A 115,343-nucleotide genomic window follows, 5' to 3' on the forward strand; every position below is an offset into this window, starting at 1 on the left:
GCGCGGCGCGCGGGCCGTGCTCGGCGGCCCGGACACGATCGATCGCCAGTTCGTCCAGCCGACCATCCTCGTCGACGTCCCCGAGGACGCGGCCGCGGTGACGGAGGAGACCTTCGGTCCCACCCTGACGGTGACCAGGGTCAGGGACATGGACGAGGCCGTCGAGCTGGTCAACCGGGGCGCGTACGGGCTGGGCGGCACCGTCTTCGCCCGCCGCCACGGGCGCGAGATCGCCGACCGCATCCGCGCGGGCGGCACCTCGATCAACGCCTTCGTCGCGCACGCCACCATCCCCGCTCTGCCGCTCGGCGGTGTGGGCGCTTCGGGGTTCGGCCGCGTGCACGGCCCGGACGGCCTCCGGGAATTCGCCTACGCCAAAGCCACCACGCGCCAGCGCTTCCCGTCCCCGCTGCCGCTCACCTCGTTCCGGCGCGACCATCGCGCGGACGCGATCGCCGACTTGCTCGTGGCGGTTCTGCACGGAAGGAAGCACCAGTGACATCCGACCCGATCGAACACACACCCGTAGCGATCGTCGGCGCGGGACTGGGCGGCATCGGCCTGGCGATCAAGCTGCGCGAGGCCGGATTCGACGACCTGGTCATCCTCGAACGAGCCGACGACCTCGGCGGCACCTGGAGCGCCAACACCTACCCCGGTTGCGCGTGCGATGTGCCCTCGCACCTCTACAGCTACTCCTTCGCGCCCAATCCCGACTGGTCGCGCACCTACGGCAAGCAGCGCGAAATCCTCGACTACCTGCGCACGGTGGCCGTCGAACACGATGTCGTGCGGCACATCAGGTTCGGCGCCGAACTGCTCGACGCCCGGTGGGACGAGCAGCGTTCGCTCTGGCGCATCGAGACCTCGCGAGGAACGCTCACCGCGGACTTCCTGCTCTCCGCCGCCGGGCTCTTCGCCGAGGCGAAGTATCCGCAGCTACCCGGCATGGACTCGTTCGCGGGCACGTCATTCCACTCCTTGCACTGGGATCACGACCATGATCTCACCGGCGAGCGGGTCGCGGTGATCGGCACCGGCGCCTCGGCGGTGCAGTTCGTCCCGGAGATCCAGCCGAAGGTGGCCCAGCTGCTGCTGTTCCAGCGATCGGCCCCGTGGATCGTCCCGCGCATGGATCGCCGCACACGCGACCTGGAGCGGCGGCTGCTCCGGCGTATACCGCTGGCGCAGCGCGCGATCCGCGGCGGGTTCTACGCGGCGATCGAGACGTTCGGGCTCATCTCGCTGGTCGACCAGCGCTTCCGGCACCCCTACGAAGCACTGGGCCGCTGGCAGCTGCTGCGCCAGGTGCGCGATCGGGATCTGCGCGAGAAGCTCACACCCGACTACGTCATCGGGTGCAAACGCGCCATCTTCTCCGACACCTACCTCCCGGCGCTCGACCAGCCGAACGTCGACGTGATCACCCAACCCATCGCCGAGATCCGGCCGCACTCGATCCTGCTGCGCGACGGCAGCGAGCACCCGGTGGACACCATCATCTTCGGCACCGGCTTCACCTCGATCCCGACCGCCTACGAACGCTACGCCGGACGCGACGGCCAAACGCTCGCCCAGCTCTACCGTCGACGGCCGCAGAGCTACCTCGGTGTGGCGGTGGCCGGGTTCCCGAACTTCTTCTGCACACTCGGTCCCTTCGGCGCCGCCGGTAACCAGTCCGCGATCTACATGATCGAATCCCAGATCGCCTACATCGTCGACGCCCTGCGCCACGCACGCTCCTCCGGCGCGCGCCGCGTCGAGGTGCGCCCGGAGGCGCAGGCGGCTTTCCTCGCGGAGATGGCGCGCCGGAGCTCGTCGACGGTATGGCTGACCGGCGGTTGCCGCAGCTACTACCAGACGCCCGACGGGCTCAACGCCGGTCTGTATCCGAACTGGAGTTTCGAATACCGGCAGCGCACCAGCCGATTCGACACCGAAGCCTACGAGGTGAGCCGATGATCGACGACATCTTCTCGATCGGCCGTAGGCGCCGGGGCTATTCGGTCGAGGGCCGGGTCGCGCTCATCACGGGCGCGGGCCACGGCATCGGGCGCGAACTGGCGGAGGTGCTGCACGATCGGCGGGCCTCGGTCGTCCTGGTCGACGTCGACCAGGACGCGGTCGGCGCGGCCGCCGCGACGCTGGGCGAGCGCGCTCTCGCCATCGCCGCCGACGTCACCGACCGCGCGGCGATGCGCGCGGCGATCGACCGGGCCGCCGGGCATTTCGGCCGCTTGGACGTGGTGGTGGCGAATGCGGGCGTGGTGCCCCGGCCTGCGACGGTGCGCACGCTCGACGGGCGGGACTTCGATCGGGTCATGGACATCAACCTCACCGGTGTGTTCAACACGGTGCGCCCGGCGCTCGACCACGTCGTCACCGCGGGCGGTCACGTGGTCGTGGTGTCGTCGTGCGCCGCGTTCGCGCCCGGCATGGCGGGAGCCCCGTACATGATCAGCAAAGCGGCGGTCGAACAGCTCGGCCGGGCGCTGCGCGTGGAACTGGCCCCCTTCGGCGCTTCGGCGGGCATCGCCTATTTCGGCATCGTGGACACCCGGATGACACACGACACCCTCGATCACGACGAACTCGGCCGCGAACTGGACGAGCTGCTGCCCTGGCCGTTGAACGTGCGGATCTCGGCCGCGCAGGCGGCCGGGACCATCGCCGACGGCATCGAGCGGCGCGCGGCGCGCACCATCGCACCGGCGGGCTGGGAGCCCTACGCACTGCTGCGCGGGGCGATCAACGTCGTGCTCGACAGCGCACTCGCCCGCGACACCCGCGTGCACGATTTGCTGCGCCGGGTCGAAGCCCGCGCGACCCCGTCGTAACCTCCGAGCCCGTCTCATTCCGCATGCGGTCGCCGTACTCCGGTCACGGCGGCTCGCGGCCGTCCATCTCAGCTCCACGCAGCACGGTCCGGCCGCAACCCGTGTCACCCGATCCGAAGGAATTCCTCCTGTGCGCACCCCGACCTTCGACACACTCCCCGCCGCCTTCCAGTACAACGCCACCGTCGATCCGGACGCGATCGCCCTCCGATCCCCCGGGGACGCCGCCACCCTCACTTGGCGCGAGTACGCGGCGCTGGTCCGGCGAATCGCCGCCGGACTGTCGGCGCTCGGGGTGCGGCGCGGCGACACCGTCGCCTCGATGATGTCCAACCGCATCGATTTCTATCCCCTGGAAGTCGGGGCTCAGCACCTGGGCGCCACCAGTTTCTCGGTGTACAACACCGCGGCGCCGGAACAGATCGCGTACGTCCTGGGCAACGCCGGTGTGCGACTGGTGATGTGCGAGCCTCGGTATGTCGAGCCGATCCGTGCGAGCGGAGTCGAACTCGACCACATCGTCTGCCTCGACGACGCACCCGAGGGCACTTTGTCGCTCGCCGACGTGATCGCCGCGGGCGAGGAGAACTTCGACTTCGACGCCGCGTGGCGTGCGGTCCGGCCGGATGACGTCGCCACGCTGATCTATACGTCGGGGACCACCGGCAACCCCAAGGGCGTGGAGACGACGCACGCGAACCTGATGTTCGAGTGCTACGCCGTCGATCGAGTGCTCGGAGTTCGCTTCGGCGACACGATCACGTCCTATATGCCGACCGCGCACATCGCGGACCGGCTCACCGCGCTCTACTTCCAGGAGGTCTTCGGCACCCAGGTGACCTGCGTCGCCGACCCCACCGGGATCGGCGCCGCGCTGGCCGACCTGCATCCCACGATCTGGGGCGCCGTGCCTCGCGTATGGGAGAAGCTGAAGGCGGCAATCGAATTCGCCGTCGCCAGCGAACCGGACGAGGACCGCCGGGCCGCACTGCACTGGGCGTTGACGGTCGCCGCCCGGCGCAGCGCGCACCAATTGAACGGGGAACCGGTCCCGGCAGCGGTCGCCGCCGAGTGGGCGCGCGCCGACCGGCTCGTGCTGTCGGGGCTGCGTGCGAAACTCGGTCTCGACCGGGTCCGCTGGGCGATCTCCGGCGCGGCGCCCATCCCGGCCGAAACGCTCGGCTTCTTCGCCGGCCTCGGGATCCCGATCGCGGAGATCTGGGGCATGTCCGAACTCACCTGCATCTGCAGCGTCAGTCATCCCGGCGAAGCCGGACTCGGCACCGTGGGCAAGCTGCTGCCCGGCATGCAGGCCAGGATCGCCGAGGACGGCGAACTACAGGTGCGTGGACCGCTCGTGATGAAGGGCTATCGCGGAGAACCCGGCAAGACCGCCGAGGCCGTCGATTCCGAGGGCTGGCTGAGCACCGGCGATGTGATCACCATCGACGACGACGGATACCTCCGGGTCGTGGACCGCAAGAAGGAGTTGATCATCAATTCCGCCGGGAAGAACATGTCCCCCACCAACATCGAGAACGCGATCAAGGCGGCGACCCCGCTGATCGGGGCCATCGCCGTGATCGGCGACGGCCGCCCCTACAACACCGCGCTGGTCGTCCTCGACGCCGAATCCGCCGGACCGTACGCCGCGCGCCACCATCTGCCGGACTCCTCGGCGGCGGCGTTGTCGGCCGATGCCGGTGTCATCGAGCGGATCGCCGCCGGCATCGCCGCGGGCAACGCCCGACTCTCGCGGGTGGAGCAAGTCAAACGGTTCCGCCTCTTGCCCGCCTTCTGGGAGGCGGGCGGCGACGAAGTCACCCTCACCATGAAACTCAAGCGGCGAGTGATCGCCGAGAAGTACGCCACCGAGATCGCCGAACTCTACGACGCCGACCCCGGCCGCGCTGTGCACGAACCCGGCGCACCTGTCGCCACGGCGGCGGATTCGGCGCTGACAACGGGGTGAGACCGGGCGGGTGATCACCGCCGCATGACCCAGTACATTCCGCGACCGGACTCCGCCGGCGCGGTCGTCTCCCGTGGCTCGATCCGATCCAGCCGGTAGCCGAGCCGCCGGGCGACCGCGGCACTGCGGACATTGGCCTCGTCGCAATGGATCTCGACACGGTCGACACCGGGTAATGCCAACGCGATACGGGTCAAGGCGGCCGCGCTCCGGGTGATCACTCCCCGGCCGGAGTGCGCGGTGTGACACCAGTAGCCGATCTCCACGGCTCCCGCACCGAGCCGGTCGTGCAGACCGATCGCGCCGAGCACGTTGCCCTCGGCGTCGAAGATGCCGAAGTTGAAGCTTCCGGCGGCGCTGGGCCAGCTCTCGTCCGTTTCCCGGCCGAAGGCGCGTTGGCCCTCCAGCGTCGCCGGTTCGGGCAACCAGTCCATCCAGGGGTGGATCTCGTCGAACGACGCGTTGATCGCCTCGAGCCGCGGCAACAGATCCTCCGGCAGCCAACGCCGCAACAGCAGTTCTCCGACTTCGATTCGTTGCGGCGGCCCCACACCCGGTGCGAGCGCGTAGCGCGGTTGGATGTCCATGCCCGTATATGGTGCTCGTCCGGCGCACGGGCGGGCAAACCGATATTTCGTGTGCGGCCGATGCGCGCGGCAGCCCGTCGGCTATCCGCCCGGGCCGCGATGCGCCTCAGGCACCGCGGAGGCGGACCTCGGCGTCCAACTCGGCGGCAGCCGTGGCCAGTGCCGACGCGTCCGGATCGGCTCCGAGCCGGTCGGTCAATTCGGCTCGCGTCAGAATCAGCATTCCGCGCGTTTCGGGTCCGGTACCGGGTTCGATCCTGAGCTGCCCCTCTTCCAGGACCATCCGCGCGTCCGGCTCGCCCGCGGCCAGCAGGCGGCGCAGGTCGTCTTGCGTGACCCGACCGGAATGAGGTGCGTTGCTCGGCGTCGTGTCGTCAGCATCCATGGTGATCGATTGCCCTGGCGATCCCACAGGAAACCGGCCGGCCACGGAGTGACCGGTCGGCGGTATTGCCCGTTTCGCCCGATCAGGCGAGAGCGATCGCGGCCCCCAGCGCGGCCGGGACGGTGGACTGCAGGCCGTCTGCGCCCCCTGCCCGGAATGAGCGCGCCTCGCGGCCGGCGTCGACGAGACCGGCCGCTACCCGGGTGCCAGCGGCGTGCGCGACGCTAGGACGGCTCCGCGATGCCCGCTTGCCGGAGAGCCCGCTGCGCGGCGTTCGCCCCGCACATGCCGTGCGCACCGGGGCCCGGCGGTGTGGCCGCCGAGCAGAGATAATGACCCGGCACACCGATGTCGTAGGGTTGCAGCGTCTTTCGAGGACCGAACAGCAACTGCGGAATGTCCTTCGCCCCCGTCATGATGTTGCCGCCCACGTAGTTGGGGTTGTATTCGGCGAAGCCCGCGGCGCTGCGCACGCTGGTCCCGGCTATGCGGTCGCGGAAACCCGGAGCGAAGCGTTCGATCTGGGCGGTGACGGCCGCTGTCGCGTCGCCGGGATAGCCGTTCGGCACGTGGGCATATGCCCAGATCGGATGGATGTCGCCGACCGACCGTTGCGGATCGGCGAGGTACTGCTGGCCCACCAGGACGAAGGGGCGTTCGGGCATGCGTCCCGCGTGGATCGCGCGTTCGGTGGCGGCGATCTCGGCGAACGTGCCGCCGAGATGCACCGTTCCCGCCCGTCGAGCCGCCTGCGCCGTCCACGGCACGCCGCCGTGCACGGCGAAGTCGACCTTGAACGCGCCCGGTCCGTAGCGGAACGCGCGGTAGGACCTGCTGACCCGAGGGGGCAGGCGCTCACCGAGGATGTCCGCGACCGCGGTGGGCGCGAGGTCCCACATCGTCAGTTCCGCCTGCGGCAGATCGGACATCGATCGCACGTGGATGCCCGTTTCGATCTTCCCTCCGAGGTCACTCAGCACCGCGGCCATGGCTTCGGTGATCCGTTGCGATCCACCGGCGGCGACCGCCCAGCCGTAGGTGTGGCCCGCGGTGAGGATGCCCAGGCCGACGCTGGCGCTGAGCGGCCGATGCAGCGGGTGGAAGGCATGCGCGGCGACGCCACCGAACAGTCCCCTGGCCTGCTCGGTACGGAACAGGCCGGCCAGCAGCGTGGCCGGGGCCAGGGCGGGAATCCCGAAACGGGCCAGCCGGATCGGATGGCGCGGCAGGCGCAGCAGCGGCCGCATGATGTCGGCGCTCATCCGGTCGTAGCCCGCCACCGTCCGTTCGAACAGCAGCCGCCATGCCCGGCCGTCGCCGCCGAGACCGGCGGCGGTCTCGGCGACCGAGCGCAGCAGCACGCCCGCGCTGCCGTCGTCGAGCGGATGGACGCAGTCGATCTCCGGCCATGCCCAGGACAATCCGTAGCGTTCCAGGTCCAGGCCGCGCAGGAAGGGAGAGCCGACCGCCATCGGGTGGATGGCCGAGCAGTGGTCGTGCAGCAGACCGGGCACGATCGCCTCGCCGGTGCGGGTACCGCCCCCGATCTCGTCGGCGCCCTCCAGCACGGTGACGTCCAGTCCGGCCCTGGCCAACGTGATGGCCGCGGCCAAGCCGTTGGGGCCGCCGCCGACCACGACTGCGGTGCTCATATCGCTCTCCTGTCCGTGCTGGGGCCTCAGCCGACCGGCTGCGGCGCGAGGACCCGAGCCGGGTCCTCCGGCGGCATCGGCACCGTGTAGTCCGCTCGCCGCCAGGTCACCTCGTGCGGGATCGGGCCGTCGGGCAGCCACGGCTGCGTCTGCGCCGCGTCGCGCACTCGCCAGGTGCCGCGTTCGACGACGCCGAGCGCCGCGTCGATGACCTGATACCGCTGGATACCCCGGTGGATGGGCTGCGACTCCACCCACACCACGATCCACTCGCCCGGCGCGAATCCGACCCGGGACTGCACGGCCTCGATCAGATCCAGGTTGTGCAGGTGGCCGTCGCCGAAGTTGAAGCCGATCAGCGAATTGCAGCCGAACTCCGCTTCCCGGACGGTCCACCGGTCGATCGCGGGAATGTGCTTGTACAGCAGCGAGAACAGTCCGCGCCCTTGACTGTGCATCGAGCGCCACGCGATGGTCTGCTGCATGGTGATCTCCGCGACCTCGGGCGGGTAGCCCATGGCCTTCAACTGGTCGATCTGATTCAGCGTGGGCCGGTGCCCGATGGTGTTGAGCTTCTCCTCCGCGCCGGGCGCGAAGACCCACAACGCGGACGCCCAGTTGCCGGCGTACTGGCGCATCGACGGCAGGAACGACACCAGATCCGGGCGCAGATTCCCGAGGATCGGGAAGAACACCAGCGCCGCGACGATCACCAGGGCCAGCCACGGGGAGGAGATGTCACCGAGGCCGTACCCGCCGCCGTTGGGGAAGCCCAGGAACAGGAACACGGTCAGGTAGGCGAACAAGACGTTCCACTCCAACGGCACCGCCAGCGGGAACGTCGAGGTGATGAACGCGTGGAAGACCACCATCAGCACCACACCGGCCAGCGTCAGCCGGTGGTCGGTGGAGAACAGCAGCACCAGCGGTGTGACGATCTCGACGGTCGTACCACCGACATGGGCCAGGAACGAGGCGACTTTGGAGGGGCGGATGTCCCGGGGGAAGTCACGGTAGTGCAGGCGCTTGATCCACTTGGCGGGCACGCCGGGGCTGTTGGAGACCATCGGCGGTACCACGTTGCTGAAGTGCCGCCCGAACTTCGACACACCCGCGCCGATCCACACCGCGCAGATCAGCAGCTTGGCGGCGATGATCATGTCGACGAACGGCAACGCCGCGAAGAACACCAGGGCGGGCAGGTACTGCTCGCCGCGGGCGGTGAGGAAGATCGTCTTGTCCCGCAGGCCGCACAGCACGTACAGCGCGATCGGAGCGATCAGCAGCGCCGGATTCACCAAGCCGGAGGTGTTCTCGGGCAGCACCGCGCTGAGCGAAGCGCTCGGTACGCCGGGCAGCACGATCGCTGCCAGCAACGTCGCCAGGAACGCCAGGTACAGCAGCACGTCGAGCACCGTGCGGGTATCGCCGCCGGTGAACGGCACCCGCCGCCACGGCCGCAGGCGGATCGTGCCGGGGCGCGCGTAGAAACGGATGCCTCCGGTCATGGGCTTGAACTTGCCCGCCAGCGGCCCCCACGACCCGGCGATGCCGATCGCTTCGATCAGGACGGTCCACAACACCAGCTTCTGGTAGACCACCGGCTCGTTCCACCACGCCGAGACATCCCAGAACGGCCCGACGCCGGAACTCCAGGTGGCCAAGACGACCCCGCCCAGCACCGAGACCAGCAGCACCTTGAGCAGATAGATCGTATGGATCATCTTCGGCGTGCCGAAGCCGTATTCGGCCCAGTGCAGGGCGAGCGTTCGCATCCGCTCCCGCAACGGTTGGTCGAGGAATGTCGTCACATCGACGGGCGGGAAATCCGCTGTTTTGAATCCCATTGTTCGGCCTTTCTCATCCGATGAATCGAGCGCATACGAGGACCCGGACGATTTCGTTTCGGATCATGGATTTCCGCTCGGCACCGAGCGGAGAATGTCTACGGGGTGGCGGTCGTGTCGGCGACGAGCGCGCGGAGTTTGCGTTTGTCGATTTTTCCGACCGGATTCCGGGGTAGTTCCTCGGTGAGTTCGATCGACACCGGTACCTTCGCCCGGGCCAGGGACATGCGGCAGTGCGCGAGGAGATCTTCGGCACCGACCCGCTCGCCGGGCATCGTCACCACATGGGCGACCGGGACTTCGCCGAGTACCGGATCGGGAGCGCCGACCACGGCGGCCTCCAGGACCGCGGGATGGGCGTGCAGGACGTTCTCGATCTCTTTGGGGTAGATGTTCTCGCCGCCCCGGATGATCATGTCCTTGATCCGGTCGACCAGGACCAGGTATCCGTCCTCGTCGAAGTAGCCGACATCCCCGGTGTGCAGCCAGCCGTCGACCACCGTCCGCGCGGTCGCCTCCGGCCTGCCGAGATAGCCGCGCATCACGTTGGCGCCCCGGATCACCACTTCCCCGCTCGTCCCGGCGGCCACGATCGCTCCTTCGGCGTCCATGATCGCGACGGTCTGCCCCGGCAGCGGCAGCCCCACCGTTCCCGGTTTGCGCGGCCCGCCCGGCGGATTCAGCGTCGAGGCACAGGTGCCTTCCGACAGTCCGTAGCCTTCGACGATCGGTACACCGAAACGGGTTTCGAATCGCGCGATCAGTTCCGCGGGCATGGGCGCGGCCCCGCAGATCACACGGCGCAACGACGAGGTGTCCGGCGTCGAATTCGCCTGCTGCGCGACCAGCATCGCGTAGATGGCGGGTACGGCCGAGAAATAGGTGGGCCGAACGCGTTCCACGATGCCGAAGAACGCCGAGGCCGAGAAGCGGCCCGCGATCGTGGCGCGTCCGCCCGCGACCAGCGGCGACAGGACGCCGACCACGATTCCGTTGACGTGGAACAGCGGCAAGGTGAGCAGGCTGTGGTCGGTGTCGTCCAACGCCAGTGCCTCGACGAGCATCTCGCACATCGCGGCGATGTTGGCGTGGTCGAGAACCACCCCCTTCGGCTGCCCCGTGGTGCCGCTGGTGTAGATGATCAGCGCAGCAGCGCCGGGGTCGAGGGGCGCCGGTTCGGTCGCGGCGGCCTCGCGGCCCGCGCCCGCCACTTCGGTCATATCGAGCGTTCCCGCTCCGCGTCCGCCTTCGGTGACCACTACCTTCGCCCGGCAGTCCTCGATCTGATAGCGCGCCTCCTCGAAAGTGGAATCCGGCTTCACCGGGGTGACCGCGGCGCCGAGCCGCCACGCCGCGAACAGAATGACGACGAATTCGAGTCGATTCGGCAAGACGAGGGCGACCACATCGCCTTCGCCGACTCCGTTCGCGGACAGCACAGCGGCTGCCGCGCATACCCGTTTCGCGAAAGTCTGATTGTCGAGTTGTTCGCGGTCGTCCGCGATACAGGGACCGGACGGATTCCATGTCGCCCGGACCTCCGGAATTTCTACGACGTGCTGCACGATTTCCTCAGATGATCGGGTGTGACGGGAATTACATTTCCAAGGTAGGTGCGGTGCCGGAACCCGGCTACGGGCCCGCATCCCAGTGTTTTCGTCCCGCTTTGTACCGACGGCACAAAAGGATGCGGAATGCGTCGGAGCCGCCGCGCGGGTTCGGGTACGGTCCCGGCATGAGCGTTGACGTGGACAGAACCATCCGCGATGTCGCCGGACGCGTCAAAGCCGAGATCGACCGCCTGACCGCCGAGATGACCGCGATGTTCACCGAGGTGATCCCGGAGTTCCGCCACGACGACGAAGTGCGGCGCCTGATGATCGCAAGCACCGCGTCCAACCTGACCGCGATCCTCGACATGCTCACGCTGAGCATCTCCCGCGACGACATCACCGTGCCGCCCGCCGCCGCCGAGTACGCCCGGCGCTTCGCCCAGCACGGGATGTCCCTGGAGGCCCTGCTGCGGGCGTACCGCCTCGGCGAACACATGTTCATGCAGCGGACCATCGCCGCACTCCGGCGCTCCGAGGCCTCGGCCGATCTGGCCCTGGAGACCACCAGCCGGATCGGCATGCTGGTCAACAGCTATATCGACCACGTCATCGAAGGCGTCATCGACATCTACGAGAGCGAACGCCGGCGCTGGGACGCGCGCACCGACAACACACGCGCGGCGCAGATCCGCGCCGTGCTCGACACCGAGGACCTGGACTTGGCCTCCGCCGAGCAGATGCTCGCCACGTCGTTGCGGGGATGGCATATGGCCGCCATCGTCTGGGTGCGCGAACCCGTCGGGTCATCGATCGACCTGCTGCGCGCGGGAGCCGAGATGCTCACCGCCGCCACCGGGAAGCACCCGCTGACGGTCCTGGTCGACGAGCAGAACTGCTGGGCCTGGATATCCTCCGTCGGCAAACCGTCGCTCGACGCCGAACGGCTGGAGCGAGACCTGCGCCGGAGGCCCGGTCTTCGCGTCGCGATCGGCGACTCCGGCGCCGGACTGGCCGGCTTCCGGCAGACTTTCCGCGATGCCCAGCGTGCGCGCAACCTCGCGTCGATCGCCGATCCCGCTCGCCCGCTGACCTTGCATTCCCGAGTGGCGCTGGCGAGTCTGCTGATCGACCGGCTGCCCGATACTCGCGCGTGGGTGCACCGGGTGCTCGGTGACCTCATGGGCGACGACGAGACCACCGCGCGTCTTCGGGAGACGGTGCAGACCTATCTGGAAGCCCGCGGCAGCCTCACCGACGCCGCCGCGCGCATGCACGTCCACAAGAACACCGTGCACTACCGGATACGCAGGGCCGAAGAAGTACTCGGCCACCCCTTGACGGTGAACCGGCTGGAGACCGAAGTCGCCCTGATGATCTCCGAGCAACTCGGCCTCGGCCAGAGGAGGTGAGCCGGGTCCGCCCCGCTTCCCTGGCGAATCATCCAGGTGAGCGCCGGGGCAATACTCGGCGACATATGCGTGCCACGGCGATTCGCCATGGCGCGCGGACACCCGCGGCCCGATACTGAGTGCAGGTTGGACCGATTCCGAGGTGGAAGATGAATGTAATCGGGGTGGACTCGGACGGGCTTGTCGCGGCCGGTGATACCTGGGGGATCTCCGGGCCGCAGTTCCTTGTCATCTACTTGCCGGTGGTGCTGGTCGCGGTGATCGCCGGGATCTGGCTGCGGTCTCGGGTCACGGGCGCGGATCCGGACGCCGACGCGGTCACCGTGCCGGGCGCGGAGTTGACCTCACCCGAGGTGGGGCTGCTGTTCGGCGACCAGAACGCCGCACTGGCGGCGATGGCGCGGCTGCGCGCTCTCGACGCGATCGATTCGGGGGCCGCGACGGTTCGCGCTCTCACGGCGCAGGAGCGGGCGCAGCTGGACGCGTTCACCGTGTCGGTGTACGACCGGCTGGCGACGGGTGAGCGCAAGAACGTGCGGGCGATAGTGGGCGGATCACCCGCCGCCCTCGACGCGCTGCGCGCCAGGATGGTGGACCTCGGGTACTTCCCCGGGCCCGCCGTGCGTCACGGGCTGCGCGACGCTGGGATGCCGATCCTGGTCACCGGCGCGCTCGGCGTGGTGCGGATCATCGCGGGCGCTGCGCACGGAAACCCGGTCGGTGTGCTGGTGGTACTGGTGATCGCGCAGGCATTCGGTTACTGGCTGGTGGTTCGCAAGCCCCGGCTGACCGCGCTCGGTGTCCGTGCCAGGGACGCCGCGGCCGAGCGCAACCGGCATCTGGGGCCGAGCTATTCACCGTCCTACGCGACCTATGGCGCCGAGAGCGCGGCGCTCGCGGCCGCCGTTTTCGGTATCGGCGCGCTCATCGCGCTGGATCCCGGCCTTGCCCAGGCAGTCGTGCCGCCGAGCGCGTCGGGCGGCGGCGACGGGGGCGGCGACAGCGGCGGCGGAGACGGGGGCGGCTGCGGAAGTGGGTGTGGCGGGGGCTGCGGCGGTTGCGGTGGATGAGCCCGGACCGCTGCCGCCGGGGGCGCTCGGTATCGGCTGGCGGCCGGAGATCTGCGGGGTCATAGCCACCCTGACGGGGCTAGGGTTCTGCGAGGTCATCGCCGAATCGTTGCCCCGCGACCGCCACCGCGCCGGACAGCCGGCCGTGCCCGAGGAGCTGGCCGCTCTGCGCGCGCGAGGCGTCGCCGTGGTGCCGCACGGCATTTCGCTGTCGCTCGGTGGCGCCGAACCCGTGGCAGGCCATCGCATCGAGCATTTGGCCGCGTGCGCGGCAGCCGTCGCGGCTCCGCTGGTGAGCGAGCACGTCGCGTTCGTCCGGGCGGGCGGACTGGAGGCAGGCCATCTCCTGCCGGTACCGCGTACCAGGGAAGCGCTCGACGCACTCACCGGCAATATCGCCCGCACCCGGGCGGCGCTGGAGGTCCCCCTCGCCCTGGAGAACATCGCCACACTGTTCGACTGGCCCGACGACGAGTACTCCGAAGCGGAATTCCTGGCCGAACTCGTCGACCGTACCGGCGTGTTGCTGCTGCTGGATCTCGCCAATGTCTACGCGAACGCCCGCAACCGGGGTCGCGACCCCCTCAGCGAGCTCCTGCGCCTGCCCGCCGAACACGTGGCCTACTGCCACGTCGCGGGCGGTCACGAATCCGGCGGCCGCTACCACGACACGCATACCGATCCGCTGCCCGCCGAAGTTCTCGCGCTGGTCGCGGAATTCACCGCCCGGCATCCGGCGCCGATGATGTTGGAGCGCGACGGCAACTATCCGCCCGCCGCCGAGTTGCTCGACGAACTGGACGCCATCGCCGCAGCCGCCGCCCGGTCACCGATCACAGCCGGCGCCAGAGCGGAACCGGCGTGACTTCCCTGCCGGAGCACCCGACTCTCGCCGAGCGGCAAGCGGCGCTGGTGCGGGCGCTAGTGGCGGGGACGGCGGTACCCGCGGGATTCGATGTGGACGCCGTCGGCGCGGCGGCGGACGCCTTGCTCTACAAGCGCGCCGGTGAGGTGGCGCGTCGTTTCCCGCTGCTGGCGCACGCGTGTGCGGGCGACTTCACCGCACGCTTCACGGCGTGGGCTCGCACGCACCCGAAGACGACAACGTCCGCCGATGCGGCGGCCTTCGCGGCTGCCGCGGGCATCGACTGGAACCCCGGGCCCCGCCGCCGGGAGAAGACACGCTGGTGGCACCGGCCCCACGGCTGAGCGCTCGGCACCTACGGCTGGCGCGCTTCGACACCCACCGCGGAGTCGGCCGCGTCGCGACGCTCCTCGAGCCACACGCTGACCGCCACCGTCGCATACGCAGCCACGGTCGCCATCCCCGGCAGCATCAGCATCAACATGAGAAATGAAAGCATCGAAGACACAAGCCCTCCCGGACAACGCGATGGAAACTGTCGCACCGGTGCGCCGCGCTGCGTCACCGTCACGCCCGGACATACCCACGCTCGGAGGTCCAATCTCGTCGAGACCGCCGAGCGGATGTGATAGATCTCACCCGAGAAATACACCACGCGGTCTCCGAGTCGACCGGGATAATCCGGCGCCGCCGAAACCGCTCGTCCGCGAGTCGGCCGGTCCACATCCCGGCGTGGTACACCGGTCACCATGCGGTTGCTGATCATGTCCGATACGCACGTGCCCAAGCGCGCGCGTGATCTGCCGGAGCCGCTCTGGCGCGAGGTCGAGGCGGCCGATGTGGTCGTGCACGCGGGCGACTGGGTGGAGGTGGCGCTGCTGGACCGGCTCGAAGCGCGCAGCACACGCCTCATCGGCGTCTACGGCAACAACGACGGGCCGGACTTGCGCGCACGGCTGCCCGAGATCGCGCATGCCGAAGTCGGGGGCCTCAGGCTCGCCGTGGTGCACGAGACCGGACCCGCGAAAGGCCGGGAGGAACGCTGCGCCCGGAATTTCCCGGACACCGACGTGCTCGTCTTCGGGCACAGCCACATCCCCTGGGACAGCGTGACCGACACCGGATTGCGCTTGCTCAATCCCGGTTCGCCGACCGATCGCCGCCGCCAACCGGAGCACACCTACCTCACGGCGCGGATACAGTCCGGCCGACTGAGCCGCGTGACCCTACATACCCTGCCGAAACACTGACCCCGCGGCACGCGGCCCGAGCCCATCGCTCCCGCCTTGCCGGTGCGGCCCGGAGACCGCTAGCGCTTGGCAGCGGTCAGCACTTCCAGGGTCACCGGCTCTGCGAAACATCCGTCCGAGTCGATCGCGAGCAGCGTCTCGGTGATCGCTTGTTCGAAGGCGGACCGCCGGTCACCGAGAAGCCGCCGCAACGGCAACAAGGTCGAGTAGAGGTCGCCGATCGCCTGCTCGATCGTCCCCACTTGCGAACTCGCACCTCGTCCGGCGGTCGACGAAGACTCGACGGTAGCCGTCCGTCTCAGTCACCGTAACCGTCGCCGCGGTCGCCGGCCGGCACCAGATGGCGGTCGTCGGTGGAGGAGTCGGTGATGGCGGTGGAGATCTTCGGTAGCGCGTGGGGATGGTTGCGGCCGAGCCAGTCGAGCATTTCCTCGCGGACCGCGCAGCGCAGGTTCCACACGTCGTCGGCATTGGCCGCCGACATCGTCGCGCGCACCACGATATTCGTCGGCGTGCTGTCGGTGACCTGCAAACCCCAGTCGCGACCGTCCCAGTCCGGTCGCGTGCGCAGATATTCCTGCAGATGCTCACGCAGGAGCGGCACCGGTGTGCTGTGGTCGAGATACAAATAGACGGTGCCGGTGATCTGCGGGCCGCCCCGCGACCAGTTCTCGTACGGCTTGTTGTTGAAGTAGGAGACCGGCATGGTCAGCCTCCGGTCGTCCCAGATCCGCACGGTGAGGAACGCGAGGGTGATCTCCTCGACGATGCCCCACTCCCCCTCCACGACGACAGTGTCGCCGATCTTGACCGAGTCGCCGAAGGCGATCTGCAGACCCGCGATCAGGTTGCTCAAGGTCGACTGCGCCGCGACACCCGCGATGATGCCGATCACCCCCGCCGAGGCCAGCAGTGAGGTGCCCAGGGTCCGCAGACTCGGCACCAGCAGCAGGATCGCCACGGCGGCGGTCGTGACCACCAGGACCGAGGTGACGATCCGGCGCACCAGGCCGAGCTGGGTGCGCAACTGCCGTACCCGCGTGATGTCCTGGGTACGCCGGGCATAGGAACGCAGCATGTTCTCCGCGACCGCGTCGGCGGCACGGATGACCACCCAGGCCGCCGCCATGATCGCCGCGGAGGCCAGGATGGTCCGGATCATCGTGTCCTGGCGCAGATCGAGGTGCGCCAGCGGATAGGTGGCGTGCAACGCCAGCGCGCCGAGCAACACCTGCACGGGCAGTTGCACCCGGCGCAACAGTGTGGGGAGTTGGGTGTCCGGACGCTTCCCGGCGATGTAACGCAATAATCGGTCGATCAGCAGTCCGGCCGTCACAGTGATCGCCACCGTGCCGAACACGACGACGAGCGGCCGTAGTACTTCCTCCAACAGAGCGAACTCCTTCTCCTCGTTCCACTCGGCACCGTTGCTCGCAGGGTCTTCGCGGCAGGGGCAACGGGATGCGAGGAACGTCGAGCACCTGGTGCTGCTCAGCTCCTGTACACGTGAGTGGAATGCTCTCGTTCCGGCTCTGGCGCAACGGCGTTCGAACCGTTGTCGTTTCCCGCCAGGCCTTCGTCGGCCAAGGGTGGTGTTCTTACAGCAGCGCCAGCACGATACTCAGCACCGTCAAGACCAGAACCCATGCCGCGACGGTCCATTCGATGGGGCCCTCGGAGCCGGGATAACCGCCGTCGCCGCGTCGGGCGGCGCGATACTGCGAGCGCGAGGCCGAAATGGACATGACATCCTCCTTCGGTCGGTTGCGTCATTCAGGCGCATACCCGCTTTCGCCGCCGATCGTCGCCGACGCACTGTGGCGAATACCACCCGATCCTGCGGCCGCCAGCGAAGCCGTTGCCGGCCATAGGTTCTCGAGTTCAGCGACGGCCGGGGTGGCTGTGGTAGTGCAGATCGTCCAAGGCAAGAGGCGGAACGTAGCGGCTGACCAGGGTACGGTGCCACCACGCTCGGGTGCGAGCCAATTCGCGCGGTGTGGTGAAGCGATACAGATACAGCTGCGCCCGCACGAAACGCGGCGCGGCATCCGGGAATGGATTGTGCCGCAGCAGGCGCAGCGTGGCCGGGTCGTTCTCCAGCAGCCGCGCCAGGAAGGCGGCCAGCCACGACTGCGCGTACCGCGGCGAGGTCGCGGCGAACCACATGAGCCAATCCAGGCGCAGGTGGTAAGGGGCCCATTGGCGTGGCAGCCGCCGCGGATCGCCGGGTTTGCCCTTGAACTCGTATTCCCGCCACTGCGTCCGATCGGTGACGGTCGACTCCTCGGTGCCTTCGACGACCACCTCGTAGCGGGTGCGACCGATGCTGCCGAACGCTCCGTAGGTGTTGACCAAGTGATAGGGGTCGAACGATCGGTTCATGGCCTGGCGACTGGAGATCAGGTTGCGCGCCGGGCGGTAGCTCAGGAAGACCACCAGTGCGGTGAACGCGATGACGAGGCCCGCGAACCACGGCGGCGGCCCGGGCAATGGCGGCGGGGCGGGCACCGGTAGCACCGCCGCCACCGCGGACCCGCTGAGAGCGCCGCACGCCAGGACGATCGTCAGCCAGTTCAGCCAGGCGAAATTGCCCGACACCACCAACCACAACTGGGTGATCACGATGACGGCCGCGGCGATGCTCGCCACCGGCTGCGGTGCGAACAGGCCGAAGGGCACCACGAGTTGCGCCACGTGATTGCCCACCACCTCGGCCCGGTGCAGCGGCTTGGGCAGGTGGTGGAAGAACCAGCTCAGCGGTCCGGGCATCGGCTGGGTCTCGTGGTGGTAATACAGGCAGGTCAGATCGCGCCAGCACCGGTCACCGCGCAGTTTGATCAGTCCGGCGCCGAACTCCACCCGGAACAGCAGCCAGCGGGCGAGCAGGAGCACCAGCACCGGCGGCGCGGTGCGGTCGTTGCCGAGGAAGATCACCAGGAATCCGCATTCCAGCAGCAGTGACTCCCAGCCGAACGCATACCATTCCTGCCCCACGTTGACGATCGACAGGTAGAGCACCCACAACGTCGCCCACAGCAGCATCGCCGCCCACAGCGGCACCAGGTCGGCAGCACCGGCGACCAGCGCCGCGGACAGCGCCGCACCGAACCAGGAGACGGCGGCGAAGAAACGATCGGAATAGTGGACGTGGAAGATGCTCGGCGCCCGCCGGAAGGACCGCCGGGCCAGCAAGCGCGGCACCGGAAGCATGCCGTGCTCACCGATCAGCGCCCGGAACTGCCGTGCGGCGACCAGGAAGGCGATCAGATAGACGGCCGCGACGCCGCGCGTCAGCACCTGCCTGCTCAACCAGTATTCGGATGCGGTGAACCAGTCCATGCCCGCAACTCCTCCGACCGCGGACCTTCACCCCCACACCGCCGCATACCCAGCCCGGCCGCGGGAAAACCCGGCACTACATCGGGTACAGGCTGTGCTTGCGCGGGTTGTGCTCGGCGGCTGCTTCCTTGTCCCGCAGCAGCTGGAGCGCGTGCCGTATCTCCAGCCGGGTACGGGATGGTTCGATCACCGCATCGATGTAGCCGCGTTCGGCCGCGATCCACGGCGTGGCGACCGTGGCGTTGTACTGGTCGATCATGAAATCCCGCACCGCCGCGCGCTGGTCTTCCGGCACCTGGAGCAGCTGACGCCGCCCCGCGATGTCGACCGCGCTCTCCGCGCCGATCACCGCGATGCGGGCGGTCGGCCAGGCCAGGCTGATGTCGGCGCCGAGCTGCTTGCAAGCCATGAAGCCGTAGGCGCCGCCGTAGGACTTGCGCACCACGACGTTGATGATGGGCACGGTCGCCTCGATGATCGCGCGGAACACGCGTCCGCCGCGGACGATGACACCGTTGCGTTCCTCCTCGACGCCGGGAAGCACGCCGGGAGTGTCCACGACGAACACCAAGGGAATGCCGAAGGCGTTGCACAGCCGGATGAAATGCGTTGCCTTGTCGGAGCATTTCGCGTCGACCGCTCCCCCGAGTACCAACGGCTGATTGGCGACGACCCCGACGCTGCGTCCGTCCACACGCGTGAAACCGGTGATCAGATTGGCCGCGGTGGCGGAGCGGATCTCGTGGAAATCACCGTCGTCGAAGATGCGCAGCAAGATCTCGTGCATGTCGTATCCCTCGCGATCGGAGTCCGGGATGATCGACTCGAGCTCGAGGTCGGTCGCGGTGATCTCCGGCTCGAGACCGGGGTTCACCAGCGGCGCCTGCTCCAGGCAGCTCGACGGCAGGTAGCTCAGGTATTTGCGGGCCCAGTCGAATGCCTCCTGTTCGGTCGCGGTCACGTGGTGGATCGTGCCGTTGCGGGCCTGCACATGAGCGCCGCCCAGTTCCTCCGCGGTCACGTCTTCGCCGGTCACCGTCTTGATGACCTCGGGACCGGTGACGAACATGTAGGAGTTCTCGGTCGCGACGAGAACGTCGGTGTTCACCGGGCCGTATACCGAACCCGCGGCGCACTTGCCGAGCATGATGGAGACCTGCGGGACGAATCCGGACAACCGCTCTTGGCGTCGGCTCATGTGGGCGAACCAGGCCAGCGAGGTGACCGCGTCCTGGATCCGGGCGCCGCCGGAATCGTTGATCGCCACCACCGGGCAGGCCTTCTCGTACGCGAACTTCAGGATGTGCGCGACCTTCCTGCCGAACATCTCGCCGACCGAGCCGCCGTAGACCGTCTGGTCGTGCGCGATGACCACGACCGGTCTGCCGTCGATGCGGCCGTGGCCGGTGACCACTCCGTCGCCGTACTTCGCGTCCGGGGCTCCCGGTGTGCGCGCGAGCGCACCGATCTCGACGAACGTTCCGGGATCCAGCAATGATCGCACGCGCTCACGGGCACTCGGGATGCCCTTGCTCTGCCGTTTGGCGATACCGGACGCACCCGCCGGTTCCTCGGCGGTCGCGAGGGTGTCCCGCAATCGCTCCAACTTCTCGCGCGTGCCGACCATCCGGATACTGCCCTCTCGACCTCACCGACAACTGCGCCGAACGATAGGGGGCTGGACGACGAGCGCTGAGGTCAGAAGGCGATTACTGGGCACTTCACAACGTGCCGGCCGTCGCGTTGGCACCACGCCCTATTGATCCGACCGGCCCCGCACCGGCGATCTCGTCGGGAGACCACGCACGGGGAGTTCCATTCCGGCCTGGAAGGATTCGGTGCATGAGTTTCACCGGGGACGATGTCCGGTCCTTCGCACTGTCGCTACCAGAGACATCCGAACAGTTCACCTGGGGGATGCCGACCTTCCGGGTCGCGGGCAAGCTGTTTCTCACCCTTCCGGAGGCGGAGACCTCGATGGCGGTCCGCTGCCCCATCGCCGACCGTGACGAACTCGTCGTCGCCGAACCGGGCAAGTTCTGGATCGCCCCGCACGAAGCGAACAACGCCTGGGTCCGCGTGCGTCTGACCGCCCTCGACGACCTGGCCGAGCTGGAAGCCATCGTGCTCGACTCGTGGCGGCAGGCCGCACCCCGGCATCTCCTCGACGCCGGGTGACCTGCTCGCGCCACCCGCCTCAGCGTGCGCGGCGGCGGCGTGGCCGGGGCGCGAGTTTCAGGCCGAACAGCAGATCGGTATTGCGGACCGGCGCCGGTTGCTCGGACATCCGGAGCAGTCCGGCACGGCGGATCCAGCTGTGGTGCCAGTGGTACAGGTCCGGCAGGCTCACCTCGCATGCCGCGGCGAGCCTGCGAAGGCGGAAACCCGCGCCGCCGATGGCCCCGGTGAACAGTTTGCTGTTCGGGGTGGGTCGCGATTCCTGCGAGACGCGGGCGTCGTAGAGCAAGGTGCGCGCAGACGGGGGTATCACCCACACGTACAGGTCGGGTGCATGGGTGTAGCCGATCGGGCCGTTGAAGATCAGCGCGTCGGCGGTCAGCGCGACACAGGGAATGGCGTTGAGCTCCATCGCGGTGGCACCGGTGAAGAGCGCGGTGACGAGCGCCGCCGCGTCCACCGGATCGGCGGTCCTGGCCCGGACACGGGCGATGACGTCGTGGTCGATCGGGACCGTGGTCAGCCCGGGCCCGACCGAGTAGGCCAGATCCGGCGGCAGATCCAGCCGCAAACCGTGCAGCAGGAACGCGGCTTGGGCGCCGCGCAGGCGCGTGATGGTGTGCCCGCGACTGGGGCTGTCGGCCACCAGGCTGCCGAGGAACCGGTACAGGCTGAGGATGTCGTTCCACTCGTCCACCACACCGGCGCCGGGACCCGGCTGGAAGCGATTCGGCGAGCTGAGTCGAGGTTGCAGCACCGAGAGCATGTATTCGGCCAGACCGGCCCCGCGGGGACCCAGCCAGCTCCCCACGCCGTTCTGGTTCAGGTCGTGACGGCACTGCCTGCCGGTGTGTTCGGCGAGCCACCGACAGGTCGTCTGGATCCCATCGGTGTAGACGGCGTCGATGCGCGCGAACTCCTGCGGCGGCAGGCTTCGGTAGGCATCGGCAAGGAACGTGGTGACATCGCCGTCGGAGATCTGCGGCAGCAGTCCGCCTCCGGCCGCTTCCGACAGCGTGATGATGCGCGACGGCCGGTGGCCGGCCTGCCCATACCCCACCTGCCGGGTCGGCGGCTCGAAGCCATCGATGCGCGTGGTGGGCGGGTCGGGGACACCGATCCGCGTCGTCGCCGCTTCAGGGGCATCGGTCTGCGTGGTCGCTGCCTCGGGGGGATCGGCCTGCGTAGGCGCTGCCTCGGCGGCATCGGCCTGCGTAGGCGCTGCCTCGGCGGCATCGGCCTGCGTAGGCGCTGCCTCGGGAGGATCGATCCGCGTAGCCGGCGCGCCGGGAACATCGACGCGCGGAGACGCGGTCCCGGGGACATCGATGCGCCTGGTGGGCGCGCTGGCGGCACGGCGGTCCGCCAGCCACCGCCGCAGGTCCTCCTCCGGCACACCAAGCCGCTGCGAGGTCGATCGCATCCGTTCGGCAGAAAGTTCGTTGTGTTCGTCGAGCTGGGCCAATCTTTCCAGCTCGGACGGACGCAGCGTGGGCACGCTTGCGTCGACCACAGCCACAACCTCCTGGATTTCTGGACCCACGGCGCAACACGGCGGGTTCGAGACGTCAGTTGCAGAGCATTCGATCACGTACCCGCCGGTAGGGCGGGGAATTCAACGGAGTTTCGTCTGTTGTCTACGTCACCGACAAGTCCACGATCTACCGAAATCTCGCGCATCGAAAGCGTTTTGCCTAGTCAAGATGTCTGTCGCCGCCAGCGACGGAAAGACGTGGCCGATGCCGACACCGGAAATTTCGGCGCCCGCGTCTACGGTGCTGGACACCGCCAATTCGGCACACCGAACATTGCGGCCGAGTCGGCCTTACCGCGCGGAGCGCGCGCCGACCCGGGCGCACGCCAGGACCGCCGAGCCGGCACCCGACCATCGCGCCGCCCACATCGCCTCGCAGAGCGGGAGCGGTCCTCTGCCCGGGACCACCCGCCGACACAATCCGTGCACACGCGACCGCGACAGGCGAGGCGAGCGCTGCCGCAGCGCCGGGCAGCGGCGACCATGTCCTGTCCCGGAAGCCGCGCTGAGCCGTTGCGAGCCGACGGCTCCGAGTTTGCGGCCGTCGCGGAATCGGGCGCACTGTCCACCCTCGGCCTGCCTGCCCGGACGAGAGGAATCGGCCTCGGTGAGTTACACGCTGCGTGCGTCCACCGCCCTGACGAGAAGATGAATAAGCCGAGCAGCCGGCAGTAAGCCGATCGATTGCCGGAATCCGGAAGCAATGTTGCGAAATGGGAAGTTCAGCGCGGAAACAATGATCGATATTGCGCCGCTGCATCCACTCGCGATCGGTATCGATCGAATACGAGACGCAAAGCACATTCGATGCTTGCCGGAGCGCACGCGGGACGGCGGCCGTGACCGGATCGAGAGCGAATTCTCAGTGTCCCCACAACGAACTCTCGACAAGCCCAAATACCGGTGCGGTCTCCTTGAAGGGTGCTGGTCGGCAGCACTCGAGCCCAGCCCGGAGGAGACCAGTTCATGTACACCGGCACTACTGCAAGCCTGCCGCGGATCGAGATGCCGTGGCTGGGTGCGGCGATGGGCGCCTCGGCCAGTCGGCGCGCGTCACGGTCGATCAACGCCGACGCGGTCGCGATCGAGACCGATGCGATGAGCGGAGCGACAGCGTTCGTGGTGGCCGACGGTGTGGGAGACCATCTCCTCGGCGCGCGGGCGGCACGCACGGTCGCCGCGGCGGCGGCACATGCGGGCGCCCGGGACGGGGCGCGGGCGGGAATCCTCGCGGCGCAAGAAGAATTGCTGCGCGAAGTCCCGGAACCCTCCGCCGACAGCGTGCTCGTGGTGGCGGTATTGCCGACCGCCGGTCGACCCGACGGGCCCTGCGAGGTGGCATGGGTCGGCGACTGCCGGGCGTATCGCTGGAACGGGCGGGTGCTGCACCAGATCACCACCGACCACACCGTGGCCGAGTCCTACCGAGCCCGCGGGCTGGCGGTCACCCCGCGGATGAGCCATCTGGTCACCACCTCGGCCCGCACCGTCCGACCGGACGAGATCGGGTATGCCGCCACCGGGTCGAGCACGGGCAGACTGCTGCTGAGCACCGATGGAGTGCACAAGCCACTGGGCATCGCCGCCGTCAAGGCCATTCTCGCGGACGGCGAGGCGGCCCACGCGATCGCGAACTCCCTGGTCGACGCCGCCCTCCTGGCCGGAGGAAGGGACAACGCCACCGCGCTGGTGGTGGACCTCCCTGCCCGCACCACCGACGGCTAGGTCCTGCGACCGGCTCGGGAGTCACCGCGGGCTACCCGCGACGCGCGCGAAAGAAATGTCGAAATGCGATGAATCGACATCGGCGGGGCGCAGTATGTCGCTGTGGAGTTGACAGCGGTACGCATCGACAAGCCGGACGAACTCAACGTCATCATCGGACAGTCCCACTTCATCAAAACCGTGGAAGACCTGCACGAAGCGCTGGTCGGGGTAAGTCAGCACCTGCGCTTCGGGCTGGCGTTCTGCGAGGCCTCCGGCCCGCGCCTGGTCCGCCACTCCGGTAACGACGACTCGCTCGTCGAACTCGCCACCAAGAACGCGGTCGACCTCGGGGCCGGGCACTCGTTCATCGTCTTTCTGCGCGAGGGTTATCCCGTCAACGTGCTCAATGCCGTGCGGCAGGTCCCCGAGGTCTGCGGAATCTTCTGCGCCACAGCCAATCCCGTCGAGGTTCTGATCGCCGAGACGGAACTCGGCAGAGGAATCGTCGGCGTGATCGATGGCTCGGCGCCGCTCGGCGTGGAGAATGCCGACGACCAGGCAGCCCGTAGGCAGCTGTTGCGCCAGATCGGCTACAAGCTGTAGCCCGCGGCGGCGACCTTCCAGGCCGCCGCCCGCGACATGTCCATCCCCGGGTCCGCAATCCCCTACCGCGACACCTCATCCGCGGCGCCTTCGCGTTCCGCCGCCGCGCCTCAGCCGAGTTCCGCCAGTTGCGCCACGGCGGGCGCCATGCCATCGATCCAAGCCGCCGGTGAGCCGGTGGTCGGAGTGACGATGGCGGTGTCGATGCCGAGTTTCGCGTAGTCGGCCATCTGCCGGACGAAATCGTCGCGGTTCTCCGGGCTCGGCCGCGGATTGTTGGCGATGATCGTCTTGCGGATCTCGTCATAGTCGCGACCGACGTCGTCGCAATGCCGGCGCAGCACATCGAGCTTGTGGCTGACGTCCTCGGGCGAGGAGCCGAACAGGTTGCAGGCGTCGCCGTATCGCGCCACCAAGCGCAGCGTCTTGCGCTCTCCCCCGCCGCCGATGAGCACCTTCGGCCGGTTGATCGGCTGCGGCGAGCACAGCGTCTCGGCCAGCTGGTAGTACTTCCCGTCGAACGCCCCGTTGTCCCGGGGGTCCCACATCTGGCGGCAGATGCGCAACGTCTCTTCCAGCCGTTCGAAGCGTTCGGCGGTCGAGGGAAACGCCACGCCGAGCCCACGGTGTTCGCGCTCGAACCAGGCGGCGCCGATGCCGAGGACCGCCCGGCCACCCGACAGGACGTCGAGCGTGGTGACGATCTTGGCGAGCAGCCCGGGGTGGCGATAGGTCACGCCGGTGACGAGGAGGCCGAGGTCGACGCGCGACGTGTGCGCGGCCAGATAGCCGAGAGTGGTATAGCCCTCCAGCATGTTCGCCTCCGCGGGCAGGCCGGTCGGCTCGATCTGGAAGTAGTGGTCCATGAACGACAACCAGGTCGCCCCGGACGCCTCCGCTGCCGCGCCGACCCGCGCCAGCTCACCGGCGATAGCGGTCGTGCCACCGTCGATATCGAAGACGGGTACGTGAAAACCGAGCTCCATGAAGCGGTCCCTTCTGCTGGTCAACCGTGTACGAGCGCACACTAAGTGCTGGAGTGCGCTCCAGGTCAAGGGAGCGGATCAGGGCAGAGCGGTCAGCCGGCGGTTTGGGGGCGGTCGGACAATCCGAGGCGCAGATGTTCGCTGTGGTAGATCGCCTCGTCCAGCAGCTGGGCGACGTGGTTGTCGTAGAGGCTGTAGACGATGCTGCGACCGGTGCGCGCACCCGTGACCAGCCCCAGATTGCGCAGCAGGCGAAGCTGGTGGGAAACGGCGGACTGTTCCATGCCGATCGCGTCGGCCAGCGCGCTCACCGACAGTGGCCCTTGGCGCAGCTGCGTGAGGATCATCAGGCGGCTCGGGGTGGCCAGCGCCTGCAATGTGGTCGCCACATGGTTGGCCGATTCCGGATCCAGGCGCGCGGCAGGGCGATCCCTGCCTTCGACACCGTGTCCCATGAGTGAACAGCATACTCTAGGAACAAATGAAGACATGTTCATGTTTTCTGATATGGTCGGGCGGTCCGTTCGTTGCTGTCCTGGAGGTGACCCGTGGCCGCGCCGACCCTCGCGCCGACCCGTCCGACTTCGCCGACCGGTCGTGTGCCTACACACCGGACCCGGCTGTTCGCCCTGCCGGAAGTGCGGTGGGCCGCAGTGGCTGTCGCGTTCTTCCTCGCCGGTCTGGCGACGCAGCTGACCGATGGACCGCGAGGGGTGTGGTGGGGTTTGTACCTGGCCTGTTACGCCGCGGGCGGATGGGAACCGGGATGGGCCGGGTTGCGGGCATTACGCGACAAGACGCTCGACGTCGATGTGCTCATGGTCGCCGCGGCGATCGGCGCGGCGGCCATCGGCCAGATCACCGACGGCGCCTTGCTGATCGTCATCTTCGCCACCTCGGGCGCCCTGGAAGCGCTGGCCACCGCCCGGACCGAGGACTCGGTGCGCGGACTACTCGACCTCACACCGCAGACCGCGACCCGGCTCGCCGATGGCGGAGAGGAGCAGACGGTGCACGTCGCCGACCTGCGCGTCGGTGATGTTCTCGTGGTGCGCCCCGGTGAGCGGATCGCCGCCGACGCGACGGTGCTCTCCGGCGGTAGCGAGGTCGATCAGGCCACCATCACCGGCGAACCGCTGCCGGTGGGCAAAGCCGCGGGCGACGAGGTGTTCGCGGGCACTCTCAACGGCACCGGAGTGCTGCGGATCCGGGTGGATCGCCGCGCCGAGGACTCCGTGGTCGCGCGGATCGCGGCCCTGGTCGAGCAAGCGGCCCGAACCAAGGCGCGCGCACAGCTTTTCATCGAGAAGGTGGAGCAGCGCTACTCGATCGGCATGGTTCTGGTCACCCTCGCCGTGTTCGTCGTTCCGCTGCTGTTCGGCGATACCCTGCGGCGGGCGCTGCTGCGGGCGATGACGTTCATGATCGTCGCCTCCCCCTGCGCGGTGGTGCTGGCCACCATGCCGCCCCTGCTGGCGGCGATCGCCAACGCCGGGCGCCACGGCGTCCTGGTCAAATCCGCGGTGGTCATGGAAAGGCTCGGCGCCACCACGCAGGTCGCCTTCGACAAGACCGGCACGCTGACCCGCGGCATTCCCGAACTAGCCGAAATCCGCTGCCTGGACGAACGATTCACCGGCGACGAGTTGCTCCGACTGGCCGCCGCGGCCGAGCACCCGAGCGAGCACCCCTTGGCGGCGGCGATCGTGCGCGCGGCCCGCACCCGGGGTCTGCGACTGCCCGAGGTCACCGAGTTCACCGCGAATCCCGGTCGCGGCGTCACCGCCCGCGTCGGCGACCAGCTCATCGGCGTCGGCTCCCCCACCGCGTCGGAACTCGCCCCCGGCCTGCGAACGACCGTCGAAGCGCTCCAGGCGAGCGGCTGCACCGCCGTGGTCGTGACCCGCGAGCACCAGCCGATCGGGGTATTCGCCCTGACCGACCGGCCGCGGCCGGAAGCGGCGGCGGCGGTGCGGGCGACCACCGAGATCACCGGCACCGCACCGGTATTGCTGACCGGCGACAACGCCGCCACCGCCGACCGGCTCGCCGCCCGCGTCGGCATCACCGACGTACGAGCCGAACTCCTGCCCCACGACAAGGTGACCGCGGTGCGCGCGCTGCGGGCCGACGGGCGAAAGGTGACGGTGGTCGGCGACGGCATCAACGATGCCCCGGCCCTCGCCGCGGCCGAGGTCGGCATCGCCATGGGCGGCACCGGATCCGATCTGACCTTGCAGACCGCGGACGCTGTCGTCGTGCGCGACGATCTGACGACGATCCCGGCGGTGATCGCGTTGTCCCGGCAGGCGCGGCGGGTGGTGGTCGCCAACCTGGCTATCGCCGCCACCTTCATCGGCGTGCTGGTCGTCTGGGACCTCGCCGCAACCCTGCCGCTCCCGCTGGGCGTCGCCGGGCACGAGGGCTCCACCGTCATCGTCGGGCTCAACGGATTACGCCTGCTCCGCCGGACGGCGTGGGAACGAGCTGCCGGGACACCGGATTGACACCGGTCCCGGCATGCGACAGCGCGACCGGCTAGTCGGCGCGAACCTCGCTGCGGTCCTCGCTCCAGAGCGTGTGGAATTTGCCTTCGGCGTCGACCCGTTCGTAGGTGTGCGCGCCGAAGAAGTCACGCTGCCCTTGGGTGAGCGCGGCCGGGAGGCGCTCCGCGCGCAGGGCGTCGTAGTAGGACAGCGACGACGCGAACGCGGGCACCGGAATGCCGAGCAGGGTCGCGGTGGCCACGACGCGGCGCCAGCTGTCGATGGCGGTCTCGATCGCCGCGCGGAAGTACGGCGCGAGGATCAAGCTCGGCAGCGCCGGGTTCTCGTCGTAGGCTTCCTTGATCCGGTTCAGGAAACGGGCGCGGATGATGCAGCCGCCGCGCCAGATCGTAGCGAGGTCGCCGGGGCGCAGACTCCAGTCGTATTCCGCACTGCCCGCGGCGATCTGGTCGAAGCCCTGGGCGTAGGCGACCACCTTCGAGGCGTAGAGCGCCTGCCGGATGTCTTCGGTGAATTGCTCGACGTCGGTGGGCTTTTCGGCCAACCGGCCGGAGGCGAGACCCTGCGCGGCCTTGCGCTGGGCACGCGAGCCCGACAGCGCGCGGGCGAATACCGCTTCGGCGATGCCGGTCACCGGCACACCGAGGTCGAGCGCGGACTTCACCGTCCAGCGTCCGGTGCCCTTCTGCTCCGCCGCGTCGACGATCACGTCGACCAGCGGCTTGCCGGTCTTCGCGTCGACCTGATTGAGGACCTCGGCGGTGATCTCGACGAGGTAGCTCTCCAGGTCACCGGAGTTCCATTGGGTGAACACATCGGCGATCTGCTTCGCGTCGAAGCCGAGCGCGTCGCGGAACAGGTGGTAGGCCTCGCCGATCAGCTGCATGTCGGCGTACTCGATGCCGTTGTGCACCATCTTGACGAAATGCCCCGAGCCGTCGGGACCGATATGGGTGCAGCAGGGCGTACCGTCGACCTTCGCCGCGATGGATTCCAGCAGCGGCCCCAGCGAGTCGTAGGACTCCTTGGGCCCGCCCGGCATGATCGCGGGGCCGTTGAGCGCGCCCTCCTCGCCACCGGAGATACCGGCGCCGACGAAGTTCAGTCCGCGCTCGCGCATCGCGGCTTCCCGCCGAATGGTGTCGGTGTAGAGGGCGTTTCCGCCGTCGATGATGATGTCGCCCGGCTCCATCGCGGCCGCCAGTTCCTCGATGACCGCGTCGGTCGGGGCGCCCGCCTTGACCATGATCAGCACCCGGCGCGGCTTCTCCAGCGCGGCGACGAACTCCTCGATCGTCTCGGTCCGCACGAAGTCGCCGTCGTCGCCGTGCGCCTCCAGCAGTGCGTCGGTCTTGGCGACGGTGCGGTTGTGCAGCGCGACGGTGTAGCCGTTCCTGGCGAAGTTCCGTGCGATGTTGCTACCCATGACCGCCAGACCGGTGACCCCGATCTGTGCACGCGCTGTGGAGGTCGGCATCAATCAGCTCTCTTCGTTCGACAGGGCGGCGCGTCCGCGCGAAACTGTTCGGCGGCTGCATCGTGGCGTCCGTTCCACGACGCTTCAGACCTTACTTACCCGCCCCGCCGCAGCGGGCACGGAGGGCAGCGCGAGCCGCGCGTCGCGGTCACCTGCCCGCCCGGAAGTGGAATTCCACCTGCGCCGTCTCGACGTCGGCGGCACCGACCCGGCGTTGACCGCCATGTTGCTCGCCCAGGCGGTGGAGGCGCAGATCCACGGCGCGGTCCTCGATCCGCCGCTCGGCCGCACCGCGGACGAGTGCGGCCGAGCCGTCGTCGACCTGTGGACCCGAGCGCTCACGCCGCCGGCCGACCCCGCGCGCCCGGCGGCCGGGTCATAGCGGGCAGTCCGCGCGAGACGATTCGTCGTCGAGGTCGCCGGCGATCAATGCCTCGGGGCCGCGATCGCCGTAGGCGATGCGCTCGAGCAGATCCAGGACCTCGCCGACCTTGTGCAGCTCGCCGGACCGCAGGCTCTCGGACAACGCCTGCGCCAGCGCGTCGTTCGCGGACGCCTGGTGTCCGCACACCCACGCCCGGCCTTCATCGGTGAGGGTCAGGTTCACCCGGCGCCCGTCGTCCGGATCGCGCACACCGACGATCAGGCCCTGATCGCGCAGCCCGTCGACCACATTGCGCATCGTCTGCGGCCTCAGCATCTCCAGTCGCGCCAGGTCGACCGCGGCCAAGGCGCCGTATCGGTGCAGACGCCCCAGCACCGCCCACTGCGTCGCCGACAGCCGTCGTTCATCGGGATCCCTCCGGGCGCGCCGCAGAATCACGGTCGACGCGATGCGCAGGCGGGCCGCCATGCTCGACAGTGCTGTGGCGTCCGCGGTGTCAGCGCTCACGGGCGGGCTCCCTCTGCTTACCTGATCGATAACGATCCACGGGCTGGTGATAGCTGCGGGAAGCCTACTCGACAGTAGAACCCGCACGTCGGCTATGACGAAATCGTCATACATATGGGTGGCCGCGCCGGATCTCCCGTGGGATGCCGGCGAACGGGTCGCGCGCGGAGGTGGCCCGGCACCGCCGCGGACCCTCCGATACGCGACACTGACCGCGATGGGCACACAGGCGAACGGCGCACAGCCACGGCGGAGACCACCTCATCGGCGCGAGATGATCCTGCATGCCGCGGTCGACGCCTTCACGCACGGCGGCTATTACGGCACCACGATGGCCGACATCGCCGCGGCGGTCGGCATCTCGGCGACGGCGTTGTACCGGCACTTCCGCAATAAGCAGCAGCTTTTGGGCCAGTGCCTGCTGGTCGGGCTCGACGACACCTTGAACCGGCTGGACGCCGCGTATCGCGCCGACGACTCCGGTGACGCCGTGCTCGCCGAACTGGTCCGGGTGGCTCTGGAACTGCGCGGCCTGCCGCGGTTGTGGCAATTGGAGTTCCGCAACCTGACCGCCGCCGACAAGACCGCCGTGCTGGTCCGCGCCGCGCGGATCACGCGCTATCTGCGGCACACCATCGGCATGCGCCGACCGGAGCTCAGCGGCGCGGATGTCGAACTGCTGAGCTGGTGCGTGCTCTCGATCGCGGTCAGCCCCTCCTATCACCGCGCCGAGCTACCCGCGCCGGTTGCCGCACAGGTGCTCGACGCCGCCGTCGCGGCGGTGATCACCACCGAAATGCCCGAGCACCCGGCAGGCCCCGCCCCGAACCGGCCACCGCGCACCGAGACCGGCAACACCGCGCTGGATCGAGCGCTGCGGTCGGAGCGAATGCTTGCCGAGGCGGCGCGATTGTTCAGCACCCGCGGGTATGCCGCGGTGGGCATCGAGGACATCGGCGCGGCCGTCGGGGTCACCGGACCCGCTTTGTACCACCACTTTTCGAGCAAGGCGGAGTTGCTGGACCAAATCGTCCGGCGCCAGGACGAGTGGCTTCGGCTGCTGCTCGCCCGGGCGATCGCCGAGGGCCGCAGCGCCGAGGAATCCATGCGCTCACTCATGCGAAGCTTCGCGCAACTGGGTGTGGACGAGCCCGATCTGCTGGCGATCACCGTCAGCGAGACCCGGCACCTTCCGGGAGACGCGGTGCAGCGCTACCGGAGGGTGCGCTTGGACGGCATCGCCCAGTGGGCCCGCATGCTGCAGGCCCTGCGGCCGGACCTGCCCGCTCCGGCCGCGCGGGTGCTGAGCCGAGCCGTCACCACCGTCGTCATCGATGCCGTCCGCAACCCCCGCTTCCGGCGCAGGGCCGATCTCGTCGATGTTCTCGTGGCCATCGGAGAGCGGATCGAAACGGCCGGAATCCCTGGTCGCGTTTCCGCACCGTGATTTGTGCCACTTAGTCATTATTAACTTAGCTTCCTCAATTGCGCGCTAGCAGCGGATAGAACGCTGTCGGACATACGACCATTTACTTAGTGGTCATTAACATGAGATTGCTTTCGGGTCATCGGTGCCGCACAGTGTGCCGTGGGTGATCGCCGCTGCGCGCGCCCGCCGAATCCCCTGCCGGTACCCCGGCCGTTTCTCGAAAGGCATTGGCCCGTGAGCCATTACAAGAGCAACGTGCGCGACCTCGAGTTCAATCTGTTCGAGGTGTACGGACTCGACGACATCCTCCGGACCGGAGCATTCGGCGACCTGGACGGCGGCACCGTGCGTTCGATGCTGGCGGAGGCCGCGCGCTTGGCCGAAGGACCGGTCGCCGAACCGTACGCCGACACCGACCGCAACCCGCCGGTTTTCGATCCGGCCACCCACTCGGTCGGCCTGCCGGAGTCGTTCAAGAAGGCGGTGCGCGCCTGGTACGACGCGGAATGGTGGCGCGTCGGCAAGGCCGAGGGCGTCGGGGGCGTGCCCGCCCCTTCGATGGTGAGCTGGGCGATCACCGAATTCGTCCTCGGGGCGCAGCCCGCGGCTTACATGTACCTGACCGGACCGATGATGGCCCACATCACTTATGGCATCGGCACCGAGCAGCAGCGGCGCTGGGCCCGGTTCATCACCGAACGCAACTGGGGCGCCACGATGGTGCTGACCGAACCGGACGCCGGTTCCGACGTCGGCGCGGGCCGCACCAAGGCTGTCGAGCAGGAAGACGGCACCTGGCACATCGAGGGCGTCAAGCGGTTCATCACTTCCGCCGACTCCGATGACCTGTTCGGAAACATCATGCACCTGGTGCTGGCCCGCCCCGAGGGCGCCGGACCGGGCACCAAGGGCCTGTCGCTGTTCTTCGTGCCGAAGTTCCACTTCGACCACGAGACCGGCGAACTGGGCGAGCGCAACGGCGTCTTCGTCACCAACGTCGAGCACAAGATGGGCCTGAAGGCCTCCGCCACCTGTGAGGTCACCTTCGGCGGCCACGGCATCCCGGCCAAGGGCTGGCTGGTCGGCGAGGTGCACAACGGCATCGCGCAGATGTTCCAAGTCATCGAGGAAGCTCGGATGATGGTGGGCACCAAGGCCATCGCCACCCTGTCCACCGGCTACCTCAACGCCCTCGAATACGCGAAGACGCGCGTGCAGGGAAGTGATCTGACCCGGATGGCGGACAAGGCCGCGCCGAAGGTGGCCATCACCCGGCACCCCGACGTGCGCCGGTCGCTGATGATGCAGAAGGCGTACGCCGAGGGGCTGCGCGCGATCTATCTCTACACCGCAGGCCATCAGAACGATGTTGTCGCGCAACACATCTCGGGTGCCGACGCGGATCTGGCCGCTCGGGTCAACGACCTGCTGCTGCCGATCGTCAAGGGCGTCGGCTCGGAGCGGGCCTACCAGTACCTGACCGAGTCGCTGCAGACCCTCGGTGGTTCCGGCTTCCTGCAGGACTACCCGATCGAGCAGTACATCCGCGACGCGAAGATCGACTCGCTCTACGAAGGCACCACCGCCATCCAGGCGCAGGACTTCTTCTTCCGCAAGATCGCCCGCGACCGTGGCGTCGCACTGGCCCACCTCGCGGGCAAGATCCGCGACACGGCGCAATCCAGCGACGGCAACGGCCGGCTCAAGGCGGAGAAGATCCTTCTCGCCACCGCGCTCGAAGACGTCCAGGACATGGCGGGCCGCTTCACCCAGCACCTGCTCGCCGCCCAGCAACAGCCCACCGAGTTGTACAAGATCGGGCTGAACTCCGTTCGCTTCCTGCTCTCCGTCGGTGACCTCCTCGTCGCCTGGCGGCTGATCGTCGCCGCCGAGATCGCCTCGGCCGCACTCGACGCCGGCCCCGCCGAGCAGGACCGCGCCTTCTACGAAGGCAAAGTCGCCGTCGCGTCGTTCTTCGCCAAGACGGTCCTGCCGCACCTCAGCGCGGAATGGTCGGTTATCTCCGACGTCGACATCAGCGTCATGGATCTCGACGAAGCCGCGTTCTGACCCGCGCTGGGCCCCGCGACGGGCGGGGCGTCGCCGGAACGACGACTCAGCAGCGCAGTGCGGTCACGGGAAACCGCGCCGGGGACGGGCGACCGCGGAGAGCAGACCGGCACGGGAACAGTCCGGAAAGTTCCGGATTGTTCCCGTGCCGGATCGAACATCTTCGATCGGTGACACTGCCGCGGCGCACCGGTCGGGGAACGCGTCAGACGGTCTCCGGCCGGATGGCGTAGATCTCGTGCAACTCCGTTCCGCGCAGGCTCGGGTCCTGCCGGGTTCGTGCGAACAGCCCGTGCCTGCCGAGCAATTCACAGCACCGCGCCAGGCGATCGTCCCGGTCGTGCACTTCCGCGACGACGGCGCGGATACGTCGCCAGTCCGCCTCCGCTATGCCGAGCAGCACGTCCAGCTCCGCTCGCTCGACGTCGATCTTCAGCAAGCCGACCTCCGCGTTCGGGCCGTGCTCGGCGAGTATCGCCGAGACGGTGGTGACCTCGACCTCCATGTGCTCACCGTCGTGCAGCCCCGCGGTGATGAGCGCGATCGCCTCGTCGTTCAGTCCGCTGTTGCGCAGGTAGATCTCGGTGGCTTCGTCGTCGGCTTGCCGGTCGGCGTAGAGACCGGAATTCGCCGAGGCCCGCGGGTACCAGGTGAACGGCGCAGTGCCGGGCGCCGCGGCGACCGCGACTTGCAGCGGCACGCCGTCCGGCACGTGCGCGGCCATATTGCGCTGCAGGCAGTCGAAGGTCGCCGGGGCGGGCTCCGCGGCGATCACCCGGACTCCGGGACAGGTGTCGGCGAACATCATCGCGCTCAGGCCGATGTTCGCCCCGATATCGAGTGCGATGTCCCCCGGTCGCAGGAGCACGGCGGCTAGCCGATAGAAACCGTCGGTCGACATCTCGCTCCACAACATCCGCGCCTCGGCCGGACTGGTGCAGGCCACCGTCCTGCCGTCCTCGAGCCGGAGTTGCTGGAGTTGGTCGAGAGTCTTCAGCATTCGTTCAAGAACCTTTCGAGGATCGGGCCGATGACGGCCAGTGCGTGCGAATGGGTCAATTCGAGATGTCGTGCGTCGACGACCGTGTTGCGCAGGTCGCCGGTGACGAACGGCCGCCACGTCCGCACGGCGGCGTCGTGGTCGGCGCGGTCCTTGCCTGCGGTGAAGAAGACCAGGTCGCCGTCGAAGACGTCCGGCCGGTACTGCTGGGCGATGGCGGTGGCGGTCTCGAAACTCTCCATCACCCGGTCGACCTGTTCTGCGGTGAACATCCCGGTGGCGGCCACCTGGGCGCGGATCACCGCCCAGGCCTGCTCATGGGTGTCCGCCGCGACGTCGGCGCCGAGATCGAACAGCTCACGCCAGCCGCCGAGCAGATCGGCCATCAACTCACCCGGCGCGGGCTCGTTCGCGGTGGCACTCATCGACGCGGCCAGCGCCTCGGAGTCGCCCACGGCGCTGTCCATCATGGCCAGCATGCCGACCTGCTGACCCGCGCGCTGGAGCCGGACCGCGACGGCGTGCGCGATCGCGCCGCCCAGCGACCACCCGAGCAGGTGATACGGTCCGCTCGGTTGCACTCGGCGTATCTCGGCCACATAGCGTTCCGCCAATTCGTCGACGGAGTTCGCACCTGGTTCGCCCGCTACGACATGCGGATCCTGCAAGCCGTAGACCGGCCGGTCCTTCTGCAGGTGTTCGACCACGCCGCCGTAGAACCAGGCCAGCCCGCCGGCGGGGTGTACCGCGAACACCGCGGGCTTCCGGCCGTGCGCGCGCAGCGGCAGCAACACTTGCAGCCCCGAGCCGCCTGCCGTGCCGTCGGCCCTGGCCGCCAGCGCTCGCGGCGTCGCGTCGTCGAACATCCACGGCAGCTGGATCGTCACGCCGCGGGTGCGCAATTCGGTCACCACCATCGTCGCCAGCAGCGAGTTACCGCCGAGATCGAAGAAACCGTCGGTGATCCCGACCCGCTGGACGCCCAGGACCTGCGCGTAGACCTCGCCGATCACTTTCTCGGTGTGCGTCCGGGGCGCCACGAACGCGGACGTCGAGTCCTCGAACTCGGGAGCGGGCAACGCCTTTCGATCGAGTTTGCCGTTGACCGTCAAGGGCAGCGCGGGCAACACCATGATCGCCGCGGGCACCATGTAGCCGGTCAGCACCCGAGCGGCGGTCTCGCGGACCTCGGCCGGATCGATCCGCACGCCGTCCACGCCCACGACGTAGCCGATCAGCTGGTCCACGCCGCGATCGTGCCGGTGCACCGTGACCGCGGCCTGGGTGACGAGCGGGTGGCGCAGCAGCGCCGATTCCACCTCGCCGAGTTCGATGCGGAAGCCGCGCAACTGCACCTGCGCGTCGGCCCGGCCCGCGTACACCAGTTCAAGGCCGCTGGCGGACTTCCGCCACCTCCCCACGTCCCCGGAACGGTAGAGCCGGGTGCCGTCCGGATCGAACGGGTTGGCCACGAATCGGCCCGCGGTCAGCGCCGCTGCTCTCAGATAACCTCGCGAGAGCTGGCCACCGGCCACGTAGATCTCGCCGGCGACGCCGATCGGCGCCGGACGCAGCCGGTCGTCGAGGACGTACACCCGCAGCCCGGGGAGCGCAGCGCCGATTCCGGCCGCGCTCGTCCGCGTGACCTCGCAGAACGTCACGTGCACGGTCGTCTCGGTGATGCCGTACATGTTGACCAGCCGCGGCGATCCCGGCGCATGCGCGGCGAACCAGTCCTCCAGCCGGGCGGCGTCCAGCGCCTCGCCACCGAAGACGACATACCGCAGAGCGAGATCCCCTGCGGGACAACCGGATTCGCGATATCGGCGCTCGGCCTCGGCGAATCCGTAGAACGCCGAGGGGGTCTGGCTCAGCACTGTCACGCCCTCCCGGGCCACCACCTCCACGAACGTCTCCGGCGACCTGGAGGTGTCGTAATCCACCACGACCACCTTGCCGCCGGACAGCAGCGCGCCCCAGATCTCCCACACCGCGAAATCGAAGGCGTAGGAATGGAACATCGTCCACACGTCGTCGGGCCCGAGGTCGAATCGCTCGGCCGCGTTGGTGAACAGGGTGACCGCTTCCCGATGGCTGACCGTCACGCCCTTCGGGCGGCCCGTCGATCCCGACGTGTAGATCACGTAGGCGACGTTGCCCGGCCGCGCACCCGATACCACCGCCGGATCGGAAGCGTCCGCGCAATCCTCGACGAGCAGTACCGGTGCGGCGCACTCCGGCACCGCCGCGGACATGCCCGCCGAAGTGAGCACCGCGGCCGGACGAGCGTCGTCGAGCACGAATCGCAGGCGCTCCGTCGGATACGCCACATCCAGCGGCAGATATCCCGCGCCGGCGCGCAGGACGCCGAGCAGGCCCACCACCAGGTCGACCGTGCGTGGCAAGGCCACGGCCACCAGCGATTCCGGACGCACTCCGTGCTCGATGAGCCGGGCGGCCACCGCGGCGGCACGCCGATCCAGCTCCGCGTAGGTCAGCTGCGACGCCCCGTCGGTCACGGCGATCGCGTCCGGTCGCGCGACGGCCTGGACGGTGAACAGCTCGGCGAGCGTCGTGTCCGCCACCGCGGCGCCGGCGCTACCGGCGGCGTCGAGCAGTTCGCGGCGCTGCGCCGGGCCCGCGAGGTCGATGTCCCCGACCGCGATCGCGGGATCAGCGGTCACCTCCTCCAGGATCCGCACGTAGGACTGCGCGAACCGGGTCATCGTCTCCTCGACGAACAGGTCGGTCGCGTAGGTCAGCCGTCCCCGCATGCCGTCCGGCTGCCCGTCGCCGCCGGGGCGTTCGGCCAGGTTCAGATTCAGGTCGGCCTGCGCCGGTTCGAATCCGTTCTCGACCGGTTCGACGGTGAGCCCGGGCAGCTTCAACGCCGCCTCGCTCAGGTTCTGGACATCGAGGGTCACCTGGTACAGCGGCAGGTGCGCGGTGGACCTGGGTGGATTGAGCGCCTCCACCACTTGCTCGAAGGGCACGTCGGCATGCGCGAACGCCGCCAGATCGGTGTCGCGGGTCGCCGCGAGCAGATCGGCGAACGACTGGTGCGGCGACACCCGCGACCGGAGCACGAGGGTGTTGACGAACATGCCGATCAGATCATCGAGTTCACGCTCCCCGCGTCCGGCCACCGGGGTGCCCACCGCGACGTCGCCGACCCCGGCCAGCCGCGACAGCAGGACGGTCAGCGCGGCGTGCATCACCATGAACACCGTCGCGTTCGCCGTGCGCGCCACCGCGCCGATGCGCTCCCGCAGCGAAGCGGGGATCTCGAAATCGACGGTCCGGCCGCGCATGGACGCAACCGGCGGGCGCGGCAGGTCGGTGGGCAACTCGAGCAGTTCGGGCAGCCCGCCGAGCGTGTCCTTCCAGAAGCGCAGCTGCTGGGACATGATCGAGCCGGGATCGTGCTCGTCACCGAGTACGTCGCGCTGCCACAGCGTGTAGTCCGCGTACTGGACCGCGAGGGCGGGCCAGATCGGTTCCGTCCCTTGCTTGCTCGCCTGGTAGGCCACCGCCACGTCCCGCGCGAGCGGCAGCATGGACTGCCCGTCGGCGCAGATGTGGTGCACGGCGATCACCAGGACGTGCTCGTGCTCGTGGTCGCCGAGCCGGAGCAATTCCATGCGCAGCGGCGGCGCCTGCGTCACGTCGAAGCTCGCCGAAACGGTGGCGAGCACGCGCTCCATCAGCCGCTCAGCCCCGACCGGGACGGCGGTCAGCCCGGCCGGGACCTCTCGGGCGGGGACCGCGACCTGGTGTGGCGTCCCGTCGGTGATGGGGAACTTGGTCCGCAGGGACTCGTGCCGCTCGATGACCAGCTCGCACGCACGGCGCAGCGCGTCGATGTCGAGTTCGCCCGTCAGCCGGATCACCAGCGGGATGTTGTACGCGCCGACGGAGGTGTCGAGCTGGTTGAGGAACCACATCCGCTGCTGTGCCAGCGACAACGGCACCAGCGCCGGGCGGGTGCGCGCCACCAGCGGCACCCGGACCGTCCGCTCGGAGTTGTCCAGACGGGCCGCGAGTTCGGCGACCGTCGGCGCTTCGAACAGGTCGCGAACGCCGACGCTCACTCCGAGCGCGGTCCCCAACTGGGCGGTCACCCGCGTCGCCGACAGCGAGTTGCCGCCGAGGTCGAAGAAGCTGTCGGTGGCTCCGACCCGGTCGGTGCCGAGGACGTTGCCGAAGACCTCCGCGACCTGCCGTTCGGTGTCGGTCCGCGGAGCGGTCCAGGTCCGCGCGGCCGAGAACTCCGGTGCGGGAAGCGCCAGGCGATCGAGCTTCCCGGTGCGGGTGAGCGGGAATTCGGCGAGCACCATGCACAGGTCGGGCACCATGTGCGCGGGCAGCCGCAGCCGAGCCGCGGCCCGGACATCGTCCGGATCCAGGTCCTCGGAGCCGACCAGGTAGCCGACGAGCCTGCCGACGCCGCGCTCGTCTTTGCGCAGCACGACCACCGCGTGTTCCACACCGGGCTGTCCGGCGAGAACGGCTTCGATCTCACCGAGCTCGATGCGTTGACCGCGGATCTTGACCTGGAAGTCGCCGCGGCCGAGGTATTCCACGGTGTGTTCCGGGGTCCAGCGAGCCAGGTCTCCGGTGCGGTACATGCGTGACCCCGGCGCGCCGAACGGATTCGCCACGAACGCACCCGATGTCGCCACCGGCCGGTTCACGTATCCGCGGGCCAGTTGCACTCCGGCGAGATACAGCTCGCCGACCACGCCGACCGGCACCGGTCGCAGCCACGCGTCCAGCACCACGGCCTCGACCCCGCGGATCGGGCCACCGATCGTGACGGTTTCGCCGGGAGACAGCGGAGCACTGATACCGGCCAGAATCGTCGTCTCGGTCGGACCGTATCCGTTCAGCAGTCGCCGTCCCGGCGACCACTGCGTGACGATCTCCGGTGTCACCGCCTCACCGCCCGCCATCAGCACGCGGAGGGAATCCAACCCCTTCGGGTCCATCGTCGACAGCACGCTCGGCGTCATGAACGAGTGCGAGACACTCTGCGCACGAATGAATTCCGCCAGTTCCGGGCCACCGAAGACGTCCGGCGGCGGCACCACGAGCACCGCGCCGCTGGCATGGGCCAGCAGCAGCTCGAGGACCACCACGTCGAAGCCGGGAGCGGACGCGTTCAGCACCCGCGACCGGGTGTCCACGCCGAAGCGATCACGTTGCACGGCGGCGAAATTGGCCAGTCCCTCGTGCGTGACGGCGACGCCCTTCGGCGTGCCGGTCGAGCCCGAGGTGTACAGCACGTAGGCCGTGTCGCGATGATGCGGCTTGCGCACCCTGTCCCGGTCCGTCACCGCGGCCGAGGACCGTGCCTCGATCGCCTTCCGGGTTTCGGGATCGTCGAGCACCAGCCGCCGGACCGGGTCGGGTACCAGCTCTCGCGACGCGCCCGCCGTGAGCGCGACCCGCACCTGCGAGTCGGCGACCATGTGCCCGACGCGTTCTGCCGGATTCCGAGGATCCACCGGCAGGAACGCGGCGCCGGTCTTGGCCACCGCCCACATGCCGACCACGAGATCCACCGACCGCGCCATCGCCAACGCCACCTGGTCGCCCGGCCCGACACCCCAGTCGATCAGCTCGCGCGCGACACGGTTCGACCAGCCGTCCAGCTCGGCGTAGGACATCGTGCACTCGTTCGATACCACCGCCGCCGCTTGCGGATCCACCGCCGCACCGGCGGTCAGCAACTCCGCCAGCACCCGGGGCGATTCGGCGCGGCCGCCGCTGGCCGGCACCAGATCACGGCGCTCGGCCGCGGACAACAGGTCGAGCCCGTCCAGCCGCGCCCGCGGATCGCTCGTGACGGCGCGCAGCACGGTCTCCAAGCGGGCGGCCAGCCCCGCGGCCGTCCGGTCGTCCACGCGTGCCCGCTGGTAGCGGATCATGACGTGCAGCCGGTCGGTCTGGTGGGCCTGCACGGTGATCGGGTAGTGCGCGGCATCGCTGCCGTCCGCCGCGACCACCCGCATGCCGTCGATGTCCGCGTCGCCCAGGCCGCTGCTGTCGACCGGGTACGACTCGAAGACGACCAGGGTGTCGAACAACTGGGCAGCGCCTGCGGCCGACAGGATCCGGGACAGCTCGACGTCGTGATGATCGAGCAGGCGGGTGTTGTCGGCCTGCAACCGACGCAACGCGTCCTCGATGGTCGAAGCCCGCGGGACGTGCACGGGCACCGGAATCGTATTGATGAACAAGCCGATCATCGATTCCACGCCGGGCAGGTCGGCGGGGCGTCCGGAGACCGTGCCGCCGAACACCACGCGCTCGACGCCGAGCAGGTTGCCCAGGACCACCGCCCAGGCGAACTGCACGATCGTCGCCATGGTCACCGCCCTGGTCCGGGCGAATTCCACCAGTTCGGTGGTGGCGGCCTGATCCAGGACCACCGCCAGGTCGACCGGGATGCCGACCGTCGTGTGCGTGCGCGCATCGGCGACCACCGTGGGTTCGGTGAATTCGACGAGGGCTTCGCGCCACGCCTCGATACCGGCGGACGGTTCGCGCCGATCCAGCCATTCCAGATAACCGCGGTACGACGCCGCGGCGGGCAGCAGTTCGGCGCGCGCGCTCACCGCGTACAGGCCGATCAGCTCGCGCCACAGCAACGGCAACGACCAGCCGTCCAGCAGCAGGTGGTGTGCCGTCAGCACGAGCCGGAAGTCCTGCGGCGCCACGGCGATGAGCAGGAACCGCAGCAGCGGCGGATCGGCGGGATCGAACGGGACCGCCCGCTCGGCCTCGATCAGTTCCTCCGGTGTCGTCGTGCCGTCGCGCAGATCGACCCGTCGCCAGCGCACCACCGCGGCCGCCGGAATCACCTGCGCCGGAATGCCGTCGGCCGTTCGGACGAAGGCGGCGCGCAGGTTGGGATGACGCTCCAGCAAGGCCGCCGCGGACCGCTCGAGCCGAGCCTCATCGATCACGCCGGCGAGGGCGAGTGTCGATTGCGCCGTGTAGACGTCGAGATCACCGGCGGCGAGTTCGGCGTGGAACAGCAGGCCCGCCTGCAGCGGAGCCAGCGACCAGACATCGCCGAGGGACCCGTAGCGCCCGGCGAACGTGTCCAGGTCCGCCTGCGTGACCGCGACGAGCGGAACGTCGGCGGGTGAGAAGCCCCAGTCCTCGTCGTCGCGGGCCGCCATGGCGATCCCGGTCACCGCGTCGGCCCAGGCGTCGACGAGTTCGGCCACGTCGGCGTGCTCGAGCAACCGGGACGCGTAGCCGACATGCGCCGACAGTCGCGGTCCCGCCTCGGTGTCCACGATGTTCACGTCGATCGTGACCGCCGCCGCCGCGGGCATGTCCGGATCGAAGGCGCGCCGCCGGTCGAACGGCTCGTCGGTGGGAATCCACGCGAGGTCCGACAGCGTCGTCAGATCGACGCCGACCCGGCCGAGGTTGTTGAAGCTGATCTGCGGCTCCGGCAGTGCCGCGAGCCGATCGGACGTACCCGCGTGCAGGTAGCGCAGCAGACCGTAACCGATTCCCTTGTCCGGGATTCGGCGCAACTGCTCTTTCACGGACTTCACCGCGGCACGCGGATCGTCCGGTTCGACACCGCTCAGGTCGAGCGCCACCGGGTAGGTATTGGTGAACCACCCCACCGTGCGGGACACGTCCGCGCCCTCGGCGATCTGCTCCGCGCGGCCGTGCCCTTCCAGCAGGACCTTCACACCCGCGTGCGTGATACCGCGCCGGTGCCGCCAGCGTGTGGTCGCCATCGCCAGACCGGCCAGCAACGCGTCGTCGACGCTGCCGTGCGCGGCCCTCGGCACCGCGTCGAGCAACGCCGCGGTGACCTCCACCGGGAGGGACACCGTCAGATGCCGCACGGTCGAGTGGGTGTCGCGGGCGGGGTCGAGCACCGCGCTGCCGAGCAGCGGATCGGGGGCAGCGCCCATCCGGTGCCACAGTTCGAACTCCTCGGCGCGGGTCGCTGCGACGTCGGCCAGGGCGTGCGCCCACCGGCGCATGGAGGTGCCCTGTGCGGGCAATTCCACCGCGCGTCCCCGCGTGACCTGCTGCCAGGCGGTCGCGAAGTCGGGAATCAGGATCCGCCACGACACACCGTCGACCGCCAGGTGATGGACGACGACGAGGGCGCGCGCTTCGGCGTCCACACCGGGTTCGGGCAGCAGGCACACCACCTGCACCATCCGGCCCGCGGCCGGATCGAGACGGTCGGACGCCTCGCCCAGCGCCGCTTCCACCAACGCGGTGAAACCTTCGCTGCCCGGCGTCTCCTCGGCGCGGAAGGTGCGCGTGAACACCGCGCTCGCGGCGTCCGCGGCGCTGCGCGGCGGCACCTCCAGGCATTGTTCGCGCAGCCGGGCGCGCAGCATGTCGTGCTGTTCGAGCACTGCCCGCACCGTCGCGGTCACGTCGTCGACTCGCGCGTCGCGCGGCAAGCGCACCAGCATCGACTGAGCGAACCGCGGGGCGGCGCCGAGACGCTCGGTGAACCAGGAGACCACCGGGGTGAACGGGACCTCGCCCACGCCGCCGCCCGGCAACTCCGCGAGCGAGACCCGTTCGGCGGCCGCGGCGACCCGCGCCAGCCCCCGGACGGTCTTGTGCTCGAAGATGTCGCGCGCCGTCACGATGACACCCGCCGACTTCAACCGCGAAGCCAGCTGGATGGACAGGATGGAATCGCCGCCGAGGGTGAAGAACGAGGTGGTGACGCCGACCGACTCGATCCCGAGAACGTCCGCGAACGCGGCCGCGACGATGCGCTCCACCTCCGTCGACGCCTCTGCCGCGTCGTCCACGGCGGCTCGGAAAACCGGTTCCGGCAGAGCTTTCCGATCCACCTTGCCCGTCGAGGTGATCGGCATGCGGTCGAGCACGGTGACCACCGACGGCACCATGTGCGCGGGCAGTACCGAAGCGACGTGGTCGAGCACGGCGTCCGGGTCGACGGCCGTTGCGGCCTCGGTCACGATGTACGCGGCCAGCAGCGGCTGCCCGCTCGGTCCGGTACGGCTGACCGTGACCGCCGCGGCCACCTCGGGATGTGTGAGCAGCGCGGCGTCGATCTCGCCGAGTTCGATGCGCTGGCCACGGATCTTGATCTGGAAATCGCTGCGGCCGACGTACTCCAGGGTGCACTGCGCGGTCCAGCGGACGATATCGCCGGTGCGGTACATCCGCGCACCCGGCCCGCCGTAGGGGTTCGCGACGAACGCACCGGCCGTCACCGCACGCCGCCCGAGGTAGCCGCGCGCCAGCTGCGCCCCCGAAAGGTACAGCTCCCCCGCGACCCCGACCGGCACCGGGCGCAAGCGCGCGTCCAGCACCAGTGCCTCCGCGCCCCGGATCGGGCCGCCGATCGCGATCGGATCGCCGGGCCGCACCGGATCGCTCATCGTGATCACGATCGTGGTCTCGGTGGGGCCGTAGATGTTGTGCAACCGCCGTCCCGGTGCCCAGGTGGCGATCAGCTCCGCGGGCACCATCTCCCCGCCGACCGCGAGCATCCGCACCGACTCGAGACCGGCGGGCGACATGGTCGCCAGCACACTCGGCGTCAGGAAGGCGTGCGTCACCCGATGCGTGCGGATCAACTCGGCCAGGTCCGGGCCGCCGAACACCTCCGGCGGCGAGACGACCAACGTCGCGCACGCGGCGTGCGCCATCAACGCTTCCAGCAGCACCGCGTCGAAGGCGGGCGCCGCTACTTGCAGAACGCGGGAGGACCCGTCGACCCGATAGCGATCACGCTGCTCGGCCGCGAAGTTCGCCAACCCCGCGTGCGTGACCATCACACCCTTGGGCGTTCCCGTCGAACCGGATGTGTAGATCAGGTAGGCGGCATCCTCGATCCGCAGAGCACGTCCGCGGTCCACGTCGGTCACCGGCCGGTCGGATTGTGCCGCGATCTCGTCGGCCGTGCGGGAATCGTCGAGCGTCGACCAGCGCACGCCGTCCGGCAGCGACGCGCGCGCGGACGCGAGCGTGATGCCGATGGCGACACCGGAATCATCGACCATGTGCGCGATCCGCTCGACGGGGTAGCGCAGATCCACCGGAACGAAAGTGGCGCCGGTCTTCGCGATCGCCCACATGGCGACGTGATAGTCGACCGATCGCGGCACCGCCAGCGCCACGAACACGCCCGGTCCCGCGCCTCGGCCGATCAGATGGCGGGCGAGCCGGTTGGCCCTGCGGTCGAGTTCGGCGTAGGTGAGGGTTCCGGTGTCCCCGATCAGGGCCACCGCCGACGGAGCCGTGGCAACGGCCGTGGCCAGCAGGTCCGGCAGCGAGCAAGGCCGTGTGCCGTCGCCGCCACGCGCAGGTACCAGGCGTTCGGTGTCGGCGGCGCCAAGCAGACCTATGCGCCCGATCGGCCGCGCCGGCTCGGAAGTGACCGCCTCGAGGACCCGGACGAACCGCTCGGCCAGCGAATGCGCTGTCGACTCGACGAAAAGATCAGTGGCGTAGATGATCTCACCGTCGATCCCGGCGGGCCGATCGCCCTCGCGGCGTTCGGTCACCAGCACGGTGAGGTCGGCCTTGGCCTGCGCGATACCGGGGTCGAGCACCTCGACCCCGATGCCGGGCAGCTCGAACCGGGCCGCCCGGGTGTTCTGCAACCCGAACATCACTTGGAACAGCGGCGAATACGCCGTGGAACGCGGACGGCCGATGACGTCGACCAGCCGTTCGTAGGGCAGGTCGGCGTGGGCGAGCGCTTCCAGGTCCACGTCGCGCACCTCGGCGAGCAGTTCCCGGAACGACCGGTCGTCATCGATCCGCGTGCGCAGCACGACCGTGTTGACGAACATGCCGACCAGATCGTCGAGTTCCGGCCTGCCGCGACCGGCGACCGGGGTGCCGACCGAGATGTCGTCGCTGTGCGCGGTGCGCGCCAGCAGGATCGCCAGCGCCGCGTGCAGGACGACGAACACGGTGACGCCCTCGCGGTGGGCCAGCCGCACGATCTCGTCGTGCAGCCGCGCCGGCATCTCGAACCGGATGTTGCCGCCCGTGGTGGAGATGGTGGCCGGGCGCGGCCGGTCCGTCGGCAGGGCCAGCAGCTCCGGGGAACCGTCGAGAGCGTCGGTCCAGTAACCGATCTGCCGCGCGATCAGCGACGACGGGTCGTCCTCCGAACCGAGCGACTCCTGCTGCCACATCGCGTAGTCGGCGTACTGCACCTCCAGCGGTTCCCACCGCGGCGCGTGGCCGCTCACCCGCGCCCGGTAGGCGGCGAACACGTCGCGGGCCAGCGGAGCCATCGACGCGCCGTCGGCCGCGATGTGATGGACCACGACCACCAGCACGTGCGCGTCGGGCGCGCTGCGATACAGCCGCGCCCGCACGGGCGCCGACTCCGTGATGTCGAATCCCGCTTCGACGTCTTCCCGGATGCGGTCGGCCAGTTCGGTCTCGCCGTCGACCGGCTCCGGTGCGAACGTCACGTCCGCGCCGATCGCCGCGACATCCCGCACGACCTGGCAGGGTTCGCCGTCCACGAGCGGATACACCGTCCGCAGCGGCTCGTGCCTGGTCACCACGTCGAGGAACGCCGCCCGCAGCGCATCGGTGTCCAGCGAGCCGGTCAGCCGGGCCGCGAAGCAGATGTTGTAGGCCGCCGAGGCGGTGTCGAACTGGTTGAGGAACCAGATCCGCCGTTGCGCCGCCGCCAACGGGACCGCGCCGAGACGTTGCCGCGCCGTCAGCGGAACCACGGTGGACCGGGTCCGCGTCGAAATCCGTTCGGCCAGAGCGGCGATCGTCGGCGCGTCGAACACATCCCGGATGCCGACGTCGACACCGACGGCTGCCTGGGCCCGCGCCGCGAGCTGGGCGGCCGAGAGCGAGTTCACGCCGATCTCGAAGAGGTTCGCCGTCACGCTCACCCGGTCCGCGCCGGTGAGTTCGGCGACCAGGCGCGCCAGCACCGCCTCGGCGTCGGTGCGCGGCGAGACGAACGTTGCGCCGTCGTCGAACACCGGCCGGGGCAGCGCCGACCGGTCGAGCTTGCCGTTGGCGGTGAGCGGCATCGCCTCCAGCACCTGCACACCGTCCGGCACCAAGTAGGACGGCAGTGTGCGGGTCAGCTGTTCGCGGATCGCGCGGCCGTCGATCACCGCGCCGGGAACCGAGGTCACGTATCCGACGATGCGTTCGGTGGTCACGATCGCCACCGCGCGCGCCACCTGCGGAATCGCGCGCAGCGCGGCTTCGATGTCACCGGGCTCCACCCGCTGACCGCGCACCTTCACCTGGAAGTCGCTGCGGCCCAGATACTCCAACTCGCCGCTCTTGCGCCAGCGAACCAGGTCACCCGTTCGGTACAGCCGCTCCCCCGCCGCACCGAACGGGTTCGCGACGAACGCGGCGCAGGTGAGTCCGGCGCGCGCGTGGTAGCCGCGCGCCAACTGGACGCCCGCGACGTACAGCTCACCGACCACGCCGACAGGCACCGGCCGCAACCGCGAATCCAGGACGTAGACCTTCATGCCCGCGGCAGGCGCTCCGATCGGCACCGTCGCGGCGGTCGTCGCCCGCGGCGCGCACCGCTGGGCGGTGACCACCTCCGCCTCCGCGGGCCCGTACCAGTTCACCACCTCCGCCCGCGTGAAGACGTGCGCCGCGGCGTCGACCGTGCGTTGTGCCAGCGCCTCACCCGCGACGAACACCTGCCGGATCGAGGGCAGTTCGGCGACGCCCGCGGATTCGAGCAGGACATCGAGCATCGACGGCACGAAGTGAACGGTGGTGATCTCGTGCCGCGCGATGACGTCCGCCAGGTACGCGGGGTCGCGATGTCCGTCCGGTTCGGCGACGACGATGTGCGCACCGGTCTGCAACGGCCAGAACAGCTCCCACACGGCGATGTCGAACGTGATCGGCGTCTTGTACAGCACGGCGTCGGAGGTTCCGTGCGGCCACTGCCGCTGCGCCCACGCCAACTGGCTCACGGTGGCGGCATGGGTCAGGGCCACGCCCTTGGGGACACCGGTGGACCCGGAGGTGAACAGCACGTAGGCCAGATGGTTCGGCCGCAGCGGTGTGCGCCGCTGCGCGTCGGTGATGCGGTCGCCGGACAGATCGGTCACGTCGAGCCGGTCGATCGGCGCGTACTCGAAACCCTCCGGCAGGTCGCCGCCATCGGCCGCGGTCGTCAGCACCAGCAGCGGACGGGCCGCGCCCAGCACGTGCGCGATCCGTGCGCTCGGGTGATCCGGGTCGATGGGCAGGAACGCCGCGCCGGCCTTCACCACCGCGTAGACAGCCGTGACGAGTTCGGCCGACCGGCGAATGGCCACCGCCACGATCGTTTCCGGCCCGGCGCCGCGTGCGATGAGCCATCGGGCCAGCTGGTTGACCCGTGCGTCGAACTCCCGGTAGGTCGAGGTACTACCGTCCGGAAGTCGCAGCGCCGTGTTGTCCGGGGTGCGCGCGACCTGTTCGTCGAAGACATCGACGAGCGTACGGCCGGGTGCGGCGGAGCCTCCGGTGTCGTTCCACCGTTCCAGCACCCGGGACCGCTCCGCCTCGTCGAGCAACCCGATCTCGCCGACGGTGGCCTCGGCGTCTCGAGCCGCGGCGTCGAGCACTCCGACGAATCGGTCGGCGAAGCGCCGCACCGTGTCCTCGTCGAAGAGGTCGGTGGCGTAGGTCAGGCGCAGCGTCATGCCGGTCGGCTCGTTGTGCGTGCCGTGGCTTTCGCTCACCATCAGCAGCAGGTCGTAGATCGCCGCGCTGTCACCCGGGTCCACGTTCTCCACGATCAGCCCCGGCAGCTCGACGCGAGCCCGCGCCATGTTCTGGTAGGCCAGCAGCACCTGGAACAGCGGCGTGTGCGCGGTCGAGCGCACCGGGTTCAGCGCGTCCACCAGTTGCTCGAACGGCACGGTGGCGTGGTCGAACGCCTCGATGTCGGTGCGCCGTACCTGGTCCAGCAGGCTCGCGAAGGTCTGGTCGAGCGTAATCGGCGTCCGCATCACCAAGGTGTTGACGAACATTCCGACCATGCCGTCCAGCGACCGGTCGCCGCGTCCCGCGTGCGGCACGCCGACGGTGACGTCGTCGCTGCCCGACAGCCGCGACAGCAGCACCGCCAGGGCCGCGTGCACCACCATGAACGTGGTGGCCCCCGACCGCCGCGCCAGCGCTTCCACCCGGCCTTGCAGTTCCCCGGGGATGGGCACCTGGAGCACCGCGCCGCGCTGGGACTGTTCGAGCGGCCTCGGCCGGTCGGTGGGCAACTCGAGCAGATCGGGCACACCCGCGAGTTGTGCTCGCCAGTAGGCGATGTCGCGGGCCACGTACGAGTCCGGGTCCTCCGCCGAGCCGAGGACCGCACGCTGCCACAGGGCGTAGTCGGCGAATTGCACGGGCAGCGGCGCCCAGTCCGGCGCGGCACCACCGGAGCGCGCTCGATACGCCGTCACCAGGTCGGCGGCCAGCGGAGCCACCGAGAAGCCGTCGCAGGCGATGTGGTGGGCGGCCAGCGCCAGCGTCCACGCCTGGTCGGACAACTGGTACAGCGCCACGCGCAGTGGCACGCCCGCGGCGACGTCGAATCCGGTGCCGCAGAACTCGGCCAGCCGGTGCGGCAGTTCCCGCTCGCCCACCGCCTGCGGGGTGAGGTCGCACGTCGCCAGCACGTCCTCGGCGTTCAGCACGACCTGGGTGGGCGTACCGTCGACCGCCGGGTACATGGTGCGCAGGCTCTCGTGCCGCTCGACGACATCGCCGACAGCGGCCGTCAAGGCCGCCGGATCGAGCTCTCCCTCCAATCGAATCGCCAGCGGCACAATGTATCCGGGGGCCGCCGGATCGAACTGGTTGAGGAACCACATCCGGGTCTGCGCGTGCGACAGCGGGATACGGTCCGGCCGCGGGGCCGCGGTCGGCGCCGGAAGACTCGGGACCGCGCGCAACCGAGCGATCCGCTCGGCCAGACCGGCCACGGTCGGGGACTCGAAGATCGCGCGCACCGGAATGGTCACGTCCACGACGTCGCCGATCCGGCTCAGCGCGCGCGTCGCGACCAGCGAGTTGCCGCCCAGCTCGAAGAAATTGTCGTCCGCGCCGATCTCGGGCCGGTCGAACAGTTCCGCGAAGACCGCGGCGATCGCCTGTTCCACCAGGCCCCGGGGCGCACGGAACTCGGACTCCTGGACACCAGGGTCCGGCTCGGGCAATGCCCGGTAGTCCACCTTGCCGTTGGCGTTGAGCGGAATCGAGTCGATCCGGGTCACCGACGACGGCACCATGTAGGCGGGCAGCCGATCCAGCAGGAAGCCACGGACCTGCCGTACGTCGAGCGCCGCGTCCGCGACCACGTAGACGACCAGCCGCTGCTCGCCGCCGTCGGCGCGTACCTGTGCGACCGCCGCGTGCACCTGCTCGTGCGCGATCAGCGCGGCTTCGATGTCGCCGAGTTCGATGCGCAGGCCGCGCACCTTCACCTGGGTGTCGGCGCGGCCGACGTAGCGCAGGTCGCCGGCCTCGGCCCAGCGAACGAGGTCGCCGGTGCGGTAGAGGCGCGCGCCGTCCGCGCCGCCGAAGGGATCGGCGACGAACGTCGCCGCGGTCGGGCCCGGACGGTCGTGGTAGCCGCGAGCCAGCTGGACACCGCCCAGATACAGCTCACCGGTGACGCCCACCGGCACCGGATGCAACCGCGAATCCAGCACGTGCACGGTCACATTCGCCTCGGGCACGCCGATCGGTACGGCCACGCCCTCGACCGTGTCGATCCGATGCGCGGTGACGCTGACCGCCGCCTCCGTCGGGCCGTACAGGTTGTCGATGCGGGCATCGCTGAATTCCCGGAAACGGCGAACCGTTTCGGCCGGGAGCGCCTCCCCGATGCACAACACACGCCGCAGGGCCGGGAACTGCCGCGGGGCGGCCACCTCGAGGAACGCCGAGAGCAACGACGGCACGAAATCCACCGTGGTCACCCCGAACTCGGCCAGCAGCCGGGCAACCTCACGCGGATCGCTCTGCGCGTCGGGACCGGCGACGACCAGCGCCGCGCCACAGGTCGGCGCGCAGAACAGCTCCCACACCGACAGGTCGAACGTCACGGGCGTGCGCAGCAGCATGACGTCGTCGCCGCCGAGGCGGTAGTGCTCGCGCATCCAGCGCAACTGGTTCACCACCGCCGCGTGCGGGACGGCCACGCCCTTGGGCACACCCGTCGAACCGGAGGTGTAGATGACGTAGGCCAGATCCTCCGGGCGCAGCGGCCGCGTCCGGTCGGCATCGGTCAGCGCCGATCCGTCCGAGTGCTCGGCCTCGAGGTCGCCGAGCGCCCAGACCGGCACGCCGGTGGGCAGACTCGCCCGGTCGTCCGGACGGGTGAGCACCGCGATCGGCCGCGCGGCGGAGAGGACGGCACGCACCCGGTCGGCCGGGTGGTCCGGATCCAGCGGCAAGTAGGCCGCCCCCGCCGCGTGGATGGCGTACAGCGTGGCCAGCAGATCCACCGAGCGGCGCATCGCCACCGCCACCACGGTCTCCGGGCCTGCCCCGCGCCGGATCAGCGCCCGGGCCAGGGAATTCACCCGCACGCCGAATTGCCGGTAGTCCAGCCGCGCCCCGCTCACGGCGTCGATCACCGCCGGGTGTTCCGGAGTCAGGGCGACCTGCACGGCGAACAAGTCCGCGACCGTCACCGCCGGAGCCCGCGTGGCCGCACCGCTCGACCGCTGCGCGATCCGCAGCGCCTCCTGCTCGGTCAGCAGATCGATGTCGCCGATGGCGCGAGTGGGATCGAGGACGATCGCGCGCAGCAGCAGCAGGTAGCGGTCGAACATCGCCGCGACCGTCGCCTCGTCGAAAAGATCTGTCGCATAGCCGAATTCGACTGCCATATCGCCCGGTTCGCCATCCGGCTCCAAGGCGTCGACCAGATTCAGGTGCAGGTCGTACTTCGCCACGCTCGGATCGGCCATCTGCGCCGAGACCGTCAGGCCCTCGAACCGCACCGTGGGGATCTCGATGTTCTGGAACGAGAAGCCCACCTGGGTCAGCGGCGCGTGTGCCGTGGAGCGCGGCGGATTGAGCACCTCGACCAGGCGCTCGAACGGGATGTCGGCGTTCTCGAACGCTGCGAGGTCGGTGGCCCTGACCTGATCCAGGATCCGGACGAAGGACGCGCCGGGCGCGATGTAGGTCCGCAACACCAGCGTGTTGACGAACATGCCGACCAGGCCGTCCAACCCCGGCTCGCCACGACCGGCGATCGGTGTGCCGACCGCGATGTCCCCGGTGCCGGACAGCCGCGCCAGCAACGCCGCGTAGGCCGCGTGCATCACCATGAAGACCGTCGCGTCGTGACGGCGGGCCAAGGCGACCACCGCACGATGCAGATCCGCGGGCAGCACGGCCGAGACCGTCGCGCCGCGGAACGACTGCTTCGCCGGCCGCGGACGGTCGGTCGGCAGATCCAGCACCTCGGGCAGGTCGGCGAGGGCCGCGAGCCAGTAGCGCGTCTGGGCGACGGTCGGGCTGTGCGGATCGTCCTCGTTGCCCAGCATCTTCCGTTGCCACAGCGCGTAATCGGCGTACTGCACCGGCAACGGCGCCCACTGCGGCGCCCGGCGCCCGACCCGGGCCCGGTAGGCGGTCATCAGGTCCGCGGCCAGCGGCGCGAGCGAGGACCCGTCGAAGCTGATGTGATGGACGACGAGCACCAAGGCATGGTCGCCGGGTGCGCTGCGCAGCAACGCGACCCGGAACGGAACCTCGGTGGTGACGTCGAAGCCCACCGTGACCTCGGCTGCCACGCGCGCCTCGACCTCACCGGCCGCGACCGGCACCGGTGTCAGCGGCGGCAGCGCCGTTTCCACCGGGACGATCACCTGATGCGGCCCGCTGTCGCTGTCCGGGTAGACGGTGCGCAGCGCCTCGTGCCGTTCCAGCACGTCCGCGACGGCCGCGTGCATCGCGGCCACGTCGAGGTCACCCGACATCCGCACGACCAGCGGAATGTTGTAGACCGGCGAACTCGTGTCGAACTGGTTGAGGAACCACATGCGGGCCTGAGCGGGCGACAGCGGGATCCGCTCCGGGCGCTCCTGCGGCACGAGCGGCACCCGGGTCGCGGTGTCGGCACTGCGCAGGCGCTCGGCCAGCGCACCGATGGTCGGCGTCTCGAAGATGGCGCGCAGCGGCACCTCGACCCCGAACGCGCCGCTGAGCTGCGCCGCCGCGCGGGTGGCCGACAGCGAGTTGCCGCCGAGATCGAAGAAGCTGTCGAGCACGCCGACGCGGTCGATGCCCAGCACGCCCGCGCAGATGTCGGCGACGATCTGCTCGGTCGCGTTGCGCGGCGCGACGAACTCCACGGCGGGGGCGAATTCCGGTTCCGGCAGTGCGGCGCGATCGACCTTGCCCACCGACGACAGCGGCAGGGTGTCGAGCACCATGACCGTGTCCGGGACCATGTGCGACGGCAGGCGTTGTGCCGCGTACTTCGTCAGCTCTGCGGTCTCGACGGCGCCGCACGCGGGCACGACGTACGCCGCCAACCGTGATCCGCTCTCGGCCTGCACGCCCACCACGACGGCCGCCGCGACGCTCGGATGTCCGGCGAGGATGGCTTCGATCTCGCCGAGTTCGATGCGCTGGCCGCGGATCTTCACCTGGAAGTCGGTGCGCCCCAGGTATTCCAGAGTGTGATCGGTGGTCCAGCGCGCCAGGTCGCCGGTGCCGTACATGCGGGTGCCCGCGGGCCCGTACGGGTTGGCCACGAACGTGGCGGCCGTGGACGCGGGCCGGTTGAGATACCCGCGCGACAACTGCACGCCCGAGACGTACAGCTGACCGGTCACCCCGACCGGGACGGGCCGCAGCCGTTCGTCCAGCACCACCGCGTCGACGCCGCGGATCGGGCCACCGATGGTGACCGGGTCGCCGACGCACAGCGGATCACTGATCGCGACCATGATGGTGGTCTCGGTGGGCCCGTACCCGTTGTGCAGCCGCCGCCCCGGCGCCCATACCGCGACCGTCTCGGCCGACACTGCTTCCCCGCCGGCCACCAGCACCTGCAGCGAATCGAGACCGGCGGGCGACATCGTCGCCAGCACGCTGGGCGTCACGAACGCGTGCGAGACCTCTTGGGCACGAATCAATTCCGCCAGCTGCGCCCCGGCGAACACCTCCGGCGGCGACACGACGAGCAGCGCGCCGTTCGCGTGCGCCATCAGCAGCTCCAGCATCACCGCGTCGAAGCCGGGCGCGGCCACCTGCAACACGCGCGACCTGCGATCGACGCGATAGCGCTCACGCTGCTCGATCGCGAAATTCGCCAGGCCCTCGTGCGTGACCGCCACGCCCTTCGGCTTGCCGGTCGAGCCCGAGGTGTACACCACGTAGGCCGCGTCGGCGATCCGGCAGGCGCGCACGCGATCGGCGTCGGTCACCGGGGCCGGGGACTGCGTCGCGACGAACGCCTCGGTGCCCGGATGGTCGAGGATCAATTGCCGCACATGACCGGGAAGCAGGGTGCTCGAGGCCTCGACGGTGAGGGCGACCTCCACATTCGAGTCCGCGACCATGTGCGCCACCCGCTCGCCCGGGTAACGCGGGTCCACCGGGACGAACGCGGCACCGGCACGCGCCACCGCCCACACACCGACCACGAACTCCACCGACCGCCCCATCGCCAGCGCGACCTGGTCTCCCGGCCCGACGCCCCAGTCGATCAGTACTCGCGCGAGACGATTCGACCACTCGTCCAGCTCCCCGTAGGAGAGCACCCGAGCACCCGCCACCACGGCCGGCGCGGTGCGATCACCGACCAGCAGCACATCCGCAAGCACCCGGGGCTTCTCGGCGCGACCACCGGAGGCCGGGACCAATCCCAGCCGCTCGACACCGGACAACAGATCCACTTCGCCGACCCGGGCCCGGGGATTCGACACGAACGCGTCGAGCATCCGGTTCAGCCGCTCGGCGAGTTCTTCGACGGTCTCCCGGTCGAACAGGTCCGTGGCGTAGTTGATGCGCAGCGCGACATCGCCACCCGCCGCGGTGTTCTCGGCGACGGTGACGATGATGTCGACTTTCGCCGGTTCGGCGCCGGGATCCAGCAGCTCGACGGTGAGCTCGGACAGCTCCAGGCTCGCCCGGTCCATGTTCTCGAACGCCAGATACACCTGGCACAGCGGCGCGTACGCCATCGACCGCTTCGGATGCAGTTCGTCCACGACACGCTCGTAGGGCAGGTCGCTGTTGGCGAAGGCATCGACGTCGATGTCCTTGACCCGCGCCAGGAACTCGGTGAACGACTCCTCGAAGGACACCTCGGTGCGCAGCGGCACGGTGTTGACGAACATGCCGATGAGCGGCTCGAGCGCACGCTCGCCGCGGCCGGCGACCGGCGTGCCGATGGTGATGTCCGCCGAACCCGCCATCCGCGCCAGCAGCACGGCCAGCGCGGCGTGAACCACCATGAACGTCGTGACGTTGGCCGCGCGGGCCAGCCGCTCGATTCCGGCGAAGGTCTCGGCGGGGATCACCGTATCCGCGACGTCGCCGCGCATGGATTGGCGCGCCGGGCGCGGACGGTCGGCGGGCAGCTCCAGGACCGGCGGCATGCCCGCCAATCGCTGCGACCAATACCGCAGCTGGTGGGCGGCTCGCGACTCCGGATCGTCCGGGTCGCCGAGCAGGCTGTGATGCCAGACGCTGTAGTCGGCGTATTGGACGCTCAAGGGTTCCCAGTCCGGCTTCTTCCCCTGCACCCTCGCCTCGTAGGCGACGGCGACATCGACCGCGAGCGGCCGCAGCGAGGATCCGTCACAGCAGATGTGGTGCAGGACCACGGCCAGGACATGTCGCGAGCGATCGGTCGTGGCCAGCAGCGCCACCCGGATCGGGGCGCGTTCGCGCAGATCGGTTCCGACCGAGGCCAGCTCGCGGATCCGCTGCTCGATGTCGTCCGGATCGGTCGGCCGCGGGGTCAGGTCGAGACCGGCGACGACCTCTTCGGCGGGCAGCACGACCTGGATCCCCTCGCCGTTCACGGCGGGGTAGACGGTGCGCAGCGATTCGTGCCGATCGATCACGTCGGTCAGCGCCGCTTGCAGCGCCGCGGTGTCGAGACGTCCGGTCAGTTGCACGATCAGCGGGATGTTGTAGGCGGCCGAGGCCGGGTCGGTCTGATTGACCAGCCACATCCTGTTCTGCGCCGGCGCCAGCGGGATGGGCTCGGGCCTGGCTGCCGCGCGCAGCACGGGCCTGCCGGAGCGGCTACCGTCCTCGAGGTGCGCGGCGAGTTCGGCGACGGTCTGCTTGACGAACAGATCGCGGACCGACACGTCGCACCGGGTCACCTCCGCGATGCGCACGGCCGCGCTGGTCGCGGTGATCGAGTTGCCGCCGAGTTCGAAGAAGCTGTCGAACACGCCCACCCGGTCGGTGCCGAGAACCTCCGCGAAGACGTCCGCGATCGACTCCTCGACCACCGTGCGCGGCGCGACGTACGCGGCGGCCGAATCGAAGACCGGCTCGGGCAGCGCCCGGTAGTCCACCTTGCCGTTCACGGTCAGTGGCACCGCGTCGAGCACGACGACGCTCGACGGCACCATGTATTCCGGCAGCATCCCGGCGACGTGCGTGCGCAGGGCGTCCGGATCGCAGCTCGCGCCGACCGCGGGTACGACGTAGCCGACCAGCCGGGCGGCCTCGGTGCCCGCCAGATGCACGACGACGACCGCCGTGGCGACGCTGTCATGGCCCAGCAGCGCGTTGCGGATCTCGTCCAGCTCGATCCGGAACCCGCGCAACTGCACCTGCTGGTCGGCGCGGCCGCGGTATTCCAGCTCGCCCTTGTGATTCCAGCGCGCCACGTCACCGCTGCGGTAGAGGCGCTCTCCCGGCAGCCCGAACGGATTCGCGACGAAACGTGCCGCGCTCAGCGCCGGTCGCCGGAGGTAGCCGCGAGCGAGTTGTGCGCCCGCGACGTAGATTTCGCCCCAGGCGCCGAGCGGGCACGGACGCAAGCGCTCGTCCAGGACATATGTGCGCAATCCCGGCAACGCCGGGCCGACCGTGCTCGGTGCGCCCGGAACGGCGATGTCCGGTGTGAGGTCGGTGTAGGTGACGAAGACGGTGGTCTCGGTGATTCCGTAGCTGTTGGCCAGGATCGGCAGATTCGGGTTGTGCTCGTACCAGTCGGCCAGCGCGGCCGGATCGAGAGCTTCACCCGAGAGGACGACCAGCCGCAGCGACAACTCGCCGTCGGGCTCCCCGGCGTGCGCGTAGCGCTGTCGGGCGGCCGCGAATTGGTAGAACGCCGAGGGTGTCTGGCTGAAGACCGTGACCCGTTCGCGCGCCGCCAGACGCACCATGTCGTCCGGCGATCGGGAGGTGAGGCTGTCCACGACGACGATCCGGCCGCCGGTGATCAGCGCACCGAAGATCTCCCAGACCGAGTAGTCGAAGGCGAAGGAGTGGAACAACGTCCAGACATCGTCGGACCGGATGCCGATCTCGGCGCACGAGTTCACCAGATAGGTGGACACGGCGCGGTGGGTGATGGAAACGCCCTTCGGCCGGCCGGTCGATCCGGACGTGTAGATGACGTAGGCGAGGTGGTCGGGGCGCAGCAAGCCGGTCCGATCCGCATCGCTGATCGGGTCCGCGGCCTGCTCCGCGGCGAGGAGGTCGTCGAACAGTACGACGCGGCCGGGATCGCCCGGTACCTGTTCGCGCATGCTTCGCTTCGTCACCACCGCGATCGGGTTCGCGTCGCCCAGTACGTATTCGAGCCGTTCGGCCGGATGGGCGGTGTCCAGCGGAAGGTACCCGGCGCCCGATTTGAGCACCCCGAGCACGGCGACGATCAGATCCGCGTCCCGTGGCATCGCGATGGCCACCAACGATTCCGGCCCCGCGCCGAGCGCGATGAGCCCGCGGGCGAACCGATCGGATCGTTCGTCGAGTTCGCGGTAGGTGAGCGAGGTGGCGTCCGAGGTCACCGCCACCGCGGAGGGCGTGGCCGCCGCCTGTTCGGTCAGCAGTTCCACCAGTGTGGCGGAGGGAGATTCGCCGTCGTGGCCTGCGAGTTCCTCGACGATGCGCAGTTCCTCGGCGGGTCCGACGAGCTGGAGGTCACCGATGCGGGTGTCCAGGGGCGAGTCCATCATCCGGTGCAGGAAATCGAGGAACCGGTCGGCGTGCGACTCGAGTTCGTCCTGCCCGTAGAGGTTCGGATTGCCGTGCAGCTCGATCAGCAACGGGGCGTCCGCGCCCGAGCGGTACAGGTTGAGCTGGAGGTCGTCGAGCGCGCCGGAGGTCAGTGCGCGGTAGCGGCCGACGGCCGAGCCGAGCCGGATCTCGGAGTCGAAGAACAGGATGTTCACGATGGGGCCGAACGAATTCGCGGCGGAGTCGATCGCGGCCGAGTCGCGGCGCAGGTCCTCGAACCGGTACAGCTGGTGGCGCATCGCCGAGACGATCTCCGACACCGAGGCGCGGACCAGTTCCTCCACGGTGGTCGAGTGGTGCACGGCGAAACGAATCGGCACCATGTTCGCCAGCATCGCGGCGGCGTTGCGCAGGCGCTTGGTCACACGGGCGGTCACCGGCAGCGACAGCGCGACGTCCTCGGTGCCGGTCATCCGGGCGAGGAAGGCGGCGAACGCGGCGATCACCACCTGCGCGGCCGAGGCGTTCACCTCGTCGGCGAAACGGTCGAGCCGGTCGGACAGGTGCGCGGGCAGCTGCAAGCCGGCCACGCGGTCGACCTTGCCGAAACGGGCCGTGCGGCCGGACAGGCTGACCGGCGTGGGCAGGTCGGAAACCTTGTTCAGCCAGAATGTCTTGTCCGCCTCGTAGCGCGAACTGGCGCGATAGGCACGCTCCGCTTCGACGATGTCGCGCAGGCTCGCCGCGTCCAGCCGCGTCGGAGGCCTGCCCTCCAGCAACGCGTTGTAGTGCTCGGCCATCCGGGTCAGGCTGTTGAAGGCGCCGTACCCGTCGATCACCAGATGGTGCGCGCGGCCGTACCAGAAGTAGTGGTCCGCACCGACCCGGATGAGCCTCGTCTCGGTGAGCCGGTCGCGGCCGAGGTCGACTGCCTTGGTGTTGTAGTCGCGGCGCATCCATTCCATCGCCGCCGCGACCGGATCCTCCGCATCGCTGAAGTCCAGCACCGGTGCGTCGTAGATGATGCTGCGGTCGACGAATTGATACGGCCGACCGTCGGATTCGACCACGCGCACCACGAGGGACTCGGTTTCGTGCCCGCCGTCGTTCACCGCCCGCGTGAACACGTCGTGGTCCACCGGGCCCTTGATCTCGACGCAGTGTGCGATGTTGACAGCCGGTCCACCGGGCATATGGTCCGCGAGCCACATACCGTACTGCGCACTCGAGAGCGGAATCAGCCCCTGATCGCCGTCGGCGGTTCCGTCTGACTTCAGATTCATCGCATGACCCCTTATTCATACCCGGACGCGCGAAGGCACGACGGAAGGACGTCGGCCCACCGCATCCGAAATCTGGCTTTGTATGCACTTCGTCTACTTCGAAGCGGCGCCACCCCTGCTCTGCGCCGCGCCGTTCAGGTTTCGCGGGTAGCTCGATCCGCCGGTGTCCGGCACTGAATCGGACATCTACGGCGACTTCCACACCTCCCGTTTGTCGGCATTTCAGTCGTCTCAAAATCTGAAAACAGAACTTTTTAATCCACCGTGAAGCATCGACACTCTGGCGGGACAAGCTATCTGACAGCAGCTCGGGTCAGTCTAGTGGTATCAAACCTCCCAGCTCCGCACGGAGGCCGGGCGTTTCGAATCTCGTTTCGAGCAATGCGGCGATGACACCGCCCGCGCGGCGGAGCAGCCGCGCGCCCGTATCGCTCGCGGAAGTGCCTGGTGCAAGAGGGTGGATCCAGACAGAACCACCCGCGATCGGGCATCGTACATGCCGGGCAGGGGCCGGAATCAAGTCGGGAGGGCCCTCGTGATCCACCGGGTGGACAGCGTCCGCCGACAGCCGATCCGCCAGCTCGACCGATTGCCCCACAAGGGAATGTACATCCCAATAGCAATATGTTGGCAATCGCCCGTCCCGTACTACCTCCGCGCCTTTACTACATTCCTATCCGGGGTGCACATTTCCGAATACTCATCAATGCAACTCGACTCGAATGACATCTCCGAATACAAATTCCCAGCACATAGTTCCGCCTGGAATCAGGTGCATGGTGATTTCGATTCCATGCCGGGGGCCTGCGTGTTTTCCGAGAATATGCCGAGGGACACGGGCGTTTCAGCGCTCAGGTTTGCACGGTTCGGCGAGCGGATCGCGGGCGGGTGCCGGGCGGCGGCAGGCCGCCGAGGCGTATCCGGCCGGTCAGACCGCGAATCGGCTCCGCCGATCGACGCGAGTCAGCATGGGCGCGACCGGCGTCCGGCAGGCACGAACGCCCACCGCGCCTACGCCGATCGTGCCGACCCGCCATGGAGTGCGTTATTCCCGCAACCAACTCGCGCGTGGGGGCGGAACCCGCACAGGACCTCGCCGGATATGCCCACGAATAATTCTCGGGATGATGGTTCGGTAAATCCGAACCACCTTCGCCCGCTGCGGCCTAACGCTGTTCCTCGACGAGCCGGAAGCCGGTGACGATGGTGGGTTCGATCGCGATGACGGTATCCATCATCCCCTCGGCCCACGGTCGCAACAGCCGCGTATAGCGCGCGACCCGGGCGGGGTCGGTGACCGTCCTGGCCAGGCCGGTCACGACGACCGACCAGCCCACATGGCTCACCGCGTCGATGTCGTCGGCCTCGTAGGCCACGACGACGGAGGGATCGGCGCGGACGGTACCGGTGAGCCGCGACGTGACCCGGGTACGCACGATGACCGCACCACCGTCGACGAAATGGTTGACCGGGCGGATCGCCGGGAGCGCATCGCGGGTGAACACCACACGCCCGTAGGCCACACCGGCCAGCAGCCGCAGCGCCTCGTCACGGTCGATCTCGACCACCGCGCGGCCGGGGATGCCGTTGTCCGCGACGCGGCCGCCGGAGGCGATCATGATCTCGTGCCCAGGCACATCGCGCGTGCTTCCACCTGGCGACAACCTCGCTCTCCGGTCTTCACTCGACACCACGGCCTCCCATACCATCACCGGGTCCTACTGCCGGACAGGGCAGAAAGTCCCCGATCGGTCCTCTCCCGGCAAACGCGACGGGGGCCCGCCGACCGATACTCCTCACGGCCCGGTCACCTCCGGCCGGGACGGTCGCCGGATCCCCGCACGCTCCCGGAGCCGCTCGATCTCCCGCTCGATGCCCTCGGCGAGCACCGCGATATCGGGCGCGGTGTCGTAATCCCCGGTGATCCCGAACGTCAGTTGCCCCGCATAGCTGAGCACCGCGATCCCGGTGCGCAACCGCATGGCGATGGGCACGGCGGGCAGCAGTTCGGTTACCGCATGCCCCCGCACGGTCAACCGCTCGCGTGGGCCGGGCACGTTCGTCACCAGCGCGGCGACGGTTCGCTGCGGAAACCGCGCCAGCAGACGCAGACTCCACGCGATGGGCGCGAACGGCAGCCGGCCCGCCAGCGCGAGCACCGAGTTCTCCGCTTGCGCTTCGCCTCGCGACTTGTGTCCGGTCATCCGCCGCCGAATCACGTCCAGCCGCTCCACCGGGTCGGCGACATCGATCGGCAGGAACGGCAGCATCGCCGAAACACGATTGTCCAGCGTGGATCTCGCCTGCTCGGATCGCATCGACACCGGGACGAGAACGCGCAGTTTGTCCGGAGCGGGCCGCTCGGCCCGGCCGACCAGCAGGTCGCGATAAGCGGCGGCGACCGCGGCCAGGACGACATCGTTGACCGTGACATCGAACGCCGCACGGATCTCGTGGACGTCCGACAGGGCGGCCCGGGCCACGACGTAGCGGCGCTGACGTCCGATGGGTCCGTTGAGCGAACATTCCGCGGCGGGCGACACGACGGCGGACACCACTGGTGTCAGACCGCGCGTCATGGCGGCCATGGAGCGCGGCACGACGACGGGCAGCCGCGTCACACCTCGCACCACGTCGAGCCACCCCGTCTCGGCACGACTTCGCGGCTCGGGCGCGGCGTTCCCGGCCTCTCCCGGCACGGCGTCGCACAGACTCCGGAACACCGACAGACCCGACACGCCGTCCACCAGGCTGTGATGCGCTTTGACCAGCAGCGCCCAGCGGTCCCCCGCGAGGTGTTCGACGACGACGCACTGCCAGAGTGGATGGTCGCGATCGAGCCGCTCCTCCAGCTCCGTGGCCACCAGTTCACACAGCGCGCGCTCGTCACCCGGCGTGGGCAGCGCGGTCCATCGGATGTGGTGTGCAAGGTCGAAATTCGGGTCGTCCTCCCACACCGGCGCGGCCAGGTCGAGCGGCGCCCGCCGCACCTTCTGGCGCAGGCGCGCGTTCTGCTGCACTCCCCTGGCGAGGATGCGGCCGAACTCACTCCTGGCCGGCGGAGCGCCGGAGATGATCGCCACCGCGCCGATCCCGAGACTGATATGCCGGTCGGAGTCCTCTAGTTCCATGAAGCCCGAATCGAGGGGCCGTAGTTCTGTCATGGGCATGCTCATTCCGGTTCGTCCTCTCAGCATGGCGCGAAGCGCCGGGCGAGATGATGGCCGAAGGTCACCGAAAGCAGGGCACTCCGGCTTCCGCGCCGGTCACACCGTCGGTGGATCCGGCCGAAGGCCGCCGCCGAAGCCCGGCCGCGGCGCTGATTCACCGGCGAACCGGGTGTTCCCCCTCCGGTTCGCCCGCATGCCACGCCCGGGTCAGCACTTCGGCGATCCGGGCCAGACCCGATGCCGTGGTCATCCGCCAATGCGTCGTCGGCACGGCGTGGTTGTGCACCTGCCCGTCGACGACCTCGCTCCAGATCGACGCCCCGACGGTTCCGGTCGGATCGTCGAGCGCGGCGGTGAAATAGACGACGTCGCCCCGGTACACGGGCGGGTCATAGGCGCTGCGCAGCGCCACCGAGTGCACCGCCGCGTCGAGGATCCGGGTGACGCGGTCGGAGCCGAACGACGCGAACGGCTGGGGGAGTTCGGTCATCTTCTGGGGAAGCGCGGCCCAGTCCACATCCGCGACATTGCCGAGGTCGCCGGCCTGCTCACCGAGCAAACCGCCGATCAACTCGGCCACCGGCACCTTGCCCGCGTCGCCGGGCGGGGTGCCCGGTGGGTCCGCCATGTAGCTGTCCATCACCGCGAGCAACGCGACCTGCTCACCCTCGCGTTGCAATTGCACGGCCATCTCGTGCGCGATGACGCCGCCGAAGGACCAGCCGAGCAGATGGTAGGGACCGGCCGGTTGTTGCGAGCGGATCAGCCGGATATAGCGGCGGGCCCATTCCTCGATCGAAGCCGGCATCGTCTCGTCGGACGCGAGCACGGGCGTCTGCAGGCCGTAGAGGGGTCGTTCGGGGTCGAGGTAGGCGGCGAGGCCGGCATACGACCAGGAGATTCCCGAGACGGGGTGCACGCAGAACAGCGGTGCGGCCGAACCCGCGGGGCGCAGCGGCAGCAGCATGTCGAAGGCCGCTTCGGTCTCCACCGCGCCGCTCGCACGGCGGGCCAGGTCGGCGACCAGCTGCGCGGGCGTGGGTGCGGTGAACACCCGCATCACCGGAATCCCGGTGCCGAGCGCGGTCGACAGCCGCAGTGTCAGCTTCGCGGCGAGCAGGGAGTTTCCGCCGTGTTCGAAGAAGTTGTCGTCCATGCCGAAGCGCTCGGCGCCGAGCACGGCGGCGAAGGCGGCGGCGACGGTCGCCTCCACCGGGGTGGTGGCCGCGCGGAATTCACGCGTACGGAATGCGGGCGCGGGAAGGGCCCGCCGATCGAGCTTGCCGTTCGGGGTCAGCGGGATGGCATCGAGCACGACGATCGCGGCGGGCACCATGTAACCGGTCAGGTGTTCGGCCACCCGACCGCGCAATTCGGCCGGGTCCGGCCGCGCGCCCGGCTCGGGTAGCACGTAGCCCACGAGCTGATCACCGAGGACGGGATCGGTCCGGACCAGCGCGACGGCCTGGCACACGCCGGGACAACGCAGCAGCGCCGCTTCGATCTCGCCCAGCTCGATCCGGAAGCCGCGCAGCTGCACCTGCTGGTCGCCGCGACCGGCGTAGGCGAGTCCGGCCTCGTCGCCGAACCGGCCCCAGCGCGCGAGGTCGCCCGAGCGGTACATCCGGGATCCGGGCGGGCCGAACGGATTCGCGACGAACCGCGTCGCGGTGAGCCCGGGCCGCCCCGAGTAGCCGCGGGACAGCTGAGCGCCCGCGACATAGATTTCACCGGGAGTACCGAACGGCGCGGGGCGCAGGCGGAGGTCCAGCACGTGGGTGTCCAGTCCGGGCAGCGCCCGGCCGATCAGGCTGGCCGGACTGTCCATCAGGTGCGCACCGACCTCGAGGAAGGAGACGTGCACGGTGGTTTCGGTGATGCCGTACATGTTGACCAACCGCGGCGTGTCCCCCGGATGGCGCTCGGACCAGCGTCGCAGGTGCCGCAGATCCAGCGCCTCACCGCCGAATATCACGTACCGCAGGGAGAATTCCCCGGAGTCGGTCGAGGCGTCGCGGTCGGCTTCGACGAGTTGGCGGAAGGCCGACGGCGTCTGGTTCAACACCGTCACCCGCTCGCGAATGAGCAATTCGCGGAACAGCTCCGGTGAGCGCGATGTCGCGTAGTCGACCACGACGACGGTGCCGCCGGTCACGAGCGCGCACCACAGCTCCCACACCGAGAAGTCGAAGGCGAAGGAGTGGAACAGGGTCCAGACGTCACCCTCGCCGAAGGCGAACACGGGCTGCGCCTCGGTGAACAGCCGCACCGCATTGCGGTGCGTCACGCCGACGCCCTTCGGCACGCCCGTCGAGCCCGAGGTGTAGATGACGTAGGCCAGGTTGTCCGCGAGCAGCGGCGCGATCCGGTCGGCGTCGGTGATCGGATCGTCGGCGAACTCCGCCGTCTGCTCCAGCAAGACGGTGCGCAGTTCGGGGTCCGGGAGCGCCGGGCGCTCGGCAGCGGTGGTCAGCACGCACACCGGCGCCGCGTCGGCGAGGACGAAGGCCAGCCGCTGCGCCGGATAGGTGAGGTCGATGGGCAGGTAGGCGGCGCCTGCCGTGAGCACACCCAGCAGCGCGACCGGCAGGTCTTCGGTGCGCGGCACCGCAACGGCCACAACGGTTTCCGGGCCCGCTCCGGCCGCGATCAGCGCGCGGGCGATGCGATTCGCGCGCCGCTGCAGCGCCCCGAAGCCGAGCGTGGCGGCACCGAATCGGACGGCCGCCGCCTCGGGCCTGCGCCTGACCTGCTCGCCGATCAGCTCGGGCAGCGTCGCATTCGGTGCATTCGCTGCCTCGGACGATCGCGCTATCGCCGGAAAGCCTTCGTCCTCGTCGAGTATGTCGATGTCCCACACTCGCGCCGAGGGATCTTCCGCGACCGCGGACACGATGCGCTCGAACCGGCGGGCGAAGGCGCGGACGGTCGGCTCGTCGAAGAGTTCGGTGGCGTAGGTGAAGGCAACGGCCAGCTCCGAGCGGCCGTCGTGGCGAAGCCGTGGCTCGACGACGACCTGCAGATCGAATTTCGCGGTGACCTCGCCGTTGCCGACGGCGGTGATCGTCAGGTCCGGCAGCTCCAGGGCAGGCCGCTCGATGTTCTGGAACGACAGCATCACCGGGAACAGCGAGTTGTGTGCTCCGATGCGCGCGGGGGCGGCTTCCTCGATCACACGCTCGAACGGCACGTCGCCGTTGGCGAACGCCGAGAGAGCCGTGTCCCGCGTCCGGTCGACGAGATCGTGGAAGCTGGCGGTGGGATCGACCTCGACACGCAGCGCCAACGTGTTGACGAACATCCCGACCAGGTCGTCGAGTACGCGGTCGCCGCGCCCGGCGACCGGGGTACCGATCACGACGTCCGTGGCGCCGCACAGGCGTCCGACCAGCGTGGCGAGCGCCGCGTGCACCACCATGAACAGCGTCGCGTCGTGGTCGCGCGCGATCCGGGTCAGCCGCTCGTGGATCCGCGCCGGGATGGTGCGGCCGATCGTCGCGCCGCGGGTCGACGCGGTCGAGGGGCGCGGGTGATCGGCCGGCAGCTCCAGCGGCCCCGCGAAACCGGCCAGCTGGTCGCGCCAATACGACAATTGTTGTGCCGCAATGGATCCACCGTCGTCCTCGGACCCCACGGCGGCGCGCTGCCAGATCGCGAAATCCGCGTACTGTACCGGCAGGGGTGGCCAGTCCGGCGCGGCGCCCGCGAGACGGGACGAGTAGGCGGTCACCAGGTCACGGGCCAGCGGCGCGAGCGACGATCCGTCCGCCGCGATGTGGTGGGTCACGATGACGAGCAGATGATCACGGCCCGAGCTGAACAGCCGGAGCCGAACGGGTGCGGCGGCGGTCACGTCGAAGCCCGCGGACATCAGTTCGTTCACCATGTCCGCGACGTCGGTGACGCCGCGCTCGACCGGGAGGCCGCCGGGAAGGACCGCGCGCGACGGAAGGATCTCCTGATACGGCTGACCGTCGGCGTCGACCGGGTAGCGGGTGCGCAGCACTTCGTGCCGTTCGATCACGTCGGCGACCGCGTGGCTCAGTGCGGTCGGGTCGAGGACGCCGGTCAACCGGACGGCGAAGGGCAGGTGGTAGGCGGGCGAGTCCGGGTCGATGCGGTTGAGCAACCACATCCGCTGCTGGGCGAGCGAGAGTGGGATCCGGTCCGGCCGTCGCGACCGCACCAGAGGCGGACGAGCAGTGCCCGCGCCACCGGCCTCCACCCTCGCGGCGAGCGCCGCGACCAGGGGCGCCTCGAACAGGTCGCGCACGGTGAGCTGCGATCGCAGCGCCTCGTTGACCCGCGCCACGGCTCGGGTCGCGAGCAGCGAATTGCCGCCGAGCGCGAAGAAGTCGTCATCGATGCCCACTCGCTCGACGCCGAGCAGGTCGGCCAGCACCTGCGCCACGGCCCGTTCCACCGGGTTGCGAGCGGCCCGGAACTCCCTGAGCTCGCCCACCGGTGCGGGCAGCGCCTTGCGGTCGAGTTTGCCGCTCGCGTTCAGCGGCAGGGCGGAGAGTTCCACCAGCGCGGACGGCATCATGTACGCGGGCAGGACCGCCGAGATCGCGGTCGCGAGTTCGTCGAGGTCGACGACCTGCCCGGGGCATGCGACCACATACGCCGCCAGCCGCTCCCCCGACGCCGAAGGCATCACCGCCGCGACCGCTTGGCTCACCGACGGTTGTGCGAGCAGCGCGGTCTCGATCTCACCGAGCTCGATCCGCTGTCCGCGGAACTTCACCTGGAAATCGGTGCGCCCGAGGTATTCCAGTCGCTGGGGCTCGCCCGGGGCGGGTGCGCGCCAGAGGGCCAGGTCGCCCGTTCGGTACATCCTGGTGCCGCGGCCGAACGGGTTCGCGACGAAACGGCCCGAGGTCTGTGCCGCCTGGCGCACATATCCGCGGGCGAGCTGGTCTCCGGCGAGGTACAGCTCGCCGGGAACCCCGGGCGGCACCGGCCGCAGGCGCGAATCGAGCACGTAGACCTGGTTATTCCACTGTGGCCTGCCGATCGGCACCGTCGTCGCGTCGCCCGTCCCGGCGGGCTGGTACGTCACCGACACCGCGGCCTCGGTGGGGCCGTACAGGTTGTGCACCTGCGCACCGGTGACCGACCGGATCGCGCGCACGGTCTCCGGCGGCAGAGCTTCGCCGATGAGGAACAGATGCCGCAGTGTCACAAGGCTTTCCGCCGCCGCGTGCGCGGCGAACTCCGTCGCCATCGACGGCACGAAATCGGTGACGGTGACGCCGTGCTCGGCGATGGTCGCGGCGAGACAGGCCGGGTCGCGGTGCCCGTCGTGCTCGGCGACGACGAGCTTCGCGCCCGACCGCAACGGCATCAGGTAGCCCCACAACGAGACGTCGAAGGTGGCAGCGGTCTTCTGCAGGTACGCCTCCCCCGGTCCCATGGGGTACTGGGCGAGCATCCAGTCGATCTGGTTGCCGATCGCCTTGTGCGAGACCGCCACACCTTTCGGGCGTCCGGTCGAGCCCGACGTGAAGATCACATACGCCGGGTGCTCCGGCAGCACCGTGCGCGTCAGCTCATCGGAACGCAGCGGAGCGCCCGAGCGCCGATCGGCTCCGAGGGCGTCCAGCCGCAGGACGGCGACGTGGCCGGGCATCGGCACGGCGTCGGCGGACGTGGTGAGCACACAGACGGGGCGGGCGGCGTCGAGCACGTGCGCTATCCGCTCGGCGGGATGATCGGGGTCCAGCGGAACGTACGCGCCACCGGCGGTGAGAATCGCGTACATGCCGACCACGAGATCCAGCGAACGCCGAACCGCCAGTCCCACCAGCGTTTCCGCGCCGACACCGTGGTCGATGAGCACCCGGGCGAGCCGGTTGACCCGCTCGTCGAACTCGCGATAGGTCAGTCGCCGGTCCAGGTGGACGACCGCCACCTCGTCCGGATGCCGTCGCACCGCACGCCGGTACCCGTCCAGCACCAGACCCGAGGGGACCTGGTGGCGGGTCTCGTTCCACTTACCCAGGATCGCGGCGCGCTCCGCGCCATCGAGCAGTTCGATCTCCCCGACCACCTGATCCGCCGAATCGGCGACGGCCGTGAGGATCCCGCACAACCGCCGGGCGAACCCCGCCACCGTCGCCTCGTCGAACAGTTCGGTGGAATAGGTGAACGCCGCCGAGATTCCCAGCGGCGTCCGCTCGTCCTCGTGCGGCACCATGGTCAGTTCGAGATCGAATTTCGTCAGCGGCAGCGTGAAGTCCAGCGCGTAGACCAACAGCGCGGGCAGTTCCAGCGTCGCCTGCGCGAAGTTCTGGAAGGTCAGCATCGTCTGGAACAGCGGGTGATGAGCGCTCGACCGCACCGGGTCCAGCACCTCCACCAGGCGTTCGAACGGCACGTCGGCCTGCCCGAACGCCTCGAGGTCCCGGACGCGCACCCGCTCGAGCAGCTCGGCGAAGGTGTGGCCCGGATCGATCTCGATACGCAGCGCGAGGGTGTTGACGAACATGCCGATCAGGCCGTCCACCGCGGCCTCGGCGCGGCCGGCCACCGGCGTGCCCACGGTGATGTCGCGGGTGTTCGACAGCCGGGCGAGCAGGACGCAGTACGCGGCGTGCACGACCATGAACAACGTCGCGTCGTTTCGGTGCGCCAGCCGGTTCAGCGCCGCGTGCACTGTCGCGTCGATCTTGAATTCGTGCGTGGCGCCCCGGCCCGAGAACACCGCGGGGCGCGGCCGGTCGGCGGGCAGGTCCAGCCGTGGCGGCAGCTCGGCTAGCCGCTCCCGCCAGAACTCCAGCTGACGGGCGAACAGCGCGTCCGGATCGCTCTCCGCGCCGAGCATTTCGCGTTGCCACAGCGTGTAATCCGCGTATTGCACGGGCAGCGGCGTCCAGGCGGGAGCGCGGCCCGCGGCCCTGGCCGAATACGCGGTCATCAGATCGGCGGTCAGTGGGCCCATGGAGGAGCCGTCCGCGGCGATGTGGTGGACCACGCCGACCAGTACGTGCTCGGTTTCGTTGGAGCGCAGCAGGCGTAACCGGATCGGCGGTGCCGCCGTGACATCGAAGCCCTCGACCACCGCGGCGACCGTGCGCTCGGGGATCTCGGCTTCGACGACGTCGAGCACCGGCAGCTCGGGTACCGCGACCGGATCCGTCATCGGGTGCACCCGTTGGCTGCCCATCCCCTCGTGCTCGGGATAGCTGGTCCGCAGCACCTCGTGCCGCTGCACCAGGTCCCGGATCGCGGCCCGCAGCGCGTCCACGTCCAGTTGCCCGCTCAACCGCACGGCCAGCGGGATGTTGTTGCTCGCTCCGGCCGGGTCGAACCGGTTGAGGAACCACATCCGCCGCTGCGCGAACGACAGCGGCACCCGCTCCGGTCGAGCCATCGGTCGCGGCACGGAATGCGACCCCGGGCCCAGTTCGTCCAGGCGTCCGGCAAGTTTCGCCACCACCGACGCCTCGAACAGCAGCGCGACCGGAACGCGGACGCCCAGCGCGGCGCCCAACCGCGCGGCCGCCTGCGTCGCGATCAGCGAATTGCCTCCGAGCTCGAAGAAGTCGTCGTTCGCGCCGACGCGGCCGGGCTCGGCGGCGCCCGGCGGCAGGAGCAGCGCGGCGAAGACTTCGGCCACCACTCGCTCGGTCGGCGTGCCGGGCGCCCGGAACTGCTTGGCGGTGAGCACGGGCTCCGGCAGCGCGGCGCGATCCAGCTTGCCGACCGGCGTCAGCGGTAGTTCGTCGAGTACCGTGATCGCGGCCGGAACCATATAGGCGGGAAGGGTTTTCGCGAGCAGCTCGATGAGTTCGGTGGTGTCCAGCGCCACCCGGCCGCAGCCGCACGGCGTGGACTCCACCCGTGGCAGCACATAGGACACCAGCGCCGCGCCACCGGAGGGCAGCGTCGCCCCCAGGGTCGCGGCGTAATCGACGTCGGGGTGGGCGGTCAGCGCGTTGTCGATCTCACCGAGCTCGATCCGCAGCCCCCGGATCTTGACCTGGAAGTCCACCCTGCCGTGATGTTCGAGAAGTCCCGCAGAGGTGCGCCGTACCAGATCACCGGTGCGATACATGCGCGCGCCGGGTACCGCCGCGAACGGATTGGCGACGAACCTGTCGGCGGTCGGCGCCGGTCGGCCGAGATACCCCTCCGCCAGCGCGGGACCGGACAGATACAGCTCCCCGACCACGCCCGTGGGCACCATGCGCAACCGCGCGTCGAGAACATGGACGCCCAGCGCCGGTACCGGAGTGCCGATATGGGTCGCGCCGCCCGCGCGCAGCGCCTCGGTGCCGGTGGCGAAGATGGTGGTCTCGGTGGGGCCGTAGACGATGTAGAACGCCCGGTCGCCGGTCGCCCACCGGGCGGCCAGTTCGGGGCTCACCCGCTCCCCACCGCACAAGATGGCCTTCAGATCGTCGAGTCCGGCCGGCTCGATGGATTCGAGCGCTCCCGGGGTGATGCACAGATGCGTGACGCGCTCGCGCCGCAGCAGATCGGCCAGCTCGACCCCGCCGAACACCGTGGGCGGCGCCACGACCAGAGTCGCACCCGCCGAGAAGGCGAGCAGCATCTCGATCACCGAGAAGTCGAAGCTCGGTGTGCACAGGTGCGAGACGCGCGAGCGGCTGGTCACCGCCCGCGCGGCGATCTCGTGCTCGACCAGGCTCGCGAGGCCGGCGTGGGTGACCGCGACGCCTTTCGGCTTGCCCGTCGAGCCGGAGGTGTAGATCACGTAGGCGAGGTGCTGTTCGGTCAGCGCACGCGACCGATCCAGATAGCAGACCGAATGACCGGGCTCAGCGGCGGCTCGCCGCCGGTGGACCGCGGAGTCGAGTTCGATCCACTCCATCCCGGGCGCGGTGAGTGCGGCCCGGTGCGCCGAGGTGGTGAGGCCGATGGCCGCGCCGGAATCCGCGAGCATGTGCCCGATTCGCTCCGCCGGATACGACGGATCGATGGGCACGTAGGCGGCGCCGGTCTTCGCGACCGCCCAGACCGCCAGCACCGACTCGACCGAGCGGGTGATGGCCACCGCGACGAAGTCTCCCGGGCCCACACCGAACCCGATCAGGTAGCGGGCCCATCGCGAGGACGTCTCGTCCAGCTCCTGGTAGCTGAGCTCACGCTGATCCGCCGGATCGCCCGTGGGATTGTACCGGACAGCCGCGGAATCGAACGCCGTATCGACCGCGGCGGTAAGCAGTTGGGGAAACAGGAGATTGCGTGCTCGGGAATGTTGGGCGCGACGTGCGGAACGGCGTGTCGTGGTCATACGGCGGCGAGTTCACTCTCTGGTCGATCACTGTCCGCTCTGGCTATGGAGCCAGAAGCAGTGCCTCAAATGCGTGAACCATGACCCGAGCGTGCGGATCGGACCTTAGCGAACTCGGCGCGGATCGGCGCGCTCAGGTTGGGAAAGGTAACAGGGGTACCCCGGCACACTTTGGGCTACGACATGGTGTGATGTGAAGTACATTCATTTCTGCACGTAATAAATGTGATGTAAATCACTGCGGATGATCGAGGTTTTCCGCCTTCCGACTCCGGGTTTCCCGGGGAGTTCACGCGCCGAGACCGGCATGATCGAACCGGAACGATCCTTTGACCGCGAGCGAGGAGGAACCGTGCGAAGTCCATCCCCTCATGTCGCCTCTCTACGCAAGGGCGAAGAGATCTACCGCAGCGAACTCGGCTCACTCACGCGACTCACCGCCGACAGCTTCCCGATCCTCAGCGGGCTGTCGATCAAACGCCTGACGCTCGCACCGGGCGCGATCCGCGAACCGCACTGGCACGCCAACGCCACCGAACTCACCTATTGCACCGCGGGACGGGCACTGGTCTCAGTCCTGGACGACGGCAGCCGATTCTCCTCGTTCCTGGTGCGCGCGGGCGAGATGTTCCACATCGATTCCGGCGCCCTGCACCACGTGGAGAACGTCGGCGACACCGACGCGGAATTCATCCTGGCCTTCCGCCACGAACGACCGGAGGACTTCGGCTTCAGCGCCGCCCTCGGCGCGATGACCGATTCGGTTCTCGGCAATACCTACGACCTGCCCGCCGAAGCCTTCGTCGCGATCCGGCGCGACACCACCGCGAAGTACGTGGTGGAACGCGACGGCGACCCCGATATCCCCTCCACCGCCCACTTCGGCGACCCGCATCATTTCGCACTCGAGGCGATGCCCGCACCGGTGGACTCGCCGGTCGGCTCCGCGCGCACGGCCCGCGCACAGTTCTGGCCTGTACTGCACGACATATCGATGTACTCGTTACGGGTCCGGGAAGACGGTATGCGCGAACCGCACTGGCACCCCGTGACCGCCGAGATGGGTTACGTCCACCGAGGCTCGGCACGGATGACGATCATGGATCCGGACGGCGCCCTGGACACCTACACCGTGCACGAAGGCGAGGTGTACTTCGTCCCCCGGGCCTACCCGCATCACATCGAGGTCGTGGACGCACCGGAGATCCACCTGCTGATCTTCTTCGACCAACCCACACCCGCCGACATCGGCTACCGTGCCTCGATGAGCGCCTACTCCCGCAAGGTGCTCGCCGCGACCTTCGGCGTCGCCCTCGACGCCCTCCCCGACTTGCCCTTCACTCCCACCGACCCGTTGATCGTCACCCGGAACAACGCGCTCGCCCCGTAGCCGAGGCCGCGCGTTCTGCGAATGGAGCCGAGATGACCACGAGGTCATGGTGGGGATGGGGCAACCGGGAAGACGCGGTGACCGGCCGCGAACGAGAGGCGCTGACCAAGCGCGTGGCGGCCCTGCTCCCGACGGCCGATCTCACCGTGCACGACGCGCCGGACCCGGCGTCGCTAAATGTGCCCGCGCCCCGCGTCCGGGTGCCGGGTTCCCTGGCCGCGCTGGCCTCGGAAGACCTCGTCGATCGCGTCACGCACGGCAACGGGCAGGCGTTTCGCGACGTGGTGCGCAATCTGCTCGGCCGAGTCGATCATGTACCCGATCACGTGTTGCGGCCACGCACCGAGCAGGACGTGGTCGACATCCTGGACTGGTGCGCGAGCGCAGGCGTCGCCGTGGTGCCGTTCGGCGGCGGGACGTCGGTGGTGGGCGGTGTCGAACCCCGATGCGCCGACGCCTACGCCGGGGCCGTGGCCCTCGACACCGGCCGCATGGACCGGATCATCGAACTCGACCGCACCAGCCGGGCGGCGCGGATCCAAGCGGGCATCCGGGGTCCGGCGCTGGAAGCGGGATTACGGCCGGAGGGCCTGACCCTTCGGCACTTCCCGCAGTCGTTCGAGTTCTCGACGCTCGGCGGCTGGCTGGCCACCCGGGCGGGCGGCCACTACGCGACCGTCTATACCCACATCGACGACATGGTCGAATCGATGCGAGTGGTGACCCCCGCCGGGATCAGTGAATCGCGCAGGCTTCCCGCGTCGGGCGCGGGACCCTCGCCGGACCGGATGTTCCTCGGATCAGAGGGCATCCTCGGGGTCGTCACCGAGGCGTGGATGCGCGTGCAGGATCGTCCGCGCCGGCGATCCGGAGCCTCGGTGGTGTTCGACGACTACGGCGCGGCCGTGGCCGCGACCCGCGCCATCGCCCAGTCCGCGCTGTACCCGGCGAACTGCCGGCTGCTCGATCCGGTGGAGGCGTTCATCAACGCGGGCGTCGAGGCGGCCGGTGGAGTGCTGGTCCTCGGATTCGAGTCCGCGGACCACCCGGTGGACGAACCGATGCGCCGGGCGGCGCAGATCTGCCGCGAGCACGGCGGCGCCGTTCCGGAGGGGATCCGCACCACCGACTCGGCGCGAGAACCAGCGCGCGCGGGCGTGGCCGACACATGGCGCTCGTCGTTCCTGCGCATGCCGTACCAGCGCGACGCGCTCGCGGCCCAGTCGATGATCGTGGAGACCTTCGAAACCGCGTGCACCTGGGATCGCTTCGACGCCCTGCGCGCGGCCGTGCGGGAAGCGACCACGGCCGCGTTCCGATCCGCCGGGGTGACCGGCGTGCTGACCTGCCGGTTCACCCATGTCTACCCGGACGGGCTCGCGCCCTACTTCGGCATCTACGCCGCGGGCCGCTGGGGCCGGACGGTCGAGCAGTGGGACGAGATCAAGACCGCCGTCTCGGAGGCACTGCACGTCGGCGGCGCGACCATCACCCACCACCACGCCGTCGGCCGCGACCACCGCCCCTGGTACGACCGCCAGCGTCCCGAACCGTTCGCCGCGGCACTGCGGGCGGCGAAATCGGCGCTCGATCCCGCCGGAATACTCAATCCCGGCGTCCTGATCGACCCGGCCCCTCGCCTGCCCGCACCGGAGGCCCGATGAGCAGGCCGGGCACCGAGGGAGCGCCGCCCGAGTACACCGGGCCGGATCCCCGGCCGGAGCGTCGGCGCCGCGATCGGCGCGGCCGGACCTCTCGGGCTCAGGCGCTCGGCGTCAGAGCCCGGAGCGGCTTGTCGAGTTCACGGCGGTAGAAGTCCAGGAAGCCGTCCGGGTCTGGGCCCGCGTTCTGCATCACGAGGTGGTCGAAGCCCGCGTCGGTGTACTGTTTCGCGGCCTCGAGGTAGCGGGCCGGGTCGGGACCGCAGGCGAAGTTGTCGAGAATGTCCTCCAAGCGGACGGTGGTCGTCGCGGCGGCGAAATTGACCGGGTTGGGCAACTCGCTCATCACCTTCCATCCCGTCACCGCCCAGCGCGTCGTATCGAGCACCGCCTTCGCGGCCGTCTCCTCGTCGGGAGCCCACGCCATGCCGACCTCCGCGTATCGGGGCCCCGCGCCGCCCGCCGCGCGATAGCTGTCGGCGAGCTCGGGCTTCGGTTCGGTGGCGAACAGGCCGTCACCGAGTTCGGCGGCGATCCGGGCCGCGTCCGGCCCGCCGGCGGCGACGGCGATCGGCGGGAGCGTCTCGGGCAGGTCGAAGACGCGAGCATCGGAGACGGTCAGGAACTCCCCGTCGTAGGACTGGTAGCCGCCGTTCCAGAGCAAACGGATGATCTCGAGGGCTTCGCGAAGCATCCGCTGCCGGATTCGCACGGGCGGGAACTCACGGCCGACGACATGCTCGTTGAGACGTTCGCCCGAACCGACGCCGAGGGTGAAACGGCCGTCGGACATGATCGCCAGAGTGGCCGCGGCCTGCGCGATGATCGCGGGGTGGTATCGCAGAATGGGGCAGGTCACGCCGGTCGCGAGCTCGATCCGCTCGGTCTTCGCCGCGATCGCTCCGAGCACGGTCCAGGCGAACGGCGAATGCCCCTGGTTGTCCAGCCAGGGGTGGAAGTGGTCGCTGATCTCGACGAAGTCGAACCCGGCCTGCTCCGCCCGGACAGCCTGGCGGACAAGCTCGTTCGGGCCGAAAGCCTCGGCCGCCAATTTGTACCCGATGCGCATCGCCACCTCCTGCTTCGACTGGGAGCGGCCGGTCATCTCGGCAACCGGCTCTCGGCGCGCTTACCCCGCATCCGCCGGCGAAAACTTCCCCGCACCCGTACGCGGCAGGCCCGCTCCCGGCGGCGGCTACCGCGTCACCCGACAGGACCGGCGGCAGGAGACCGCACCGTTCGTTCAGTCGCGAGTCGGCCAGTAACTGGCGGCGTGCCTGCCCTGCGGGACATAAGTGTTCTCGTCATCGACCTCGGTGACGCCGAGATGGAGCAGTAGCAGCACGGTAACCAGGCTGATGCTCACGATCAGCGGGGTGAGCAACTGCGTCGCGCCCGCCCCGGACGGTGGATGCATGTGCTGGGTTTCGTGGACATGCATCGCGAACATGCCCGTGTAGTGCATGCCCGACACCGCGACACCCATCACCAGCGCCGCGCCGACGGTGGCGACCGTGCCTCGCACGTGCAACGTGAACCACAACGCGGCAGTCGCCGCGACAACGGCGATCACCATGGACAACGCGACGATCCGTCCGTCGTAGCCGATCATCGCGTCGGATTTCATCGCGTACATGCCCGCGTAGTGCATCGCGCCGACGCCCAGACCGGTGATCGCGCCGCCGGAGAACAGCGCCAGCGGCCCCAGCGTCCGCTGATGGGCGATGCGCAGTCCGATCCAGACCACCGCGATCGCGATCAGCGCGCTGATCAGGGTGAGCGGGACGTCGTACCGGATCGATGCGCCGTCGATGGCGAAACCCAGCATCGCGATGAAGTGCATGACCCAGATCCCGGTGCCGCCGATCGCGACCGCCGCGGCGAGCAACCAGCCGTCGCGGGCGGAACCGCTGCGAGACCTGGCCATGCATCGCAATCCCAGCAATGAACCGGTGAACGACATGACATAGGCGACGATGGGTGTGAGCCACCCGTGGCTGAAGTGGTCGATTTCCAGCACGCGACACTCCTCGCTGGATAGATTCGAGCATCACCCGCAGGACGCTCGTATCTCACATAGTGAAACTGCAGGTAGATGGTTTAGAGTACTACTATCCTCTTTAAAAACATAGGATGAGTCTCGAATAGCGGGAAATGCGCCGAAGCTCGGCCGCAACGTTCGCCTGCCGATGCACTCCGCACAACGCGACCGTGGGAGCCCCCATCAGCTAGCAGCTGGCTTCCGAGTGCCATCACGGGCGCGCATGTCACACGGTCGAGGCCGGCCACCGCACGGGCGCCGGTCCGGCATTCGCGTGACGACCACATCCGCGACCACATCACAGCTGTCGATCCGGTTGCCCCGGGATAACCATAAATTCGCCATGGGGCAGTCGGCGATCCGCGACAATGGGAGGACCACTTCGACCAGGGACTTCCCATGGAAACCCACACCGACGAGATAGCCGAGAAGATCTACCGCATCTCCACCTTCATTCCGGAGGTAGGGCCCACCGGCTTCACGTTCAACCAATTCCTTGTCGACGCCGAGGAACCGTTGCTGTTCCACTGCGGCATGCGCTCGCTGTTCCCGGTGGTGTCCACGGAGATCATGCGGATCATGCCGGTGGAGCGGTTGCGCTGGATCACCTTCGGACACGTGGAAGCCGACGAGTGCGGCGCGATGAACCTCTTCCTCGCTGCCGCGCCGCACGCCCAGGTGGCCCACGGCTCGGTCGGATGCCTCGTCTCGCTCGACGATATGGCCGACCGGCTGCCACGCCGGTTGTCCGACGGCGAGGTGATCGATCTCGGCGGCCGTCGCATTCGGCATCTGGACACCCCGCACGCGCCGCACAACTGGGAGGCACGGGTGCTCTACGAGGAGACCACCGGCGTGCTGTTCTGCGGCGATCTGATGACTCAACTCGGCAACGGACCAGCGCTGACCTCAGCGGATCTGGTGGAGCGGGCCGGCGTCGCGGAGGACGTCTTCCCACCCACGTCGCTGGGGCCCGCCGTGCCCGCCGCCCTGAATCGGCTCGCCGGGTTGGCGCCGACCACGTTGGCGATCATGCACGGTTCGAGTTTCGCCGGCGACGGGGCCACCGCCCTGCGCGACCTCGCGAGCGTCTATCAGGCCCGTCTGGACTCCTGAGCACCATCGGATCACTGTCGCGGTTTCTCGCCGCATCCGGCCTCGGCACGACCCGGTCCCGGCCTCAGGTCATACATCGAAGTGCCGCGAACGGCAGACGAAATCGTTTCCGGATGCACGTGCACATGTCGATTCGCCAACAGCGGCCGACTCTTTCGGCAGACAGCGACGGGCATAATCGCAGTTAACCCCCTCGGCGGAGCACTGCCATCACCTCGCCGCGATAGTCCGCGACCGCTCCGGCATTCCCTGCCATACCACGGAACGCGCAGCGCCGCTGTCCGGCGGAGACAGGAGCGCGGGGGCGAGCGAGGCACTGGTTCCGCCGCGCGACAAGCGGACTCGACGGTCGGCCCAACCCGTTCCTTCCTGCGATCGTCGACATCTGGCGAACTTCCAGCGTTTCTTCGTATGTCTCACCCGGGTAACGGCGTATTGTCGCGCTATGCCGACTGCGACGTCGATCGACACCGGAGCCGAACACCTCGCCTGCTGGGTCACCGTCGTCGGGCAACGTCTACATCAGTTGCCCACCGCAAACCCGCATGTCCTGCTGGCGCACGCGATGAGCGGGTTCCTGGCGATCGGGCGAGCGAGCATGGCCCTGCTGACCACATCCGCGAATCCCACCGACATCCGGGACCACGATCTCGTCTTCGAGATCACGGCAGACGCGGAACGATGGCTCACCGACGCGGCGACCGAACCGGTCGTCAACCAGATCACCGACCGTGGTGAGCACATTCAGCGCTACCTCAGTCCCGTCGCGCTGGATACCGTCGCGAAAGCCCGCCTGCGGCGCTGCGCGCAGACAACGGCGATCCACACCCGCGATCTACTGGCCCGGATCGACACCGACCCGGACGCATCGGACGAGATCCGTGACCTCGCCCGGGATCTCGCCGCGCGAGCGAACGTCATCGCCACCGTCTACGCCGAGGACCCGCAACAGCTGCTCTCGATGTCCAGCAGGTGATCCACCCGGCGAGGCGGGCCAGGAAGACCCGCCGATGACACAGCGAGTACTGATTCTCGCCAGTGCGAACAATGGACTGACCCAACGGGCCGCACTCGCGATTCGCCGGTCCGGACGCCCCACACGGACCGAAATCGTGCATTGCGCAACAGATATCCGCGCGGCGGTCGGATCGAACGGCTTCGATATCGTCGTCTGCCCCTATCTGACGACGAAAATACCCGCCGACGTTCATTCGAAATGGACGTGCATCATCGTTCATCCCGGACCGGTGGGCGACCGCGGCCCCCATTCCCTGGACTGGGCGATCCGCGAACGCCAACCCTTGTGGGGCGTCACAGCACTGACCGCGGTCGAGGAAATGGACGCCGGGCCGATCTGGTCCACGCGGGTGTTCCCGTTACCGGCCGAACGCAAGTCCGTCGTCTACAACACCGTGGTCGCGGACGCCGCGATCGAGTGCCTGCTCGAAGCGCTCGACAAGGCCGCAGACCCGGCCCGCTCCCCCATTCCGCAGGGCGAGGCACCGCGGCCCGTGGCCCATACCCGGACCCGGCCCGCGATGCGTCGAAACGACCGCGCGATCTGCTGGAGCGACGACGCCGAGGAGATACTGAGCCTTGTGCACGCGGGCGACGGCTCACCCGGGGCGGGGGCGATCATCGGCGGCGCACCGGTGCTCGTCTACGACGCCTTCTTGGGACAGGTCGATCCCCAGGCGCCGCCGGGAGCTGTGATCGGCCGCAGTGACCATGCCGTCGAAGTCGCCTGCGGCGACGCGAGCCTGTGGATCGGCCGCCTGCAGCCCCGCACCGGTGACCGGCCGTCGTGCAAAGGACCAGCGGTTCGGGTCCTGGCCGCGGCCGGATTCCCGGTGCGGGCCATACCGTGCGAGCGGACCGGCCCATGCCGGGAGATCCGGTACCGGCGCGAGGGCGACGTCGGATATCTCGAGTTCGACTTCTACAACGGTGCTATGGACACCGCCCGATGCGACCGGTTGCTCGCGGCGTTCACCCACGCGGCAGTGCAGGACACGAAGGTGCTCGTGCTCGCGAACACCGGCCCGTACTTCAGCAACGGCATCGATCTGAACGCGGTGGAATGGTCCGGCGATCCCGAGGGCGAGACGTGGCGCAACCTGCTGGCCATCAACAACGTCTGCCGGGCGATCCTGACGTGTTCGACCCAGGTCACCGTAGCCGCGGTGTCCGGCAATGCCGGCGCGGGCGGTGTCGTGCTCGCCTCGAGCGCTGATCTGGTTGTCGCCACCGAAGCAGTGGTGTTCAACCCGCACTACCGGACGATCGGATTGTCGGGCTCGGAGTTCCACACCTACACCCTGCCGCGGCGGGTCGGCAGCGCATCCGCTCGTCGGCTGCTGAACGAGTGTCAGCCCCTCGACGCGGCAGGCGCCCTCGACCTCGGCATGATCGACGCGGTGGCGCCGAGCGGGCGATTCGGCGAATGGGTGGCGGAACTCGCCGGCGAATGCGCCCATCCGGCCAGGTGGGCGGCGATCATGGCCGCGAAGCGGACGCGCTCGATCGACCTGAATTCCGTCGAGGCCGCCGAACTGCGGCGAATGGCGCAGGACATCTTTCTCGACCGGAACGAATTCCGCCGCAAGCGGCAAGAGTTCGTCTACAAGAAGTCACAGCGCCCTTCGACAGCCGCAACCGGCTCGTGAAAGTCGCCGCGCACGCGTTCACATCGCCATCGCGATGATCGAGAATGGTTTCTATGGCGACCGTGCTGCTGGGCGGCGACGTCATGCTGGGGCGGGGTGTGGACCAGATCTTGCCGCACCCCGGCAACCCGAGGCTGCGCGAACGATATGTCAACGACGCGCGAACCTACGTCGAGTTGGCCGAACGCGCGTACGGCGAGTTCACCCATCCGGTCGACTACCGGCAACTGTGGGGTGATGTCCTGCCCATCCTCGCCCGGATCGCCCCCGAGGTGCGGTTGCTGAATCTGGAGACCTCGATCACCGCGGACGGCGCGTTCGCGCCCGCGAAAGGCATCCACTACCGGATGCATCCGGACAACATGCCCGCGTTGACCGCGATCGCACCGGTGGTCTGCGCGCTGGCCAACAATCACGTCCTCGATTTCGGGATCCCCGGGATGGCCGACACCCTCGCGGCACTCGACGCCGCGAATATCGGCCGCGCCGGGGCCGGGGCGGACCTGGCGGGTGCCCGTGCGCCCGCCACGGTGGAACTCACCGATGGTCGCCGCGTGGTGATCGTCTCGGTCGCCGCCGGGTCGAGCGGGGTGCCGGAATCCTGGTCGGCACGCCGCAACCGGCCGGGGCTGTGGCGAGTGGGCTACTCTCCCGGGGCCGCGGCCGCCGAGGATGTCGCGGACGAGGTGGCGGCACACAAGCGCGACAACGATATCGGCATCGTCTCCGTGCATTGGGGACCGAACTGGGGTTACGAAGTCACGCGAACCGAAAGACAGTTCGCGCATCGATTGATCGACGCCGGAGTCGACGTGGTGCACGGGCACTCCGCCCATCACCCGCGTCCGATCGAGATCTACCGCGGCAAACCGATCCTGTACGGGTGCGGCGACGTCATCGACGACTACGAAGGCATCCGCGGCCACGAGCGTTACCACGCGGACCTGCATCCGTTGTATCTGGTTTCACTCGATACCGGCTCGGCGGAGGTCCGGCTGATTCCGCTGCGCGTGCGGCATATGCGCCTGGAATGGGCTCCGCGCAGCGAATCCCGCTGGTTGTGCGAGAAGATCGAGGACATCAGCCGTGGCTTCGGCACCCGCGTAGCGCCCCGATCCGACGGTCTGCCGGTGGTGGTCAGTGCAGCACGACGGTGAGATGGCGGTGGAACCACTGGACCGCCAGGTCGGCGACTTGTTCGAGTGCGCCGGGTTCCTCGAACAGATGTGTCGCGCCAGGGACGATGTCCAGCTCGCTCGGACACGGCATCCGTAGCTGGGACTCCCTGTTGACCTCCAGTACCCACTTGTCGTCACCGCCCACGATGAGCAACGTCGGTGCGCGGACCGACCCCAGGCGCGGCCCCGCCAGGTCCGGTCGACCGCCCCGGGAGACGACCGCCGCGATCTCGGTCCCGGGTTCCGTCGCCGCCCACAGTGCGGCGCCCGCGCCGGTGCTCGCCCCGAAATATCCGGTCGGCAAGCCGCCGACGTCCGGCCGCGTCCGTAACCAGTGGGTCACCTCGACAAGGCGATGTGCCAGCAGCGGAATATCGAAGACGCGCGCGCGGTCGCCCTCCTCCTCGGCGGTCAGCAGATCGACCAGCATCGTCGCGAACCCCGCCCGGTTCAGTTCCGCGGCGACGAACCGGTTTCGCGGACTTCGCCTGCCGCTGCCGCTGCCGTGCGCGAAGGCGATCAGGGCGGTGCTGTCCGGTGGCACGGCCAGTATCCCGGCCGGTCGGGCGTATTCCGACGGCACGATGACTTCTTCTGTCCGCGTCGGGAACCGGGGTGCGGACGGCATCGAACACCTCCTGGTATCCGGGGTACTCCACGGGCCCGTCGTGCGCAAGGGGAGGAATCGCCGGACGGTTCGGCTACCGCCGACAGCCGACGGTTATTCCGTGTCTTCGGGTTCGGCCGATGGCTTCGATGAAATGACCTGGACACGCCACGGGACAGTGAAAAGACCGCCGGATCTGTTGCGGATCCACTGGGCGAGCGCGGCTACCGCCGAGCCGAGCGACGTCGCACCCGCGATCAACGCCCACGGCGTCAGACCCGCCGACGAGTACGCGACCTGCCCGATTCCCGGCACGACGAGCCTGCCGTTGCCGAACGCCCAGCTCATCAGCGATCCGATCTGGCCACCGAGATCCGTACGGCGTCCGACCATGGCCTTCATGTCACCGCCCTTGCTGTTGATGTAGAGCACGGTGAACAACACGAGCAGCGCGGAGACCAGCGAGGCCAGCGTCGCAAGCCGACTGAGGGCGACGAGGCGCAGACGCAGGTTGATGACGATCACCAGAATCGTGATGACGATGGCGGCACAGGCCAGCAGGGCCCAGAAGCCGGTGATCTGAGCGGGACGCGGGCCCGAGCGGGACCAGACATTCATGAATCGTGTGGTGATCTGCATCCGGCCGAACGCGTTGGTGCTCACGCTGCCATCCGCGCCGCGCGCGGTCATCCACGGCTGGAACAGCAAAATCAGCGTCACGAGGCTGCCGACCGCGGCCCAAACATAGCCCCAATACCCGCGCAGCGCGACCGAAATCGCCTTTGCCGGTACGGCGCCCCTCTCCGCCCAGTTCTGCTTGGCGGGCTGGCCGTCTGGAGTTTCCTTCGACTGCCAGGGCGTTGGCTGCACCATTGTCTCAGTTTAGGGTCGCGCAACCGTCCGATTTCGGGCACGGCTCACCGCCAGTGGGAAGTGCCGCAATGCGGCCGCCGACCCACCGACGGAGAGTTCCGGCTTCTGGCGGCGACGGCATCGGACCGGGGGCGGACCCCGGGCTGAAACGGTACGGCACAGGCGCAGGCCGCAGCGGTCAGGTAACGATCCCCGTTATCGGGCGTCGCCCCTTCGCCGATCAGCCGTCCACCGACGCGACCGCGGCAGCCGCACCGACCGGAGACCGTCGCGCACACGCCACCACCTGCCGACGCCGGTCTCCATTGTGCAAACATCCGCGTGTGCTCATGGGCGTGCACAATTAGGGCACGACGTGGGGACCTAGAAATCTTTCGGTATGTTTCGGACCAGAATTCGGGTCCACTACCCCGAAAAACGCACCAATGGTGATCTTCCTGTTACGCAACGCCGTGGACCTTGACATTTCTTTGCCTGGTGTTCACCGGCCTTAAGGTGAAGCATGAAATCCGTGAGTCAGAGATAAGTTTCCCTCGAGTCAAAGGATGCGCAATGACCACCAGAATCACAAAAGTTCTCGCCGCGACCGCAATGGCCGTTTCCGTGGGTGTCCTCGCGGCTCCCGCCGCTTCCGCCGAAACGCCGTCGGATCTGGCGACGCCGGTTTGGGGCTCCGTCGTGCTCTGCTTCCCGCTCGGCAGCGTCGTCTGGTGCATCTGACAGCGCCTGGTGCGCGGCCGCGCCGAGGCGAGGCGGGTCGCACTCCTCGGCCCGAAGCCTCTTCCCATCCCGACAACCGGTGATGTCCCGCCGGCTCCGGCACGAATCGAAGTAGGGAGGCACAGCACAGCAGTGGCCGCCGCACGTGGATCGACCGTCGCGGCGGCACTCTGACGCACGCCCCTTGTGTCACACCCCGCCTCGCCGCTTCGTCCACTCGTTGAACCAACGAGACGCGAGACGAAGGAGTAGGCGATGCGGATAGCGGTCATCGGTGCAAGCGGGCGGATCGGCCGGGACGTGATCGACGTCTTGGCGAACCAGGGTCACGAGGTCGTACGGATCAGCCGAGCGACCGGTGTGGACGTCTACACCGCAGACGGTTTGGCGGGGGCGCTGACCGGGGTGGATGTCGTGATCGACGCGGTGAACGCCACGACCACCGAGACCCATGCGGTGACCGATTTCTTCCGCACCATCGCGCGCAACGTGCAACAAGCGGCGGCCTCGGCCGGGGTGCGCCGGATCGCGGTGGTCTCCATCATCGGCATCGATTCCTTCACCGCCGGGCACTACGCCGGAAAACTCGCCCAGGAGAACGCCTACCTCGAAGGTCCGGTGTCCGTGCGGATCCTCCGTGCGGCCCAGTTCCACGAATTCACCGAGATGATGCTCGACTGGACCACTCGCGGTGACACCGCTTACGTCCCGAAGTACCGGGCTCAGCTCGTCGCCGCCCGAACCGTCGCCGAGCATTTGGTGCGACTGGCCGTCGCGGAGACTGCGCCCGAGCGCGTCGAGATCGCCGGGCCGGAGGAGTTCGACCTTGCCGCGGCCGTAGCCGAGGTGGCCGCCCGGCGGGGCGAACCGGCTCGGGTGGAAGAGATCGTCGACACCGGGGACCCGGATCACGAATTGCTGGCCGGTGGCGCGCTCTTGGCCGGGCCGGGCGCGATCATCGCCGGCCCTACGTTCGAGCAGTGGCTCGAGCAGAAGTACCCGGCAGAGCCGTAACCTGCGCGCACAGACCGCGGGCTCGCTTTCCCTTGACTTCAGGTCGACCTCAACTCGCAAGCTGAACGCACTGCGAGAGAGGAAAACATGACAACGTTCGGAGAAAAGCAGAGCCGAGCCTACGACCAGCGGGCTTCCCGCCTGCTCGGGGGTCTGTACCGGCGGATCGCCGCCGACATCGACGCCGCGGCGCGACCGGGCGCGGGCATACTCGACGTCGGGACCGGGCCGGGAAAACTGCTGGCGCAGATCCATTCTCGACGCCCGGACCTGCGGCTGCACGGCGTGGACCTGTCACCGCACATGATCGACCTCGCCGATTCGGCGCTACCCGGTGGCGCGGCGGAACTCTCGGTGGGTGACGTCGCCGCGCTGCCCTACCCCGACGACAGCTTCGACGTGGTCGTCTCGAGCCTCAGCATGCACGAGTGGCCGGAGGTCGACCGCGCGAGCACCGAACTGGCACGCGTGCTGCGCCCCGGCGGCACCGCGGCGATCTACGATTTCCGGTTCGTGCGCTCGGCGGCCGCGCAGAGCGCGTTGCGCCGGTCGTTCGAGGCCGCGACGGTACGGCGGGAGCCGGTACGTCCGCGGTGGCATCCGATCGGGCTGTACATGCGGCTCACCGCCCGCGCCGCCTAGAGTGCGGGTATGGCGGGCGGTGACATGTCCATCGGTGAACTCGCGGCGCGCTTCGGTCTGGCACCCCACGTGCTGCGGCACTGGGAGGAGGTGGGATTGCTCGCGCCGCGGCGGGACGGCGCGGGCCGGCGTCGATATCACGACGACGACGCGGAGAGCGTGGCGATGATCCTGCTCGGCAAGCAAGTTGGTTTGTCGCTGGAGGAACTCGCCGCGCTGTTCACCGGGGCGTCCGACCGGGCCGCTCGCCGCGAGCTGTTGCGTGCGCATCGCGCTCGGCTCGTCCGTCGTATCGCCGCGGCCACCGCGGCGCTGGAGACCGTCTCGCACGCTCTCGATTGCGCCTCCGAGGACTTTCGCGAATGCCCGCACTTCCAGGCCGAGGTTGCCGACGCGCTCGCGCTGGTCACGAACCGGTCAAGGCGGCGAGGGTAAATCGTTATGGCGCACCGATTTCCGCTTTGACGACGGAGTTTGCGGCCGCGGGGTCGGTGCGCTGCGCTTCGGTGGCGACCGAAGGGTTCTGCGTCCGCTTTCTCGGATTAGGATCGATTCCTGCGAACCGTCACACAGCAGCCAGTGACACTTCGACTCGATAGAGGTGCCCCGTGAGCAGAACAATTCGAATTCCCGCGGCGGAACTCGCCGATCATGTAGGCGAATCCGTCGTCGGGTACGGCACCCTCACCCAAGCGGGAGTGGTCCAGCCGGGCGGCGACCTCGTGGTCGCGGTTTTCGGCGTGGAGACCAATCGGCGCGAGAAATCTTTCACGCCAGGTCAATTGGTGGAACTGGAGGTCACCGAATAACCGCGGCCACGGACGGATCGTCGCTCCCGTCGCACCGCGCAGTCCGGCTCACCCGATCAGCGCGTTCATGATCGTTCCCGCACTGGTGGCGATGACGCCGCCGAGCATGCCGCCCGCGACCATTTTCGCCGACGCGAGCGGACCGCCGTTCCACTTCTCCCAGGCGAATCTTCCGCCTGCGTAGGCGATTCCGGTGACACCAGAAAGAATCACGAACCAGGTGAAATACCGGAACAGCTGGAGAATTTTTTCCGAGTTCGGCGGAGCTTCGGGGACCGGGTCGTCCACCTGAGCCAGAAGAAATGCTTCGACTGCCGTATGGATCATCATTGATCTGTCTCCATCGCGTTTCCGCAGGACGAGTTATACGCAATCGATATGACGTTCGAAGTATCGCGATCCACGCGGCCCGCGTCAACCCTCCCCCGGGGCCGAGGACATCAGCGGTGTCGTCGTTCCTCCCGCCGCGAGGCCGTGTCAGACCACCGCGAGCGGGTAGAGCGTCACTGTGAGCGACGACGGTGACGGCATAGCAGCCGGGGATCTCGATCCGGTAGCCGCCCGGGCGGTGATCGAACAAGCCAAGGGCGCGGTGATGCTGGTCTATGGCCTCGACGCCGACGAAGCGTTCGCCATTCTGCGCGTTCGATCCCAGGAAACCAACACCAAGCTGCGGGTTCTCGCCGCCAACGTAGCCGCGGAGCTCCCATCGATCGGCGTTCCCGCGGTGTCCGGCGCACTGCGCGACCGCGTCGACCGGCTGCTGTCCACAGCGCACGAGCAAGCCCATTGACGCACCGGCGCACCGGCGAGAGCACGCACAACCGGGCCGGCGCGGCGAGCAGCTCCGACGCCGGACGCGGACACCTGATTGTCCGGTCTCGTCCGCAGCCGCCGACGCGTCCGGTTACCGCTTCCGGGCGACGACGAAGACCCGCCGGAACGGCAGCCAGGTCGTGCCGTCGGCGCGCCGGGGATAGGCGCTGCGCAGCAGCGGAGCGAGTTGTGCGGTGAACTCCCGCCACCGCGGGTCGTCGAGCGCGCCGCGCACGGGCCGCAGCGCCGTGCCGGAGACCCACTCGAGCACCGGATCGTCACCGGTCAGGCGCTGCAAGTAGGTCGTTTCCCAGGCGTCGACCGCCGCACCCGCGGCGGTGAGCAGGTCGGCGTATCCGGCGGGATCGAGCACCGCTCGCGGTTCGAGGATGCCCGCTCGGCCGAGGCGGTCGCGCCACTCGTCGCGGGCGGCCACTCGACGGATCGCCCGATGGGAGGGCGCGTCGAAGTTGCCGGGCACCTGAACGGCCAGGAACGCGCCCGAGGACAGCGCGCGCATCCACCGCACCAGCAGGTCGGGGTGGCCGGGCACCCAGTGGAGGACCGCGTTGCACACGACGACATCGGTGTTCGGGCCCGGCTGCCACTCTTGCACCGCGCCGAGCGTCGCATCGATGCCGCGCTCACGCGCGGCCGCGACCATCTCCGGCGAGGAGTCGAGCGCTCGCACGATCGCCTCGGGCCAGCGACGCGCGAGAACGGCCGTGAGATGCCCGGGACCGCAGCCCAGATCCACGATTTCCCGCGGCCGGGCCGCCGTGACCCGGGAGAGCAGGTCGAAGAAGGGCCGGGACCGGTGGTCGTCGAACGCGAGGTATTGCTGGGGATCCCACATCGGCCACTCCGAGACGCGCTACCAAACCGTACGTACGTACTGTACGCCCGTTGGCCGGAGCCGTGCGCCGGAATGCCTGACCTGCGAACACGCCGGGCTGGAAAACCGACTATCTATCACGGTTTCGTAACGGCACGCTCTGGGTATTACATAGCTATGACGGATCACCGACCAACCCGGATCGCCGGTGTGGAACCGGGAACCGGCGCGCTCGCTTTAGCCACGTGCCTTGCCTTTTCCATCGGCATCGCGACGATCACCCAATCCGCGTTCACCACCCTGGTGGCGTGCGTGAGCATTGTGGCGGGGCTCACGCTGGTACTGAACATCCTGCCGCACCGGGCGTAACCACACGGCCCCTTGCCTCGCACGCCGAATCCTGGTGGCATCTACCGGGTATCGACGTCAATCGGAGGCAGGCATGCTGTCGTTGCAGGAGATTTCGGATCGACTCGAGATCGAAGACCTGATGGTGCGGTATTCGCACGCGGTCGACACTCGGCAGTGGGACCTGCTGGACGAGGTGTTCACCCCCGACGCGCACATCGACTACTCGGCCATGGGCGGCTCGGTGGGCGATCTGGCGGCAACGAAGGAATTCCTCGCCTCCGTCCTCCCGAACTTCCCGGCCTTCCAACATCTGATCAGCAACTCGTCCATCACGGTCGACGGTGACACGGCCACCGGGCGGACGATGTGCCACAATCCGATGCTGGTGTCCGGCGGTGACGGGCCGCCGACGATGATGCTGTGCGGACTGTGGTACCTGGACACCTTCGTCCGCGCGGACGGACACTGGCGCATCAAGAAGCGCGTCGAGGAGAAGAGCTTCCTGTTCGTCGCGCCGTCCGCGCCGGGCATGGGCTGACGCGGCGAGAGGTAGCCGCCGCTCGCCGGCTCAGCGTGCGCTCAACGCCGAAGGCGTGGCATCGGAGGCGTGAACCGGTTCGTCCGGTACCGGTTTCGCGACCCGTGCGACGCTGCGCCTGCTGCCGATCAGGAACAGCACGACGAGCACCACGCTGAACCAGACGTAGGTGTTGCCGATGAAGTGCTGCCAGGGCGTCCACGCGGTCTCCCGGTGCTCGCCGTCGGGCAGCCAGTTGTGCGGGCCGATGACGAACACCGCGGCGGTGACCACGAACGTCACCCACCAACCGATCGCCCGCCGGACGGGCAGGCGGGTCGCGTACCCGACGACCGCGAACAACGCGGGCGCGATCCACACCCAGTGGTGCGACCAAGAGATCGGCGAGACCAGCAGCGTGAAGACGGCGTTGAGGGCCAGTGCGAGCGCGGGCAGGTCGGCGGCCCGGCGCATCGCGGTGACGACCAGCGCCAGCACCAAGGCGCCGAGCACCAACCAGATCGCGGTGAAGGCGGGCTCCGGCACTTCGAACCTAGCGAACACCGCTTGAATCGACTGATTGGTGTGGAATGCCGAGCCGCTCAGCCCGGACACGTTGCCGAGACCGCCGAACCAATACTTGACGGATTCCTTCGGCAGGATCGCGAAGCCCAGCGCCGTCGCGGCCGCACCGGTGACCGCGGCGGTCACGGCCGCACGGTAGTCCCGGCGGACCAGGAAGTAGAGCACGAACGCCGCGGGTGTCAGCTTGATCGCGGCGGCGAGGCCGATCAGCATGCCCCGGGGCCAGCGCGGCTTGTGGGTGAGGCAATCCGCCGCGACCAAAGCCATCAGCAGCAGGTTGACCTGACCGAAGTCCAGCGTGGAGTGGATCGGCTCGAGCAGCAGTCCCAACGGAGTGGCACACCCGGTGGCCCAGACCGCGAGACCGCGCTGCGACTCGTGTGGCCATACCCGCCGCGCCACCAGATAGAGCGTGAGAGCGAGCGCGGCCACCGAGGAGACGAAGAAGCTCGGGGCGGCCACGTCCCAGGGCAGCATCGCGAACGGGCCGAGCGCGAGCGCGGCGAACGGCGGGTAGATGAACGGCAGACCCGCCCCGATGGTGGTCTGCGGCAGTTGCCCGTACATGTCGGCGCCGTGCCGCATGGCATCCACGCCCAGCCGATACACCTGCAGATCGATGAACCCGCCGGTGATCTTATGGAACGGACCGACCGGTGTCAGCAGACAGAATGCGGAGAACGCGATCGAGAGGACCGGCGCCAGCCGAAGCACACGCCCGAGTCGACGGTTCTGGGACATCGGCGTTGCGGCGGGGGCGGTGACACTACTCATCCGCGGCGACTATACCGACCCATGCCCGGCCGTTCAGCATGTGGGAGGGAGATTCGCGACCGGCGCGTGATGGCCGTGGAAACGGGTAAGCCGCCAGCAGCATCGGTCGGCGGAGGAGGTCGGTGAATGGCGGTCGCAGCCCCGCGAAGGGCAGGAGGAGAACAGCGATGAAGGCGCCCGGCGCCGCGACGTTCGTCCCCGAGGACGCGGACTTGGCGCGGCTGCGCGCGGCGGCGTGCGATTGCCGTGGCTGCGATCTCTACCGCCACGCCACGCAGACGGTCTTCGGTGCGGGTCCCCCGGACGCGGATGTCGTGCTGATCGGTGAGCAACCCGGCGATCAGGAGGACGTGGCGGGGCAGCCGTTCGTCGGCCCGGCGGGACGGCTGCTCGACCGGGCGCTTGCGGACGTCGGCATCGATCGCGACGCGGTCTACGTGACCAACGCGGTGAAACACTTCAAGTTCGTCGAGCGCGGCAAACGACGAATTCACAAACAGCCCGGCCGTACCGAGGTGGTCGCCTGCTCGGCATGGCTCGACGCCGAACTCGGATTGCTGCGGCCGCGATTGGTGGTGTGTCTCGGGGCGATCGCCGCGCAGGCGCTGCTGGGCCCTTCCTTCAAGGTCAGTGAACGCCGCGGCGAAGTCGTCGAGACAGCGGAGTTCCGCGCGGTCGCCACGGTGCACCCGTCGTCGGTGCTGCGCGCGCCCGACCGCACCGCGGCCTACGATGCGTTCGTCGCCGATCTGCGCATAGTGCGCGAACAACTGGGAAAGCCCGCGGCAACGCACTGACCGGGGCGCGGCCCGGGAGAGGAGTGAGCGGATGAGCGCCGAGGAGATCGATCCGGAACTGCTCGAACTGGCCGGCAAGGTGTTCGACTTCGCTCGCCGAGGTGACTCCGCGCGGCTGGCCGCCTATGTGGACGCGGGCGTGCCGGTCGACCTCACCAACGACGCGGGCGACACGCTGCTCATGCTCGCCGCCTACCACGGGCACACCGAGGCCGTGGTGGCGCTGCTGAAGCGGTCGGCCGATCCGAACCGCGCGAACGACAAAGGCCAAACCCCGCTGGCGGGGGCGGTTTTCAAGGGCGAGACCGAGATCGTCCGGCACCTCACGGCGGCCGGAGCCGACCCCGACGCGGGCACTCCGTCGGCCCGCGACGCCGCGGTCATGTTCGGCAAGAACGAACTGCTCGAACTCTTCGGCGCCTGAGCGCGCTACCGGCGCTCGCGCACGGCGCCGACGGCTTTGCGCGCGGCCACCAGGACCGGGTCCCACACCGGGGAGAACGGCGGCGCGTAGCCGAGGTCGAGCATCGTCATCTGCTCGACGGTCATCCGGGCGGTCAGCGCGACCGCCGCGATGTCGACGCGTTTGCCCGCGCCCTCGCGACCCACGATCTGCGCGCCGAGCAGGCGGCCGGTGAAACGCTCGGCGAGCATCTTCACCGTCATCGGCGCCGCGTCGGGGTAATAGCCCGCCCGGTTGGTGGCCTCCACCGTGACGGTCACGTACTGCAGACCGGCCGCCTGGGCGTCCTTCTCGCGCAGGCCCGTTCGGGCCACCTCGAGTTCGCAGACCTTGCTGACCGCGGTGCCCACGACGCCGGGAAAGATCGCGTATCCCCCGCCGATGTTCGCGCCGATGATCTGACCGTGTTTGTTGGCGTGGGTGCCGAGCGGAATGTGGCGTTCCCGGCCCGAGACCAGATCCAGCACCTCGACGCAGTCGCCGCCGGCCCAGATGTTCTCGTGCCCGCGCACCCGCATGGCGAGATCGGTCCGCAGCCCGCCGTGCTGCCCCAGCGGAAGTCCGGCGGCGCGGGCCAGTTCGGTCTCCGGGTGCACGCCGATGCCCAGCACCACGACGTCCGCCGGATATTCCGCGGCATCGGTGACGACCGCGGCGACCCGGCCGTCCTCGGCGGTCCGCAGCCCGGCCACTTCCGCGTCGGCGACGACCTTGATACCCATCCCGCACATCGCCTCGCGCACCAGCGCGCCCATGTCGGGATCGAGCGTGGACATCGGTTCCGGACCGCGGTTGACCATGGTGACGTCGTAACCGCGCCGGATGAGCGCCTCCGCCATCTCCACGCCGATGTAGCCCGCGCCCACCACGACGGCGCGGTTACCGCGCGCTTGCTCCAGCGTCCCGAGCAGCGCCTGCCCGTCGTCGAGGGTCTGCACTCCGTGCACACCCTGCGCGTCGATACCGGGCAGCGGTGGCCGGACCGGGCGCGCACCGGTGGCGATCACCAGTTGGTCGTAGGGCATCCACGCCGAGGCGCCGGTCTCCCGGTCGCGGTAGCGCACCCGGCCCGCGTCGACGTCGATCTCGGTCACCTCGGTGTACAGCCGCAGGTCGATCTCGCGGGAGCGGTGTTCCTCGGGTGTGCGGGCGATCAGGGCGTCCCGCTCGGCGACGTGTCCGCCGACCCAGTACGGAATGCCGCAGGCCGAGTACGAGGTGAAACCCCCGCGTTCGAAGACGACGATCTCCAGCGCACTCGCGTCCTTCATCCGGCGTGCCTGCGAGGCCGCCGACATGCCCGTCGCGTCACCGCCGATGACCACCAGTCGCTCGCTCATGGCCCTCACGCTACGTTCGGCGTCCCCTGAGCGGGCGCCGGGGCCGCCGTTTCGCGAATTCGCTGGTTGCCATGCGGTGGACCGGTCGGTACCGCACACTGATCTTCTGGCAAACGCGGTATGAGGGCAGCGTTTTCACCCGGGAGCACGATATGACCGACACCCGACCACCTTCCGACGACGAACGTCGGCTCGCCGAACTGGGCTACAAACAAGAACTCGCCAGGTCCTGGTCGGGCTTCTCCAATTTCGCCATCAGCTTCACCATCGTGTCCATCCTGACCGGCGGGTTGGCCAGCTACGGCATCGGTTTGGCAAACGGTGGCCCGATCACCATGTCCTGGGGATGGCCACTGGTCTCGATCATGGTGCTGTTCGTGGGGCTCGCCATGGCGGAATTGGCCTCCGCCTACCCCACCTCGGGCGGGCTGTACTGGTGGGCCGCCGAACTGGGCGGGCCGGTGTGGGGTTGGTTCACCGGGTGGTTCAACCTGATCGGACAGATCGCGGTCACCGCGGCGATCGATTACGGCGCGGCCATCTTCACCACGGTCGTGCTGAACGTCGTCGGGATCGAGATCGGCACCGACCGCACCGCGATCTTCCTGGTGTTCGCCGTCATTCTGGTCTTGCACGCGACCCTGAACGCGCTCGGCCCGCATCTGTCGGCGGTGATCAACAATGTGTCCGCGTGGTGGCACGTCGGTGGCGTGGCGATTTTCGTCGTCGTCCTCGGCTTCGGGGCGCGACACCACCAGAGCGCCGGATGGGTCTTCACCGAGACCGTCGACAACAGCGCGATCGGATTCGGCGGGGTCGCGTTCAGCTTCCTGCTCGGCCTGCTGCACGCGCAGTACACGTTCACCGGCTACGACGCTTCGGCGCATATGTCGGAGGAAACGCACGACGCGTCCCGGATGGCCGCCAAAGGGATCATCAACACGATCGTCGTATCGGCGATCGCCGGATATCTGCTCATCATGGCGGTGACGTTCGCCGTCCCGAATCTGGACGACGCGCTGGACCCGGAGAAGAACAGCGGTTATCCCGTCATCTATATCCTGGAGAACTCGCTGAGCGGGTTCTGGTCGGGGCTGCTGCTGATCATCGCGGCGGTCGCGCAATTGTTCTGCGGATATGCCTCGGTGACCTCCGCCTCCCGGATGCTGTTCGCATTCGCCCGCGACGGCGCGGTGCCCGGGTCGAAGTTCTGGTCGAGGCTTTCCCCGCGGAAGGTGCCGGTGCACGCCGTGCTGTTCATCTCGTTCTTCGCGTTCGTGCTGTTGATTCCCTCGATGCTGGTGCCCCCGGCGAACGCACCGACCGCGTATGCCGCGGCCACCTCGATCGCGACCATCGGGCTCTATATCGCCTACGGCATCCCGATCCTGCTGCGGCAGCGCCACGGCGCTCGGTTCCGCACCGGCCCATGGCAACTGGGGCGGTGGTACCGCCCGGTCGGATCGGTCGCGCTGATCTGGATCGCGCTGATCAGCGTGCTGTTCATCCTGCCCACCGACGCCCGCGGGTATCCGTGGCACAGTGATTTCACCTGGAGCACCGTGAATTACGCGCCGATCACGCTGGTGGGCGTGGTGGGCGCGATCGGCATCTGGTGGCTGGCGTCGGCCCGGACGTGGTTCACCGGGCCCAAGCGGACGGTGGACGAGCCTCCGGCCGCTCGACCGGAGGAGGAGACACCGGCCAAGGCCTGAGGCGGAACCCGGCACGGCGCGGCTTCCCGGTTCTGGCATGTCGAGTTTGTCGGTCTCGGTCGCTAGGGTGTGTCGGCATGGAAAGGACCGACCTGGTGCGTTTCTCGCCCGCCGGGAGAATTGTGTTCCCGGGAAATCCGTGGCCGGAAGGGCACGCGATCGAAGAGTTCGCGTGGACCGGCCGCATGGACCAGGCCGGCAGCCTGTGGTTCGATCTGCATCTGCGCTCCGCGGCGTACAACGCCGAACGCGACGCCACTGACGACGAGGACAACGGCGAGAGCTGGATGTCGCCGATCACCTGGCAGAACTATCACAGCTGCACGCTGTCGTCCACGTACTGGGGCGAAGACGACGCCACCGGGCTGCGCGCCGCGGCCCCGGGCCGCCCTTTCCTGCTGAGATCCGAACAGCCGCAACGTCTCACGGTCGATCCACTGCCCCTCGCGCACGCCGACGATGTCGAATGCCTGGCGTTCAACATCTATCTGCTCGGGCACGACTCCGTCGCCGACCAAGAGGTGTTCTTCACCCGGCGTCCCGACGGCAGGCACGACATCGACTGGCAGGGCCGCATCGCGCTGACCTACGCGGGTCACGTCGAATTCCGGTACCGATTCCGGGCCCGCATATCCGGCGCGACCCTCGAATACATCCGTTTTCCGGCGGAGATCTCGGCGGATCGAGCGCTCCGTCAACTCGGCGCCGTGCTGGACGCTCCCGAGGAGTTCGAACTGGGTTTGGTCGACGGGCAGCCGGCGTGGGTGTCGAAGATACCGACTTAGCTTCTCCTGCGCCGATTCATCGGCCGGCGGAATGATCGGGCAGCACGCAGACCGCATCGAGGCCGAGCACACGATTCAGGCGGCCGAAAGCGAGCCACGAGCCGATGCTCATGCTCAGTTCCACCACTTCCACCTGGGTGTAGTGGGCGAACATCCGGTTCCAGAACTCTTCGTCGAGATTGTGGTGGTCGGTGGCGTAACGTTCGGCGTATTCGGCGGCGAGCCTGGTGCGTTCGTCGAAGGCGTCGGTGGTGCGCCACTGCGTGACCGCGTCGGCGAATTCCGGCTCGACTTTGGCGCCGTCCCGTTCGGTGCGCCAGTCCATGCAGAACAGGCACCCGTTGAGCTGGGCGATGCGCAGCCGCGCGGCCTCGAATTCACGCAGGCCGAGCGTGCTGTGCGAGTACACCGACAGCGAGAAATTCGAGGCGGCGACGCCGATGCCGGGAACCATTTCGCCCCAGACGTAGCCGATCGGATCCTTGCCCTCGGGGACGTCGATGATCATGCGTGCTTCCTTCCGAGTTTGCCTGCCGCGGGACGCAGCGGGATGTCCAGTGCGTCGTAGAGTCCGGGCCGCGCGGCGATCAGCCAGTCGATGGCGCCGACCAGGCGGCCGACGGCCGTGGCGTTCCCGCCCGCGGAGCGGTTGCCGTCTTCGTCGGTGGCCTCGACGGTCACCTCGATGCGCGGGTGACCCTCGATGATCACCCGGTGCGCACCCGCGCCGCCGTCGGCCGGTGTGGGCCAATCGGGCGCACAGGAGGGATGGATTCGGGTGACGTGCTCGATGATCAGCCGCGGCTGCCCATCGACGATGCCCTGGACTTCGAATCGCACGGCGCCCTGCGTGCCCGCCGCGAACTCGCCCATGGATGTCGTGGTGACGGTCGCGTCCAGGGCACGCCGGTCCAGCGTCTCGCGGATCTCGTCGAGTTCGGCACCGAGCGCCCGTGCCATGAGCCGGATCTGCCCGCCCCACACCATCGTCGGCACCGACGGCGCGAGCATCGGCGGCTGGTAGTCCATCGGCTGGCCCATGCCGACCAGGTAGCGCACCGAGTCCGGCTGGTCGTAGGTGGAGTAGTCGAAGATCTCCTGACAGCGGATCGTCTCCACGGTGCCGCCGAGTCCGCTGATCAGCAGGGGCAGTACATCGTTGCCCCAACCGGGGTCGATACCGGAGACGAACAGCGAGCCACCGCCCTCGGCGATCGCGGCCAGCACCGGGTCGCGGACCTCCGGCGGTGCGTTGCGCGGATCGTAGAGGGCGTAGAGCGCCGGGGTGACGACCACCGCGCCCGCGCGGAGTGCGCGCAGGATATCGGTGAGCGCGTCGTCGGGACGGATATCGCCGGAGGCCGCGTAGACCACCGCGTCCGGGTGCGCGTCGAGAACGCCGCCGACGTCGTCGGTGGCCGGAACGCCGAGGTCATGGCCGAGGCCGCCGAGTTCGCCCGCGTCGCGGCCGATCTTCGCCGGATCGTGTACGAGCACCCCGGTCAAACGCAGCGCCGGGTGCGCATCGACGGCTCGGATGGCCGCCCGGCCGACATTGCCGGTCCCCCAGACCACCGTGGAGATCATCGATCGAGCGTAGCAAGCGCTTGGTCGCCTGTTCGGCGTTCCGTGGAAGCGCTTCCGGCGAGACGACGACTCCACGGCGCACCCCGCCCCGCCGGTTCCGGAACGACGGTCGCCGCGGACCCTTCGCCCGGGAAAGCGGGGCGCCGATGTGAACGAGCGCTTCGCCGACGCGTGACGCACAGTGGCGAGTCCCCGAAGCGGGCCGCCCACCTGCCGGATGACCGCCCACAGCACTTGCGACCCAGCTCATCACGCGATCACCTGCCGACCACGGCGCGTTGCGCACCATTGGGAAATGAGACGAACCCCCCGGTAGCGTTGAGCCTCGGGGCATTACCTACGGCCGAGGGATTGCAACGCAGTCATGGTTCGCGGCGAGTACGGTATACCCCGCCGCCCGGCGCGGGGGCGGCGGTCGGGATCGGGTGGAAAGGCAGGCGCGCGACAGTGAACGAGCGGTATTCGTCGTGGGCTGCCCGGAATACGCCCGAAGAGCTGCCGCTGGCCGCGCGCTACCAGAGCGCCGACCCGATCCGCTGGCACGGCAGCATGGTCTACCCGATGTACACCGAGCAGGTCGGTCCCGCACCCACCACCGTCACCTTGACGATGATCTCGGCGGCGCCACCCGCCGGACTGCGCGGGCTCGGAATGGGGCTCTCGGTCGTCGACGGCTACCTGGACCTGCACGGACGTTCACTCGCCGGCGTCGACGCGTGGAGCGACGCGCTGGCCGCGGGTGTGAGCTTCGACGTCACGCCCGCCGCGCCGGTGACCCTGGTGACGCTGACACCGGTCTGGGTGGACGAATTCGGCACGCAGAAGTCCTGGGCGGGCAACTACGGCATCGTTGTCGAGCACCGGCCCAACGGTCGCGTCGTTTTGTGGTGCAGCATCGGCGAGGGACCGCCGAACTTCGCGAACCTGGTGGTGGAAGTCTCCACCGCTCCCACACCTGTCGCGGCGGAGCCGCCGGCGACCGCCACCCCGGCGGCGGCTTCGATCGGCATGAGCCCGCCCGCCTCGCTTCCCGCTTCCCCGGCGGGTCCGCCCACCGCGCCGACCATGCCGGTTCCGCGGATCGACGCCACTGCGGCCGCATTCGAACCCGCGGCTGCGGCCGAATGGCTTGCCGCCGATCCGTCCGCGGCCGTGGGTGGCGGGAACGGACAAGCGTCCCAGAGCACGCCACCCCAGCGATCGGGCAGCCTTTTCCTGAATCTGCAGTCGTCCCGCGCCGCACGATCCACTCCGGAAGCCCCACACTCCGCTTCCGGCTCCCGCAGCCCGGACAACCCGCACCCGGCGCCGCGCCCGCTCGCCGGACAATCCGTGACCGACGCCGCCCACAGTGGTCCCGTTCCACCCGCCGCCGACAGCCGGTCGAAAGCGAAGGGCGACCCGCAGAATCCGCAAGCGCAGGCCGAAGTACCCGCGCACGGTCTTTACATCCGTCCACGCACCGAGAGATCTGCGGCGGACTCCTACGGCGCGTTCGGCCCCCCGGTCGCGCATACGCATCCGCCCGGAGACCCGGCACGCCCGGCAACCGGCAATACGCCACCCGCCCCGGCATTCCCGCCCATCCCTCGCCCCGCGGCCGACGGGACGCGCACCGGATCCAGCCCGCTGGTCGCGAACCCCTGGAGCGCACCGGACCCCTTTCACGCCTTCGCCCGCAACGGCAGGCACACCCGGTCCCAGGCGGAGATTTCGCCTCCCGCTTCGGTACCTGCGCAGGAAGATCCGCATCCCACCGAAGCCTCTCCCGGCTCGGCCACCACTCGACCGGCGACGGAAGGGCCACACAGCGATTCCAGCTCGCCGGTCGCGGACCCCGGGACCGCGGCGGCCCCATTTCGCGCATTCGAGCCAGTCGGCACGCACGCGAAATCCGCGGCGGACACTGCGCTCGCCGGTCCCGGCACTGCGAAGCCGGATCCCGCACCGGGCGTCTCGAAATCTTCCGGCGAGCCGGTGTCGCGGACGACGCCGCCCGCAGCGAATACACCGGCCCCGGAGATCGGCCCGCCCGTGCCGAGCACCTCCTCCGGCGCACCCGCGGGCACGGTGCGGGAGGCCGGCCGCCCGGAGATCGGCCCGCCGGTGACGAGCACCCCTCCCGAGGCGAGTACGCCGATCGCCGCGCCCGGCATCCTTCCCGACGCCGCGCCTGCTCCGGACGGACTCCCGCGGCTCGCCGAGCACTCTGCGCCGGTCGATGCGCCGCGGCGGTCGAGCGAGCCGACGCAGTCCGGCGATCCCGGATATCGTGGTGCGCTCTACGACCTGGGCGTAGCGATGTACCGCAGGGGCGAGGAAGACCAGGCGTGCGGGTTGTGGGCGCAGGCCTCGGAGGCCGGGCACGCCGGCGCCGCATACGAACTCGGCATGGTTCGACTACGGCGCGGCGATCCGGTCGGAGCCGAATCCTGGTGGCGCACCGCCGCCGACCGCCGCGAGCCGCGCGCCATCGCCGAACTCGCCGATCTGCTCGACCAGCTCGGCAAACACGCGGAGGCCAAGTCTTGGCGGACATTCGCCGCCGAGCTGCAAGACCCGGACGTGGTCGGTCAGCCGACATCCCTCTGAATCCCGGCCCGCCCGCCTCGCGATCCCGCGGGAAAAGAAGTGGCACCTGGAAGCGCGGATGTCGTACGTTGCGGGACATGTGTGGCAGTCCTGGCGTGAACGGAGCGTACGCGGTCGGCGCGTATCACATCCGGCTGCGTACGGAGGCCCGGGCTGTGCCGGCGCACCGTACCGCTCCGATCTCCTGATCCGTTCGAGCGGAATCCGTATCGGCCGATAGCGGCCGCGGGGTTCTTCGTGCCCTGGCATGGGTCCGGGCGAATCGACCTTCCCGATTCGACCACTCCGTTCGGAGGACACCCATGTCCCACCATCGTTCCCTTTCGCGTGCCCGCGGCGGCGCGGCCGTCTCCTCGAACACGCGAAAACTGCTGTCGCAGAATTTCCTCACCGATATCGGCGCCGCCCGGCTGATCGTGCGCGCTTCCGGCATCACCGCCGAGGATCTCGTCCTCGAAATCGGACCCGGTGACGGCATGCTGACCAGGCAATTGCTCAAGGCGTGTGGACGGGTGCAGGCCTACGAGAAGGATCCGCGCTACGCGGCACTGCTGCGCCGCCGCTACGCCGACGATCCGCGAATTCGGTTGTATCACCGAGATGTCCGCAAGGTGTGCCCGCCGCGTGAGCCGTTCGCGGTGGTGGCCAACGTGCCGTTCGGCAGCACGACCGACATCGTGCGCTGGTGTCTGGCCGCGCGAGGACTCACCTCCGCCACGCTGCTCACCCAGCTCGAATTCGCCCGCAAGCACTCCGGTGACTACGGGCGCTGGACCAAGCTCACCGTCGGCCACTGGCCGACGACGGCGATCGAGCTGGGCGCGCGCGTCGGCAGGCACAGTTTCCATCCGGTTCCGCGGGTGGATGCCGCCATCCTGCGGTTGCGCACCCGGCCGGTTCCGCTGCTGCCGCGCGAGCGGATCGGTGCGTACCGCAGATTGGTCGAGCTGGGTTTCTCGGGGGTCGGCGGCAGTGTGGCGGCGTCGCTGCGGCGGGAGTTCCCCGCCGGCGCGGTGCGCGGCGCCTGCCGGGCAGCCGGAATCTCGCTCGAACAGCCGGTGGGGCTGGTCTCTCCCGATCGCTGGCTGATCCTGTACAGGGCGCTGCGGGCGTGAGCCGGGCTCGCTACAGGAACGTATCGGATACATTCATGCATCGAGACGAGGACAGGAGCGGCGTGACCAACTTCGGCGACTATCAGAACGAGATCTATTTCCAGGGCCTCGGAGGTGTGCTGCCCGATTTCCCGATGACGTACGCCGAGCTGGAAGCGAAAGCCCAGGCGGCGCTACCTCCTGGCGTCTGGTCGTATGTGGCGGGTGGGGCCGGCGATGAACGCACCCAGCGTGCCAACGTGGCGGCTTTCGAGAAACTGGGCCTGGTCCCCCGCATGCTGCGCGCGAGCAAGACGCGAGACCTCTCGATCGAACTGTTCGGGATGACGCTGCCGACGCCGGTCTTCCTGGCCCCGGTCGGCGTGATCGGATTGTGCGCGCAGGACGGGCACGGTGACATCGCCACCGCGAAGGCCGCGGCGCGCACCGGCGTCCCGATGGTCGCCTCCACCCTCACCGTGGATCCGCTGGAACAGGTGGCGGCGGAGTTCGGTGACACCCCCGGAATGTTCCAGCTCTATACCCCCACCAACCGGGACCTCGCGCAGAGCCTGGTCCAGCGGGCCGAGGCCGCGGGCTTCAAGGCCATCGTGGTCACCTTGGACACCTGGGTGCCCGGCTGGCGCCCGCGCGATCTGGCGATCTCCAACTTCCCGCAGTTGCGGGGACACTGCCTGGCCAACTACTTCAGCGATCCGGTGTTCCGCGGCTTGCTGTCCAGTCCACCCGAGCAAGACCCGAAGACAGCCATCCTGACCTGGATCTCGCTCTTCGGCAACGCGTTGACGTGGGATGACCTGGCATGGCTCCGGTCGCTGACGACGCTGCCGCTCGTGCTGAAGGGCATCTGTCATCCCGACGACGCGCGGCGTGCCAAGGACGCGGGTGTCGACGGCATCTATTGCTCGAATCACGGCGGCAGGCAAGCCAACGGCGGTATCCCGGCGATCGAGCATCTGCCCGAGGTGGTCGCGGCGGCCGACGGTCTGCCCGTGCTGTTCGACTCCGGCGTCCGCACCGGCGCCGACATCGTCAAAGCGCTGGCGCTCGGTGCGACGGCCGTCGGGATCGGCCGTCCCTACCCCTACGGACTCGCCCTCGGCGGCGTCGACGGCCTCGTACACGTGCTGCGTTCACTGCTCGCCGAGGCGGACCTGCTGATGGCGGTGGACGGGTACCCGACGATCGCCGACCTGGGTCCGGAAGCGATCCGGCGACTTGCCTGACCCGTGGGTGCGCGAAGTCGGCGGCTGCCGTGCGAAACGCCCCGCGCGTGCGGGCCGCCCAGCGGTTGGGCGGGCCGCACGCGCGGGGCTGCTCCGGCTCAGGCCGACAGCGGCGTGAAGTCGCGGCTGCCGATGTAGCCCGGTCGCGGGGCGGGCGCGGCGAACGGTTCGACCAGCGTGTTGTGCACGCTGTTGAACACCACGAAGATGTTCGATCGCGGGAACGGCGTGATGTTGTTCGACGACCCGTGCATGAGATTGGAGTCGAACAGCAGCGCCGAACCCGCCCGGCCGGTGAACTGACTGATCCCGTAACGGTTCGCCAGCGCGGTGATGTCGTCGGTCGTCGGCACGCCGATCTCCTGCTCCTGCAACGACTCCCGATAGTGCTCGGCCGGGGTGCTGCCCAGGCACGGCACGAAGGTGTGGTGCGAGCCCGGCATCACCATGAGACTGCCGTTGATCGGGTAGTTGTCGGTCAGCGCGATCGACAGGCTCACCGCACGCGGCGCGGGCATGCCGTCCTCGGCGTGCCAGGTCTCGAAATCGGAATGCCAGTAGAACCCGGTGCCACGGAAGCCGGGCATGTAGTTCACCCGGCTCTGGTGCACGTACACCGGCGAACCCAGCACCTGCTCGGCGAGCCGGAGCACCCGCGGCTGACGCACCAGTTCGGCGATCGCCTCGCTCAGCTCGTGCACCTCGAAGACCGAGCGCACGCGGTTCGAGGACTTCTCCACGATGACCCGGTCGTCGTCGCGCAGGGCCGGGTCGTTCGCGAGCCTGCTGATCTCGCCGCTGAAGTGGGCCACTTCGTCGGGCGTGAGCAGCTGGTCCATGATGGCGAACCCGTCGGCGTCGAACGAGGCGAGTTCCGGGCTCTCGATCTCTCCCCACACCGCGGGGTCGGCGCGCTCCAGGTGCGGAGCGGGCGTGCCGAGACGGGTCGGGTAGCGATCGTAGCGAGCCGTCTCGGGCCGGGTTTCGGTGTGCTGCAGAACCATTGGTGTTCTCAACCTCCGATGTTCGCGGCGACCAGCGGGTAGACGCCGTTGCTGTCGTGAACCTCCTGCCCGGTGACCGGCGGATTGAACACGCACATCATCCGCATCGTGGTGCGCACTTCCAAGCGGTGCCGCTCGTGTCCGTCGAGCAGGTACATCGAGCCGGGTGCGAGCTCGTAGGTGACGCCGTTGTCCAGATCGGTCAGCGTGCCCTCGCCCTCGACGAGCCACACGGCTTCCACGTGATGCACATAGTGGAACTCGTGCACCGTCCCCGCGTCAATGGTGGTCTCGTGGAAGGAGAAGCCGACGCCGTCGCCGCCGAGGACGATGCGCTTGCTGCGCCAGCCCTCGCCCGCCACGTCACGCTCGGTGCCGGTGATCTCCGCGGTGCTGCGCACGATCATGCCATCGCCCCCATTCCGCCGCACACCGACTCGACGGCGCCGGTGAGGATCTGCAAACCCTGGTCGAGTTCCTGGTCGGTGACCGTCAGCGGCGGCAGCAGCTTCACCACCTCGTCGGTGGAACCGGAGGTCTCCACCAGCAGCCCGCGCTCGAAGGCGATCTGGCACACCTTGCCCGCCTGCGAGGGATCGTCGAACACCACGCCTTGCACCAATCCGCGGCCACGGGTCGAGACGCCGGGGAAGTATCCCGCGAGTTCACCGAGGGTGCGCGCGATCTTCTCGCCCTTGACCTCGGTCGCCTTCTGGAGGGCGTCGTCGGACCAGTAGTGGCGCAGGGCGGTCGTCGCCGTGACGAACGCGGGATTGTTGCCGCGGAACGTTCCGTTGTGCTCACCCGGCGACCACTCGTCGAGTTCCGGCTTGAACAGCACCAGCGCCATCGGCAGGCCGTAGCCGCCGATCGACTTCGACAGCGTGACGATATCGGGCGTGATGCCCGCGATCTCGAAGGAGAAGAACGGCCCGGTGCGGCCGCAGCCCATCTGCACGTCGTCGACGATCAGCAGGATCTCCCGCTCCCCGCACAGGCCGGCGAGGTGCCGCAGCCACTCGGCGCGGGCGACGTTGACGCCACCTTCGCCCTGCACCGTCTCCACGATCACCGCGGCCGGGCGGTCGAAGCCGGACGACGTGTCGTCGAGCACCTTCTCCATCCACTGGAAGTCGGCGGTCGTGCCGTCGAAGTAGCCGTCGTAGGGCATGTGCGCGGCGTGCACCAACGGCACACCGGCGCCCGCGCGCTTGGCCGCGTTGCCGGTCACCGACAGCGCGCCGAGGGTCATGCCGTGAAATGCGTTGGTGAAGCTGACGATGGTCTCGCGACCGGTCACCTTGCGCGCAAGCTTGAGCGCGGCCTCGACCGCGTTGGCGCCGGTGGGGCCGGGGAACTGGACCTTGTAGTCGAGTCCGCGCGGGGTGAACAGAGTGTCGCGCAACGTCTCCAGAAGCTCACGCTTGGCCGCGGTCGACATGTCCAGGCCGTGGGTGATGCCGTCGCTCGCGATGTAGTCCAGCAGCGAGCGCTTGAGCACGTCGTTGTTGTGGCCGTAGTTCAATGCGCCTGCGCCCGCGAAGAAGTCGAGGTACTCCTTGCCCTCCTCGTCGCGCAGCCAGCTGCCCTTCGCCGTGGTGAACACGGTGGGCCAGGCACGGCAATAACCGCGCACGTTCGACTCCAGGCTTTCGAAAACGGTGGTGTCGGCGTTGATCATCGGTGATCCTCCTCGGTGGTGCGGGCGGTCGGGGCGATGTGATACAGGTCTTCGGGTGCGTGGCTGTCGGGGAAGACGCCCGCGTCGAACAGGGGACGCTTGGTCAGATCCGCGCCCCGGGCCGCCGCCACCGACGTGAACAGGGCTATGGAACCTGCGTTGTCCGGTGAGATGGTCGTCTCGAGCACCGAGACGCCTTGCGCGGCAACACTGTTGAGCAACGTGTGGAGCAGCTCGGCGCCGATCCCGCGTCCGCGCTGCGAGCGGTCCACCGCGATCTGCCAGACGAAGACGGTGTCGGGCGCCTGCGGGCGGACGAATCCGATCACGTAGCCGACGACGCGGCCGTCCAGTTCGGCGACCACCGAGGTTCCGGCGAAATCGCGGCACCACATCAGGTACGCGTAGCTCGAATTGAGGTCCAGCACCGCGGAATCCTTCGCGATGCGCCACATCGGAGCGCCGTCGCTCAGGCGGGGCGTGCGCAGGACCACGGCGGGTCCGGCGTCCTTCCGAGACGGGGTGGCCCCGAGAGCGGCAGCGGCGTTGCCGACGCGCGATCGTTCGATCTCCGCTGGGGACAGGGTTGGCACTGACATACAACTCCCTCGTCGATCAGCCGTACTTATCCAGGCTTACGAAGCGACTTTGAGGTGAACCAGTCGACTTCTTTACGGTCGTATTACGGTTGGATGTCGCCGAGCCGGGGCAACCGCACGACGAATCGCGCGCCCCCGCCAGGGCGATCGGTGCAATGCACCCGGCCGCCATGCGTGGCGACCGTCTCGGCGACCAGCGCCAGGCCGATGCCCGTCCCGTCGGGCGAGCGGCGGCCACTGCGGGCGGTCGCGAAGCGTTCGAATATCCGGTTGCGATCCACGGGCGGTACTCCGGGGCCCGCGTCGTCGACGGTGAGCACGGCATCGGTGCCGTCGCGGTCGACGGTGACCGCGACCACACCGCCGCCGTGCCGGTCGGCGTTGTGCAGCAGGTTGGCCACCGCCCGCTCCAGCTCCACCTTGCGGCCGCGCACGGTGACGTCTTGGCGCACCGTGAGCAGCTCGCCCGGGTAGCGGCGATCGGCCAGGGTGTGAACCAGCAGGTCGCGCACCGACAGGGGCTCGGCGTCGCCGTGGTGCATCCTCGCCTCCACCCGCGCCAGGGCGAGTAGATCGTCCAGCAGCTTGCGCAGATGCTCGACTTCGGCGGTGACCAGGCCGAGCGCCCGCTGCGAGCGTTCCGGCAGATCGCCGCGATGCCGGTTGAGCACGTCGACGCCGGCCATCAAGGTGGTCAGCGGCGTACGCAGCTCGTGGCTGACATCACCGAAGAGCCGGTGCTCCCGTTCGATGCGCCGTTGCAGCGAGTCCACCATGGTGTTGAACGCCTCGACGGTGATCGCCAGGTCCTGGTCATCGGTGGCGGGCAGCCGCTGGTCGAGGTCGCCGGAGGCGATCCGCGCGGCGGTGCCCGCGAGCTGGTGCAGCGGGGTCAGCACTCGTCTGCTCGCCCACCAGCCGACCGCCGCGCCGATCAGGGTCACCCCCACGGCGCAGCCGATCAGCACATTGCGCAGTAGATCGAGATCGGCGTTGAGGTCTCCCGGCGATTCGCTGCCCGCGTGCGGTCGCTGCGCTTCCAGATAGCCGCGGCTGATCACGAACACCGACACGACCAGTACCAGCGACATCAGCGCGGCGATCGTCGCGAAGACGGCGGTCACCCGGGCGCGCAGGCTCCAAGCGTTCGGATTCCAGCGTTCGGCGTCGAGACAGCGCTCAGCGCCGCACATCGAGGCGGTAGCCGAGCCCGCGCACCGTCACCACGATGCGTGGATCGGACGGATCCCGTTCGATCTTCGTACGCAACCGGCGCATGTGCACGTCGACGATGCGCTCGTCACCGAAGAATCCGCGGTCCCACACGCGCTCGAGCAGCACCGTGCGGCTGAGCACCCGGCCCGGCGATTCGGCCAGCTCACACAGCAGACGGAACTCGGTGAGCGTGAGCCGGATCTCCTCGTCGCCGCGGCGCACCACGCCGCTGTCCTGAGCGAGGACGAGCGGAGCCGTGTCGTCGGCCTCGAGCACCATCTCCTGGGGGGTCTCCCGTTCGGCGGAAAGCCGGGACCGGCGGCGCACCGCGCGCATGCGGGCGGTGATCTCCTTGATCTCGAACGGCTTGGTGACGAAATCGTCGGCGCCGGCCTCCAGCGCGGCCACCACGTCGTGGGTGTCGTCGCGAGCGCTGACCACGATGATCGGGACGTCATGGTCGCGGCGGATCTCGCGGATACATTCGAAGCCGTCCATGCCGCCGAGCATCAGATCGACGATCATCACGTCGGGAACACCATTGCTGCGCAGATGAGTGAGCGCGTCCTCGGCTTCCTCCGCCTCGTCGACGTCGTACCCTTCATCTTCCATAGCGAGCCGCAACGCACCACGGACCCGGTCGTCGTCTTCCACGATCATCAGGTTTGCGCTCAAGACCCTATCCCTTGCAGACATGCGGAAGCGCGTCACGATGCGGACAACCGCATCCCCATACCGACGCGACCTTCCGCTTTTCGAGCAACCTTTGCTCGGCTTCGAGTACCCCGGTGCCCAGCCGGTAAACCTCCGGCAGACCGACGCGGGGCCTCCTCGTCCTTCCGTCGACGCTATACGCCCGCCCGGCCCGCCGGGCAGCGGGGCACTGACGCAGCTCGGCTCTCGCGCGCCGCGCCCAAGGCGCGAAGGACGACTCCGCCTCCGAAAAGTCCTTGATCTCAAGTAGTTTCGATCGAACTATCGAACAAGCCGTAACGTGCACGGCGGGCGGGACCGAACGTGTAGCTCACCAGGACAGCGTGCCTTGTGTCACATACTTCGAATACCTCTATGGGTGAGGATCGTCGGTGATCGGTCTCACGGCCGGGCCCAGCGGCCCACCGGCTATCGCGGCGGCTCCAACCGGTTGAAGTTGCTCGGCGGACGGTCGGCGCCAGGCTCTTGATACCAGAAGCGCAATTTGCGGGCATCGAACGTGGCGAACCACTCGTCCCAGTCCACCCGGCGCAGCACCGCTCCGCCGTACCCGGGGAAGTCGAAACGCAGCACCCCGAGCCGTCCGTCGTACTCGCTGCCCGGCACAGTCGCGGGCCGTGCGCCACGCTGCTCGGCCCAGCGGCGGATGACGTCGTGGTTCCTCGTGACGGAAATGTCGCGAGCATGGGGCGACGGCCCTGGCCCACCCGGTCCGAACCGCGGATTCCGGGTGCCTGGGCGGCGCTGGTCGGTCATGACGAGCTCCTCGAGCCATCGGCATCTGTTGTCCGGTTCCTGTCTTGGTACCCGTCCGCGATCTTCCGCAAACTGGTCGGCCGAACCGCCGGCGGGCGAGCACGGACCGGTTCGTCCGGCGGGCGATGGGTAACCGGCCGATGTTCGCCCGTACGAGAAGGAGTTGGCATGTCCAGTCACAGCGCGGCACAGCCGGTCCCGCCCACACCCGAGCCGGACCCGGTGCCGCCCATCCCGGAGCCCGACCCGGTACCGCCGATCCCCGAGCCGGACCCCATTCCTGACCCGAATCCCGTTCCACCGCAACCTGATCCGGACCCGCTGCCGCCGGTTCCCGGTCCCGCGCCACGGCCACCCGCACCCGGCCCCGCGCCGACGCCTCCGATACCGGACCCGGGGCGCCCCTCGCCGGACCCCGGCCTGCCCGGACCGTCGCCGGATCCGGCTCCACCGAATCCGGTGTAGCCCGGCCTGTGCTCAGTCCCGCATCGCCTGTTCGCGCAGCGAATTCAAGGTCCTGGACAGAATGCGCGAGACATGCATCTGGGAGACCCCGAGCCGCTCGGCGATCTGATTCTGTGTCAACGATTCGAAGAATCGCATGATCAGCACCTGACGCTCGCGTTCGGGGAGTTCGCCGAGCAGCGGCTGGACGGCCATAACGTCCTCGACGAGGTGATAGGAGGGCTCTTCGATGCCGAGGCTGTCCAGCAGCGGTTGCGGAGCGCTCTCGGCGTCCTCTCCGGCGACCGCGTCGATGGACGCCGACTGGTAGGCGTTGCCCGCGATCAGCGCCTGGGTCACCTCGACCAGATCGACCTCCAGCTCCGCCGCGATCTCCCTGGCCCGCGGCATCCGGCCCAGACGCTGCGACAGCGTCTCGACCGTGGGCCCGATGCTCAGCTGGATCTCCTTGGTCCGGCGCGGCACCCGGACGGCCCAGGTGTTGTCCCGGAAATGCCGGCGGACCTCGCCCATGATGGTGGGGACCGCGAAGGACAGGAACGACGATCCGCGCGATACGTCGAAACGGTCGGCTGCCTGCACCAGGCCCAGGCGCGCCACTTGCAGCAGATCATCGAAGTTCTCGCCGCGCCCGGAGAACTTCCGGGCGATGTGCTCGGCCAGGGGCAGGCATCGTTCGATCAGCTCCAGGCGCATGGCCTCGCGCCGCGCGTCGCCGGGATCCAGTGCGGCGATCTTCTCGAACAGCGGCTCGATGTTGTCGTAGGTGTCCCCACGCGACCTCGATTCACCCGCCATTGCGGGCACCCCGCACCCAGCTGAAATCGATCACTGTCGGATATCCTCCGAGCACGTTGTCGTGGGACCCCTGCGCGGCGGCGATCGAGTCGGTCAGCGTGCGCACGATATGCCAGCCCAGCCCGGCATGGCCCATCACCGACTCGGTCACCGCGACCGACGAGACGTGCACGAACATCTTGTCGGTGTCGTAGGTGAATTCGCAGTCGATCGTCGAGCCCGCCGCGGCGTCGAGAATGAGGGAAGTCGCCACCTCATCGAGCGCGAGACGGATGTCGGTCACCTCGTCCAGGGCGAAGTCGGCGATGAGGGCAACGGTCTCGGCGAGCGCGCGCAGCATGGTCAGCTGCTCCAGCCGGGCGGGCACCCGTACACCGATAGTCGTTGTGTCGGTAAAGGATCGGGAAGTCCACTCCCCCATTTGCCCATCACCACCTTGTCCTCACAGCCACTCCACCGTGGCCTGCATACCGCTGCGGGTTCTCCTCGACCACCGGAACACCGCAGGCACCGCGGACTGTGGAGCAGAAATACCGCCGCGTTCCTCGTCGAGGACGTACCCGCCGCGACCGGATCGAAACGCGGGTCAGTCGGCGTCGATGCGCTCGTGGGCGGTGAGCAGCAGATGGTCGAATCGAGTTCGCAGCCCGGGCGTGACACCGGTCAGACCGGGCAGATCGGCGACCAGCCGGGCGGCCAGTGTCCGCAGCTTGACGTTGGTTTCCTGCGATCGCCAGCTCAGCACCCGGAACGCCTGCTCGGGACCGATGCCGTAGATCAGCATGAGGGCGCCCTTCGCCTGTTCGATCACCGATCGCGCGGCGTACAGCTCGGGCAGGGCGTCGTCCAGCGTCTCCTGCCGGTGCTCGGCGAGGGTGTCGGTGACGTCGATGTAATACCCCGAAGTGCCGACCACCCGGCTCCCCTCGTCGACCATCCGATCGGCGACCAGGATCACGTGGTGCACGGCGCCCGCGGTGTCGATGATGCGGTGCCTGCTGGAGAACGGTTCCGCGTCGGCGATCGATCGCGCCAAGGCGCTGGCCACCGCCTCGCGGTCGTCGGGGTGCTTGTGCGTCAGCAACAACTCCGTCGTCGGCGTCACCGACCCCGGTCGGTAGCCGTGCATCGACGCGACCTCGTCCGACCACTCCCATCGCTGGTCGGCGAACCAGAAACGGAAACCGCCGACGCTCTGCGGCGTTCCCGTACCGATCACCCGATCCAGCGCGAGCGCTTCCTCGGGCTGGACCGACCTGCTTTCACTCACCGCAGAAGTATCCGATGCCGGTGCGCCCGGTGTGACCGGATCGGGGGGTCACACCGCGAGCACGGGCTCCGAGACGGCCTTCGGTCAGGCGTCCAGTGCGGTCCGCATGGACGAGTAGCGGGGGAACAACGATCGCACGCCGGTCACCTCGAGTGCGCGCTCCACCCCCGGTCCGCCCGCGACGATCCGCAGATCCGGACGACCACCCACCGCGTCCCTGCGCAGCGCGCCCAGCCGCACGGCCGCGCGCAGGCTCAAGAACCTCGCCGCGCGCAGATCGATCACCACCGCATCGCACGGTGACTGCAGAGCCCGGTCGACCGTCTCGAAGAACTCGGCCGACACGGCGGCGTCCAACTCGCCTTCGACTCGGACCACCACGCACTCGCGGCGGCGATCCACCCGCTGTGCCCACAACCGGTTGTCCCGACGACGTCCCGGTCCCGAACCATTGAGATGCACGCCCTCGGCATGCTCTCGTAGCAGAGAAATGGCAGACAAGTCGAACCTCCCGTGTAGGGGGTTTCCAGTCCTTCGCGGCGGCCGGGACGAGGGCGGCGCGAGCGCGAATCGGTTGCCGTGCCGTCCCATCGACCGGCTGCGCCGAATGCGTCGAACCGGGGTCGGCTGTGATCTCAACCTTTCTACAGTGTGGCACGGTCCACACGTTCCCGACAGCGTTCGGTAGGAGAACGTGACCCGTCGCCGGCGGGCCCGCGATCATGGAAAACCGACCGTTCGGCTCGCGATCTGCCCGCTGACGTGGGGTTTCATCGGCCCGCGTCCGGGCATATCCCCGACATATTCCCGAACGTCACGCGATGCCGGTCGTAGGGCAAGCGCGCGGATGAGCGCGTCCGCACGGCGCCCCGCGACGAGAACGGAGCAACCCGGTGAAGATTGCCATGGTTTCCGAAGACGCCAGCCCGCTCGCCGAGGGGAGCCCTGCCGATGGGGGCGGCCGCGGTGCGTACGTCGCCGAATTGTCGGCGGCCTACGCGCGCCGCGGGCACGAGGTGACGGTCTATACCCGGCGCATCGGCCCACGCGCCCCCGCCGAGCTGCTCACCGAGGGCGGCTATCGCGTGGTGCACGTCGCGGCCGGACCGCCCACCCCCCTGCCGAGCGATCGGACCTTGCCCTACCTCGGGGATTTCGGCACGGTCCTGCGGCGGCACTGGGCCGCCGAACGACCGGATATCGTGCACGCGCACTACTGGAAATCGGGGCTCGCCGCCGAGCTGGCCTCGCGCGCCCACGGCATCCCGGTGGTCCTGACCTTCCACGGCCTCGGCACCGTGCAGCGGCGCTGCGAAGGGCTCGCCGACCCGAGTCCGCGCTCGCGCATCCGGTTCGAGCGGCTCATCGCGACGCGGGCCGCGCACGTGGTGGCGACCTGCTCCGACGAGGTCGCGGAGCTGGCCAGGATGGGCGTGCCGCGGTTCCGGACCACGATCGTGCCGCACGGCGTCGACCTCACCGCGTTCACCCCGGAGGGCGCTGCCGCCGATCGGCACGCCACACACCGATTGCTCGCGTCCGGAGAGTTGGTGCGGCGCAGCGGATTCGATCCGGTCATCCGAGCGCTGGCAGACCTTCCGGACACTGAACTGGTGATCGTGGGAGCCCCGGCCGCCGACGACGAAGACGACGCCGAAGGTCGCCGGTTGCGCCGCCTGGCCTCGGATCACGGTGTGCGCGAACGTCTCCGGTTGGCCGGAGCGGTGACGCGGCCGACGTTGCCGCGGCTGTACCGCTCCGCGGACGTGGTGCTCTGCACGCCCTGGTACGAGCCGTTCGGACGGGTGGCCCTGGAAGCGATGGCCTGCGGCAAGCCGGTGATCGCCACGCCCGTCGGCGGTCTGCTCGACACGGTGGTCGACGGCGTCACCGGGCGCTTCGTCGCCCCGCCCGAACCCGACGCGATCGTCCGGGCCGTGCGCCCCCTGCTCGAGGACTCGACACTCCGCGAAACCTGGGGCGCCGCAGGGTATCAGCGGGCCGCGAGCCGGAATTCCTGGGATCGGGTCGCGACCGAGACGCTCAGCGCCTATCACCGAGGTGCCCCCGCCCACGCGGGAGAAGTGGTCTCCTGGGCCCGCTGATCGGCCCGCTGACTCGCGAGTATTCGGGTCAGGAGTGGTCGGCGCGGACATGCTCGGAGCCGCTGCGCCAGCGCCACGGCGCGACGAGCCATGTCACCACGAACAACGCGACGGAGACGACGCCGGTCGCCACTGCCGCCGCCGTCCCCGTCACGTAGTCGACCACGAGGATCACCGCGCCGATCAACGCGAGACCCAACAGGGCGACGCCCGCCATCGCGCAGCGGTGCGCCGCCGCGACGACATTGCCCAGGCGGTGGCGGCGGAACAGGATGCGGTGCCAGGACACCGGGGCGATCAAGAACACCGTGGCCCCCAGAACGGCGGCCAAGGTGGCCATATAGAGCGCTCGCATACCCGGGGACAGCGTGCCGAACGACGCCTGGAACGGCAGGACCAGCAACGCCCCGAAGAGGAACTGCACACCGGTCTGCACGACACGCAACTCCTGGATCAGGCTGCCCCAGTTCCGGTCCAGTCGTTCGAGTTCGGTCTCGCCACGGGCGCGGCGCGCCCAGGCGTCGTCCTCATCCTCGGGCACGCGCCGACTCCCGGCGATTGCGCTTCTTGATCGCCTCGACGAGTTCGCCCTTGGTCATCCGCGAGCGACCGGAGATGTCCAGTCGCCGGGCGATGCCGAGCAGGTGCTCCTTGGACGCGTTGGCATCGACGCCTTCGGCGGTCTCGCCCCGCGCGTCCGGGCCGCCGTGTTCGGCGCGCTCGTCGGAGGGCCCGCGGCGAGCCTTGGCCTCCCAGTGATCGCCGACTTTCTCGTAGCTGTGCTTCAACGCGGCGTAGGCGACGCGATAGGCGCGCTGCTCGTCGCCGTCGTACTGTTCGAGCGCGGCGTCGTGCGCCTCGGCGAAGGTGCGCTGGGCCTTCTCCTCCGACCGCTGCAGCGTGCTCGGCAACTCCGACTGCTCGACGTCGCCGCGTGCTGTCGTCTTGGGCATATATCGCTCCTCTCCCGTCCCGAGGCCGGTGGTCCGGAGTAGTGCGAAAGCCCGGTGCGCCGCTGCGCGGGCCCTCCGGATATCCGGACGCATACCCGGTGAAACGCCGATTAACCCGGTGTCTGCCGGGTACCACCGCTGCATGGCCGTTACCACCGATCAGCTGCTGCATGCGCTCACCCGCACGGTGAACGCGTTGGCGGCGACAGATATCCGATTCGCGGTGGCGGGCGGCTGCGCGGTCTATGCCCGTGGCGGCCCCACCTCCCAGCACGACGTCGACATCTTCGTCAAACCGGAGGACAGTGGGCGAGCGATCCACACGCTGGCCCGCGCGGGTCTGCGGGTGTGCGACCCGCCGGAGAACTGGCTACGCAAGGTCTACGCCGACGACATCCTCGTCGATGTGATCCACCGTCCGAACGATCGTGACGTGACCGACGAACTGCTCGACCGGGCCACCGAGATGCGGATCGGGCCCGCGAAGGCCCCGGTGATCAGCGGCACCGACCTGATGGTGGACAAGATGCTCGTCTTCGACGCACACCGCCTGGATCTCAGCCCGATTCTGCACATCGCGCGGGACCTGCGGGAACAGGTGGACTGGGAGGCGGTGCGCGAACAGACCAAGGCCTCGCCCTACGCGCGGGCCTTCATGGGCCTCCTCGACGATCTCGGCATCACCCGCACCGGAAAGGTGGAATAGATGGAGCAGCCGCAATACCTGGTCGCACGGTTGCGCCGGGCGCTGGCCGAGGATCCCCGCACCGCCGAACTCGGCGTGCAGGTGACCATCCGCGGCGACGTCGTGGTGCTGTGCGGCGAGGTGAGCAGCGAGAACTGCAAACAACAGATGGAAACCGTCGTGCACGAGCAGCTTCCGCACGCGCGGATCCACAACGACGTCCATGTCAACCGTCCCACGGCACCCGTCGAGACCGAGACGCTGGAGCCGGACGGACCCGGAAGGAGTTGAGCCGCATGCGGATAGCCGCCGTCGGTGATGTACATCTCGGCGTGGATTCGCGCGGGCAATGGCGGCCCGCCCTGGACGGCCTCTCCGAGCGAGCCGATGTGCTGCTGCTGGCGGGCGACCTGACCCGCCACGGCACCGCCGACGAAGGCCGGGTGGTCGCGGCGGAGTTCGCCGACCTGGGCGTGCCGGTCGTGGCGGTCCTGGGCAACCACGACTATCACGGCGACGCCGACCGTGAGATCGCGACCGTGCTGACCGACCACGGCATCACCGTCCTGGACGGAACCTCGGTGACCTTGAACGTGGACGGGAGCACGCTCGGGGTCGCGGGCACCAAAGGCTTCGGCGGCGGGTTCGCGGGCAAATGCGCGAGCGTGTTCGGCGAACCCTTGATGCGCGAGTTCGCCGCGCACACGGTGGACGTGGCCGCCGCGCTCGGCGAAGCCCTCGCCACGTTGCACACCGACGTCACCGTCGCGCTCACGCACTACTCCCCGATCAGTGACACGCTGCACGGCGAACCGAGGGAGATCTATCCCTTCCTCGGTTCCTA

General features: G+C 69.0%; 84 protein-coding genes and 1 pseudogene (2 of these 85 cut by a window edge). 42 read left to right on the forward strand and 43 right to left on the reverse strand.

Annotation, left to right across the window (positions count from 1 at the left end; genetic code table 11):
* From ABZ803_RS00250 to fadD11, 4 genes are all read left to right on the forward strand, one after another.
* Positions 1 to 499 carry the end of an aldehyde dehydrogenase family protein gene (locus ABZ803_RS00250; protein ID WP_357030660.1) on the forward strand. 1,004 nt of this gene lie to the left of the window's left edge, so the window shows 499 of its 1,503 coding nt (coding positions 1,005-1,503); its start codon lies beyond the left edge, outside the window; its stop codon occupies positions 497 to 499.
* Complete coding sequence (locus tag ABZ803_RS00255; protein ID WP_357030663.1) at positions 496 to 1,962, forward strand: NAD(P)/FAD-dependent oxidoreductase; 1,467 nt, start codon at positions 496 to 498, stop codon at positions 1,960 to 1,962. Before ABZ803_RS00250 ends, ABZ803_RS00255 begins: the two co-directional genes overlap by 4 nt.
* On the forward strand, positions 1,959 to 2,837 hold the full coding sequence (locus ABZ803_RS00260; RefSeq protein WP_357030666.1) for an SDR family oxidoreductase: 879 nt from the start codon (positions 1,959 to 1,961) through the stop codon (positions 2,835 to 2,837). The genes ABZ803_RS00255 and ABZ803_RS00260 overlap by 4 nt, the downstream gene beginning before the upstream one ends.
* Positions 2,838 to 2,967: 130 nt before the next feature.
* Positions 2,968 to 4,809, forward strand: a complete 1,842-nt coding sequence (gene fadD11 / locus ABZ803_RS00265) for a fatty acid--CoA ligase FadD11 (protein WP_357030669.1) — start codon at positions 2,968 to 2,970, stop codon at positions 4,807 to 4,809.
* A 14-nt stretch (positions 4,810 to 4,823) separates the two neighbouring features.
* Here the strand turns inward: fadD11 and ABZ803_RS00270 are convergent, their stop codons facing one another.
* The 5 genes from ABZ803_RS00270 to ABZ803_RS00290 form a co-directional block, all read right to left on the reverse strand.
* Positions 4,824 to 5,396, reverse strand: a complete 573-nt coding sequence (locus ABZ803_RS00270; protein ID WP_357030672.1) for a GNAT family N-acetyltransferase — start codon at positions 5,394 to 5,396, stop codon at positions 4,824 to 4,826.
* Between the two features lie 106 nt (positions 5,397 to 5,502).
* Positions 5,503 to 5,781, reverse strand: a complete 279-nt coding sequence (locus tag ABZ803_RS00275) for a hypothetical protein (RefSeq protein WP_357030675.1) — start codon at positions 5,779 to 5,781, stop codon at positions 5,503 to 5,505.
* A gap of 224 nt (positions 5,782 to 6,005) precedes the next feature.
* Positions 6,006 to 7,433, reverse strand: coding sequence for an NAD(P)/FAD-dependent oxidoreductase (locus ABZ803_RS00280; RefSeq protein ID WP_357030677.1), 1,428 nt, complete (start codon positions 7,431 to 7,433; stop codon positions 6,006 to 6,008).
* Positions 7,434 to 7,459: 26 nt separating this feature from the next.
* Positions 7,460 to 9,280: a DUF3556 domain-containing protein gene (locus tag ABZ803_RS00285; protein WP_357030680.1), complete on the reverse strand. Its 1,821-nt coding sequence runs from the start codon at positions 9,278 to 9,280 to the stop codon at positions 7,460 to 7,462.
* Between the two features lie 98 nt (positions 9,281 to 9,378).
* The gene (locus tag ABZ803_RS00290) at positions 9,379 to 10,845 is read right to left on the reverse strand and encodes an AMP-binding protein (protein WP_357030683.1); all 1,467 of its coding nucleotides are present in this window, start codon (positions 10,843 to 10,845) and stop codon (positions 9,379 to 9,381) included.
* Between the two features lie 170 nt (positions 10,846 to 11,015).
* On the opposite strand from ABZ803_RS00290, the gene ABZ803_RS00295 reads away from it, so the two are divergent.
* The 5 genes from ABZ803_RS00295 to ABZ803_RS00315 all read left to right on the forward strand — a co-directional run bounded on the left by ABZ803_RS00295 (position 11,016) and on the right by ABZ803_RS00315 (position 15,427).
* A complete protein-coding gene (locus ABZ803_RS00295) occupies positions 11,016 to 12,242 on the forward strand; it encodes a helix-turn-helix domain-containing protein (RefSeq protein WP_357030686.1) in 1,227 nt (408 codons plus the stop codon).
* Positions 12,243 to 12,391: 149 nt separating this feature from the next.
* Positions 12,392 to 13,312: a TIGR04222 domain-containing membrane protein gene (locus ABZ803_RS00300; protein ID WP_357030689.1), complete on the forward strand. Its 921-nt coding sequence runs from the start codon at positions 12,392 to 12,394 to the stop codon at positions 13,310 to 13,312.
* The gene (locus ABZ803_RS00305) at positions 13,305 to 14,177 is read left to right on the forward strand and encodes a DUF692 domain-containing protein (RefSeq protein WP_357030692.1); all 873 of its coding nucleotides are present in this window, start codon (positions 13,305 to 13,307) and stop codon (positions 14,175 to 14,177) included. The genes ABZ803_RS00300 and ABZ803_RS00305 overlap by 8 nt, the downstream gene beginning before the upstream one ends.
* The gene (locus ABZ803_RS00310; protein ID WP_357030695.1) at positions 14,174 to 14,521 is read left to right on the forward strand and encodes a hypothetical protein; all 348 of its coding nucleotides are present in this window, start codon (positions 14,174 to 14,176) and stop codon (positions 14,519 to 14,521) included. The genes ABZ803_RS00305 and ABZ803_RS00310 overlap by 4 nt, the downstream gene beginning before the upstream one ends.
* Positions 14,522 to 14,926: 405 nt before the next feature.
* Positions 14,927 to 15,427 (forward strand): metallophosphoesterase, encoded by a 501-nt coding sequence (locus tag ABZ803_RS00315; RefSeq protein ID WP_357030699.1) that lies wholly within the window; start codon positions 14,927 to 14,929, stop codon positions 15,425 to 15,427.
* Between the two features lie 59 nt (positions 15,428 to 15,486).
* Here the strand turns inward: ABZ803_RS00315 and ABZ803_RS00320 are convergent, their stop codons facing one another.
* The 5 genes from ABZ803_RS00320 to ABZ803_RS00340 all read right to left on the reverse strand — a co-directional run bounded on the left by ABZ803_RS00320 (position 15,487) and on the right by ABZ803_RS00340 (position 20,393).
* A complete protein-coding gene (locus ABZ803_RS00320) occupies positions 15,487 to 15,669 on the reverse strand; it encodes a hypothetical protein (RefSeq protein ID WP_357030702.1) in 183 nt (60 codons plus the stop codon).
* Positions 15,670 to 15,725: 56 nt separating this feature from the next.
* Entirely contained in the window at positions 15,726 to 16,817 is a 1,092-nt protein-coding gene (locus ABZ803_RS00325) for a mechanosensitive ion channel domain-containing protein (RefSeq protein WP_357030705.1), read from the reverse strand.
* A gap of 208 nt (positions 16,818 to 17,025) precedes the next feature.
* Complete coding sequence (locus ABZ803_RS00330) at positions 17,026 to 17,172, reverse strand: hypothetical protein (protein WP_357030708.1); 147 nt, start codon at positions 17,170 to 17,172, stop codon at positions 17,026 to 17,028.
* Positions 17,173 to 17,308: 136 nt separating this feature from the next.
* Positions 17,309 to 18,766, reverse strand: a complete 1,458-nt coding sequence (locus tag ABZ803_RS00335; RefSeq protein ID WP_357030711.1) for a lipase maturation factor family protein — start codon at positions 18,764 to 18,766, stop codon at positions 17,309 to 17,311.
* 76 nt (positions 18,767 to 18,842) lie between these two features.
* On the reverse strand, positions 18,843 to 20,393 hold the full coding sequence (locus tag ABZ803_RS00340) for an acyl-CoA carboxylase subunit beta (protein ID WP_357030714.1): 1,551 nt from the start codon (positions 20,391 to 20,393) through the stop codon (positions 18,843 to 18,845).
* 215 nt (positions 20,394 to 20,608) lie between these two features.
* On the opposite strand from ABZ803_RS00340, the gene ABZ803_RS00345 reads away from it, so the two are divergent.
* A complete protein-coding gene (locus ABZ803_RS00345; protein ID WP_357030717.1) occupies positions 20,609 to 20,944 on the forward strand; it encodes an MmcQ/YjbR family DNA-binding protein in 336 nt (111 codons plus the stop codon).
* A 19-nt stretch (positions 20,945 to 20,963) separates the two neighbouring features.
* On the opposite strand, the gene ABZ803_RS00350 is transcribed toward ABZ803_RS00345, so the two are convergent.
* Positions 20,964 to 22,457 (reverse strand): hypothetical protein, encoded by a 1,494-nt coding sequence (locus ABZ803_RS00350; RefSeq protein WP_357030720.1) that lies wholly within the window; start codon positions 22,455 to 22,457, stop codon positions 20,964 to 20,966.
* Between the two features lie 987 nt (positions 22,458 to 23,444).
* On the opposite strand from ABZ803_RS00350, the gene ABZ803_RS00355 reads away from it, so the two are divergent.
* Positions 23,445 to 24,203 (forward strand): serine/threonine protein phosphatase, encoded by a 759-nt coding sequence (locus tag ABZ803_RS00355; protein WP_357030723.1) that lies wholly within the window; start codon positions 23,445 to 23,447, stop codon positions 24,201 to 24,203.
* A gap of 102 nt (positions 24,204 to 24,305) precedes the next feature.
* Positions 24,306 to 24,788 (forward strand): adenosine-specific kinase, encoded by a 483-nt coding sequence (locus tag ABZ803_RS00360; RefSeq protein ID WP_062969202.1) that lies wholly within the window; start codon positions 24,306 to 24,308, stop codon positions 24,786 to 24,788.
* A 110-nt stretch (positions 24,789 to 24,898) separates the two neighbouring features.
* On the opposite strand, the gene ABZ803_RS00365 is transcribed toward ABZ803_RS00360, so the two are convergent.
* Entirely contained in the window at positions 24,899 to 25,774 is an 876-nt protein-coding gene (locus ABZ803_RS00365; RefSeq protein WP_357030726.1) for an LLM class F420-dependent oxidoreductase, read from the reverse strand.
* A 92-nt stretch (positions 25,775 to 25,866) separates the two neighbouring features.
* Entirely contained in the window at positions 25,867 to 26,229 is a 363-nt protein-coding gene (locus ABZ803_RS00370; RefSeq protein ID WP_357030729.1) for a metalloregulator ArsR/SmtB family transcription factor, read from the reverse strand.
* Between the two features lie 93 nt (positions 26,230 to 26,322).
* On the opposite strand from ABZ803_RS00370, the gene ABZ803_RS00375 reads away from it, so the two are divergent.
* A complete protein-coding gene (locus ABZ803_RS00375; protein WP_357030731.1) occupies positions 26,323 to 28,281 on the forward strand; it encodes a heavy metal translocating P-type ATPase in 1,959 nt (652 codons plus the stop codon).
* A 31-nt stretch (positions 28,282 to 28,312) separates the two neighbouring features.
* Here ABZ803_RS00375 and gndA read toward each other — a convergent pair whose 3' ends face one another.
* Complete coding sequence (gene gndA, locus ABZ803_RS00380) at positions 28,313 to 29,758, reverse strand: NADP-dependent phosphogluconate dehydrogenase (RefSeq protein ID WP_357030734.1); 1,446 nt, start codon at positions 29,756 to 29,758, stop codon at positions 28,313 to 28,315.
* Between gndA and ABZ803_RS00385 the strand changes: the two genes are divergently transcribed.
* Complete coding sequence (locus ABZ803_RS00385) at positions 29,706 to 30,140, forward strand: hypothetical protein (protein ID WP_357032710.1); 435 nt, start codon at positions 29,706 to 29,708, stop codon at positions 30,138 to 30,140. The genes gndA and ABZ803_RS00385 overlap by 53 nt on opposite strands.
* On the opposite strand, the gene ABZ803_RS00390 is transcribed toward ABZ803_RS00385, so the two are convergent.
* Positions 30,135 to 30,650 (reverse strand): MarR family transcriptional regulator, encoded by a 516-nt coding sequence (locus ABZ803_RS00390; protein ID WP_357030737.1) that lies wholly within the window; start codon positions 30,648 to 30,650, stop codon positions 30,135 to 30,137. The genes ABZ803_RS00385 and ABZ803_RS00390 overlap by 6 nt on opposite strands.
* A gap of 217 nt (positions 30,651 to 30,867) precedes the next feature.
* Here ABZ803_RS00390 and ABZ803_RS00395 point away from each other — a divergent pair, with 217 nt between their 5' ends.
* Positions 30,868 to 32,097, forward strand: a complete 1,230-nt coding sequence (locus ABZ803_RS00395) for a helix-turn-helix domain-containing protein (protein WP_357030740.1) — start codon at positions 30,868 to 30,870, stop codon at positions 32,095 to 32,097.
* 216 nt (positions 32,098 to 32,313) lie between these two features.
* Positions 32,314 to 34,149, forward strand: coding sequence for an acyl-CoA dehydrogenase (locus tag ABZ803_RS00400; protein ID WP_357030742.1), 1,836 nt, complete (start codon positions 32,314 to 32,316; stop codon positions 34,147 to 34,149).
* Positions 34,150 to 34,354: 205 nt separating this feature from the next.
* Here ABZ803_RS00400 and ABZ803_RS00405 read toward each other — a convergent pair whose 3' ends face one another.
* From ABZ803_RS00405 to ABZ803_RS00425, 5 genes are all read right to left on the reverse strand, one after another.
* Complete coding sequence (locus ABZ803_RS00405; protein ID WP_357030745.1) at positions 34,355 to 35,149, reverse strand: FkbM family methyltransferase; 795 nt, start codon at positions 35,147 to 35,149, stop codon at positions 34,355 to 34,357.
* The gene (locus ABZ803_RS00410) at positions 35,143 to 59,607 is read right to left on the reverse strand and encodes a non-ribosomal peptide synthase/polyketide synthase (protein WP_357030748.1); all 24,465 of its coding nucleotides are present in this window, start codon (positions 59,605 to 59,607) and stop codon (positions 35,143 to 35,145) included. The genes ABZ803_RS00405 and ABZ803_RS00410 overlap by 7 nt, the downstream gene beginning before the upstream one ends.
* 1,166 nt (positions 59,608 to 60,773) lie before the next feature.
* A complete protein-coding gene (locus ABZ803_RS00415) occupies positions 60,774 to 61,226 on the reverse strand; it encodes a pyridoxamine 5'-phosphate oxidase family protein (protein ID WP_357032577.1) in 453 nt (150 codons plus the stop codon).
* 177 nt (positions 61,227 to 61,403) lie between these two features.
* Positions 61,404 to 62,771 (reverse strand): wax ester/triacylglycerol synthase family O-acyltransferase, encoded by a 1,368-nt coding sequence (locus ABZ803_RS00420; RefSeq protein ID WP_357030751.1) that lies wholly within the window; start codon positions 62,769 to 62,771, stop codon positions 61,404 to 61,406.
* A 160-nt stretch (positions 62,772 to 62,931) separates the two neighbouring features.
* Complete coding sequence (locus ABZ803_RS00425; protein WP_357030754.1) at positions 62,932 to 72,039, reverse strand: amino acid adenylation domain-containing protein; 9,108 nt, start codon at positions 72,037 to 72,039, stop codon at positions 62,932 to 62,934.
* 352 nt (positions 72,040 to 72,391) lie between these two features.
* Between ABZ803_RS00425 and ABZ803_RS00430 the strand changes: the two genes are divergently transcribed.
* Together ABZ803_RS00430 and ABZ803_RS00435 are read left to right on the forward strand one after the other, a co-directional pair.
* The gene (locus ABZ803_RS00430; protein WP_357030757.1) at positions 72,392 to 73,429 is read left to right on the forward strand and encodes a cupin domain-containing protein; all 1,038 of its coding nucleotides are present in this window, start codon (positions 72,392 to 72,394) and stop codon (positions 73,427 to 73,429) included.
* Positions 73,430 to 73,461: 32 nt separating this feature from the next.
* Positions 73,462 to 75,093: an FAD-binding oxidoreductase gene (locus ABZ803_RS00435; protein WP_357030760.1), complete on the forward strand. Its 1,632-nt coding sequence runs from the start codon at positions 73,462 to 73,464 to the stop codon at positions 75,091 to 75,093.
* A 97-nt stretch (positions 75,094 to 75,190) separates the two neighbouring features.
* On the opposite strand, the gene ABZ803_RS00440 is transcribed toward ABZ803_RS00435, so the two are convergent.
* Together ABZ803_RS00440 and ABZ803_RS00445 are read right to left on the reverse strand one after the other, a co-directional pair.
* Positions 75,191 to 76,159, reverse strand: a complete 969-nt coding sequence (locus ABZ803_RS00440) for a TIGR03557 family F420-dependent LLM class oxidoreductase (protein ID WP_357032580.1) — start codon at positions 76,157 to 76,159, stop codon at positions 75,191 to 75,193.
* Between the two features lie 174 nt (positions 76,160 to 76,333).
* Complete coding sequence (locus ABZ803_RS00445) at positions 76,334 to 77,110, reverse strand: MHYT domain-containing protein (RefSeq protein ID WP_357030763.1); 777 nt, start codon at positions 77,108 to 77,110, stop codon at positions 76,334 to 76,336.
* 420 nt (positions 77,111 to 77,530) lie between these two features.
* On the opposite strand from ABZ803_RS00445, the gene ABZ803_RS00450 reads away from it, so the two are divergent.
* From ABZ803_RS00450 to ABZ803_RS00465, 4 genes are all read left to right on the forward strand, one after another.
* Complete coding sequence (locus tag ABZ803_RS00450) at positions 77,531 to 78,247, forward strand: MBL fold metallo-hydrolase (protein WP_357030766.1); 717 nt, start codon at positions 77,531 to 77,533, stop codon at positions 78,245 to 78,247.
* Between the two features lie 445 nt (positions 78,248 to 78,692).
* Entirely contained in the window at positions 78,693 to 79,223 is a 531-nt protein-coding gene (locus ABZ803_RS00455) for a hypothetical protein (protein ID WP_040866827.1), read from the forward strand.
* 136 nt (positions 79,224 to 79,359) lie between these two features.
* A complete protein-coding gene (locus ABZ803_RS00460; protein ID WP_357030770.1) occupies positions 79,360 to 80,913 on the forward strand; it encodes an enoyl-CoA hydratase-related protein in 1,554 nt (517 codons plus the stop codon).
* A 53-nt stretch (positions 80,914 to 80,966) separates the two neighbouring features.
* Complete coding sequence (locus ABZ803_RS00465) at positions 80,967 to 82,070, forward strand: CapA family protein (RefSeq protein WP_357030773.1); 1,104 nt, start codon at positions 80,967 to 80,969, stop codon at positions 82,068 to 82,070.
* Here ABZ803_RS00465 and ABZ803_RS00470 read toward each other — a convergent pair.
* Positions 82,051 to 82,614 (reverse strand): annotated as a pseudogene (locus ABZ803_RS00470) (phosphoribosyltransferase); the annotation flags it as partial. The gene ABZ803_RS00465 and the pseudogene ABZ803_RS00470 sit on opposite strands and share 20 nt — an antisense overlap.
* Positions 82,615 to 82,812: 198 nt before the next feature.
* Complete coding sequence (locus tag ABZ803_RS00475) at positions 82,813 to 83,571, reverse strand: hypothetical protein (RefSeq protein WP_357030775.1); 759 nt, start codon at positions 83,569 to 83,571, stop codon at positions 82,813 to 82,815.
* Between the two features lie 552 nt (positions 83,572 to 84,123).
* On the opposite strand from ABZ803_RS00475, the gene ABZ803_RS00480 reads away from it, so the two are divergent.
* From ABZ803_RS00480 to ABZ803_RS00500, 5 genes are all read left to right on the forward strand, one after another.
* Entirely contained in the window at positions 84,124 to 84,291 is a 168-nt protein-coding gene (locus ABZ803_RS00480) for a hypothetical protein (protein ID WP_169332575.1), read from the forward strand.
* A 255-nt stretch (positions 84,292 to 84,546) separates the two neighbouring features.
* On the forward strand, positions 84,547 to 85,305 hold the full coding sequence (locus tag ABZ803_RS00485; RefSeq protein ID WP_357030778.1) for an NAD(P)H-binding protein: 759 nt from the start codon (positions 84,547 to 84,549) through the stop codon (positions 85,303 to 85,305).
* A gap of 87 nt (positions 85,306 to 85,392) precedes the next feature.
* The gene (locus tag ABZ803_RS00490) at positions 85,393 to 85,947 is read left to right on the forward strand and encodes a class I SAM-dependent methyltransferase (protein WP_357030781.1); all 555 of its coding nucleotides are present in this window, start codon (positions 85,393 to 85,395) and stop codon (positions 85,945 to 85,947) included.
* Between the two features lie 9 nt (positions 85,948 to 85,956).
* Complete coding sequence (locus tag ABZ803_RS00495) at positions 85,957 to 86,382, forward strand: MerR family transcriptional regulator (RefSeq protein WP_357030784.1); 426 nt, start codon at positions 85,957 to 85,959, stop codon at positions 86,380 to 86,382.
* Positions 86,383 to 86,555: 173 nt separating this feature from the next.
* Positions 86,556 to 86,756, forward strand: coding sequence for a hypothetical protein (locus ABZ803_RS00500; RefSeq protein ID WP_040866820.1), 201 nt, complete (start codon positions 86,556 to 86,558; stop codon positions 86,754 to 86,756).
* Between the two features lie 48 nt (positions 86,757 to 86,804).
* On the opposite strand, the gene ABZ803_RS00505 is transcribed toward ABZ803_RS00500, so the two are convergent.
* On the reverse strand, positions 86,805 to 87,083 hold the full coding sequence (locus tag ABZ803_RS00505) for a hypothetical protein (RefSeq protein WP_040866913.1): 279 nt from the start codon (positions 87,081 to 87,083) through the stop codon (positions 86,805 to 86,807).
* Positions 87,084 to 87,264: 181 nt separating this feature from the next.
* On the opposite strand from ABZ803_RS00505, the gene ABZ803_RS00510 reads away from it, so the two are divergent.
* Positions 87,265 to 87,549, forward strand: a complete 285-nt coding sequence (locus ABZ803_RS00510) for an ANTAR domain-containing protein (protein ID WP_357030787.1) — start codon at positions 87,265 to 87,267, stop codon at positions 87,547 to 87,549.
* A 114-nt stretch (positions 87,550 to 87,663) separates the two neighbouring features.
* On the opposite strand, the gene ABZ803_RS00515 is transcribed toward ABZ803_RS00510, so the two are convergent.
* A complete protein-coding gene (locus tag ABZ803_RS00515) occupies positions 87,664 to 88,428 on the reverse strand; it encodes a trans-aconitate 2-methyltransferase (protein ID WP_357030790.1) in 765 nt (254 codons plus the stop codon).
* A gap of 156 nt (positions 88,429 to 88,584) precedes the next feature.
* On the opposite strand from ABZ803_RS00515, the gene ABZ803_RS00520 reads away from it, so the two are divergent.
* Together ABZ803_RS00520 and ABZ803_RS00525 are read left to right on the forward strand one after the other, a co-directional pair.
* Complete coding sequence (locus ABZ803_RS00520; protein ID WP_040866818.1) at positions 88,585 to 88,776, forward strand: hypothetical protein; 192 nt, start codon at positions 88,585 to 88,587, stop codon at positions 88,774 to 88,776.
* 73 nt (positions 88,777 to 88,849) lie between these two features.
* Entirely contained in the window at positions 88,850 to 89,296 is a 447-nt protein-coding gene (locus ABZ803_RS00525; RefSeq protein WP_357030794.1) for a nuclear transport factor 2 family protein, read from the forward strand.
* A gap of 30 nt (positions 89,297 to 89,326) precedes the next feature.
* On the opposite strand, the gene ABZ803_RS00530 is transcribed toward ABZ803_RS00525, so the two are convergent.
* Positions 89,327 to 90,634 carry a glycosyltransferase 87 family protein gene (locus ABZ803_RS00530; protein WP_357030797.1) on the reverse strand — a complete coding sequence of 436 codons (1,308 nt, stop codon included), beginning with the start codon at positions 90,632 to 90,634 and terminating at the stop codon, positions 89,327 to 89,329.
* A gap of 167 nt (positions 90,635 to 90,801) precedes the next feature.
* On the opposite strand from ABZ803_RS00530, the gene ABZ803_RS00535 reads away from it, so the two are divergent.
* Together ABZ803_RS00535 and ABZ803_RS00540 are read left to right on the forward strand one after the other, a co-directional pair.
* The gene (locus ABZ803_RS00535) at positions 90,802 to 91,431 is read left to right on the forward strand and encodes a UdgX family uracil-DNA binding protein (protein ID WP_357030800.1); all 630 of its coding nucleotides are present in this window, start codon (positions 90,802 to 90,804) and stop codon (positions 91,429 to 91,431) included.
* Positions 91,432 to 91,462: 31 nt separating this feature from the next.
* Entirely contained in the window at positions 91,463 to 91,855 is a 393-nt protein-coding gene (locus ABZ803_RS00540; protein ID WP_357030803.1) for an ankyrin repeat domain-containing protein, read from the forward strand.
* 5 nt (positions 91,856 to 91,860) lie between these two features.
* Here the strand turns inward: ABZ803_RS00540 and ABZ803_RS00545 are convergent, their stop codons facing one another.
* Positions 91,861 to 93,234: an FAD-dependent oxidoreductase gene (locus tag ABZ803_RS00545; protein WP_357030806.1), complete on the reverse strand. Its 1,374-nt coding sequence runs from the start codon at positions 93,232 to 93,234 to the stop codon at positions 91,861 to 91,863.
* 152 nt (positions 93,235 to 93,386) lie between these two features.
* On the opposite strand from ABZ803_RS00545, the gene ABZ803_RS00550 reads away from it, so the two are divergent.
* Together ABZ803_RS00550 and ABZ803_RS00555 are read left to right on the forward strand one after the other, a co-directional pair.
* Positions 93,387 to 94,949 carry an amino acid permease gene (locus ABZ803_RS00550; protein ID WP_357030809.1) on the forward strand — a complete coding sequence of 521 codons (1,563 nt, stop codon included), beginning with the start codon at positions 93,387 to 93,389 and terminating at the stop codon, positions 94,947 to 94,949.
* Between the two features lie 77 nt (positions 94,950 to 95,026).
* Positions 95,027 to 95,734, forward strand: a complete 708-nt coding sequence (locus ABZ803_RS00555; protein ID WP_062969150.1) for a hypothetical protein — start codon at positions 95,027 to 95,029, stop codon at positions 95,732 to 95,734.
* A 16-nt stretch (positions 95,735 to 95,750) separates the two neighbouring features.
* On the opposite strand, the gene ABZ803_RS00560 is transcribed toward ABZ803_RS00555, so the two are convergent.
* Together ABZ803_RS00560 and ABZ803_RS00565 are read right to left on the reverse strand one after the other, a co-directional pair.
* Positions 95,751 to 96,242, reverse strand: a complete 492-nt coding sequence (locus tag ABZ803_RS00560; RefSeq protein WP_357030813.1) for a carboxymuconolactone decarboxylase family protein — start codon at positions 96,240 to 96,242, stop codon at positions 95,751 to 95,753.
* A complete protein-coding gene (locus ABZ803_RS00565) occupies positions 96,239 to 97,321 on the reverse strand; it encodes a dihydrodipicolinate reductase (RefSeq protein WP_357030816.1) in 1,083 nt (360 codons plus the stop codon). The genes ABZ803_RS00560 and ABZ803_RS00565 overlap by 4 nt, the downstream gene beginning before the upstream one ends.
* 447 nt (positions 97,322 to 97,768) lie before the next feature.
* Here ABZ803_RS00565 and ABZ803_RS00570 point away from each other — a divergent pair, with 447 nt between their 5' ends.
* The 3 genes from ABZ803_RS00570 (at position 97,769) to ABZ803_RS00580 (ending at position 102,254) form a co-directional block, all read left to right on the forward strand.
* Positions 97,769 to 99,913: a hypothetical protein gene (locus ABZ803_RS00570; RefSeq protein ID WP_357030819.1), complete on the forward strand. Its 2,145-nt coding sequence runs from the start codon at positions 97,769 to 97,771 to the stop codon at positions 99,911 to 99,913.
* Positions 99,914 to 100,215: 302 nt separating this feature from the next.
* Positions 100,216 to 101,028 (forward strand): 23S ribosomal RNA methyltransferase Erm, encoded by an 813-nt coding sequence (gene erm, locus ABZ803_RS00575; protein WP_357030822.1) that lies wholly within the window; start codon positions 100,216 to 100,218, stop codon positions 101,026 to 101,028.
* Positions 101,029 to 101,090: 62 nt separating this feature from the next.
* On the forward strand, positions 101,091 to 102,254 hold the full coding sequence (locus tag ABZ803_RS00580) for a lactate 2-monooxygenase (protein WP_357030825.1): 1,164 nt from the start codon (positions 101,091 to 101,093) through the stop codon (positions 102,252 to 102,254).
* A gap of 98 nt (positions 102,255 to 102,352) precedes the next feature.
* On the opposite strand, the gene thpD is transcribed toward ABZ803_RS00580, so the two are convergent.
* The 7 genes from thpD to ABZ803_RS00615 form a co-directional block, all read right to left on the reverse strand.
* Entirely contained in the window at positions 102,353 to 103,258 is a 906-nt protein-coding gene (gene thpD, locus ABZ803_RS00585) for an ectoine hydroxylase (protein WP_357030828.1), read from the reverse strand.
* 8 nt (positions 103,259 to 103,266) lie between these two features.
* Positions 103,267 to 103,665, reverse strand: coding sequence for an ectoine synthase (locus ABZ803_RS00590; RefSeq protein WP_040866808.1), 399 nt, complete (start codon positions 103,663 to 103,665; stop codon positions 103,267 to 103,269).
* On the reverse strand, positions 103,662 to 104,939 hold the full coding sequence (ectB, locus tag ABZ803_RS00595) for a diaminobutyrate--2-oxoglutarate transaminase (RefSeq protein ID WP_357030831.1): 1,278 nt from the start codon (positions 104,937 to 104,939) through the stop codon (positions 103,662 to 103,664). Before ectB ends, ABZ803_RS00590 begins: the two co-directional genes overlap by 4 nt.
* A complete protein-coding gene (ectA, locus tag ABZ803_RS00600) occupies positions 104,936 to 105,394 on the reverse strand; it encodes a diaminobutyrate acetyltransferase (protein WP_245548964.1) in 459 nt (152 codons plus the stop codon). The genes ectB and ectA overlap by 4 nt, the downstream gene beginning before the upstream one ends.
* A 227-nt stretch (positions 105,395 to 105,621) precedes the next feature.
* A complete protein-coding gene (locus ABZ803_RS00605) occupies positions 105,622 to 106,731 on the reverse strand; it encodes an ATP-binding protein (protein ID WP_357030834.1) in 1,110 nt (369 codons plus the stop codon).
* Positions 106,718 to 107,428 (reverse strand): response regulator transcription factor, encoded by a 711-nt coding sequence (locus ABZ803_RS00610; protein ID WP_040866806.1) that lies wholly within the window; start codon positions 107,426 to 107,428, stop codon positions 106,718 to 106,720. The genes ABZ803_RS00605 and ABZ803_RS00610 overlap by 14 nt, the downstream gene beginning before the upstream one ends.
* Positions 107,429 to 107,875: 447 nt before the next feature.
* Positions 107,876 to 108,223, reverse strand: coding sequence for a hypothetical protein (locus ABZ803_RS00615; protein ID WP_357030837.1), 348 nt, complete (start codon positions 108,221 to 108,223; stop codon positions 107,876 to 107,878).
* A gap of 168 nt (positions 108,224 to 108,391) precedes the next feature.
* On the opposite strand from ABZ803_RS00615, the gene ABZ803_RS00620 reads away from it, so the two are divergent.
* The gene (locus ABZ803_RS00620; protein WP_357030840.1) at positions 108,392 to 108,688 is read left to right on the forward strand and encodes a hypothetical protein; all 297 of its coding nucleotides are present in this window, start codon (positions 108,392 to 108,394) and stop codon (positions 108,686 to 108,688) included.
* A gap of 12 nt (positions 108,689 to 108,700) precedes the next feature.
* Here ABZ803_RS00620 and ABZ803_RS00625 read toward each other — a convergent pair whose 3' ends face one another.
* From ABZ803_RS00625 to ABZ803_RS00640, 4 genes are all read right to left on the reverse strand, one after another.
* Positions 108,701 to 109,486 (reverse strand): RNA polymerase sigma factor SigF, encoded by a 786-nt coding sequence (locus ABZ803_RS00625; RefSeq protein WP_040866805.1) that lies wholly within the window; start codon positions 109,484 to 109,486, stop codon positions 108,701 to 108,703.
* Positions 109,476 to 109,853 carry an ATP-binding protein gene (locus ABZ803_RS00630; RefSeq protein WP_245659811.1) on the reverse strand — a complete coding sequence of 126 codons (378 nt, stop codon included), beginning with the start codon at positions 109,851 to 109,853 and terminating at the stop codon, positions 109,476 to 109,478. Before ABZ803_RS00630 ends, ABZ803_RS00625 begins: the two co-directional genes overlap by 11 nt.
* A 219-nt stretch (positions 109,854 to 110,072) precedes the next feature.
* Entirely contained in the window at positions 110,073 to 110,756 is a 684-nt protein-coding gene (locus ABZ803_RS00635; protein WP_357030844.1) for a PAS and ANTAR domain-containing protein, read from the reverse strand.
* 84 nt (positions 110,757 to 110,840) lie between these two features.
* Positions 110,841 to 111,257 (reverse strand): STAS domain-containing protein, encoded by a 417-nt coding sequence (locus tag ABZ803_RS00640; protein ID WP_062969118.1) that lies wholly within the window; start codon positions 111,255 to 111,257, stop codon positions 110,841 to 110,843.
* Positions 111,258 to 111,649: 392 nt separating this feature from the next.
* Between ABZ803_RS00640 and ABZ803_RS00645 the strand changes: the two genes are divergently transcribed.
* The gene (locus tag ABZ803_RS00645; RefSeq protein ID WP_357030847.1) at positions 111,650 to 112,861 is read left to right on the forward strand and encodes a glycosyltransferase; all 1,212 of its coding nucleotides are present in this window, start codon (positions 111,650 to 111,652) and stop codon (positions 112,859 to 112,861) included.
* Between the two features lie 28 nt (positions 112,862 to 112,889).
* Here ABZ803_RS00645 and ABZ803_RS00650 read toward each other — a convergent pair whose 3' ends face one another.
* Both ABZ803_RS00650 and ABZ803_RS00655 read right to left on the reverse strand, forming a co-directional pair.
* The gene (locus tag ABZ803_RS00650; protein WP_357030850.1) at positions 112,890 to 113,402 is read right to left on the reverse strand and encodes a DUF6328 family protein; all 513 of its coding nucleotides are present in this window, start codon (positions 113,400 to 113,402) and stop codon (positions 112,890 to 112,892) included.
* Positions 113,389 to 113,814: a ChaB family protein gene (locus tag ABZ803_RS00655; protein WP_357030853.1), complete on the reverse strand. Its 426-nt coding sequence runs from the start codon at positions 113,812 to 113,814 to the stop codon at positions 113,389 to 113,391. Before ABZ803_RS00655 ends, ABZ803_RS00650 begins: the two co-directional genes overlap by 14 nt.
* 142 nt (positions 113,815 to 113,956) lie before the next feature.
* Between ABZ803_RS00655 and ABZ803_RS00660 the strand changes: the two genes are divergently transcribed.
* The 3 genes in view from ABZ803_RS00660 to ABZ803_RS00670 are tightly spaced (at most 5 nt apart) and all read left to right on the forward strand, a layout consistent with a single transcriptional unit that may run on beyond the window.
* On the forward strand, positions 113,957 to 114,520 hold the full coding sequence (locus ABZ803_RS00660; protein ID WP_357030856.1) for a nucleotidyltransferase: 564 nt from the start codon (positions 113,957 to 113,959) through the stop codon (positions 114,518 to 114,520).
* Positions 114,521 to 114,790: a BON domain-containing protein gene (locus ABZ803_RS00665; RefSeq protein ID WP_357030859.1), complete on the forward strand. Its 270-nt coding sequence runs from the start codon at positions 114,521 to 114,523 to the stop codon at positions 114,788 to 114,790. It begins immediately after the preceding gene.
* A gap of 5 nt (positions 114,791 to 114,795) precedes the next feature.
* Positions 114,796 to 115,343: the 5' portion of a metallophosphoesterase gene (locus ABZ803_RS00670; RefSeq protein ID WP_062969107.1), read on the forward strand. 172 nt of this gene lie beyond the right edge of the window; 548 of the gene's 720 nt are visible here — the first part of the coding sequence; its start codon is at positions 114,796 to 114,798; its stop codon lies off the right edge, out of view.

It is taken from the genome of Nocardia sp. NPDC047648 (genome assembly GCF_040642815.1).
GTDB classification, from domain to species: Bacteria; Actinomycetota; Actinomycetes; order Mycobacteriales; family Mycobacteriaceae; genus Nocardia; species Nocardia gamkensis.

What these genes read in the sequence shown, in the direction of transcription:
- ABZ803_RS00260 (WP_357030666.1), top strand. Translation starts at nt 1,959, where the DNA reads ATGATCGACGACATCTTCTCGATCGGCCGTAGGCGCCGGGGCTATTCG.
- ABZ803_RS00270 (WP_357030672.1), bottom strand. Translation starts at nt 5,396, where the DNA reads ATGGACATCCAACCGCGCTACGCGCTCGCACCGGGTGTGGGGCCGCCG.
- ABZ803_RS00275 (WP_357030675.1), bottom strand. Translation starts at nt 5,781, where the DNA reads ATGGATGCTGACGACACGACGCCGAGCAACGCACCTCATTCCGGTCGG.
- ABZ803_RS00280 (WP_357030677.1), bottom strand. Translation starts at nt 7,433, where the DNA reads ATGAGCACCGCAGTCGTGGTCGGCGGCGGCCCCAACGGCTTGGCCGCG.
- ABZ803_RS00285 (WP_357030680.1), bottom strand. Translation starts at nt 9,280, where the DNA reads ATGGGATTCAAAACAGCGGATTTCCCGCCCGTCGATGTGACGACATTC.
- ABZ803_RS00295 (WP_357030686.1), top strand. Translation starts at nt 11,016, where the DNA reads ATGAGCGTTGACGTGGACAGAACCATCCGCGATGTCGCCGGACGCGTC.
- ABZ803_RS00300 (WP_357030689.1), top strand. Translation starts at nt 12,392, where the DNA reads ATGAATGTAATCGGGGTGGACTCGGACGGGCTTGTCGCGGCCGGTGAT.
- ABZ803_RS00315 (WP_357030699.1), top strand. Translation starts at nt 14,927, where the DNA reads ATGCGGTTGCTGATCATGTCCGATACGCACGTGCCCAAGCGCGCGCGT.
- ABZ803_RS00330 (WP_357030708.1), bottom strand. Translation starts at nt 17,172, where the DNA reads ATGTCCATTTCGGCCTCGCGCTCGCAGTATCGCGCCGCCCGACGCGGC.
- ABZ803_RS00335 (WP_357030711.1), bottom strand. Translation starts at nt 18,766, where the DNA reads ATGGACTGGTTCACCGCATCCGAATACTGGTTGAGCAGGCAGGTGCTG.
- ABZ803_RS00340 (WP_357030714.1), bottom strand. Translation starts at nt 20,393, where the DNA reads ATGGTCGGCACGCGCGAGAAGTTGGAGCGATTGCGGGACACCCTCGCG.
- ABZ803_RS00345 (WP_357030717.1), top strand. Translation starts at nt 20,609, where the DNA reads ATGAGTTTCACCGGGGACGATGTCCGGTCCTTCGCACTGTCGCTACCA.
- ABZ803_RS00355 (WP_357030723.1), top strand. Translation starts at nt 23,445, where the DNA reads ATGTACACCGGCACTACTGCAAGCCTGCCGCGGATCGAGATGCCGTGG.
- ABZ803_RS00365 (WP_357030726.1), bottom strand. Translation starts at nt 25,774, where the DNA reads ATGGAGCTCGGTTTTCACGTACCCGTCTTCGATATCGACGGTGGCACG.
- ABZ803_RS00370 (WP_357030729.1), bottom strand. Translation starts at nt 26,229, where the DNA reads ATGGGACACGGTGTCGAAGGCAGGGATCGCCCTGCCGCGCGCCTGGAT.
- ABZ803_RS00385 (WP_357032710.1), top strand. Translation starts at nt 29,706, where the DNA reads ATGACCGCCAGACCGGTGACCCCGATCTGTGCACGCGCTGTGGAGGTC.
- gndA (WP_357030734.1), bottom strand. Translation starts at nt 29,758, where the DNA reads ATGCCGACCTCCACAGCGCGTGCACAGATCGGGGTCACCGGTCTGGCG.
- ABZ803_RS00395 (WP_357030740.1), top strand. Translation starts at nt 30,868, where the DNA reads ATGGGCACACAGGCGAACGGCGCACAGCCACGGCGGAGACCACCTCAT.
- ABZ803_RS00405 (WP_357030745.1), bottom strand. Translation starts at nt 35,149, where the DNA reads ATGCTGAAGACTCTCGACCAACTCCAGCAACTCCGGCTCGAGGACGGC.
- ABZ803_RS00410 (WP_357030748.1), bottom strand. Translation starts at nt 59,607, where the DNA reads ATGAATCTGAAGTCAGACGGAACCGCCGACGGCGATCAGGGGCTGATT.
- ABZ803_RS00415 (WP_357032577.1), bottom strand. Translation starts at nt 61,226, where the DNA reads ATGATCGCCTCCGGCGGCCGCGTCGCGGACAACGGCATCCCCGGCCGC.
- ABZ803_RS00420 (WP_357030751.1), bottom strand. Translation starts at nt 62,771, where the DNA reads ATGACAGAACTACGGCCCCTCGATTCGGGCTTCATGGAACTAGAGGAC.
- ABZ803_RS00425 (WP_357030754.1), bottom strand. Translation starts at nt 72,039, where the DNA reads ATGACCACGACACGCCGTTCCGCACGTCGCGCCCAACATTCCCGAGCA.
- ABZ803_RS00435 (WP_357030760.1), top strand. Translation starts at nt 73,462, where the DNA reads ATGACCACGAGGTCATGGTGGGGATGGGGCAACCGGGAAGACGCGGTG.
- ABZ803_RS00440 (WP_357032580.1), bottom strand. Translation starts at nt 76,159, where the DNA reads ATGCGCATCGGGTACAAATTGGCGGCCGAGGCTTTCGGCCCGAACGAG.
- ABZ803_RS00450 (WP_357030766.1), top strand. Translation starts at nt 77,531, where the DNA reads ATGGAAACCCACACCGACGAGATAGCCGAGAAGATCTACCGCATCTCC.
- ABZ803_RS00455 (WP_040866827.1), top strand. Translation starts at nt 78,693, where the DNA reads ATGCCGACTGCGACGTCGATCGACACCGGAGCCGAACACCTCGCCTGC.
- ABZ803_RS00465 (WP_357030773.1), top strand. Translation starts at nt 80,967, where the DNA reads ATGGCGACCGTGCTGCTGGGCGGCGACGTCATGCTGGGGCGGGGTGTG.
- ABZ803_RS00475 (WP_357030775.1), bottom strand. Translation starts at nt 83,571, where the DNA reads ATGGTGCAGCCAACGCCCTGGCAGTCGAAGGAAACTCCAGACGGCCAG.
- ABZ803_RS00480 (WP_169332575.1), top strand. Translation starts at nt 84,124, where the DNA reads ATGACCACCAGAATCACAAAAGTTCTCGCCGCGACCGCAATGGCCGTT.
- ABZ803_RS00485 (WP_357030778.1), top strand. Translation starts at nt 84,547, where the DNA reads ATGCGGATAGCGGTCATCGGTGCAAGCGGGCGGATCGGCCGGGACGTG.
- ABZ803_RS00490 (WP_357030781.1), top strand. Translation starts at nt 85,393, where the DNA reads ATGACAACGTTCGGAGAAAAGCAGAGCCGAGCCTACGACCAGCGGGCT.
- ABZ803_RS00495 (WP_357030784.1), top strand. Translation starts at nt 85,957, where the DNA reads ATGGCGGGCGGTGACATGTCCATCGGTGAACTCGCGGCGCGCTTCGGT.
- ABZ803_RS00505 (WP_040866913.1), bottom strand. Translation starts at nt 87,083, where the DNA reads ATGATCCATACGGCAGTCGAAGCATTTCTTCTGGCTCAGGTGGACGAC.
- ABZ803_RS00515 (WP_357030790.1), bottom strand. Translation starts at nt 88,428, where the DNA reads ATGTGGGATCCCCAGCAATACCTCGCGTTCGACGACCACCGGTCCCGG.
- ABZ803_RS00520 (WP_040866818.1), top strand. Translation starts at nt 88,585, where the DNA reads ATGACGGATCACCGACCAACCCGGATCGCCGGTGTGGAACCGGGAACC.
- ABZ803_RS00525 (WP_357030794.1), top strand. Translation starts at nt 88,850, where the DNA reads ATGCTGTCGTTGCAGGAGATTTCGGATCGACTCGAGATCGAAGACCTG.
- ABZ803_RS00530 (WP_357030797.1), bottom strand. Translation starts at nt 90,634, where the DNA reads ATGAGTAGTGTCACCGCCCCCGCCGCAACGCCGATGTCCCAGAACCGT.
- ABZ803_RS00535 (WP_357030800.1), top strand. Translation starts at nt 90,802, where the DNA reads ATGAAGGCGCCCGGCGCCGCGACGTTCGTCCCCGAGGACGCGGACTTG.
- ABZ803_RS00540 (WP_357030803.1), top strand. Translation starts at nt 91,463, where the DNA reads ATGAGCGCCGAGGAGATCGATCCGGAACTGCTCGAACTGGCCGGCAAG.
- ABZ803_RS00545 (WP_357030806.1), bottom strand. Translation starts at nt 93,234, where the DNA reads ATGAGCGAGCGACTGGTGGTCATCGGCGGTGACGCGACGGGCATGTCG.
- ABZ803_RS00550 (WP_357030809.1), top strand. Translation starts at nt 93,387, where the DNA reads ATGACCGACACCCGACCACCTTCCGACGACGAACGTCGGCTCGCCGAA.
- ABZ803_RS00555 (WP_062969150.1), top strand. Translation starts at nt 95,027, where the DNA reads ATGGAAAGGACCGACCTGGTGCGTTTCTCGCCCGCCGGGAGAATTGTG.
- ABZ803_RS00560 (WP_357030813.1), bottom strand. Translation starts at nt 96,242, where the DNA reads ATGATCATCGACGTCCCCGAGGGCAAGGATCCGATCGGCTACGTCTGG.
- ABZ803_RS00565 (WP_357030816.1), bottom strand. Translation starts at nt 97,321, where the DNA reads ATGATCTCCACGGTGGTCTGGGGGACCGGCAATGTCGGCCGGGCGGCC.
- erm (WP_357030822.1), top strand. Translation starts at nt 100,216, where the DNA reads ATGTCCCACCATCGTTCCCTTTCGCGTGCCCGCGGCGGCGCGGCCGTC.
- thpD (WP_357030828.1), bottom strand. Translation starts at nt 103,258, where the DNA reads ATGGTTCTGCAGCACACCGAAACCCGGCCCGAGACGGCTCGCTACGAT.
- ABZ803_RS00590 (WP_040866808.1), bottom strand. Translation starts at nt 103,665, where the DNA reads ATGATCGTGCGCAGCACCGCGGAGATCACCGGCACCGAGCGTGACGTG.
- ectB (WP_357030831.1), bottom strand. Translation starts at nt 104,939, where the DNA reads ATGATCAACGCCGACACCACCGTTTTCGAAAGCCTGGAGTCGAACGTG.
- ectA (WP_245548964.1), bottom strand. Translation starts at nt 105,394, where the DNA reads ATGTGGCGCATCGCGAAGGATTCCGCGGTGCTGGACCTCAATTCGAGC.
- ABZ803_RS00605 (WP_357030834.1), bottom strand. Translation starts at nt 106,731, where the DNA reads ATGTGCGGCGCTGAGCGCTGTCTCGACGCCGAACGCTGGAATCCGAAC.
- ABZ803_RS00615 (WP_357030837.1), bottom strand. Translation starts at nt 108,223, where the DNA reads ATGACCGACCAGCGCCGCCCAGGCACCCGGAATCCGCGGTTCGGACCG.
- ABZ803_RS00620 (WP_357030840.1), top strand. Translation starts at nt 108,392, where the DNA reads ATGTCCAGTCACAGCGCGGCACAGCCGGTCCCGCCCACACCCGAGCCG.
- ABZ803_RS00625 (WP_040866805.1), bottom strand. Translation starts at nt 109,486, where the DNA reads ATGGCGGGTGAATCGAGGTCGCGTGGGGACACCTACGACAACATCGAG.
- ABZ803_RS00655 (WP_357030853.1), bottom strand. Translation starts at nt 113,814, where the DNA reads ATGCCCAAGACGACAGCACGCGGCGACGTCGAGCAGTCGGAGTTGCCG.
- ABZ803_RS00660 (WP_357030856.1), top strand. Translation starts at nt 113,957, where the DNA reads ATGGCCGTTACCACCGATCAGCTGCTGCATGCGCTCACCCGCACGGTG.
- ABZ803_RS00665 (WP_357030859.1), top strand. Translation starts at nt 114,521, where the DNA reads ATGGAGCAGCCGCAATACCTGGTCGCACGGTTGCGCCGGGCGCTGGCC.